This is a genomic window from Nocardioides sp. BE266, from assembly GCF_031457855.1.
Lineage (GTDB): Bacteria > Actinomycetota > Actinomycetes > Propionibacteriales > Nocardioidaceae > Nocardioides.
Genome location: NZ_JAURTI010000003.1, coordinates 504312 through 619160, shown reverse-complemented (window position 1 = coordinate 619160; position 114849 = coordinate 504312). Strand labels below are relative to the sequence as shown.

101 protein-coding genes (2 of these 101 running past the window's edge) are annotated in these 114849 nt (G+C 72.4%); 48 read left to right on the top strand and 53 right to left on the bottom strand.

Annotated elements, in window-relative coordinates:
• Positions 1-444, top strand: partial view of a hypothetical protein gene (locus J2X46_RS11575; protein WP_310250376.1) — the 3' portion only. The gene continues 189 nt to the left of window position 1, outside the view; only the last 444 of its 633 coding nucleotides appear in the window; the start codon falls outside the window, past its left edge; the stop codon is at positions 442-444.
• A 6-nt stretch (positions 445-450) separates the two neighbouring features.
• Here the strand turns inward: J2X46_RS11575 and J2X46_RS11570 are convergent, their stop codons facing one another.
• Entirely contained in the window at positions 451-1911 is a 1461-nt protein-coding gene (locus tag J2X46_RS11570) for a serine/threonine-protein kinase (RefSeq protein ID WP_310250373.1), read from the bottom strand.
• A 20-nt stretch (positions 1912-1931) separates the two neighbouring features.
• On the opposite strand from J2X46_RS11570, the gene J2X46_RS11565 reads away from it, so the two are divergent.
• Entirely contained in the window at positions 1932-2510 is a 579-nt protein-coding gene (locus J2X46_RS11565) for an RNA polymerase sigma factor (RefSeq protein WP_310250371.1), read from the top strand.
• Complete coding sequence (locus J2X46_RS11560; RefSeq protein WP_310250369.1) at positions 2507-4024, top strand: M1 family metallopeptidase; 1518 nt, start codon at positions 2507-2509, stop codon at positions 4022-4024. The genes J2X46_RS11565 and J2X46_RS11560 overlap by 4 nt, the downstream gene beginning before the upstream one ends.
• Positions 4025-4049: 25 nt before the next feature.
• On the opposite strand, the gene J2X46_RS11555 is transcribed toward J2X46_RS11560, so the two are convergent.
• Positions 4050-9518 (bottom strand): carboxypeptidase regulatory-like domain-containing protein, encoded by a 5469-nt coding sequence (locus tag J2X46_RS11555; protein ID WP_310250367.1) that lies wholly within the window; start codon positions 9516-9518, stop codon positions 4050-4052.
• 157 nt (positions 9519-9675) lie between these two features.
• Between J2X46_RS11555 and J2X46_RS11550 the strand changes: the two genes are divergently transcribed.
• Entirely contained in the window at positions 9676-11148 is a 1473-nt protein-coding gene (locus J2X46_RS11550) for a carboxyl transferase domain-containing protein (RefSeq protein WP_310250365.1), read from the top strand.
• A 193-nt stretch (positions 11149-11341) separates the two neighbouring features.
• On the opposite strand, the gene J2X46_RS11545 is transcribed toward J2X46_RS11550, so the two are convergent.
• From J2X46_RS11545 to pdhA, 5 genes are all read right to left on the bottom strand, one after another.
• Complete coding sequence (locus J2X46_RS11545) at positions 11342-12394, bottom strand: hypothetical protein (protein WP_310250363.1); 1053 nt, start codon at positions 12392-12394, stop codon at positions 11342-11344.
• On the bottom strand, positions 12387-13877 hold the full coding sequence (locus tag J2X46_RS11540; RefSeq protein ID WP_310250361.1) for a hypothetical protein: 1491 nt from the start codon (positions 13875-13877) through the stop codon (positions 12387-12389). Before J2X46_RS11540 ends, J2X46_RS11545 begins: the two co-directional genes overlap by 8 nt.
• A 136-nt stretch (positions 13878-14013) precedes the next feature.
• A complete protein-coding gene (locus J2X46_RS11535; RefSeq protein ID WP_310250359.1) occupies positions 14014-15540 on the bottom strand; it encodes a 2-oxo acid dehydrogenase subunit E2 in 1527 nt (508 codons plus the stop codon).
• Between the two features lie 67 nt (positions 15541-15607).
• Positions 15608-16585 carry an alpha-ketoacid dehydrogenase subunit beta gene (locus J2X46_RS11530; protein WP_310250357.1) on the bottom strand — a complete coding sequence of 326 codons (978 nt, stop codon included), beginning with the start codon at positions 16583-16585 and terminating at the stop codon, positions 15608-15610.
• Positions 16585-17709 carry a pyruvate dehydrogenase (acetyl-transferring) E1 component subunit alpha gene (gene pdhA / locus J2X46_RS11525; RefSeq protein ID WP_310250723.1) on the bottom strand — a complete coding sequence of 375 codons (1125 nt, stop codon included), beginning with the start codon at positions 17707-17709 and terminating at the stop codon, positions 16585-16587. Before pdhA ends, J2X46_RS11530 begins: the two co-directional genes overlap by 1 nt.
• Before the next feature lie 661 nt (positions 17710-18370).
• Between pdhA and J2X46_RS11520 the strand changes: the two genes are divergently transcribed.
• The gene (locus tag J2X46_RS11520; protein WP_310250355.1) at positions 18371-19519 is read left to right on the top strand and encodes a family 43 glycosylhydrolase; all 1149 of its coding nucleotides are present in this window, start codon (positions 18371-18373) and stop codon (positions 19517-19519) included.
• Positions 19520-19522: 3 nt separating this feature from the next.
• Here J2X46_RS11520 and J2X46_RS11515 read toward each other — a convergent pair whose 3' ends face one another.
• Complete coding sequence (locus tag J2X46_RS11515) at positions 19523-20512, bottom strand: glutathione S-transferase C-terminal domain-containing protein (RefSeq protein WP_310250353.1); 990 nt, start codon at positions 20510-20512, stop codon at positions 19523-19525.
• Between the two features lie 44 nt (positions 20513-20556).
• On the opposite strand from J2X46_RS11515, the gene J2X46_RS11510 reads away from it, so the two are divergent.
• From J2X46_RS11510 to J2X46_RS11500, 3 genes are all read left to right on the top strand, one after another.
• Positions 20557-21342 (top strand): metallophosphoesterase, encoded by a 786-nt coding sequence (locus J2X46_RS11510; protein ID WP_310250351.1) that lies wholly within the window; start codon positions 20557-20559, stop codon positions 21340-21342.
• 150 nt (positions 21343-21492) lie between these two features.
• Positions 21493-22053, top strand: coding sequence for a helix-turn-helix domain-containing protein (locus tag J2X46_RS11505; protein WP_310250349.1), 561 nt, complete (start codon positions 21493-21495; stop codon positions 22051-22053).
• On the top strand, positions 22050-23312 hold the full coding sequence (locus J2X46_RS11500; RefSeq protein WP_310250347.1) for an MFS transporter: 1263 nt from the start codon (positions 22050-22052) through the stop codon (positions 23310-23312). The genes J2X46_RS11505 and J2X46_RS11500 overlap by 4 nt, the downstream gene beginning before the upstream one ends.
• Positions 23313-23367: 55 nt before the next feature.
• On the opposite strand, the gene hisC is transcribed toward J2X46_RS11500, so the two are convergent.
• Positions 23368-24441 carry a histidinol-phosphate transaminase gene (gene hisC, locus J2X46_RS11495; RefSeq protein ID WP_310250345.1) on the bottom strand — a complete coding sequence of 358 codons (1074 nt, stop codon included), beginning with the start codon at positions 24439-24441 and terminating at the stop codon, positions 23368-23370.
• 107 nt (positions 24442-24548) lie between these two features.
• Positions 24549-25130 (bottom strand): VanZ family protein, encoded by a 582-nt coding sequence (locus J2X46_RS11490; RefSeq protein WP_310250344.1) that lies wholly within the window; start codon positions 25128-25130, stop codon positions 24549-24551.
• A gap of 174 nt (positions 25131-25304) precedes the next feature.
• Here J2X46_RS11490 and J2X46_RS11485 point away from each other — a divergent pair, with 174 nt between their 5' ends.
• The 5 genes from J2X46_RS11485 (at position 25305) to J2X46_RS11465 (ending at position 29248) form a co-directional block, all read left to right on the top strand.
• A complete protein-coding gene (locus J2X46_RS11485; RefSeq protein ID WP_310250343.1) occupies positions 25305-25694 on the top strand; it encodes a phage holin family protein in 390 nt (129 codons plus the stop codon).
• A gap of 5 nt (positions 25695-25699) precedes the next feature.
• Positions 25700-26209 (top strand): low molecular weight protein-tyrosine-phosphatase, encoded by a 510-nt coding sequence (locus J2X46_RS11480; protein ID WP_310250342.1) that lies wholly within the window; start codon positions 25700-25702, stop codon positions 26207-26209.
• Positions 26209-27072, top strand: a complete 864-nt coding sequence (locus J2X46_RS11475) for a fructosamine kinase family protein (RefSeq protein ID WP_310250341.1) — start codon at positions 26209-26211, stop codon at positions 27070-27072. Before J2X46_RS11480 ends, J2X46_RS11475 begins: the two co-directional genes overlap by 1 nt.
• Positions 27073-27158: 86 nt before the next feature.
• Complete coding sequence (locus tag J2X46_RS11470; protein WP_310250340.1) at positions 27159-27854, top strand: response regulator transcription factor; 696 nt, start codon at positions 27159-27161, stop codon at positions 27852-27854.
• Positions 27854-29248, top strand: coding sequence for an ATP-binding protein (locus tag J2X46_RS11465; RefSeq protein WP_310250339.1), 1395 nt, complete (start codon positions 27854-27856; stop codon positions 29246-29248). The genes J2X46_RS11470 and J2X46_RS11465 overlap by 1 nt, the downstream gene beginning before the upstream one ends.
• Before the next feature lie 184 nt (positions 29249-29432).
• Here J2X46_RS11465 and J2X46_RS11460 read toward each other — a convergent pair whose 3' ends face one another.
• The 4 genes from J2X46_RS11460 to J2X46_RS11445 all read right to left on the bottom strand — a co-directional run bounded on the left by J2X46_RS11460 (position 29433) and on the right by J2X46_RS11445 (position 35137).
• Positions 29433-30704, bottom strand: coding sequence for an anthranilate synthase component I family protein (locus J2X46_RS11460; protein WP_310250338.1), 1272 nt, complete (start codon positions 30702-30704; stop codon positions 29433-29435).
• Entirely contained in the window at positions 30701-31261 is a 561-nt protein-coding gene (locus J2X46_RS11455; protein ID WP_310250337.1) for an aminodeoxychorismate/anthranilate synthase component II, read from the bottom strand. Before J2X46_RS11455 ends, J2X46_RS11460 begins: the two co-directional genes overlap by 4 nt.
• Positions 31262-31286: 25 nt before the next feature.
• Complete coding sequence (locus J2X46_RS11450) at positions 31287-32978, bottom strand: sulfatase-like hydrolase/transferase (RefSeq protein ID WP_310250336.1); 1692 nt, start codon at positions 32976-32978, stop codon at positions 31287-31289.
• 224 nt (positions 32979-33202) lie between these two features.
• Positions 33203-35137 carry a chorismate-binding protein gene (locus J2X46_RS11445; RefSeq protein WP_310250335.1) on the bottom strand — a complete coding sequence of 645 codons (1935 nt, stop codon included), beginning with the start codon at positions 35135-35137 and terminating at the stop codon, positions 33203-33205.
• Between the two features lie 98 nt (positions 35138-35235).
• Here J2X46_RS11445 and J2X46_RS11440 point away from each other — a divergent pair, with 98 nt between their 5' ends.
• Entirely contained in the window at positions 35236-36174 is a 939-nt protein-coding gene (locus J2X46_RS11440; protein WP_310250334.1) for a DMT family transporter, read from the top strand.
• A 128-nt stretch (positions 36175-36302) separates the two neighbouring features.
• Here J2X46_RS11440 and J2X46_RS11435 read toward each other — a convergent pair whose 3' ends face one another.
• The 5 genes from J2X46_RS11435 to J2X46_RS11415 form a co-directional block, all read right to left on the bottom strand.
• The gene (locus J2X46_RS11435) at positions 36303-37127 is read right to left on the bottom strand and encodes a hypothetical protein (protein WP_310250333.1); all 825 of its coding nucleotides are present in this window, start codon (positions 37125-37127) and stop codon (positions 36303-36305) included.
• Between the two features lie 82 nt (positions 37128-37209).
• Positions 37210-39387 (bottom strand): UvrD-helicase domain-containing protein, encoded by a 2178-nt coding sequence (locus tag J2X46_RS11430; protein ID WP_310250332.1) that lies wholly within the window; start codon positions 39385-39387, stop codon positions 37210-37212.
• A gap of 410 nt (positions 39388-39797) precedes the next feature.
• Positions 39798-40499 (bottom strand): SDR family NAD(P)-dependent oxidoreductase, encoded by a 702-nt coding sequence (locus J2X46_RS11425; protein ID WP_310250331.1) that lies wholly within the window; start codon positions 40497-40499, stop codon positions 39798-39800.
• Positions 40496-41224, bottom strand: coding sequence for an SDR family NAD(P)-dependent oxidoreductase (locus J2X46_RS11420; protein ID WP_310250330.1), 729 nt, complete (start codon positions 41222-41224; stop codon positions 40496-40498). Before J2X46_RS11420 ends, J2X46_RS11425 begins: the two co-directional genes overlap by 4 nt.
• 67 nt (positions 41225-41291) lie before the next feature.
• Entirely contained in the window at positions 41292-42050 is a 759-nt protein-coding gene (locus J2X46_RS11415; protein WP_310250329.1) for an enoyl-CoA hydratase-related protein, read from the bottom strand.
• Positions 42051-42211: 161 nt separating this feature from the next.
• Between J2X46_RS11415 and J2X46_RS11410 the strand changes: the two genes are divergently transcribed.
• The 11 genes from J2X46_RS11410 (at position 42212) to J2X46_RS11360 (ending at position 53794) form a co-directional block, all read left to right on the top strand.
• Positions 42212-43753 (top strand): molybdopterin-dependent oxidoreductase, encoded by a 1542-nt coding sequence (locus tag J2X46_RS11410; protein WP_310250328.1) that lies wholly within the window; start codon positions 42212-42214, stop codon positions 43751-43753.
• A gap of 151 nt (positions 43754-43904) precedes the next feature.
• Complete coding sequence (locus tag J2X46_RS11405) at positions 43905-44558, top strand: fasciclin domain-containing protein (RefSeq protein ID WP_310250327.1); 654 nt, start codon at positions 43905-43907, stop codon at positions 44556-44558.
• Positions 44559-44595: 37 nt separating this feature from the next.
• Positions 44596-45201, top strand: a complete 606-nt coding sequence (sigK, locus tag J2X46_RS11400) for an ECF RNA polymerase sigma factor SigK (protein WP_310250326.1) — start codon at positions 44596-44598, stop codon at positions 45199-45201.
• Complete coding sequence (locus J2X46_RS11395; RefSeq protein ID WP_310250325.1) at positions 45198-45902, top strand: anti-sigma factor; 705 nt, start codon at positions 45198-45200, stop codon at positions 45900-45902. Before sigK ends, J2X46_RS11395 begins: the two co-directional genes overlap by 4 nt.
• Positions 45899-47929 carry a DUF1365 family protein gene (locus tag J2X46_RS11390; protein ID WP_310250324.1) on the top strand — a complete coding sequence of 677 codons (2031 nt, stop codon included), beginning with the start codon at positions 45899-45901 and terminating at the stop codon, positions 47927-47929. Before J2X46_RS11395 ends, J2X46_RS11390 begins: the two co-directional genes overlap by 4 nt.
• Entirely contained in the window at positions 47926-49293 is a 1368-nt protein-coding gene (locus tag J2X46_RS11385; RefSeq protein WP_310250323.1) for a cyclopropane-fatty-acyl-phospholipid synthase family protein, read from the top strand. The genes J2X46_RS11390 and J2X46_RS11385 overlap by 4 nt, the downstream gene beginning before the upstream one ends.
• Positions 49290-50600 carry a cyclopropane-fatty-acyl-phospholipid synthase family protein gene (locus tag J2X46_RS11380; protein ID WP_310250322.1) on the top strand — a complete coding sequence of 437 codons (1311 nt, stop codon included), beginning with the start codon at positions 49290-49292 and terminating at the stop codon, positions 50598-50600. The genes J2X46_RS11385 and J2X46_RS11380 overlap by 4 nt, the downstream gene beginning before the upstream one ends.
• 4 nt (positions 50601-50604) lie before the next feature.
• The gene (locus J2X46_RS11375; RefSeq protein WP_310250320.1) at positions 50605-51378 is read left to right on the top strand and encodes a DUF1295 domain-containing protein; all 774 of its coding nucleotides are present in this window, start codon (positions 50605-50607) and stop codon (positions 51376-51378) included.
• A 74-nt stretch (positions 51379-51452) separates the two neighbouring features.
• Complete coding sequence (locus J2X46_RS11370) at positions 51453-52004, top strand: RNA polymerase sigma factor (RefSeq protein WP_310250315.1); 552 nt, start codon at positions 51453-51455, stop codon at positions 52002-52004.
• Positions 52005-52037: 33 nt separating this feature from the next.
• Complete coding sequence (locus J2X46_RS11365; protein ID WP_310250313.1) at positions 52038-53048, top strand: hypothetical protein; 1011 nt, start codon at positions 52038-52040, stop codon at positions 53046-53048.
• A 194-nt stretch (positions 53049-53242) separates the two neighbouring features.
• Positions 53243-53794, top strand: a complete 552-nt coding sequence (locus J2X46_RS11360; protein WP_310250312.1) for a protein-L-isoaspartate O-methyltransferase — start codon at positions 53243-53245, stop codon at positions 53792-53794.
• A 1-nt stretch (position 53795) separates the two neighbouring features.
• Here J2X46_RS11360 and J2X46_RS11355 read toward each other — a convergent pair whose 3' ends face one another.
• On the bottom strand, positions 53796-54173 hold the full coding sequence (locus J2X46_RS11355; protein ID WP_310250310.1) for an MmcQ/YjbR family DNA-binding protein: 378 nt from the start codon (positions 54171-54173) through the stop codon (positions 53796-53798).
• A gap of 47 nt (positions 54174-54220) precedes the next feature.
• Between J2X46_RS11355 and J2X46_RS11350 the strand changes: the two genes are divergently transcribed.
• From J2X46_RS11350 to J2X46_RS11335, 4 genes are all read left to right on the top strand, one after another.
• Entirely contained in the window at positions 54221-54700 is a 480-nt protein-coding gene (locus J2X46_RS11350; protein WP_310250308.1) for a cupin domain-containing protein, read from the top strand.
• Positions 54697-55146 (top strand): AraC family transcriptional regulator, encoded by a 450-nt coding sequence (locus tag J2X46_RS11345; protein ID WP_310250303.1) that lies wholly within the window; start codon positions 54697-54699, stop codon positions 55144-55146. The genes J2X46_RS11350 and J2X46_RS11345 overlap by 4 nt, the downstream gene beginning before the upstream one ends.
• Positions 55147-55156: 10 nt before the next feature.
• Positions 55157-55618 (top strand): VOC family protein, encoded by a 462-nt coding sequence (locus J2X46_RS11340; protein WP_310250302.1) that lies wholly within the window; start codon positions 55157-55159, stop codon positions 55616-55618.
• Positions 55619-55702: 84 nt separating this feature from the next.
• On the top strand, positions 55703-56041 hold the full coding sequence (locus J2X46_RS11335) for a hypothetical protein (protein ID WP_310250301.1): 339 nt from the start codon (positions 55703-55705) through the stop codon (positions 56039-56041).
• 318 nt (positions 56042-56359) lie between these two features.
• Here the strand turns inward: J2X46_RS11335 and J2X46_RS11330 are convergent, their stop codons facing one another.
• The 10 genes from J2X46_RS11330 to J2X46_RS11285 all read right to left on the bottom strand — a co-directional run bounded on the left by J2X46_RS11330 (position 56360) and on the right by J2X46_RS11285 (position 69178).
• The gene (locus J2X46_RS11330; protein ID WP_310250300.1) at positions 56360-57520 is read right to left on the bottom strand and encodes an acyl-CoA dehydrogenase family protein; all 1161 of its coding nucleotides are present in this window, start codon (positions 57518-57520) and stop codon (positions 56360-56362) included.
• Positions 57521-57592: 72 nt separating this feature from the next.
• Complete coding sequence (locus J2X46_RS11325) at positions 57593-59554, bottom strand: biotin carboxylase N-terminal domain-containing protein (protein ID WP_310250297.1); 1962 nt, start codon at positions 59552-59554, stop codon at positions 57593-57595.
• On the bottom strand, positions 59551-61143 hold the full coding sequence (locus J2X46_RS11320) for an acyl-CoA carboxylase subunit beta (protein ID WP_310250295.1): 1593 nt from the start codon (positions 61141-61143) through the stop codon (positions 59551-59553). The genes J2X46_RS11325 and J2X46_RS11320 overlap by 4 nt, the downstream gene beginning before the upstream one ends.
• Positions 61140-61610 (bottom strand): SRPBCC family protein, encoded by a 471-nt coding sequence (locus J2X46_RS11315; protein ID WP_310250292.1) that lies wholly within the window; start codon positions 61608-61610, stop codon positions 61140-61142. Before J2X46_RS11315 ends, J2X46_RS11320 begins: the two co-directional genes overlap by 4 nt.
• A 55-nt stretch (positions 61611-61665) precedes the next feature.
• Positions 61666-62847, bottom strand: a complete 1182-nt coding sequence (locus J2X46_RS11310) for an acyl-CoA dehydrogenase family protein (protein WP_310250289.1) — start codon at positions 62845-62847, stop codon at positions 61666-61668.
• The gene (locus J2X46_RS11305) at positions 62844-64568 is read right to left on the bottom strand and encodes an acyclic terpene utilization AtuA family protein (protein WP_310250285.1); all 1725 of its coding nucleotides are present in this window, start codon (positions 64566-64568) and stop codon (positions 62844-62846) included. Before J2X46_RS11305 ends, J2X46_RS11310 begins: the two co-directional genes overlap by 4 nt.
• Positions 64565-65344 (bottom strand): TIGR03084 family metal-binding protein, encoded by a 780-nt coding sequence (locus J2X46_RS11300; protein WP_310250282.1) that lies wholly within the window; start codon positions 65342-65344, stop codon positions 64565-64567. The genes J2X46_RS11305 and J2X46_RS11300 overlap by 4 nt, the downstream gene beginning before the upstream one ends.
• Positions 65345-65489: 145 nt before the next feature.
• Positions 65490-66128, bottom strand: a complete 639-nt coding sequence (locus tag J2X46_RS11295) for a TetR/AcrR family transcriptional regulator (protein ID WP_310250280.1) — start codon at positions 66126-66128, stop codon at positions 65490-65492.
• A 49-nt stretch (positions 66129-66177) separates the two neighbouring features.
• Positions 66178-67653, bottom strand: coding sequence for a hypothetical protein (locus tag J2X46_RS11290; protein WP_310250277.1), 1476 nt, complete (start codon positions 67651-67653; stop codon positions 66178-66180).
• 10 nt (positions 67654-67663) lie between these two features.
• A complete protein-coding gene (locus J2X46_RS11285) occupies positions 67664-69178 on the bottom strand; it encodes a BTAD domain-containing putative transcriptional regulator (RefSeq protein ID WP_310250275.1) in 1515 nt (504 codons plus the stop codon).
• A gap of 257 nt (positions 69179-69435) precedes the next feature.
• Here J2X46_RS11285 and J2X46_RS11280 point away from each other — a divergent pair, with 257 nt between their 5' ends.
• The 4 genes from J2X46_RS11280 to J2X46_RS11265 all read left to right on the top strand — a co-directional run bounded on the left by J2X46_RS11280 (position 69436) and on the right by J2X46_RS11265 (position 73168).
• On the top strand, positions 69436-69639 hold the full coding sequence (locus J2X46_RS11280; protein ID WP_310250272.1) for a hypothetical protein: 204 nt from the start codon (positions 69436-69438) through the stop codon (positions 69637-69639).
• Positions 69640-69751: 112 nt separating this feature from the next.
• A complete protein-coding gene (locus J2X46_RS11275; protein WP_310250270.1) occupies positions 69752-69937 on the top strand; it encodes a hypothetical protein in 186 nt (61 codons plus the stop codon).
• Positions 69938-70013: 76 nt separating this feature from the next.
• Entirely contained in the window at positions 70014-72323 is a 2310-nt protein-coding gene (locus tag J2X46_RS11270) for a MinD/ParA family protein (protein ID WP_310250267.1), read from the top strand.
• Positions 72320-73168 (top strand): hypothetical protein, encoded by an 849-nt coding sequence (locus J2X46_RS11265; protein ID WP_310250264.1) that lies wholly within the window; start codon positions 72320-72322, stop codon positions 73166-73168. Before J2X46_RS11270 ends, J2X46_RS11265 begins: the two co-directional genes overlap by 4 nt.
• Positions 73169-73184: 16 nt before the next feature.
• On the opposite strand, the gene J2X46_RS11260 is transcribed toward J2X46_RS11265, so the two are convergent.
• The 7 genes from J2X46_RS11260 to J2X46_RS11230 form a co-directional block, all read right to left on the bottom strand.
• Positions 73185-75812 carry an FtsX-like permease family protein gene (locus J2X46_RS11260; RefSeq protein WP_310250262.1) on the bottom strand — a complete coding sequence of 876 codons (2628 nt, stop codon included), beginning with the start codon at positions 75810-75812 and terminating at the stop codon, positions 73185-73187.
• Positions 75809-76531, bottom strand: coding sequence for an ABC transporter ATP-binding protein (locus J2X46_RS11255; RefSeq protein ID WP_310250259.1), 723 nt, complete (start codon positions 76529-76531; stop codon positions 75809-75811). The genes J2X46_RS11260 and J2X46_RS11255 overlap by 4 nt, the downstream gene beginning before the upstream one ends.
• Positions 76528-77145, bottom strand: coding sequence for a PadR family transcriptional regulator (locus J2X46_RS11250; protein WP_310250256.1), 618 nt, complete (start codon positions 77143-77145; stop codon positions 76528-76530). The genes J2X46_RS11255 and J2X46_RS11250 overlap by 4 nt, the downstream gene beginning before the upstream one ends.
• Before the next feature lie 179 nt (positions 77146-77324).
• A complete protein-coding gene (locus tag J2X46_RS11245) occupies positions 77325-78863 on the bottom strand; it encodes a hypothetical protein (protein WP_310250253.1) in 1539 nt (512 codons plus the stop codon).
• Positions 78847-79545, bottom strand: coding sequence for an ABC transporter ATP-binding protein (locus tag J2X46_RS11240; protein ID WP_310250249.1), 699 nt, complete (start codon positions 79543-79545; stop codon positions 78847-78849). The genes J2X46_RS11245 and J2X46_RS11240 overlap by 17 nt, the downstream gene beginning before the upstream one ends.
• Positions 79546-79693: 148 nt before the next feature.
• Positions 79694-81931 carry a 3-hydroxyacyl-CoA dehydrogenase NAD-binding domain-containing protein gene (locus J2X46_RS11235; RefSeq protein WP_310250247.1) on the bottom strand — a complete coding sequence of 746 codons (2238 nt, stop codon included), beginning with the start codon at positions 81929-81931 and terminating at the stop codon, positions 79694-79696.
• A gap of 192 nt (positions 81932-82123) precedes the next feature.
• Entirely contained in the window at positions 82124-83335 is a 1212-nt protein-coding gene (locus J2X46_RS11230; protein ID WP_310250244.1) for an acetyl-CoA C-acetyltransferase, read from the bottom strand.
• A 91-nt stretch (positions 83336-83426) separates the two neighbouring features.
• On the opposite strand from J2X46_RS11230, the gene J2X46_RS11225 reads away from it, so the two are divergent.
• From J2X46_RS11225 to J2X46_RS11215, 3 genes are all read left to right on the top strand, one after another.
• Positions 83427-84002: a helix-turn-helix domain-containing protein gene (locus J2X46_RS11225; protein WP_310250241.1), complete on the top strand. Its 576-nt coding sequence runs from the start codon at positions 83427-83429 to the stop codon at positions 84000-84002.
• Positions 84003-84078: 76 nt separating this feature from the next.
• The gene (locus tag J2X46_RS11220; protein WP_310250238.1) at positions 84079-85401 is read left to right on the top strand and encodes a cation:proton antiporter; all 1323 of its coding nucleotides are present in this window, start codon (positions 84079-84081) and stop codon (positions 85399-85401) included.
• A gap of 35 nt (positions 85402-85436) precedes the next feature.
• Complete coding sequence (locus J2X46_RS11215; protein WP_310250236.1) at positions 85437-86333, top strand: NAD(P)H-binding protein; 897 nt, start codon at positions 85437-85439, stop codon at positions 86331-86333.
• 117 nt (positions 86334-86450) lie between these two features.
• Here the strand turns inward: J2X46_RS11215 and J2X46_RS11210 are convergent, their stop codons facing one another.
• The 3 genes from J2X46_RS11210 to J2X46_RS11200 are packed head-to-tail and all read right to left on the bottom strand — an operon-like array spanning position 86451 to position 88193.
• Positions 86451-86906: a hypothetical protein gene (locus J2X46_RS11210; RefSeq protein WP_310250233.1), complete on the bottom strand. Its 456-nt coding sequence runs from the start codon at positions 86904-86906 to the stop codon at positions 86451-86453.
• Between the two features lie 9 nt (positions 86907-86915).
• The gene (locus J2X46_RS11205) at positions 86916-87602 is read right to left on the bottom strand and encodes a CPBP family intramembrane glutamic endopeptidase (protein ID WP_310250231.1); all 687 of its coding nucleotides are present in this window, start codon (positions 87600-87602) and stop codon (positions 86916-86918) included.
• Positions 87603-87626: 24 nt separating this feature from the next.
• Positions 87627-88193 (bottom strand): TetR family transcriptional regulator, encoded by a 567-nt coding sequence (locus J2X46_RS11200; RefSeq protein ID WP_310250229.1) that lies wholly within the window; start codon positions 88191-88193, stop codon positions 87627-87629.
• 86 nt (positions 88194-88279) lie between these two features.
• Here J2X46_RS11200 and J2X46_RS11195 point away from each other — a divergent pair, with 86 nt between their 5' ends.
• The gene (locus J2X46_RS11195; RefSeq protein WP_310250226.1) at positions 88280-89173 is read left to right on the top strand and encodes an SDR family oxidoreductase; all 894 of its coding nucleotides are present in this window, start codon (positions 88280-88282) and stop codon (positions 89171-89173) included.
• Between the two features lie 144 nt (positions 89174-89317).
• Here J2X46_RS11195 and J2X46_RS11190 read toward each other — a convergent pair whose 3' ends face one another.
• A complete protein-coding gene (locus tag J2X46_RS11190; protein ID WP_310250223.1) occupies positions 89318-90793 on the bottom strand; it encodes a DEAD/DEAH box helicase in 1476 nt (491 codons plus the stop codon).
• A 270-nt stretch (positions 90794-91063) separates the two neighbouring features.
• On the opposite strand from J2X46_RS11190, the gene J2X46_RS11185 reads away from it, so the two are divergent.
• From J2X46_RS11185 to J2X46_RS11175, 3 genes are read left to right on the top strand one after another with little or no spacing between them, the layout of a single operon-like run.
• Positions 91064-91765, top strand: a complete 702-nt coding sequence (locus J2X46_RS11185; protein ID WP_310250220.1) for a helix-turn-helix domain-containing protein — start codon at positions 91064-91066, stop codon at positions 91763-91765.
• A 15-nt stretch (positions 91766-91780) separates the two neighbouring features.
• A complete protein-coding gene (locus J2X46_RS11180; RefSeq protein ID WP_310250720.1) occupies positions 91781-92530 on the top strand; it encodes an aquaporin in 750 nt (249 codons plus the stop codon).
• Positions 92527-92976, top strand: coding sequence for a heat-shock protein HtpX (locus J2X46_RS11175; protein WP_310250217.1), 450 nt, complete (start codon positions 92527-92529; stop codon positions 92974-92976). The genes J2X46_RS11180 and J2X46_RS11175 overlap by 4 nt, the downstream gene beginning before the upstream one ends.
• A gap of 12 nt (positions 92977-92988) precedes the next feature.
• On the opposite strand, the gene J2X46_RS11170 is transcribed toward J2X46_RS11175, so the two are convergent.
• Positions 92989-93918 carry a GNAT family N-acetyltransferase gene (locus J2X46_RS11170; RefSeq protein ID WP_310250214.1) on the bottom strand — a complete coding sequence of 310 codons (930 nt, stop codon included), beginning with the start codon at positions 93916-93918 and terminating at the stop codon, positions 92989-92991.
• 105 nt (positions 93919-94023) lie between these two features.
• Between J2X46_RS11170 and J2X46_RS11165 the strand changes: the two genes are divergently transcribed.
• The gene (locus J2X46_RS11165; RefSeq protein WP_310250211.1) at positions 94024-95472 is read left to right on the top strand and encodes an FAD-dependent oxidoreductase; all 1449 of its coding nucleotides are present in this window, start codon (positions 94024-94026) and stop codon (positions 95470-95472) included.
• Entirely contained in the window at positions 95469-96713 is a 1245-nt protein-coding gene (locus tag J2X46_RS11160; RefSeq protein WP_310250207.1) for an MFS transporter, read from the top strand. The genes J2X46_RS11165 and J2X46_RS11160 overlap by 4 nt, the downstream gene beginning before the upstream one ends.
• 6 nt (positions 96714-96719) lie before the next feature.
• Here the strand turns inward: J2X46_RS11160 and J2X46_RS11155 are convergent, their stop codons facing one another.
• The 10 genes from J2X46_RS11155 to J2X46_RS11110 form a co-directional block, all read right to left on the bottom strand.
• Positions 96720-97754 (bottom strand): LacI family DNA-binding transcriptional regulator, encoded by a 1035-nt coding sequence (locus J2X46_RS11155; protein WP_310250205.1) that lies wholly within the window; start codon positions 97752-97754, stop codon positions 96720-96722.
• Between the two features lie 10 nt (positions 97755-97764).
• Complete coding sequence (locus tag J2X46_RS11150; RefSeq protein WP_310250202.1) at positions 97765-99240, bottom strand: GH1 family beta-glucosidase; 1476 nt, start codon at positions 99238-99240, stop codon at positions 97765-97767.
• Positions 99237-100055 (bottom strand): carbohydrate ABC transporter permease, encoded by an 819-nt coding sequence (locus J2X46_RS11145; protein ID WP_310250199.1) that lies wholly within the window; start codon positions 100053-100055, stop codon positions 99237-99239. Before J2X46_RS11145 ends, J2X46_RS11150 begins: the two co-directional genes overlap by 4 nt.
• The gene (locus J2X46_RS11140) at positions 100052-101056 is read right to left on the bottom strand and encodes a sugar ABC transporter permease (RefSeq protein ID WP_310250196.1); all 1005 of its coding nucleotides are present in this window, start codon (positions 101054-101056) and stop codon (positions 100052-100054) included. The genes J2X46_RS11145 and J2X46_RS11140 overlap by 4 nt, the downstream gene beginning before the upstream one ends.
• Before the next feature lie 35 nt (positions 101057-101091).
• Positions 101092-102369, bottom strand: a complete 1278-nt coding sequence (locus tag J2X46_RS11135; RefSeq protein ID WP_310250193.1) for an extracellular solute-binding protein — start codon at positions 102367-102369, stop codon at positions 101092-101094.
• Between the two features lie 198 nt (positions 102370-102567).
• Positions 102568-103626 (bottom strand): LLM class flavin-dependent oxidoreductase, encoded by a 1059-nt coding sequence (locus tag J2X46_RS11130; RefSeq protein WP_310250189.1) that lies wholly within the window; start codon positions 103624-103626, stop codon positions 102568-102570.
• A 27-nt stretch (positions 103627-103653) separates the two neighbouring features.
• Complete coding sequence (locus J2X46_RS11125; protein WP_310250187.1) at positions 103654-105096, bottom strand: NAD(P)/FAD-dependent oxidoreductase; 1443 nt, start codon at positions 105094-105096, stop codon at positions 103654-103656.
• A 47-nt stretch (positions 105097-105143) separates the two neighbouring features.
• A complete protein-coding gene (locus J2X46_RS11120) occupies positions 105144-105581 on the bottom strand; it encodes a pyridoxamine 5'-phosphate oxidase family protein (protein WP_310250184.1) in 438 nt (145 codons plus the stop codon).
• Between the two features lie 53 nt (positions 105582-105634).
• Entirely contained in the window at positions 105635-106366 is a 732-nt protein-coding gene (locus tag J2X46_RS11115) for a glutamine amidotransferase (protein ID WP_310250182.1), read from the bottom strand.
• Positions 106367-106369: 3 nt separating this feature from the next.
• Positions 106370-107518, bottom strand: a complete 1149-nt coding sequence (locus tag J2X46_RS11110; protein WP_310250179.1) for a CaiB/BaiF CoA-transferase family protein — start codon at positions 107516-107518, stop codon at positions 106370-106372.
• A gap of 202 nt (positions 107519-107720) precedes the next feature.
• Between J2X46_RS11110 and J2X46_RS11105 the strand changes: the two genes are divergently transcribed.
• From J2X46_RS11105 to J2X46_RS11095, 3 genes are read left to right on the top strand one after another with little or no spacing between them, the layout of a single operon-like run.
• Positions 107721-108257: a PadR family transcriptional regulator gene (locus tag J2X46_RS11105; RefSeq protein ID WP_310250177.1), complete on the top strand. Its 537-nt coding sequence runs from the start codon at positions 107721-107723 to the stop codon at positions 108255-108257.
• A gap of 1 nt (position 108258) precedes the next feature.
• Positions 108259-110262, top strand: a complete 2004-nt coding sequence (locus J2X46_RS11100) for an NADPH-dependent 2,4-dienoyl-CoA reductase (RefSeq protein WP_310250175.1) — start codon at positions 108259-108261, stop codon at positions 110260-110262.
• The gene (locus tag J2X46_RS11095; RefSeq protein WP_310250172.1) at positions 110259-111008 is read left to right on the top strand and encodes an alpha/beta hydrolase; all 750 of its coding nucleotides are present in this window, start codon (positions 110259-110261) and stop codon (positions 111006-111008) included. Before J2X46_RS11100 ends, J2X46_RS11095 begins: the two co-directional genes overlap by 4 nt.
• Before the next feature lie 3 nt (positions 111009-111011).
• Here the strand turns inward: J2X46_RS11095 and J2X46_RS11090 are convergent, their stop codons facing one another.
• On the bottom strand, positions 111012-112010 hold the full coding sequence (locus J2X46_RS11090) for a beta-ketoacyl-ACP synthase III (RefSeq protein ID WP_310250169.1): 999 nt from the start codon (positions 112008-112010) through the stop codon (positions 111012-111014).
• A 369-nt stretch (positions 112011-112379) separates the two neighbouring features.
• Between J2X46_RS11090 and J2X46_RS11085 the strand changes: the two genes are divergently transcribed.
• From J2X46_RS11085 to J2X46_RS11075, 3 genes are all read left to right on the top strand, one after another.
• Positions 112380-112979: a DUF998 domain-containing protein gene (locus tag J2X46_RS11085; RefSeq protein ID WP_310250167.1), complete on the top strand. Its 600-nt coding sequence runs from the start codon at positions 112380-112382 to the stop codon at positions 112977-112979.
• 67 nt (positions 112980-113046) lie between these two features.
• Complete coding sequence (locus J2X46_RS11080; RefSeq protein WP_310250165.1) at positions 113047-113772, top strand: hypothetical protein; 726 nt, start codon at positions 113047-113049, stop codon at positions 113770-113772.
• Positions 113773-113857: 85 nt separating this feature from the next.
• A protein-coding gene (locus J2X46_RS11075) for a hypothetical protein (protein ID WP_310250162.1) crosses the window boundary here: on the top strand, positions 113858-114849 show its 5' portion. It continues 40 nt past the right edge of the window; 992 of the gene's 1032 nt are visible here — the first part of the coding sequence; the start codon lies at positions 113858-113860; its stop codon lies off the right edge, out of view.

Here is a 114849-nt window from a genome sequence, read left to right as displayed (position 1 = left end):
CTGGAGCCGTCGCTCGACCTGGTGCGGCAGAGCGTGGGCAGCGGCGACTTCCGGATGACGCTGCCGCGGCCGAAGGGCTGGGACTTCTTCGTGAACTCCCTCAACGAGTGGCAGTGGCGCCCGCCGGACCAGCCCGACTTCGGCTACGTCCTGCGCGTCGAGCAGGTGCTGAGCAACCGGCGCTCGATCAGCTGGACCCTCGACAACCGGATCGCCGAGCTGGACGAGGACGAGACCAACCTCGCGATCCTCGACCAGACCGACGACAGCCTCCACTTCACCTTCGTCACGTCCAACCACCTCCGCCACGGCTACCTCACCTGGCTCGACCTCACCGGGTCGGACAACGCGCAGGTCGAGATCGCGGTGACCGGACGCAAGGTCGACGACGCGGGCATGGCCGACCTGATCGCCCGCGTCGCCGCGGGCATGGAGCTGGGCTGAGGGCCCTCAGACCCCCGACGTCCGGACCGAGTCGAGCACGCGGTTGGCGGTGGCGCGGTCGTCGCTGCGCACCTGCACCCACAGCAGCTGGCTCTCGTTGACCTGGACCACCCGCTCGACGGTGAGGTCGGCGCCGGGGCACCCGTCGAAGAACACCGTCATGAAGCGGTCGCCGTCGCGCTCGTCGAAGATCGGCGAGCGCGACCGCTCGCAGTCGGGGTGCTGCGGAACCCGTGTGGGGAGCTTCTCCCCCTGGAGCAGTCCCACGAACACGCCGGGGGCCGGGTCGGCGCTGGTGTTCCAGCCCGAGCGCGTGCCCGCGGAGATCGCGGGCTGCTCCCGCTGGCCCTCGGTGGGGATCCACTGATCGGGGTCGACCTGTGCGGTCCATGCCTCCGGCACGGTGACCGAGATCGTCCCGGTCGCGTCGTCGAGGCTGCGGTCGGTGGTGGCCGCCCGCTCGAGCGCCCAGCCGCCGCCTCCGCCGACGACCAGCGCGAGCAGCCCGGCCACCATCCACGGCCACGTACGACGACGGCGCGCGGCGTCGGGGATCGGCGGGAGGCTGTCGATCAGGCCGGTGCGCTGGGGGCTGGCGCCGGCCTGGGTGAGCTCCGGGTCGACCGGCATCCAGGCCTGCGGCGCCTCGTCCATCTCGCCGCCCAGCGAGTCCACGAGTGCGGCGGTGAAGGACTCGATGTCGGGGTAGCGGTCGTCGCGGTCCTTCGACAGCGCCTTGCGGATCACCGTCTCCGCGCCCGTGCTCGCGAGGTCCATCGGCGGCGGGGGCTCGGGGTCCTCGGCCGCGGCGAGCGTCTTGTGGTCGTAGGGCTGGCGACCGGCCAGCAGGTAGTAGCTCAGCGCGGCCAGCGAGAACTGGTCGGCGCGCGGGTCGAGGCCCTCACCGAGGGCCTGCTCGGGCGCGACGTAGGTCGGGGTGCCGCCGACCATCGTCAGCCGCGACGACATGTCCATCGCCTTGCCCAGACCGAGGTCGCCGACCATCGCCACCACCTGCGAGCCGCGGCTGTTCTCGATCGTTCGGAACAGCACGTTGGCGGGCTTGATGTCGCGGTGCAGCACACCGCGGTCGTGGAGCGCGGTGAGGCCTCGCCCGACCTGGGAGATGACGGTCAGCGCCTGCGCGGGCTCCAGGGCGGACAGCTCGAGCCGGTCGGCCAGCGTGCCCTGGTCGGCGTACGCCATCACGAGGTAGGGGCGGTCGTCGGCGAGCTCGCCGGCGTCGTAGACGGTCACCACGTGCGGCGACTCGACCTTGCGGAGGAAGCGGCCCTCCTCCAGGAATCGCTGCCGGATGTGGAGGTCACCGGTCCAGTTGTCCGCGAGGACCTTGATCGCGACGGGCGAGTCGAGGTGCTCGTCGTAGGCCAGCCAGACGGTCGCGAAGGCTCCGGACCCGATGCGACGGCGCACCGGATACCGACCGAGACGAGAGGGAGCAGACACCCGGGCATTATCGTGCAGCCGTGAGCTATTCGGGGGACGGCGGGGCCGCACTGGCGCCGGACGACATCGACGAACTGGCCCGAGCGGCCCGTGACGGCGACCGCGACGCGCTGGAACGGCTGCTGGCCGACGTGCGTCCGCGGGTGCTGAACATCTGCCGCGGGGTCCTCCCCTACTCCGGCGACGCCGAGGACGCCTGCCAGGAGGCGATGCTCAACGTCGCGACCAGGATCGACTCCTGGGGCGGGCGCGGCCGGTTCACCACCTGGCTGCACATCGTCGCCGTCAACAGCGCGCGCACGACCTACCGCCGGCTGCGCAACCTGGCCACGCCGACCGACTTCGAGGACGGCTCGCACGACCGCCCCGACCCGCGTACGACGTCGGTGATCGCGGGCACCCGCCTCGACCTCCTCGAGGCGATGGAGACGATCGAGCGCGACCACCCGCAGTTCGTCGAGCCGCTGCTCCTCCGCGACGTCTACGGCCTGCCCTACGACGAGATCGCCGCCCTCGTCGACGCGCCGCTCGGCACCGTGAAGGCGCAGATCCACCACGGCCGCAAGCTCGCCCGCCCGCTGCTGCGGGGCGAGAGATGACGCCACGCCGGGGCCGCGCCGCCCTGGCCCTCCTCGTCGCGACCGGCGTCCTCGCCGGGTGCTCGACCGAGCAGGACGCCGCAGACGAGCTCACGCCGCCGTCGTCCTCCGCGGCCGCGAGCGACCCGACCGAGGACGCCGTCGCGCCGACGTCGCCGGCCCCGGTCACCGACGCCGTCGAGCAGGACCTCGACCTCGCACTCTCGAAGCCCGTCGAGGACAGCGTCTACCCCGACGTCGGCGACCCGCGCGTGGACGCACTGCTCTACGACCTCGACCTCACCTGGAGCCCGACCGACAAGCGGCTCGAGGGCGAGGCGGTCATCGACTTCCGCGCGACCCGCAAGGCACCGCGCTTCCAGCTCGACCTCGGCCCGGGGCTGACGGTCGGCGAGGTGTCGATCGACGGGGAGGTCGTCGGCTTCGCGCGACGCGGCAAGAACCTCGTGGTGAAGGCGCCGATCACCGCCGACCAGCGCTACCAGCTGAGCATGGACTACGTCGGCACGCCGGAGCCCGCCCCGGCGCCGACCACCCGGCAGGACTTCTCCACGACCGGCTTCACCATCACCGACACCGGTGAGGTGTGGACCATGCAGGAGCCCTACGGCGCCTACACCTGGTACCCCGTCAACGACCAGCCGTCCGACAAGGCGCTCTACGACGTCACCATCCACGCACCCGCGCCGTGGACCGGCATCTCCAACGGCCACCTCACCGAGCTCACCAGCGACGACGACGGCACCACCACGTCGTGGCAGCTCACCGAGCCGGCGTCGTCGTACCTCATCACGCTCGCGATCGGCGACTACGCCCACAGCAGCAACACGACCGCGAGCGGCATGCGCGTGGACTACTGGACCCCGCGCGGGATGGCGCAGCACCTCGACCAGGTGCAGACCGGCGCCGCGTCGATCGACTGGATCGAGTCCAAGCTCGGCCCCTACCCGTTCGACTCGCTCGGCCTCGTCGTCACCGACTCGATGAGCGCCATGGAGACCCAGACCATGGTCACGCTGGGCAACAACGACTACGTCCTCTCCCCGGCGGTCATCGCCCACGAGCTCGTGCACCAGTGGTACGGCGACCAGGTGTCGCCCGCCGACTGGCGCGACGTCTGGCTCAACGAGGGCATGACGATGCTGATGCAGTGGGTCTACCAGGACGAGCACGACATCCAGCCGATGCGGGTGAGCGTCAACAACGGCCGCGCGGCCGACCAGGCGCTGCGCGACGAGTACGGCCCTCCCGGTGACTACGACCCGCGCCAGTTCGGCGGGTCGAACATCTACACCTCGCCCGCCCTGATGTGGAACGAGCTGCGGGTCGAGCTGGGCGACGACGAGTTCTACCGGATCGCCCGGTCGTGGCTGACCCAGCACGACGGCACGTCGGTCACGCGCGAGCAGATCTTCGCCCACTGGGAGAAGGAGACCGGCCGCGACCTGTCGGGCTTCTTCGACGCCTGGATCACCGGGCGCCGGACGCCGAAGCCGGGCGTGCCGAAGGCCTGAGCCCCGGCACGCCTCGGCATCACAGCTAGCGGACCTTCCTGGCCGCGGAGGTCTTCACCACGGTCGTGAGCCCTGCCTTGGCGTAGGTCACCTTCACGCTGACCTTCTTGCCCTTGTCGGCGGCAGTGAGCTTGTAGGACGCCTTGGTGGCCTTCTTGATGGCCTTGCCGTTGCGCAGCCACTGGTAGGTCACCTTCACCCCGGTCGGCGCGACTGTCCCGACCACGGCCTTGACCGACTTGCCGACCTTGAACGTGCCGGACGTCTTCGGGGTCGGGCAGGTGATCACCGGAGCCGGCGGCGGGGGCGGCGGCGGGGGCGGGGGCGGCGGCGGCGGGGGCGGCGGCGGAGGCGGGGGCGGCGGCGGGGTCACGGCCGCCACCGCAGCCGTCGCCACCGACGTCGCGCTGTCGGAGGTGTAGCCGCTCCTGGACGCGGTGACGCGCACCGCGAGCGTCTTCCCGACGTCGCCCGCAACGGGCGTGTAGCCGTTGGTCGTGGCGCCTGCGATCGGCGTACTCCCGGCGAACCACTGGTAGGCGTAGGTGCCGTCAGACGGGTTCCACGTGCCGCTCGTCGCGGTCAGCGCCTGGCCCACTTCGGGCGTGGTGTCGCTGATCACCGGGCGCGTGACGTTGACCATCACCGGCGTGCCCGGCGTGGAGACCGCGGCCGTCTCCGCCGAGGTCGCGACACCATCGGCCCACCCGGACCTCGACGCCGTGACCCGGACGGTGAGCTTCGCGCCGACGTCGGCAGCGACCGGCGTGTAGCCGTTGGTCGTGGCGCCTGTGATCGGCGTACCCCCGGCGAACCACTGGTAGGCGTAGGTGCCGTCCGCGGGGTTCCACGTGCCGCTGGTCGCGGTCAGCGCCTGACCCACCTCGGGCGTGGTGTCGCTGATCACCGGCGGTGCCGTGTTGGCGACCGGGAGCGGCGCGACGTCCGTCGTGGCCGCCGAGGTGGCGCTCACGCTCGTGTAGCCCGTGCGCGACGCGGTCACCCGCACCGAGAGCGCCTTGCCGACGTCCCCGGCGACCACGGTGTAGCTGCTGGTGGTCCCGGCTGCGACGGGGACGCCGTCGGCCAGCCACTGGTAGGCGTAGGTGCCGTCGGAGGGCGTCCACGTTCCGCTCGTCGCGGTCAGGGCCTGGCCCACCGTCGGCGTCGTGTCACTGATGACCGGCAGGGCGTTGTTGACCATCAGCGGCGCGTCGGGCGGACCGATCACCAGGTCCTGCGGGACGGCCGTGCTCGTCCCTCGGGTCGCGGCGACCGGCACCGCGCTGCCCGACGACGGCGACACCGTGCCGGCGCCGTCGTAGTACGACGTGGTCGGACCGCAGCCGCCACCGGACACGCGGAGCAGGTAGCTGCCCGTGGTGAGCCCGGGGACGGCGAACGTGCCGTCGGCGGCGGAGGGACGCGACTCGCGCCCGACCAGCGCCCCGCTGGTGGTGTACGCCGTCACGACGCAGCCGGCGACCGGGGCCGAGGCCGTGTCGCGGACCCGGCCGGTCAGCCGGCCGCCCTCCACGAGGACCGCGTCGACGCCGGTGCGGGTCGCGGCCGCCGCGAGGGTGAAGGTCTGCGCGGACGCCACGCCCTGGTTCTCGGACGTGCCGTCGTAGAACTGCGCCTCCGCGACGTCGTACCCGAAGTCGCGGGAGAACTGCGCCCGGTAGGTGCCCGGCGGCAGGTCGGTGACGGTGTAGGAGTTGGTGTAGGCGTTCACCGCGGCGCTGGTGGCGTACGCGCCGGTGCTCGTGTCGATGATGACCACGCGGCTGTCCCAGCCGGACTTCCGCTGCGGGAAGGTGACCGTCCCGGTGACGGTGGCGCCGTCGTCGAGGATGGCGTCGATCCCGGTGACGTCGCTCGCGCCGAGCGCGACCGTGGCGGCGCCGGCCTGGGTGGTGGCGTTGTTCCACCACTCCGAGATCCGGTTGTCGTAGGCCGAGAAGTAGACCTTGTAGGTCCCGGAGGGCAGGTTCGCCCGGTAGCGGCCGTCGGCGTCGGTGCGGTCGGAGTCGACGAAGTCGTAGCTGCCTCCCGGCTGGAGCTGGTAGAAGTACGCCGACGCGGTCTCGATGCCGCCGCCGACGCCCGTCACCGTGCCGGAGATCGCCTTGCCGCGAGCGAGGGTCGCGTCCACGACCGTCGGTGCTGCCGTCGACAGCGCGACGGGGGTGGCGCTGGCCAGGTCGGGCTTGTCGAGGTGGAACTCGGGGATCAACCGGTTCGCCTCGAACCTGACCTTGTAGCTGCCGGGCGGGAGGGTGTCGACGAGGTAGGCGCCGTCGCTGCCGGCGAAGTCGCTCGCCACCGCCGTGGCGGTCGCGAGGTCGGTCGCGCTCGCCGGGTAGACGGTGACCCGGCCCGACACCGGGCCGTCCGGTCCGGACAGGTGGCCGCTGAGGACCGCCGCGGCGGCCAGCTGGGCGTTGATCGACCCGACGTCGCCGGTGGTCACCACGACGGGCTGGGCAGCCGCCGCGGTGGCGGCGTCGTTCCACCACTCGGCGAGGTTGCCGGAGCGGGAGAACTGGACCCGGTAGGTGCCGGGGCTGACGTCCGCCGACCACGCGCCGGTGGCGGTCGAGGTCGCGCCGGTGTAGTAGTCCCAGTAGGTGCCGCCCTCGCCGTCGTCGTACTGCCTCTCGACGGTCACGTCGGCGCCGGCGAGCGCCGTCCCGGTGGGTCCGGTGACGGTGCCCGACAGCTTCTTCGCGGCAGCCAGGACCGCGTTTGCCGTCGCACTGCCCCCGATGCCGAGCACGATGCGGTCGGCCGCCGCGAGGGTGGCCTTGTCGTTCCAGTACTCCGTGACGTGGCCCTGGGCACCGATCTCGACGACGTAGGTGCCGGGTGCGAGTCCGGTGAGGCTGAAGGCACCGCTCGCGTCGGTCGAGGGGTAGTCGACGTCCTCGAGGTCACCAGGGGCGACCTCGCGGTAGATCGTGAGGTAGGCGTCCTCGAGCGGGCCGGTGGGGCCGCTGATCGTCCCGCTGATGGTGGCACCGAGCGGTAGCGCCGCGTTCAGCCCGGTCCGGTTGCTGCCCGCGACGACGACCGGGGTCGCGTCGGCGGCCGCCGCCGCGCCGTCGTACCAGCGGGCGAGGTAGGCGTTGCGGGAGAAGCGCAGCCGGTAGGTCCCGTCGGGGACGGTCGTGGACCACGTGCCGTCGGCCTGCGTCGTCACGTTGGCCACCACCCGCCACCGGACGTCGTCCTGGGTCTGCACCCGCCGCTCCACCTGGACCGAGGCGCCCGGGAGCGCGGCCCCGCCAGCAGCAGCGGTGACGGTGCCGGAGAGCGTCCGCTGGCTCGACACGAGCGTCGCGTTGACCGTCGCGGTTCCGTTGAGCACCACCGCGACGTCGTCGGCCAGCTCGACGTCGGTCTTGCCCGCGTTGAACTGCGGCGTCATGCCACTGGCCGTGAGCTCGACCCGGTAGTTGCCGGGGTTCAGGCCGGGGACGGTGTAGGCACCTCCGGCGGTCGTCTGCACCGATGCGACCTGCGTGAAGACCGGGTTCTGCCAGCGGTAGACCCGCACGGTCGCTCCGGTGAGCCCGCCCGAGGGACCGCTCACCGTGCCGCTGATCCGGCCGAGCCGGTCGAGCGCGACGTCCTTGCCGGTCTGGTCGGCACCCGCTGGTACGACGATCGGCGAGGGCCGCGTCGAGGTCGCCGGCTCGCTGTAGAAGCGCTGGCGGTGCTCGTCGGCCGAGGCGGCGACCCGGTAGGTCCCGGGCGCGACGTCGACGGTGTACGCGCCGCCGGCGCCGGGGGTCACCGAGGTGACGGCCTCCCAGTAGGACCCCTCGGGGCCGCCGAGCTTGCGGTAGACCGACACCGACGCGGAGGTCAGCGCGCCGCCCGCCCGCGAGGTCACGGTGCCGGTGATCTTCCGCGCCGAGGCCAGCACGAAGTTCGCGGTCGCGGTGCTGTTCTTCGCCGCGGTGATGCTGTCCGCGGCGAACACCTCGGACTTGTCGTTCCAGCACTCCGGCGCCAGGCCGGCGGCCGTGTCGACGCACACCCGGTACGGTCCAGGCGTCAGGCCGGTGAAGGTGTAGCCACCTCCGGCCATGGTGGTCTCCGAGTCGCGCCACATCCATCCGGAGTCGGAGAAGCTGCTCGGTGAGTAGAGGACGACGCTGGCCCCGGTGACTGCTCCCGAGGGCCCGGTGACCGTTCCGGAGATCTGGCCGCCGAGGTCGAGCGTGGCGTTGGCGGTGGCCGTGGCACCCTGCGTGACCGCGACGTCGTCGGCGGTGACGATGGTGTCCTTGTCGTTGTAGTACTCGGGCAGGTAGCCGCCGGCGCCGAAGGTCGAGAACTGGACCCGGTAGCTGCCCATGCGCAGCCCCTCGACGGTGTAGGTCCCGGTGCCGTCCGTGAACCCGCTGCCCGCGCTCTGCCAGGCGTTGCCCACGAACCGGTAGGCCGTGACCGACACGCTCGGGATGGGCGCGTTGGCCGCGTTGCGGATCGTGCCCGTGATCTTCCCGCCGACCACGAGGGCCGCGTTGATGCCGGTGACCGGGGACTGTGCGACCTGGACGAGCTGGGCGTTCGCCGCGTCGAGGGCGTCGTCGTAGTACTCGGTCAGGTAGCCGGTCGCGGCGAAGCTGATCCGGGTGGGCCCGGACGGCACCCGGAGCGTGTACGTCCCGTCGGCTGCGGTCACGTCGAAGCCGACCTCGTCCCAGTAGGTGTCCCCGAACTCGTCGGTGACCTGCTGCTCGGCGGTCACGCTGGCGTTGGCGACGTTGGCCCCGCCCGTCCCGGTGACCCGTCCGGAGACCGCCGTACGGCTGGCGAGGACCGCGTCGGCCTGCTGGACCTGGTCCACCACGACGGTGACGTCGTCGGCGGTGGCCAGCGAGGTCTTGTCGTTCCAGTACTCGGTGATCTCGTCCATGGCGCTGAAGCGGATCCGGTAGGCCTTCGGCGGCAGGCCGGCGAGCTCGTAGTGACCGGATGCGTCGGTGGTCGCGTAGGCGACCTCCGTCCAGAACCCGTCGAGCTCGTAGGCAGTGACGTCCGCGCCCTGGATCGGACCGCTCGCGTTGCTCACCGTGCCCGCGATGACGGGTGGCGGGATCAGGTAGAGGTCGGCGACGTCGCCGAAGTCGGGGTCCACCGCGATCGCGTTGGCGTTGGCGAGCGTGCCCGCGTTGTCGTAGAAGACCGTGCCGACGCCGGCCTTGGTGGCGCCGACGTAGTAGGTGCCGTCGAGGCCGCCGAACTCGTAGGTCCCGTCCGGCCCCGTCACCTGCGGGCTGCCGACCGCGACCTTCGAGGCGTTGTAGAGCGTGACGGTGGCGCCCGGAGCGACGTCGAAGTTGGCGTCGTAGACCGTGCCGCCGATCGTGCCGGGATCGAACGGAGCCGCGGACGCCGGCGCCAGCGGGGCCAGCATCACGGCGAGGACGAGGAGCATCAGGCCGACGGGGCCTCCGACGCGTCGAGCACGAGTGACCACAGCGTTCTCCCAGCAGGCGTGGCCCGAGCCCGGTGGACAGCGGTCTGCACGGTAGACCCGACCGCCAGCGCGTCAGGAACGGCTTGTCAGCACATACCCACGCTGGTGTATGCCGCCCTACCCCTCCGGGTGGGCGCCGATGACCTAGCCTCGCCGCATGACGCGACTCAGCGCGCACGACCTCATCGACCTGGTCCTCGACCCCGACTCGTGGTCCTCCTGGGACACCCCGCCGTCGCGCGACGGCGTCTCGGAGGAGTACGCCGCCGAGCTCGCGGCGGCCGCCGAGAAGTCCGGCGTCGACGAGTCCGTGCTGACCGGCGAGGCCCGCATGCACGGGCGGCGGATCGGCGTCCTCGTGGGCGAGTTCGGCTTCCTGGCCGGGTCGATCGGCCGGGCCGCGGCCGACAGGATCGTGGCCGGCATCGAGCGCGCGACCCGCGAGGGCCTGCCGCTCGTGGCCGCCCCGGTCAGCGGTGGCACGCGGATGCAGGAGGGCACGCCCGCGTTCGTGCAGATGGTGCGCATCTCGGCGGCCGTCGCCGCGCACCGCACCGCAGGGCTGCCCTACCTCGTCTACCTCCGCAACCCGACCACCGGCGGGGTGATGGCGTCGTGGGGCTCGCTCGGGCACGTGACCGTCGCCGAGCCGGGAGCCCTCGTGGGCTTCCTCGGGCCGCGGGTCTACGAGGCCCTCTACGGCAAGCCCTTCCCCGTCGACGTACAGACGTCGGAGAACCTGTACGCCCACGGCATCATCGACGCGGTCCTGCCGCCCGACCAGATCGCCGACATCCTCGACCGCGCGCTGACGATCCTGATGGCCGCGCGCGAGGGCGTGGCGCCGGTCGCCGACCCTGGGCAGGAGGACGTGCCCGACGTCGACACGTGGGACTGCGTGACGCGATCGCGACGCCCGGACCGGCCGGGGGTGCGCCGGCTGCTGCGCTATGCCGCCAGCGACGTCGTACCCCTCAACGGGACGGGGCAGGGCGAGGCCGACCCCGGCCTGCTGATCGCGCTCGCCCGGTTCGGCGAGGCGCCGTGCGTCTTCCTCGGCCAGGACCGGCGCGGCCAGACGACCGACCACCCGCTCGGGCCGGAGGCGCTGCGCGAGGCACGGCGCGGGATGCGGCTGGCGTCCGAGCTCGGGTTGCCGCTGGTGACCGTGATCGACACCCAGGGAGCGGCGCTGTCGGCCGACGCCGAGAACGGCGGCCTCGCCGGCGAGATCGCGCGGTGCCTCGCCGACCTTGTCACGCTCGACGCGCCGACCCTGTGCCTGATGCTCGGCGAGGGCAACGGCGGCGGCGCGCTCGCGCTGCTGCCCGCCGACCGCGTCGTCGCCGCCCAGCACGCCTGGCTCTCGCCGCTGCCACCGGAGGGCGCGTCTGCCATCGTGCACCGCGACCTCGACCACGCCGCCGAGATGGCGCGCGCCCAGCAGGTGCGGGCGATCGACCTCTACCGCCGCGGCATCGTCGACCGGATCGTCGCCGAGAAGCCCGACGCCGCCGACGAGGCCGAGGCCTTCTGCCACCGCGTCGGCGCCGTGCTCGAGCACGAGCTCAGCGCGCTGGTCGCCGCCGGCCCCGGGTCACCCGAGAAGCGGGCCCGCCGCTACGTCTGACCGTCCGGGCTCGGGCGGTGGTCCACCTACATTTCGGCGCGCTCGAATGTGGGTGGGCCACCGCTCGCCGGCGCGGCACCGGCATGTCGTACGCCGGGCGGTGATCCACCTACATTCCGGCGCGCCCGAATGTGGATGGGCCACCGCTGGGCGGTGCGTGAGACAGGTTCTGGGGCGCCAGAACCTGTCTCACTCACCGCTCGTCGGAGGAGTCCTCGGTGCCGTCGGCGCGCTCGGCGGCGTCGGCGGCGGCCTCGTCCTGGGCCTCGACGACCTCGGCCTCGGTGACGGCCTCGGGCTCGTCGGCGGGCTCGGGGTCGGCAGCGGCCTCGACGGGCGACTCCTCGACGGGTTCGGGGAGCGCCACGCCGGGCACGGTGCCGGTGAGGGTGGCGAGCATCTGGCGCACGTTGGAGAGCTGTGCGTTGATGCTGTCGCGGCGCTGGGCGGCGGCGGTGAGCTCGCGCTCGGACTCGGCACGGACGCGGTCGGCGGTGGCACGGGCTTCGGAGACCATCGAGGTCGAGCGCTCGTCGGCGTCGGCGAGCATCCGCGAGATCCGGGCCTCGGCCTCGGCGCGGCTGCGTTCCATCGCGGCCTCGGCGTCACGGTTGCGGGCGGTCATCGCGTCGAGCTCGGCCTGCGTCGCGGCCTGCTGGGCCTGGAACTCCGAGGTGGCCTTCTGCCGGCGCTCGGCGAGGGTCGTCTCGAAGTCGGCCGCGGCCTGGGCGGCCTTGGCGCGCTGGTCCTCGTGGAGCGCCTCGGCCTCGGCGCGGCGGGCGGAGGCGTCGCGCTCGGCGGCGTCGCGCTCGGAGTCGGCGGCGGTGCGGGCGTCGGCGACGAGACGCGCGCTCTCGGCCTCGGCGTCGCGCCGGGTCTCCTCGGCGTAGCGGTCGGCGTCCTGCCGCAACGCTCCCACCTCGACGTCGGCGTCCTTGCGCAGCGCCTCGATCTCGCCGACCACGCGGTCGCGGATCTCCGCGGCCTCGGTCTCGGCGAGCGAGAGGATCTGCCCGACGCGCTCACCGAGGTGGGCGTACGTCGGCTGCTCAGCCTGCTGCGCCTCACGCGAGACCAGCGCCTCGCGGGACGCCGCGGCCTCGGACCGCGCCTGCTCAGCCGCCTCCTCGGCCTCCTCGACGCGCTGACGCAGGGCCGCGAGCTCGTCCTGCGCGGCGCTGAACGCTCGCTCCACCTCCACCGGGTCGTAGCCGCGGCGCACGCTGGTGAACAGTTCTTCAGGCATCGGGGGTCTCCTGGTCGGGCTGGAACTCGGGGGCGAAGGGGTGGGGTTCGGGTGAGGTCTGGGCGGCCCGCGGCGGGTCGGGCTCGGTCTGGGCGAGGCTCGGCTGGCCGGTCTCGGACACCGACAGCGCCTCGATGACGCCCGACCACTGGCCGAGCTCGGCGACGATGCCGTCGCGCCGGGTCTGGAGCTGGGCGATCTCGGCGCGGGCTCGCTCGAGGGCGAGGCGGGCGCTCTCACGGAGCTTGTCGGCCTCGGCGCGGCCCTCGGCGACGTGGGCGACCGCCTCCTCGCGGGCACGGCGTCGCTCCTCTGCGGCCTCCGCGCGCGAACGGGTGACCTCCTCGGCGACGAGGGCCCGCAGGCTGGCGGCGCCGGTCTCGGCCTCGGCCCGGCGGCGCTCGAGGCGCTCGACGGCGCGCTCGGACTCGTCGGTGGCGTCGGCGATGATGCGCACGGCCTCGGCCTCGGCCTGCTCGAGCACGGCTCGCGCCTCGGCCTTCCGCTCCTCGGCCGCGTGGAACGAGTCCTGCGCAACCTCCTCGGCGCGCTGCTTGGCCTCGGCCTGCTCGAGCGCCACCCGGCCGTTGACCGCGGCAATGACGCCCTGCACCCGCTGGCGTACGAGCCGGGCGTGGTCGCCGGCGTCGGCGTGGGCGGCCTTGCGGATCGAGTCGGCCTCGGTGGCGGCGCCGGCGAGGACCGACTCCACCGTGCGGGTGGCCCACTCGGTCTGCTCCGCCGCGTGGCGCAGCTTCTCGTCGCTCTCGGCGCGGGCGGCGGCGAGGGTCTCCTCGGCGGCGACGCGCATGCGGTCGACCTCGGCCCCGGTCGTACGCCGCATCTCCTCGACGTGCAGCCCGGCGTCGTCGCGCATCCGGGCGGCGTCGATGGAGGCGGTGGAGCGGAGGGACTCGGCCTCGGCGGTCGCGGAGTCGAGGTGCTGCTGGCCGGCCGCACGGGCCTCCTCGACCAGCCGGGCGGCGGTCTCCTGGGCGGCCGTGACGGTCGACTCGGCCTCGGTCCGGGCCCCCTCGAGGAGCTCGGCCTTCTCCAGCGCGGCAGTCTCGCGCAGCTCCTGGGACTCGGCGCGGAGCGCGACGGCGTCGTCCTGGGCCTGGGCGCGGAGCTTCTCGCCCTCGATGCGGGCGGCCTCGACCTGCTCGTCGCGCGCGCCCGACGCGGAGGCCATCAGCAGGGCGGCCTGCTCGTTGGCGTCGAGGACGATCGTCGAGGCCTCCTCCGAGGCGCCGGAGAGCACCTGCTCGGCCTGCTTGCGCGCCCGGCCGGCCTCGGCGCGGTCGCGCTCGGCCTCGACCTTCAGCAGGCGCGCTTCCTCGCGGAGGCCGGCGAGGTCGGCGGTGAGCCGCTCGGCCTCGAGGCGGGCCTCGCTGACGAGCTGGTCGGCGACCTGCTGGGCCCGCGCGAGCAGGGCAGAGGTCGAGGACTCCCCGGGCGGCGTGACCGGGGCATCGTCGTTCATCCCACTGCTCCTCTCCGGCCGAGTCCGACGCCGCTCATCTTCTCAGGCTCGAGCAAGGGACAACAGGGGTGGTCCGCCGCCTGACCACACCCCGTCGGGTGGACACACGCCGACCGGGCACGAAGTGCCCGGTCGCTCAGAAGAGCAGGGCCGTACCCGGGTCCTGGAGCATCCCGGCCACGTCGGCGAGGAAGCGCGAGCCCTTCTCGCCGTCGATGTGGCGGTGGTCGAACGACAGCGCCAGCGTCGTGACGTCGCGTACGACGATCTCGCCCGTCGCCTCGTCGACCCACGGCCGCTTGTTGATCGCGCCGAAGCACAGGATCGCGGACTCGCCCGGGTTGATGATCGGCGTGCCGGCGTCGACGCCGAAGACGCCGACGTTGGTGATGGTGAACGTGCCGCCCGCCATCTCCGCCGGCTGCGTCTTGCCCTCGCGCGCGGTGGCAGTGAGCCCGCCCAGCGCGGCGGCCAGCTCGGTCATCGAGAGGGCGTCGGCGTCCTTGACGTTGGGCACGACGAGGCCGCGCGGGGTGGCGGCCGCGATGCCGAGGTTGACGTAGTGCTTGTAGACGACCTCCTGTGCGGCCTCGTCCCAGAAGGAGTTGATCTCCGGCGTGCGCTTCATCGCGAGGATGACGGCGCGGGCGAGGACCAGCAGCGGGCTGACCTTGGTGTCGCGGAACTCGGGACGCTTCTTCAACCGGGCCACGAGCTGCATGGCGGCGGTGACGTCGACGGTGATCCACTCGGTCACGTGCGGGCTGGTGAAGGCCGACTGGCTCATCGCCGTCGCCATCATCTTGCGCACGCCCTTGATCGGCTCGCGGGTCTCGCGCTCACCCGGCGCAGAGGCGTACGCCACGGGCGCAGCCGGGGTCTCGACTGCGCTCGACCGACCGGACACGGCTCCCTGCACGTCGTCGCGGGTGATCGAGCCCGAGGGCCCCGAGCCGGTGAGGGTGGTCAGGTCGACGCCGAGGTCCTTGGCGAGCTTGCGCACCGGCGGCTTCGCCAGGGCGCGTACGCCACCCGGCTCCTGCGCCGCGGCCGGCACCAGTGCCTCGGCAGGAGCCGTCAGCGCCGCCCGCTGATCGGTCGCCGGGACCGGCGACTCGTCGGCCGGCATGACCTCGTCGGACTGCGCGCCGCCCGGGGCGAACGCACCCTGGACCTGCATCTGCGTCTGCGCACCGGCCTCGGTGCTCGGCGAGGCCGAGCCGCGGCGGGCCCTGCGCATCGGGCCGCGCTCGGCCTTGATCCGGCCGACGAGGGACGCGCCCTCCATCGAGCCGGAGGCAGCCGGGTTGGACAGGTCGATGTCGGCCGGGTCGACCTGTGCCTCGGCGGCACCGGCCTTCTCGGCCATGCCGAGGTAGGGGTCGGACTCGGTCTGCTCAGTGGGAGCGGACGGCGCCGGCTCCTCGCCGGGAGCGCCGATCGAGATGATCGGGGTGCCGACGGGGATGGTCTCGCCCTCGGGGACGAGCAGCGCCAGGACGGTGCCCTCGAACGGCGAGGGCAGCTCGACGAGCGACTTGGCGGTCTCGATCTCGACGATCACGTCGTTGATCTCGATGGTGTCGCCGACCTTGACCTTCCAGGCCACGATCTCGGCCTCGGTGAGGCCCTCGCCGACGTCGGGAAGAAGGAACTCAGACATCAGGATCCTTTCGGAGATCCTTGGTTTCGACACGGTCGCTGCGCGACCTGCTCAACCAGCGGATGGATCAGTAGGCGAAGGAGCGGTCGACGGCGTCGAGCACCCGGTCAAGGTCGGGGAGGTACTCCTCCTCGATCCGCGACGGCGGGTAGGGCATGTCGAACGCGCCGACGCGCAGGACCGGGGCCTCGAGGGAGTAGAAGCACTCCTCCGTGACCCGGGCCGCGACCTCGGCACCCATGCCGAGGTTGACGTGCGCCTCGTGGGTGACGACGCAGCGGCCGGTGCGGCGTACGGACTCGTAGACCGGCAACATGTCGAGCGGCGACAGCGTGCGCAGGTCGATGACCTCGAGGTTGCGACCCTCGGACTCGGCGGCCTCGGCAGCCTTCAGCGCGGTCTTGACCGTCGGACCGTAGGCCAGGACGGTCGCGTCGGTGCCGGCGCGTACGACACGCGAGGTGAACAGCGGCTCGGGGGTCGCCGACTCGTCGAGCTCGGCCTTGTCGGCGTGGTACTGCCGCTTGGGCTCGAGGAAGATGACCGGGTCGTCGTGGGCGATGGCCTGCTGGATCATCCAGTAGCCGTCGACCGGGTTGGAGCAGGCCACGACCTTGAGGCCGGGGGTGTGCGCGAACTGCGCCTCCGGGCTCTCGGAGTGGTGCTCGACCGCACCGATGCCACCGCCGAAGGGGATGCGGATGACGATCGGCATCTTCACCTTGCCCTGCGAGCGGTAGGTGTACTTGGCGACCTGGCACACGATCTGGTCGTAGGCGGGGTAGACGAAGCCGTCGAACTGGATCTCGATGACGGGGCGGTAGCCGCGCAGCGCCATGCCGACCGCGGTGCCGACGATGCCGGACTCCGCGAGGGGCGAGTCGATGACCCGGTCCTCACCGAAGTCCTTCTGCAGGCCGTCGGTGATGCGGAAGACGCCGCCGAGCTTGCCGACGTCCTCGCCCATCAGGAGGACCTTGTCGTCGTCCTCCATCGCCTTGCGCAGGCCCATGTTGAGGCCCTTGGCGAGGGTGATCTTGCTCATCAGTGGGCTCCTTCGAACGACTCGAGGTAGGCAGCGAAGCCGTCGCGCTGGGCGGCGATCTCGTCGGTCATCTCGGTGAAGACGTAGCCGAACTGGTCGAGCGGCTTGGGGTCGGGCAGCGCCTTGCAGCCCTCGCGGAGGTGGTGGCCCAGCTCCTTGGCCTCGGCGTCGAGGTCGTCGAAGAACTGCTGGTCGACCAGGCCGTTGCGGCGGAGGTAGACCTTGAGCCGCTCGATCGGGTCCTTGAGCTTCCAGTGCTCGAGCTCGTCGTTGAGGCGGTAGCGGGTCGGGTCGTCGGTCGTGGTGTGCGCGCCCATCCGGTAGGTGTAGGCCTCGACGAACGACGGACCGTTGCCCTCACGCGCACGCTGCAGCGCGGCCTTCGTGACGGCGTACGTCGCCAGCACGTCGTTGCCGTCGACGCGGATGCCCGGGAAGCCGAAGCCCAGCGCGCGCTGGTAGAGCGGGATGCGGGTCTGGCGCTCGATCGGCTCGGAGATGGCCCACTGGTTGTTCTGGCAGAAGAACACCACGGGGGCGTTGTAGGAGGCGGCGAAGATGAACGCCTCGTTGACGTCGCCCTGTGACGACGCGCCGTCGCCGAAGTGGGCGATCACGGCCGAGTCGCGCTCGGGGTCGCCGGTGCCGACGACGCCGTCGCGCTGCATGCCCATGGCGTAGCCGGTGGCGTGCAGGGTCTGGGCGCCGATGACGATGGTGTAGAGCCCGAAGTTGTTCTCGTTGGGGTCCCAGCCGCCCTGGTCGACGCCGCGGAAGAGGCCGAGCAGGCGGAGCGGGTCGACGCCCTTGCAGTAGGCGACACCGTGCTCGCGGTAGGTCGGGAAGACGTAGTCCTGCGGGCGCAGAGCGCGGCCGGCGCCGATCTGGGCGGCCTCCTGGCCGAGCAGCTGGGCCCAGATGCCCAGCTCGCCGTGGCGCTGCAGTGCGGTCGCCTCGACGTCGATGCGCCGGGTCAGCACCATGTCGCGGTAGAGGCCGCGCAGCTCCTCGGCGGAGAAGTCGTGGTCGAACTCGGGGTGGTGGACGCGCTCACCCTCGGGCGTCAGCAGCTGGACGAGGTCGGGGCCACCGTCGGACTGGGAGGGTCCGAAGACCTCCGCCAGGTCGGGGCCGAAGGTGTCACTCCCGTGGGAGGCAGGATCGGACAACGCAGTCTCCTTCAACAGCTAGCGGCAGTCCCGGGATCGCCGGACGCCGACGGCTTGCAGCGTGGCCGTCGGCGTGTGTGACCCCGACCACATGATGGCTTCAACGTAACGGCCGCAGCCTGCCAGCACCAATCTGGAGGGCCTCCTCCGGGAGGTCACGGAGGGGTCCTGCGAGCAGACAGACGAGCCGGCGCCGATGGACTCGTGGGTGATCCATCGACGCCGGCTCCCTCCATGGGGGGTGGAGGCTCGGGCGGCATGTCTGCAGCGCCCGGAGTTCAATCCGAGTTCAGTCCCCGTCGAGCCCTCGTCTCCCGGACGACCTCCCGAGTGAGAGTCCGGGAGGACCGACGAGGCTCATGTCGCCCCCCTGTCCGACGTGTCGTCGGCCCTCCCGTATCCGCGGCCCCCTGCAACACCCCCGTGCTCTCCGCGAACGCTCTCCGCACAGCATCGGGATCGCAGGGGCAGACGAAAAGACCCCTGCGCGAAGATTGGGCAAGCGTGCGGGGACGCTTGACGGTTTCTGGACGACGCGTGCCGATCAGCGGCCCACCGGACCAGACCGGACGTAGCCTGACGGCCTGCCGAGACGGCCGAACCGGGGGTGCGAGCGATGCGAGACCTGACCCGCGGGCTGCTCGCGGTCGCCGTTGCGGCGCTCGCGCTCGGCACCTCCTCGCCCGTCTCCCGGGCCGACGTGACGACCTTCCCGCCCCGCCCGCTCTTCTGGGAGCAGCCGCTCGCCGACCCGTCGGTGGTCCACGACGGCACCCGGTGGTTCGCGGCCGGCACCGGCTGGCGCGGCGGGACCAGCACGAGCGCGCAGGAGTACGGCGGCTGGGTGCCCGGCGCACCGTTGCTCGACTCGCGGCCGCTGTGGGCGCGCAACGGCGACGTGTGGGCACCGGAGATCGAGCGCGCGCCCGACGGCACCTGGCTGGCCTACTACTCCGTCCCGGTCACCGGGCTGCCGAACCTCACCGACCGCTGCATCGGGGTGGCCACCTCGCCCGACCTCGCGACCCCGTTCACGCCGCTGCACTCCCAGCCCCTCGCGTGCCCGGCGGGGGCCGCGACCGTCGCCGCCAGCGACGTCGTACCCACCGAGGCGGGGCTGCCGCGCCGAGGCGTCATCGACCCGTCGTCCTACGTCGCTCCCGACGGGCGGCGGTTCCTGCTCTACCGCACGCAGGGCACGCCGTCCTCGATCCGGATGGTGCGACTCACCCGCAGCGGGCTGCGCGCCGCCGGGCCGAGCCGCGCGATCCTGCGCGACCCCGGCGTCGTGGAGAACCCGGAGCTGGTCGACGCGGGCGGGCGGCACCACCTGCTGCTGAGCCGCGGCGACTTCGGGCGCTGCGGCTACCGCACCGTGTGGCGCGCGTCGGCCTCGGTCCGCAAGGGCTGGCAGACGGCGCCGGAGCGGGTGCTGCTCGACCAGGCGTCGACGGGGATCTGCGGGCCGGGCGGTGCCGACTACGTCGCGACCACGCCCAACCGGCTGTTCGTCCACGGCTGGGTCTGCGACGGGGTCAACGGGCCGTGCGAGTCGTCGTACTCCTCGCACGCGGACACGCTCGGCCGCGGGCACCGGGTGCTCTACCTCGCCCGCCTGCGCTGGACGAAGGACGGCCCGCGGCTGGCGCGCTTCGGCCAGGGGCCCGCGTGGACGGCGCCGCCGAGCCCGACACCGACGCCCACACCGACACCGACGCCCAGTCCTCCGCCGACGAGCCCGACTACCCCGCCGCCGACAGGCTGAGGATCAGCCCCGACCGTGGGGCGTGAGCCAGCCCGACTCGTCAGGCCCGGCGGGCACGATGCCGGTGGGGTTGATGTCCTCGTGGACGACGTAGTAGTGCTTCTTGATCTGGTCGAAGTCGACCTCGTCGGCGAAGCCGGGCGTCTGGAAGAGGTCGCGGGCGTAGCCCCAGAGGTGCGGCATCTCGGTGAGCTTGTTGCGGTTGCACTTGAAGTGGCCGTGGTAGACCGCGTCGAAGCGTACGAGCGTGGTGAAGAGCCGCACGTCGGCCTCGGTGATGCGCTCGCCCATCAGGTAGCGGCGGTCGGCGAGGCGCTCCTCGACCCAGTCCAGCGCGGCCCAGAGCCGGCCGTAGGCCTCCTCGTAGGACTCCTGCGTCCCGGCGAAGCCGCAGCGGTAGACCCCGTTGTTGATCTCGGTGAAGATCCGCTTCATCACCGGCTCCATCTCCGCGCGGAGGTCGGCGGGCCACAGGTCCGGGGCGTCGGGGTGCCGGTGGTCGCGCCACTCGAAGAAGAGGTCGTGGGTGATCTGCGGGAAGTCGTTGGTGACGACCTGGCCGGACTCGACGTCGACGATCGCCGGCACGGTGATGCCGCGAGGGTAGTCGGGCTGGCGGGCGAAGTAGGCCTCCTGCAGGCGCTCGATGCCGAGCACCGGGTCGCGGCCGCCGGGGTCGAGGTCGAAGGTCCAGCTCCGCTGGTCGTGCGTCGGACCGGGGGCTCCCCAGGAGAGGACGTCCTCGAGCCCGAGCAGGCGTCGGACGATGATCGAGCGGTGCGCCCAGGGGCACGCGCGGGCGGCGACCAGGCGGTAGCGACCCGGCTCCACCGACCACACCGGGACGTCGCGCGGGCTGTCCTTGGAGCCGCTGGGGAACTCCGCGTCGAGCGGGTCGGCCGACGCCTCCCCGGCCAGGATCCGGTCGGGGAGGTAGGTCATGTCGCGCTCGAAGGACTCGCCGTGCGTGGCGTAGCTCGCGGTGTCGTTCACCTTTCAAACACTAGCGACGGTGCCTTGCGGCGTACGGTCTGACGGTGACCGCGACCTTCGCCACCAGCGACCCCCACGGCCACCTCGCGGAGCTGACCGCCGCCCTCCACGCCGCCGGGCTCGTCGATGCGGGGAACCGCTGGTCCGGCGGTGACGCCCGGCTCTGGGTGCTCGGCGACCTGCTGGACCGCGGACCCGACGGGTTGGGCGTGATCGCGCTCGTACGACGCCTCGTGGACGAGGCCGCAGCCGCCGGTGGAGCCGTGCTCCCGCTGCTCGGCAACCACGAGGTCATCGCCCTGGGCACCCGCCTCTTCGGTGATGCCGAGGTCGTGCACCGCGGGGTCGTGCGGACCTTCTCCTCCATCTGGGAGCGCAATGGCGGCCTGGCCACGGACCAGGCCGGGATCGACGAGGAGCTGTTCGCCTGGCTGGCCGGCCTGCCCGCGATCGGGCGCGACGGCGACCACCTGCTGATGCACTCCGACACGGTCGGCTACCTCGAGTGGGGCGGCTCGGTCGACGAGATCAACGCCGCCGTCCGCGAGGCCCTGGCCGGCGACGACCCCGTCGCGTGGTTCGACGTGCTCGTCCGGCTGGGGCAGCGCCACGAGTACGCCGGACCCTCGGGCGCAGCCGTCGCCCGCGCGTTCCTCGACCGCCTCGGCGGCCACCGCATCGTCCACGGCCACAGCATCATCGGCGACCTCTTCGACGAGCCCTGCGACTCCTACGACGAGCCCCGGCTGTACGCCGACGGCCTCGCGCTCGACATCGACGGCGGGATCTACGAGGGCGGGCCCTGCCTGGTCGTCCGCCTCTCGGGGTAGTCCAGTGGCGGATGGTCGTCGATCCCAGGTAGTCCAGTGACCGATGGTCGTCGATCCGCCTCCGGGACAGCCACTTGCCACTGGACTATGTCGACCTAGTTCTGCAAAGAAGTGTTTGCAAATGACTCTTTGCAGTCGTAGCCTCGGGCCATGGCCTCCTCGATCACGCCCGACATCGCCGGCCTCCGCGCGCTGAGCCACCCCGTCCGGCTGCGGATGCTGACGCTCCTGCGCGGCGACGGGCCGGCGACGGCCACCACGCTGGCGCAGCGCCTGGACCTCAACACCGGCGCGACGTCGTACCACCTGCGCCAGCTCGCGCAGCACGGCTTCATCGTCGAGGACACCGAGCGCGGCAACGCGCGCGACCGGTGGTGGAAGGCCGCGCACGAGAGCACGCGCACCGACTTCCGCGAGGAGGGCGTCGTCGACAGCGACGTCGAGGCCTACCTCAGCACCGTCGCACTGATGTACGCCGACCGCATGCGCGCGGCGGTCTCGGAGATGGCCTTCCTGCCCGAGGAGTGGGGCACGGTCGGCACGCTCAGCGACTGGGAGGTGCGGGTCACCCCGACCCAGGCGCAGGCGCTCACCCAGGCACTCGTCGCGGTGATCGAGGACGTCGAGGACTCCGACGACGCGGACGCCGCCCCCTTCGTGGTCAACATCAACGCCTTCGTGCGTCCCGGCCAGCAGTGGGGCGAGTCGTGACCACGCGCCGCCCCCTCGTCGGCGGGCTCGTCGCCGAGGGCATCTCCTTCGTGGGCACCCGGATCTCGATGATCGCGATCCCGTGGTTCGTGCTGTCGACGACCGGCTCGGCGACGCAGACCGGTCTCGTGGCCGCCGCCGAGATCACGCCGCTGGTGCTGTTCAAGGCGCTCGGCGGGCCGTTGCTCGACCGTGTCGGGCCGCGCCGGGTGACCCTGACCTGCGACCTCCTGTCGGCCTTCGTGGTCGCCTCGATCCCGCTGCTGCACCACCACGGGCTGCTGACCTTCCCGGCGCTGCTGGTCCTGGTCGCGGTCGCCGGTGCGCTGCGCGGGCCGGGCGACGCCGGCAAGGCGGCGATGAGCCCCGAGATCGCCCGCACTGCCGGCTACTCGCTCGAACGGGTCTCCGGACTCGCCGCCGCCATCGAGCGCACCTCGTCGATGGCGGGCGCCGCGCTGGCCGGCGTGCTGGTCGCCTCGGTCGGCGCGGCCAACGCGCTCTACGTCGATGCCGCCTCGTTCCTCGTCTCGTTCGTGGTCTTCGGGATCGCGACCTCGGGCCTGGGCCGGCCGGTCCCGCCCGACGTCGCGGCCGACCCGACGTCGTACGCCCAGGAGCTGCGGCAGGGCTGGGACTTCCTGCGCACCGAGCCGGTGCTCGTCGCGATCTGCGCGATGGTGGCGGTGACCAATCTCGTCGACCAGGCCTACACCGCGGTGCTCGCGCCGGTCTGGGCGAAGGAGTCGGGCGCCGGCGTGGCCGTGCTCGGCACGCTGTTCGCGGTGATGAGCGGCGCGTCGGTGCTCGGCGCGCTGGCGGCCGCGCGGTGGGGCGAGACGCTGCCGCGCTTCCGGACCTACGTCATCGCGTTCCTCATCGCAGGCGCGCCGCGCTTCGTCGCCATGGCACTGGAGTCGCCCGTGTGGGCGGTCTTCGCGGTGACGGTGGTCGCCGGCATCGCGTCGGGCTTCCTCAACCCGATCCTCGGCGCGGTGATCCTGGAGCGGATCCCGGCCCCGCTGATGGGCCGGGTCTCCTCGCTCAACACCGCGATCTGCTGGTCCCTGATGCCCCTCGGCGGCGTGCTCGGCGGCCTCGCGGTCGCCGGGCTGGGCCTCTCGCCGGCGCTGCTCGTGGCCGGGGCGGCGTACTTCATCACGACGATGGCCCCGACCCGGCTGGCGTCCTTCCGGCAGATGGACCGCGCGCCGGCCGACCCAGCGCCTCCCGAGCGGGACTTGTCAGGCTCTCGCTGAACTTGTCGGCCCGTGCACGGCCTGACAAGTTCAGCGATCCCCGGTCAGCCGGGGATCACTGGGGCGCGAAGCGGGCGGCCACCTCGACGACGCGGTCGAAGGCCTCGGACTCGCCGATGCTGACGCGCACGCCGTCGCCGGCGAAGGGGCGCACCGAGATGCCGACCTCGCCACACGCGGCGGCGAAGTCGAGGGCCCGGTCGCCCAGCGGGAACCACACGAAGTTGCCCTGCGCCTCGGGGAGGTCCCAACCGACCTCGCGCAACCGCGCGAGCAGGTCGGTACGCCGCTCGACGAGGTCGGCGACCCGCGCGAACAGCTCGTCCTGAGCCTCGAGGGAGGCGATCGCGGCGGCCTGGGCGACGTGGCTGACGCCGAACGGCAGCGAGACCGCGCGGAGCGCGCCGGCCAGCGGCGCCGGCCCGACGGCGTACCCGACGCGGAAGCCGGCGAGGCCGTAGGCCTTGGAGAAGGTGCGCGTCAGCACGACGTTGTCATGCGCGCGGTAGGTCGCGACGCCGTCGATGGCGTCGTCCATCCGGACGAACTCGAGGTAGGCCTCGTCGACCACGACCAGCACGTGCGGCGGCACCTTCGCGATGAAGGCGTCCAGCTCGGTCTGCGTCACGGCGGGGCCGGTCGGGTTGTTGGGCGTGCAGACGATGACGACCTTGGTGCGGTCGGTGACCGCGGCGGCCATCGCGTCGAGGTCGTGGCGCCCGTCGGCGGTCACCGGCACCTGGACGCTCGTCGCGCCACCGGCGGTGACGGCGATCGGGTAGGCCTCGAAGGAGCGCCAGGCGTAGACGACCTCGTCGCCGGGCTCGCAGAAGGCGTTGACCAGCTGGTAGATCAGCCCCACCGAGCCCGTGGCCGCGGCCAGGTCCTCGACCGGCACGCCCATCGCCTCGCCGAGGGCCGCGTAGAGCGCGGTGCTACCCATGTCGGGGTAGCGGTTCATCTGCGCCGCCGCCTCGGTCGCCGCCTCCAGCACGCCGGGCAGCGGCGGGTAGGGGTTCTCGTTGGAGGAGAGCTTGTAGGACGTCAGCCCGGGCTGGGCGACGGGCGGCTTGCCGGCGACGTAGGTGGGGATGGCCAGCACGTTCGGTCGCGGCTGAGGAGAGGTCATGTCCGAACCCTAGTTGGGCGCGAGGCACGAGCGTCCGGCGTGGGTGAGGAGGTTGAGCACGCCCGCGACCGAGGGACGAGGTCGCGACGGCACGTCGAAACACACGCTCAGGTGCGCGTTGGTCTCCGGCCCCGCCACGGCCTCACGACCGGCAGCAGCACGACGCCGATCGCGAAACCGATCCCGGCGCCGAGGACGTTGTCGACCATGTCGGTGACGTCGCACGCCCGGTCGAGCCGGGCGAGCTGGAGCTGGGTGAACTCGATCGCGAGGCTGTACGCCGCCAGCACGCCGAGGCCGAGGGGCGCGAGCACGACCCCCGCCCACCAGCGACCGACCGCCAGCACGAGGAACAGCCCGGCCGGGACGAAGAGCAGCACGTTGAGCGTGCGCTGGTCGAGGCCGAGCACCTCGAACGTCGTGCCCGACGGGCCGCCGTAGTCCCACGAGCAGGTCTCGCTGCGGCCCTCGGCGGGCACCACCCCGACGTCGGGCCGGGTCGGCACGAGCGTCACCAGGGCGATGGCCACCAGCGACCACAGCAGCCCGGCGACCGCGACGGCGGAGGCGGTGCCGAGCCAGCGCCGGGTGACGAGCGCGAGCAGCGCGGCCACGACGCCGGCGAGCAGCGCGCCGAGCACCATCACGCCCGTCCCGCCGATCGTCACCACGTCGGCGAGGGTAGCCACCCACCGCTGGTTGAGCAGGGCGCCCCGGCGCCCGTGTCGAAACCGAGGTGACCGGTGGCCCTTGGTTTCGACACGCTCGCTGGCGCTCGCTGCTCAACCGGCGGGTCCTCGCTGGCGCTCGCTGCTCAACCGGCGGGGGCCTCGAGCACACGCGGCTTGGCTAGGGTCACCTCCATGCGCTTCGTGACGTGGTTGCTGACGTACGCCGCCGGGCTGGCCGTGGCGGCGCAGCTGCTGGACGGCATCTGGTTCGACGGGCCGAAGAACGGGCAGGCCGAGCTCCAGGAGAAGATCGTGCCGCTGCTGTTCGTGGCGCTGATCCTCGGCCTGGTGTCGACGTTCATCGAGCCGGTGATCAAGCTGCTCTCGCTGCCGTTCATCATCCTGACGCTGGGCTTCCTGCTGCTGGTGATCAACGCGCTGATGCTGATGCTGACCGCCCGGCTCGCCGACGCCTTCGACCTCGGCTTCCACGTCGACGGGTTCTGGAACGCGCTCGTCGGCGCCATCATCGTCACCATCGTCGGCTGGGGCGTCCGGACGGCCCTGCCGGCCCGGGACTGAGGCGCGTGCGGCTCCCCGAGCCCCGCACGCCCGGCCGCTACCGCATCGCGCTGGTGTGCCTGGGCAACATCTGCCGCTCGCCGATGGCGCACGTCGTGCTGGAGAGCCGGCTCGCCGACGCCGGGCTCGACGACCGGGTCGAGGTCGAGTCCTCGGGCACCGGCGGCTGGCACGTCGGCAACCCGATGGACCGCCGCGCCGCCGCCACGCTCAGCACCGCGGGCTACGACCCGAGCCGCCACCGCGCGCAGCAGTACGACGCCTCCTGGCCCGCGGCGTACGACCTGGTCCTCGTGATGGACGAGGCCAACCTGGCCGACGTCGGTGGTCGCGCAGAGCGGGTCGGGCTGTTCCGGGACCTCGATCCGGTCGATCCGGGTGGTGAGGTACCGGACCCGTACTACGGTGGGGCCGACGGGTTCGAGGAGGTGCTGGCGATGGTCGAGCGCACGAGCGACGCGATCGTGTCCGCGGTGGGTGGTGCGCTGGAGGCAGCGCCCGAGGAGCCCGCCTGATGGCTCGCCAGCCGCTGGTCGCCAAGCGCGCCGAGGAGCTCCTCGGCGCGTCCGTGGTGGCCACCTCGCCGGTCGCCGGCGGCGACATCGCGACGGCGACCCGGCTGCGCCTGTCCACCGGGCAGACCGCGCTGATGAAGACGCTGCCGCACGCCCCGGAGGGGTTCTTCGAGGCCGAGGCGGCCGGGCTGCGCTGGCTCGCCGAGGTCGACGGCGGCGTGCCGCTGCCCGAGGTGCTCGGCGCGGCCAGCGACTGCGTGATCCTCGAGTGGGTCGAGCAGAGCCCCAAGACGCCGGTCGAGGCGGCCACCACCTTCGGCCAGCAGCTCGCCACGACCCACGCGGCAGGCGCCGACGGCTGGGGCCTGGACCACGACGGCTTCATCGGCAAGCTCCCGCTGCCCAACAAGACGGCCGGCTCGTGGCCGGAGTTCTACGCCGTGCGCCGGGTCCTCCCCTACCTCAAGCTCGCCCGCGACCGCGGCGCGATCACCGACGAGGACGCCGCCTCCGTCGAGGCGGTCGTCAGCCGCTTGACCGACCTGCTGCCCGACGAGCAGCCCGCCCGGCTGCACGGCGACCTCTGGAACGGCAACTGCCTCTGGGGCCAGGACCTCGCCATCCACGTCATCGACCCGGCCGCCCACGGCGGCCACCGCGAGGTCGACCTGGCGATGCTCCACCTCTTCGGCCTCACCCACCTGCAGCGGGTGGTCGCGGCCTACGACGAGGCCACCCCGCTCACCGAGGGCTGGGAGGAGCGGCTCGGCATCCACCAGCTGTTCCCGCTGCTCGTGCACGCCTGCATGTTCGGCGGCGGGTACGGCGCCCGGGCCGGGGCGGTCGCAGCGCGCTACGCGTGAGTCGAGTGCTCAACCCGTCGTAGTCGCCGCGGGGCTGCGCACTCGACGTTCAGGATCTGCTCAGGCGTGGCTGGCATCCTTGCGCTGTGAACGACACCCGACCCCGCGTGCTCGTCGTCGACGACGACCGCGCCGTGCGTGACTCGCTGCGCCGGTCGCTGGAGTTCAACGGCTACGAGGTCGCGCTGGCCGCCGACGGCGCCGAGGCGCTGGTGACCCTGGGCGCGAACCACCCCGACGTCGTGGTGATCGACGTGATGATGCCGCGCCTCGACGGGATCGAGACCACGCGTGCGCTGCGGGCTGCGGGCAACGACGTACCCGTGCTGGTGCTGACCGCGCGCGACGCGGTCGGCGACCGGGTAGAGGGCCTCGACGCCGGCGCCGACGACTACCTCACCAAGCCCTTCGCCCTCGAGGAGCTGCTCGCGCGGCTGCGGGCGCTGCTGCGCCGCGTCGTGCCCGACCCCGACGCCGAGGGCGAGGTGCTGACCTTCAGCGACCTCACCATGGACGTCTCGAGCCGCGACGTCTCGCGCGGCGGCCGGCCGATCGAGCTGACCCGCACCGAGTTCACGCTGCTCGAGATGTTCCTGCGGCGCCCGCGCCGGGTGCTCGAGCGCTCCTTCATCCTCGAGGAGGTCTGGGGCTACGACTTCCCGACCAGCGCGAACTCGCTGGAGGTCTACGTCGGCTACCTCCGCCGCAAGACCGAGGCCGAGGGCGAGCCGCGCCTGATCCAGACGGTGCGAGGCGTCGGTTACGTGCTCAAGGAGTCGTGATGCCAGCCTCCACGTGGCCCGACGGCCGCTGGCACTACCGGAGGTCGCTCGCCTCGCGGGTCGCGGTGCTGACCACGCTCGCGCTCGGCATCTCGATCGCCATCATGGCGTTCACCGCGTTCATTGTGATGCGCCAGCAGCTGATGAGCTCGCTCGACGAGTCGCTGCTCAACCGCGCGCACAAGGCGACCGCCTTCACGACCCTGTCGGAGATCACCGCCAAGGGCGCGCCGGCGTGGATGCTCGGCGCCGCCGACGTGCGGATCATCTTCATCACCGCCGAGGGTCGCGGCATGACCGGCGACGACGTCCCGCACTTCGCCATCGGCCGGCCCGAGCTCGACGTCGCGTCGGGGCAGTCAGACTCGTCGGTACGCACCCTGGTCACCGACGAGGGCGAGCGGTTCCGCGTCGCGACGGTCCAGGCCGGGAGCGGGACAGCGCTGATCCTGGCGCAGCCGCTCACCGCCAACGACCGCACGCTCGAGAAGCTCAGCGGCGTCCTCTTCGTCTTCGGCGCGCTCGGCGTGCTGGCCGCACTGATGGCCGGCTGGATCGTGGCACGCAGCGGCCTGAGGCCCGTACGACGGCTCACCTCCGCGGTCGAGCGGATCGCCGTCACCGAGGACCTCACGCCGCTGCGGGTCGAGGGCGACGACGAGGTCGCCCGACTCGCGACCGCCTTCAACCAGATGCTGCTGGCCCTCGGCGCCTCCCGCGACCGGCAGCGTCGGCTGGTGGCCGACGCCAGCCACGAGCTGCGTACGCCGCTGACCTCGCTGCGCACGAACCTCGACCTGCTCCGCCAGGCCGAGGGCAACACGGCGCTGCCGCCCGAAGCACGGCTCGAGCTGCTCGACGACGTGCGCGGCCAGATCGAGGAGCTCAGTGCGCTCGTCGGCGACCTCGTCGAGCTGGCCCGCGACGAGCCGATGACGCGCGTCGTCGCGCAGGTCGACCTCGCCGAGGTCGTCGAGCGGGCCGTGACCCGAGTGCGCCGCCGCGCGCAGGGCATCTCCTTCGACCTCGAGCTCGACCACTGGCCGGTCGTCGGCGACTCCAGCAGCCTCGAGCGGGCGGTGACCAACCTCCTCGACAACGCCGGCAAGTGGAGCCCGCCCGAAGGCACCGTGACGGTCCGGCTGGCCGAGGGCGTGCTCACCGTCGACGACGAGGGCACCGGCATCGCGGAGTCCGACCGGCCGCACGTCTTCGAGCGGTTCTTCCGCTCCGAGGAGTCACGCGCGATGCCCGGCTCGGGACTCGGGCTGGCGATCGTGCGCCAGGTCGTCGACCGTCACGGTGGCCGGATCGAGGTCTCGGAGTCCCCCTCCGGCGGCGCTCGCTTCTCGCTCTGGCTGCCCCGGGTGGCCGTCGACGCCCCCGCTGGTTGAGCAGCACCCCGCCGGTTGAGCAGCCCCCTCCCCCGCTGGTTGAGCAGCACCCCCGCTGGTTGAGCAGGGCGAGGAACGAGCCCGTGTCGAAACCGAGGGCCTTGGTTTCGACACGCTCGCTTCGCTCGCTGCTCAACCAGCGGGTGTGGTTCGCTCGCTGCTCAATCGGCGGCGTGGTCGAGGCTCAACCAGCGGCGGGAGGATTGTCGAAGACCCGCAGCAGCCGCTCGGCCTTCCACTCCGACTCCGCCCACTCCTCCGCGACGTCGGACTTCACCGTGATGCCCCCGCCGGTGCCGAGGGTCCAGGTGCCGCTGCCGTCGGTCATCAGCGACCGGATCACGACGCCCAGGTCCGCCGGGCCGTCGCCGCCGATCCACCCGAACGCACCGGCGTACACGCCTCGCGGGGTCGACTCGACCTCCTCGATGATCTCCATCGTGCGCAGCTTGGGCGCGCCCGTCATCGAGCCCGCGGGGAAGAGCGCGTGCAGCGCCGCGACCGTGCTGACGTCGTCGCGCAGCCGACCGCGGACGGTGGAGACGAGCTGGTGCACCGACTCGTAGGACTCGACCTCCATCAGCGCCGGCACCTCGACCGACCCGACCTCGCAGACCAGGGAGAGGTCGTTGCGGAGCAGGTCGACGATCATCAGGTTCTCGGCACGCGTCTTCGGGTCGCTCGCCAGCCGGACCCGGTGGGCCTCGTCCTCCTCCGCCGTCTCGCCGCGCGGCGTCGTGCCCTTGATCGGCTTGGTCTCCAGGTGCCGGTCGGGGGTGATGAGGGCGTACCTCTCCGGCGAGCTCGACAGCAGCCACGCGCGGGCGCCGTCGACGTCGTGCTGGAGGAACCCGCTGTACGGCGCCGGGTTGAGCTCGCGCAGCCGGAGGTAGGCCGACACCGGGTCGAGGTCGGCCTCGCGGGCCAGCCGGTGGGTGAGGTTGACCTCGTAGGAGTTGCCCGCGTGGAGGTGCTCCTGGACGGCCGCGAAGGCGGCGGCGTACTGGGTTGTCAGGCTCTCGCTGAACTTGTCAGGCCGTGCACGGGCCGACAAGTTCAGCGATCCCCGGTCAGCCGGGGATTCCGAAGCGGCGTGCTCGAACACCCGCACCGCCGACGGCCGCATCCAGACCGCGTCGGGGAGCAATGGATCGGGCGCGGCCGGGAGGTCGGTGCGGCTGGCGTAGCCGAGGTAGCCGAACCACTGCTCCCCCGCGCCGATGCGGTCCTCGAGCACGGCGAAGACGTCGTCGCCGACGACCGTCGACGAGCCGCCGGACCACTCGCGCACCTCGCGCCGGGCGGCCGAGAAGGTGAGCGAGACGTCGTCCTCGTCGAGCCAGCCGATGATCGAGCGGCGCCCCGACCACTCGCGCGCGCCGCCGCCGTCGAGCCAGAAGCACCGCGGGTGCTCGGCCGCGACCGAGGTGAAGAAGGAGACCGGGTCGTCAGTCATGAGAGGAAGTTCCTGACCATCGCCTCGCCGTGGGCGGAGAGGATGGACTCGGGGTGGAACTGCACGCCCTCGAGCGGGAGGTCGCAGTGGCGCACGCCCATCACGACGCCGTCCTCGGTCCACGACGTCTCCACCAGGCTCTCCGGCACCTCGACCGCCGCGAGCGAGTGGTAGCGGACGGCGGCGAAGCCCTGCTCCAGCCCGGCAAAGACACCGGCCCCGTCGTGCCGGATGGCGGCCACCTCCCCGTGCGCCGGGTCGACACGCGCCACCGTGCCGCCGTACGACGTCACGAGGCCCTGCATGCCCAGGCACACCCCGAGCACGGGGCGGGACCCGGCGCGCAGCACCTCGGTGCCGACCGCGAAGTCGACGGGCGAGGCCGGGTGGCCCGGGCCGGGCGAGAGCACCACGTGCGAGTGCCGCAGCACCTCGTCGGGCTCGACCTCGTCGTGCTGGACGACGCGGGGCAGCGTGCCGGTGACGGCGGCGACGAGGTGCACCAGGTTCCACGTGTAGGAGTCGTGGTGGTCGACCACGATCACGTCCGGCGTCACGCGCCGAGGCTACTCACTGACGGGCCTACTGCGTCAGGAGTCGACACGCCTCCGAGACCGCCTGATCGGCCTTCTCGCGGCACCCGTCGAAGGCGTTCAGCTTCGCCTTCAGCAGCGCCACCTCCTGGCGCCGCTTCGGCTGGGTGAAGGTGTTGCGCTTCTCGAAGCGGCTCTGCCGGTAGCTGTAGAACTCGTAGCCCCACTTCGTCTTGCCCGGGCGCGGGTCGAGGTCGAAGCGCGCAAGCAGCGCGGTCCGGCTCCGCACCGCGGTGAACGACGGGATCCGGTCGAGCTCCGAGCCGGTGAAGGGCGCGTCGGGGTCGCCGCCGGTGAGCGTCTGCTGGGTGTGCTCGAGGAAGGCGTAGGAGCGTCGCACCAGCTTCGGCTGGGCGAAGGTCGGCGCGAGCGAGGCGCCGCTGCGGTAGGCCGGGGCCGGGAGACCGGCGAGCTCCTCGAAGGTCGGTCCGAGGTCGATGTTGCTGGCGACCTCGCGACGCTTGCCGGGCACCACGCCCGGGCCGGTGACCAGCAGCGGCACGCGCACGTCGGTGTCGTACGGCGTCCCCTTGCCGCGGGCCATGCCGTTCTGGCCGAGGTGGAAGCCGTTGTCGGAGGTGAGCACGACGTAGGTGTCGGGGCCGACGGACTTGAGGATCTTCGACACGAGCCGGTCGGCGGACTGCGCCATCCGCGCGCGGTCGCGCAGGTCGCGCACCGCGACCGCCGAGGGCAGGGTGGCGGAGGTGTTCCAGGCGCGCAGCTTCTTGCCCTTCGCGCTCCGCGGCACGTTGTCGGCGCGCCCGTCGCCGTAGCCGGGGAGGTCGGCGACGGTGAGCTTGCTGCACGCCACCCGGCCGCAGCTGCGCTCGCCCGTGCGGTCGCGGAACATCGGCGGGAAGAGCGGGTCGCCGGGGTAGTGGCCCTGCGGCTGCGTGCGGTTGTGCGGGGCGTAGACCGCGACCTCGAGGAAGTACGGCGCGTCGGCCGCCTCGCCCTTGGCCAGGAAGTCCATCGCCAGGTCGCCGATCACCGTGCCGGCGTACGCCTTGTCCTTGGCCGCGTTGCTCGCCGACGCCGGCGGCGCGGGGTGGTCCTGGATCTGGAGGCGGCCGTCGGTGACCGTGGTGCTGGTGAAGTCCCAGCCGTCGTAGGCGGAGCCGAAGACAGTGTTGAAGGTCGACCAGCCCGGCACGACGGGCGGCAGCGCGCGGCCCGGCACCCACTCGTACTCGTTGAGGAACTTGCCCACGAAGCCGGTCGTGTAGCCCGCCTCCTGGAGCCGCACGTTGAACGACCGCTCGGGGTTGCCATGGGTGTCGAAGGCCGGCCAGCCGCCGAGCATCGAGGTGCCGTTGTTGGACGTATTGGTGCGTACGCCGGTCTGGTGGGGGTACTGGCCGGTGAAGAAGCTCGACCGCGAGACGCAGCACAGCGAGTCGGTCACGAACGAGTACGGGTAGCTCGCACCGGTCTTGCGCATCTTCTGCACCGACCGCATCGTCTGGACGAGGTCCATCGAGAAGTCGTCGAGCATGACCACGACGATGTTGGGCTGCCCGGCCTTCCGGGCCGCCGGCTGCAGGTCCGCGACAGGCGCGGCGCGGCCGGTCTCGCGCGGCGGGCGCACGTCGTCGCCCGTCGTTGTAGGGCCGGTGCCGCCGCAGGCCACCAGCCCGAGCAGGCACACGCCTGCCAGCGCTCGCTTCAGATGTCGCACGTCTCCCCCGTCATGTCCCGAGCCGGCCTACACAGGGTGACGTCACGGACACCGGATCGGTTGCATCCCGCGCCGCATCAATGTCGACCGTTTGACTCGACTTTAGCCCATCGCCACCGCTGGTTGAGCAGCGAGCGAGGCGAGCGTGTCGAAACCACGACCGAGCAAAGGGGGGTTTCGAGGCTCGTCGCTGGCGCTCCTCACACCTCAACCACCAGGAGGGGTCAGGTCAGCAGGTCGCGCACGGCGCGGTGGAGGAGGTCGTACCCGTTCTCGGTGAGGATCGACTCGGCGTGGAACTGGATGCCGCGGTAGTGCGGGCCGGTGATCGCGTGGATGTCGCCGGTGGCCTCGTCGGCCTCCACGACGACCCCCTCGGGCAGGGAGCCGTCGGACGGCACCCGGCCGACGAAGGTGTTGTAGAAGCCCACGCGCTCGGTGCGGCCGTCGAGCCGGACCGGCGACTGCGTGCCCTGGAAGACGACGTCCTTGTAGCCGAGGTCGAGCCCGAGCCGCTGGCACAGCGTCTGGTGGCCCAGGCACACTGCGAGGAACCGCTGGCCCGAGGCGAGCAGGTCGTCGACGGCGCGGCGGAACGACGCGATCTTGGGGTGGTCGCCCTCGCGCGGGTCGCCCGGGCCGGGGCCGACGATCACCAGGTCGGCGCCGTCGAAGGCGCCGGTCGCGTAGTCCTCGTGGCGCACCACCCGCGACGTCATGCCGAAGACGCCGAGCACGTGGACGAGCATGTTGACGAAGTCGTCCTCGCCGTGCAGGATCACGACGCTCTTGCCGGCCAGCCCGGGGTCGGCGGGCTCGCCGGCCTGGTCGGTCAGCCAGAAGCGCGAGAGCCGCTGGTTGCGACCGCCCAGCGCCAGTACGACGTCCTCGTCGCGCGCGAGGTCGGCGATGTCGGTGCCGTCGGAGCCGGCGGCCGGCGCGAGCCCGAAGGCGCTGAGGATGCCGCCCGCCTTGGCGCGCGTCTCGGCCACCTCGTAGGCCGCGTCGGAGTCGCGCACCAGCGTGGCGCCGGCGGTCACCTTGAGCTCACCGGACGGCGAGACGTCGGCCGTGCGGATCAGGATCGGGCTGTCCATCGTGGGCGTGCCGTCGGGCGCGCGGCCGAAGAGCGCGAGCGCGGCGCCGTAGTAGCCGCGCCCCTCGGGCTCGTAGTCGGCGATCAGCCGGCAGGCGTTCTCGACCGGCGCGCCGGTGACGGTCGCGGCGAACATCGTGTCGCGCAGGATCTCGCGGTGGTCGCGGTGGGAGCGGCCAGCGAGGAGGTACTCCGTGTGGATGAGGTGCGTCATCGGCTTGAGGAACGGCCCGAGCACCTGGCCACCCTCGTGGCAGATGTCGCACATCATCTTCAGCTCCTCGTCGACGACCATGAAGAGCTCGAAGATCTCCTTCTCGTCGGCCAGGAAGTCCAGAAGCCGGTTTTTCAAGCTGGTCGAGTAGGCGTCGCGAGGAACGAGTGACGGCGTATCGAGACCCGCCCGCTCGGCGACGCGGAAGGTGCCCGAGATCGGGTTCATCCGGACGTCGCCCTGCCGCACCGACACGTGCCGCTCGGGGCTGGCGCCGATGAGGAACCGCTCGCCGGTGAAGAAGCAGAAGGTCCAGTACGCCCCGCGCTCGCGCTCCATGAGCCGGCGCAGGACGGTGAGCGCCTTCGTGGCGTCCCAGTCGGCGACGACCGCGCGGTAGTGGCGACCGATGACGAGGTTGGCGCCCTCGCCCTGCCCGATCTCGTCGCGGATGATCGCCTCGACGACCTCGCCGTAGTCGTCGTCGTCGGTCGCGAAGCCGCCGCGGTCGGCGAACTCGACCGGCACGTCGGGCAGCGCGGCGAGCAGGTCGTCGACGCCCACCTCGTGCTCGGCCTCGATGTCGACGACGGTCAGCGGGGTGCCGTCGTCGATCGCGGCGAACCCGCGCTCGCTCACCTGGCGGAACGGCACGGCGACCAGACGGTCGGCGCTGCGCCCGGGCTCCGGCGTACCGGTCTCGAGGGGGATGTCGAGCAGGCTGGCCACTTCGTGCGGGGTGCCGCCGATGAGGCCTGCGGTGGGTGCGGCCTTGCGCCGGATGACCGCCCACGCACCGAACCCCTGGATCTGCTCCAGGAGGTCTCGGACAGGCGTGGTCTCGGTCATGGCCGAAACCCTACGGCGGGCGGCCGGCCGCCCGGCCGGGTGTCTCAGCCCACCACGGCGATCCACATCTGCGGTCGGGCGCTGACAGACTCCGGCTCATGAGCGAGGGGTCGCGGTCCCACCTGCGCGGCCTCGTCGAGGTCGCGGCCGCCAGCGTGCTCTGGGGCACCGGTGGGCTCGCCGTGCAGCTGATCCGTGAGCACGACGACCTCTCCCCCGTGACGATCAGCGCGTGGCGGATGGCCCTCGCCGCCGCCGTCCTGCTGGTCGCCCTCCTCGTCGCGCGTCGAGGGCGCGAGCTGGTCGACCTCGCCCTGTCACAGCCGCGCCAGCTGCTCGCCGTCGGCGCCGGCACCGCGGCCTACCAGGGTCTCTACTTCGTCTCGGTCACGCAGGTCGGGGTGGCCGTCTCGACCGTGGTCAGCCTCGGCCTCGCGCCGGTGCTCCTGACGGTCGCGGAATCCGTACGCCACCGCCGCGCCCCCGCATCCAGCCGCCTGGCCGTGCTCGTCGCGGCACTCACCGGGCTGGTGCTCGTCAGCGTCGCGGGCCACGAGTCCTCGACCGGCCCCGCCCCGGTCATGGGCGTCGTGCTCGCCATCGCGTCCGGGACGACGTACGCCCTGACGACCGTGGCCGGCGGCTCCATCAGCCGTACGTCGTCGCCGCTGGTGCTGACGAGCGGCATGACCCTGGTCGGGGCTGCCGTGCTGCTGCCGTGCCTCGCGTTCGTCGACGGCGCCCGCGGGACCACCGACGTCGCAGCCCTGGCGTGGCTGCTCTACCTCGGCGTGCTGACGATGGCGCTCGCCTACGTCCTCCTCTACTCCGGCCTCCGCGTCGTCGCACCGAGCACCGCGGTGACTGCTTCGCTGATCGAGCCGGTGACCGCCGCGGTGGTCGCTGCCGTCGTGCTCCACGAGGCGCTGGGCCCGGCGGCCGTGGTCGGGATCCTGCTCGTGCTCGGCGCTGTCGCCGGCCTCGGCCGCCCGAGCGCCGCGGCCGGTCCGGTCCTGCCCGACCCGGAGGTGGACTGAGGGCGCCTCGCAGGGGAGCCTCCAGCGACAGTGCGGTGCTGGTGACGTGGATGGCGCGTCACCAGGACCACACAGTGGAGGGAATCACCGGATATCCGGTGAATCCCCAGGCGGGCCGGGAGGGAGACCTACGGGTACTTGACCTCGACGGTGACCCAGTCGACGAGCATGCTCTGGCGGGTGCCGCCGGGGACGGCGTACTGGGGGAGGACGTCCTTGTTGGAGAGCCGGAGCTGGAAGGGGGCGGCGTTGCCGGGGACGCGGCGGGCGTCGGGGGTGGAGCTGATGTCGTACGGGCGGTTGCCGGCGGTGTCGCTGGCGGAGAACTGCACCGTGTCGCCGCCGATGGTGAAGTCGGCGGAGTAGCGCCAGAAGGTGGACCAGGGCTCGGAGCCGGCCGGGAAGGTCTGGGTGACCGGGATGGTCTCCGGCGGCCGGCCGGTCGAGGCGCACGCGTTGATCGCGGTCTCGGGCTGGTCGTCGTAGCAGATGTGCGTGGCGAGCTGGGCGCCCGCGGGCTTGAGCGGGCCGTAGCTCTCGATCACGTCGACCTCGCGCGGGTCGATGCCGTTGGGGTGCTGCACCCAGAAGGCGGCGTAGTTGCTGCCGGTGTCGGGCATCAGGAGGGCGGCGGTGACCCGCACCTCCGTGCCGGCGGGCAGGGTCCAGCCGGTGTTGGTGCGGATCTGCGAGAGGTGGCCGACCTCGAGCTGGCCGAGACCGTTCTGCGCCGCGCCGTTGGTGAAGAGCATGTTGTGCCACTGCTCGGGCCACACACCGGCCGGCCCGTCGAAGCCGTCGTAGAAGACCGTCTCCCAGCCCCAGGTGGGGTCCGGGTCGGAGTCGGCGGAGTCACCCGACGCGAGGCCCGCCTGGGCAGGGCTGCCGTGCGCGAGGACCAGCGTCAGGAGCGCCACGAGGAGGCCGAGGGGGCGCGTGAGCGGGGACATCACCCTCCCGAAGTGTGCGAGCTGACCTGACCGTGAGTCCGAGATGCTACGTGCCGCGACCAACAACGGCGTGAATCCACGCGGGTCAGCCGACCGTGGTCAGCAGCTGCGTCGCACGCGTGAGCACGACGTAGAGCGTGGCCCGGCCGGTGGCCGACTCGTCCTCGATCTCCTGCGGGGAGACCACGACGATGCCGTCGAACTCGAGACCCTTGGTGTCGAGCCCGGTGAGTACGACGATGCGGTCCTCGCCGCTCGGCGTGACGCTCGAGTCGACGGCCGCGCGGGCACCTGCCGCGTCGTCGGCGTGCTCGGGCCACGACGCCAGCCAGGCGTTGACCTCCGAGCGCCGGGCGACCGGCACCACGATGCCGACCGTGCCCTCGACGCGGTCGGAGATCGCCGTGACCGCGGAGCGCACCGCGCCCTCGAGGTCGTCGACCGGGCCGACGACGAGGGGTTCCTCGCCCGTGCGTCGTACGGCGTCGGGAAGGTCGGCGTCGAGGCCGACCCGGCGGGCGTAGTCGGCGGCGAAGGCGTAGATCTCGGCCGAGTTGCGGTAGTTGGTGGAGAGGTGGAACTCGTGGAGCTCCTTGCCCTCCAGCGCCTCCGCGCGGGCCGCGGCGGCCTCGGGGGCGTCGGGCCACGAGGACTGCGCGGGGTCGCCGACGATCGTCCAGCTCGCGGTGCGGCCACGGCGCCCGACCATCCGCCACTGCATCGGCGTGAGGTCCTGCGCCTCGTCGATCAGGACGTGGGCGTAGCCGTCGTCCTCGATGCGGTGCGTGGGTGGGGCCCACTGGCGCCCGCCCGGGGCGTACTCCCGCTCGGAGATGGTGGTCAGCTCCTGGAGGTCGACGCCGCCCTCGAGGAGGCCGGTCTCGTCGAGGTCGCGCTCGTCGTCGGTGCGCTGCGGCACGTCGCCGAGGGCGTAGCGCAGCTCGTCGAGCAGCGGCACGTCCTCGATGGAGAGGTCGCCGGACGACCACGACTTCAGGAGCAGCAGCTGCTCCTCGCGGGTCACCACACCCTCGCCGACGCGGGCGAGGAAGTCGGGCTCGCGCAGCCAGCCGAAGACGGTCTGCGCGTCGAGCGGCGGCCACCACGCGGAGGCGAACTCGACGAAGCCCTCGTGGCCGAGCATGTCGTCGTCGAAGGCCTCGCGGCCGCGCTCCTTGCCGCGCTCGCCGGTGACCTGGCGCCACATCGCGTCGAGCAGGGTCTTGGCCACGCGGGGGAGCTGGCGGTTGCGGCGGCCCTGCGACATCAGCTGGCGGCGCAGCCGGCCGAGCAGGCCGGGGTCGAGCACGATCGTCTCGTCGCGCCAGTAGATGCGGAAGCTGGTGGGCGCGCCGGGCGCGTGCTGGCGCGCGGTGCGGCGCAGCAGCTCGGCCATCTTCGTGGCGCCCTTGACGTCGGCGACCGCCGGCTCGTCGTGGCGCGTCGCGCGGACGCCGCCGACGACCTCACCGAGCGAGCGCAGCGCGACGGCGGTCTCGCCGAGGCTCGGGAGCACGCGCTCGATGTAGCGCATGAAGACACCGCTCGGGCCGACGACGAGCACGCCGCCGCCCTCGTAGCGACGACGGTCGGAGTAGAGCAGGAAGGCCGCGCGGTGCAGCGCGACGACGGTCTTGCCGGTGCCGGGGCCGCCGGAGATCGACACGACGCCCTTGCCGGGCGCGCGGATCGCCTTGTCCTGCTCGGCCTGGATGGTGGCGACGATGGAGTGCATCGAGCGGTCGCGGGCGCGGGAGAGCTGCGCCATCAGCGCGCCCTCGCCGACGATCGGGAGGTCGGTCTCGGCCTCCTGGTCGAGCAGCTCGTCCTCGACACCGATGACGGTGCGGTGCAGCGAGCGCAGGACCCGACGTCGTACGACGCCCTGCGGGGTCGCGGCGGTGGCCTGGTAGAACACGCCGGCGGCCGGCGCGCGCCAGTCGATCAGCAGCACGTCGCGGTCCTCGTTGCGCACGCCGATGCGGCCGATGTAGCGCGGCAGCGCGTCGATGGACGGGTCGAGGTCGAGCCGGCCGAAGACCAGCCCCTCGTGCGCGGCGTCGAGCTGCGCGATCCGCTTGGCGGCCTGGAAGACCATCGCGTCGCGCTCGACGAGACCGCCCTCGTGCTCCAGCTTGCCGCGGCTGTGTCCCTCTGCCGCGAGCGCCTTCGCACTCCGGGTGGACGCCTCGAGCTGGACGTAGACCTCGTCGACGTACTGCTGCTCCGCCGCGATCTCCCGCGCCTCGAGCTCCTCGCTCACACCTGCTCCTCATCCCCCGAACCACTGCTGCCCGTTCCCGGCGGGCAGGACCGTCAAGCGTACCGGCGGACCTACCGGACCGCCGACTTACCGGAAATCCGTGGAACCCGACCTGTCACGGACCCGTCCGCTTGGATGGGAGCAGGAGGTCGGGTGGACGAGCAGACGCGGGCGGTACGACGCTGGGCCGCCGGGGCCGTGGCCGTGCTGGTCGTGCTCGGCGCGGTCTTCCTCGTGCCCCGCCTCACAGCCGGCGACGAGCCGCCTGCACCCTGGCCCTCGACCCGACGCAGTGCGCCACGCTCAGCGCGGCGGTGGGCACGCCGCCGGTCGACACCTACCTCGGCCTCGCCACCACCGAGCTCGTGCGGAGCGTCGCGCGCAGCCGGCCGTGAGGTCGGCGCCCGGGGTCACGCGAAGTCCCCGGCGCCGACGTCCAGCTGCCCGACGGCCAGGGCGTCCACGATCCGGGCCGCCACGAGATGCGGGGCGAGGCCCTGCGGGAGCCGGGGCGCGACGCCGGACAGCGGTCGTCCCGCCAGGCCGGTCTCGGTGTGCGGCGGCCGGACGTCGTACACCTGCACGCCGTGTCGCCGCAGCTCGAGGCGCAGGGCCGTCGCCGACGCACTGAGGGCGGCCTTGCTCGCGGAGTAGGCAGCCATCCCCGCCATCGGCCGCTCGGCGACCACGGCGCTCACCTGCAGCACGAAGCCGCCGGACTCCTCGAGGAGCGGCAGGAGGCGCCGGAGGAGGAAGAGCGGACCAATCACGTTGGTGAGGAACAGCTCCTCCACCACGATGTCCGGGGTGTCGGCCAGCGGCCCGAAGGCGACGACCCCGGCCGCGTTGACCACTCCGTCGAGCCCGCCCAGGTGCTCGCGGGCCGCGGCTGCCACCGCGGTGCCTGCGGCTGCGTCACCGACGTCCGCCTCCACCGGTACGCCGACGTCGAGGGTCGCGAGCCGGTCGGGGTCCCGGCCCACGACCAGCAGGCGCGAGCCGCGGCGGGCGAGCTCCTCGGCGACCAGGGAGCCGAGCACCCCGGTGGCGCCGACGACGGCGATGCGGGCACCGTCGAGGTCGCGCCCGGCGCCGGTCTGCGCGGCACTCACCACGGGAGGGGCTCGCCGTCGCGGGTGAAGGTGCCGGTCGGGCCGTCGTCGGGGAGCAGCGCAGCGGCGACCACGCTGCGGGCGCCGTCGGGCACCGGTCGAGCGCCCATCGCCTCCATCCCGGGAGCCGTGGCGGTGAGCCCGGGGTCGACGGCGTTGACCAGCACGCCCGACGGCCGCAGCTCGGTCGCCAGCTTCACGGTGAGCGCGTGCAGCGCCGCCTTCGAGACGGCATAGCTGGCCGAGGCGGGGTTGGTCGGCAGCCCGAACTGCGGGTCGCCGTGGGAGCCCGACCCGCTGCCCACGTTGACGATCCGGGACGAGCCGGCCCGCGCGAGGGCCGGCAGGAGCGCCTGGACGACCCGCCACGCGCCGAAGAGGTTGGTGTCCATCACCGCGCGCGCCTGCTCGAGGTCGGCGGTCGTCGCGGTCTCGGTCCAGTCGGCGAAGGCCGCGGCGTTGTTGACGAGGACGGTGAGCGCGCGGAAGCCGAGCGCGTCGACGAGGGCGGCGACGCTGTCGGGGTCGCCGATGTCGAGCGCGATCGCGGTGGCGTCGTGGCCCTCCGCGACGAGCGCGTCGGCGTGGGCCTGCGCCGCGGCCCCGTCACGGGCGGTCACCACGACGGCGTACCCCGCCTCGGCGAGCTGGCGGGCGACCTCGGCGCCGATGCCGCGGGCGGCACCGGTGACCAGGGCGAGCGGGCGGGCGGCGTCGATCGCCATGACGGTCTCCTCGGGTAGGGTTCAGTCCCTTCTCGCCCCCGAGCCGCCCCGTGGATGCAGCCCCGCGCTACTTCTTCCGCGAGAGGAAGGCCGTCATCGCCTCGCGCGCCTCGTCGCTGGCGAAGAGCCGGGCGCTGGTGGTGGCCATCTCGTCGCCCAGCACGTCGATGCGCGCGACCAGGTCGCCGTTGAGGATCCGCTTGGACTCGCGCAGCCCCTGCGGCGCGCCGGTGGCGAGGCTGGCGCAGATCGCGGCGACCTCCTCGTCGAGGCGCTCGGCCGGCACGGACTTCGTGACCAGTCCGTACGCCGCTGCCTCGGCGCCGGTGAACACCTCGCCGCCGAGCGTGGTGAGCGACGCGGCGCGCGGGTTCATCCGGTGGTGGACGGTGAGGCTGATGATCGCGGCGGCCAGGCCGAGCTTGACCTCGGTGAGGGCGAAGGTCGCGTCGTCGGCGCTGACCGCGATGTCGGCGGCGGCGACGATGCCGATGCCGCCGGCCCGCACCGCACCGAGGTTCTTGGTCACGACGGGCTTCTCGAGCGTGACGATCAGCCGCTGCAGGTCGACGATGCGACGGGCGCCGACCTCCATGCCCTCGGTGGTCGCCTCGGAGAGGTCCGCACCGGAGCAGAAGACCTTGCCGGAGCTCTCGATGAGCACCGCACGCACCTCGTCGTCGGCTCCCGCGCGCTCGAGGTGGCCGAACAGCTCGGTCACCAGCTGGCGGCTCAGCGCGTTGCGGTTGGCCGGGCTGTCGAGGGTGATCGTCGCGACGGCGTCGGACACGGCGTAGTGGACCAGCTCTGCGGGGGCGTCGGTCATGGGGGCATCCTGCCGCACCCCCGTGCGTAGTCCAGTGGCCAGTGGTCGTCCCGGCGGGGTAGTCCAGTGGCGAGTGGTCGTCCGGACGGCCTCCCGACAACCATTGGCCACTGGACTACCCCGAGACCGATCCGAAGACCCCGCGGCTCCGAACACCACCCATGGAGACCTCCGCCCCGACGTCCAGGTGGCACCTGGCCCGCCACGGCGCCTATGGCGTGCTCGCCACGCTCGTCGGGCTGGCGGCCGCGCACCTCGTCGCGGCCCTGACCGTGCCCGCCGCCTCACCCGTTCTGGCGGTCGGCTCGACGGTCATCGACCTGACGCCGACGCCGCTCAAGGAGTTCGCGATCCGGCAGTTCGGCACGAACGACAAGCTGGTGCTGGTCGGCTCGGTCACCGTCGTGGTGCTGCTGCTCGCGGCCGCCGCCGGGATCGTCGCCGCGCGGCGCCCGACGGCCGGGCTGCTCGTCGTCGTCGGCCTGGCCGCCGTCGCCGGCGTGCTCGCGATCACCCGTCCGAGCGCTGGTCCGCTCGACCTCCTACCTGCCCTGGTCGCAGCGGTCGCCGCGTCCGCCTCCTTGGCGTGGCTGCACCGCCTCGACGACCGGGGTTCCGATGGACCTCCCTCGGGAGAGGCAGGTCCGACCCGGCGCGGGGTCGTGCTGGCGACCGGTGGCCTGGCCGCGGCCGCGCTGACCATGGGGGCAGCCGGCCGCTGGGTGACGTCGTACCGCCTGCGCGGGACCGACGTCACCCTGCCGACCGCCGCCGACCCCGCGCCGTCGTTCCCGCAGGGCCTGGAGGAGATGTACGACGGCATCACCCCGCTGCGCACCCCCGCGGGCGAGTTCTACCGCGTCGACACCCGGCTCACCCTCCCGACCGTGGACGCCGAGTCCTGGACGCTGACCATCGACGGCGACGTGGAGCGGGAGGTCACGCTGACCTTCGACGACCTCGCCGGGATGCAGACCATCGAGCGCGACATCACCCTCACGTGCGTCTCCAACGAGGTCGGCGGCCCCTACGTCGGCGGCGCCCGCTGGCTCGGCGTACCTCTGGTCGACGTGCTGGCGAAGGCCGGCATCGACGCGACGAAGGCCGACCAGATCCTCTCGACCGACGTCGACGGGATGACCATCTCGACGCCGCTGAAGGTCGCCACCGACGGCCGCGACGCGATGCTCGCCATCGGCATGAACGGCGGCCCGTTGCCGCGCGAGCACGGCTTCCCGGTGCGGATGGTCGTGCCGGGCCTCTACGGCTTCGTCAGCGCGTGCAAGTGGATCACCCGCATGACCCTGACGACGTACGACGCCCAGCAGGCGTACTGGACCGACCGGGACTGGGCGATCGACGCCCCCATCAAGATCTCCAGCCGCATCGACACCCCGAAGCCCCTGTCCGAGACCTCGTCCGGGAAGGTCGTCATCGGCGGCATCGCCTGGGCGCAGCACGTCGGCATCGACAAGGTCGAGGTCCGCATCGACGGCGAGGCGTGGAAGCCCGCCCAGCTGGGGCCGCAGGTCAACGACGACTACTGGAGGCAGTGGTTCTTCGAGTGGGACGCCGAGCCCGGCCAGCACTTCATCTCCTGCCGCGCGACCAACAAGGACGGCGACGTGCAGACGCCTGCGCGGATGACCCCCTTCCCGGAGGGCTCCAGCGGCCTCCAGGAGATCTCCGTGTCGATCACCTGACACCTACCCCCTCCTGCCCGAGCGGTGAGTGACCTATGTCACTCATCGCTCGAGCAGATTTCGGGGAAATCGACCCATCCGCTCGGAGAGCCGCACCGAACACCCCATGACAGACGGGCACCTGAGCCCAACCCCACGAAAGGGCACAGTCATGAAGCGCACCATCCTGAACCGCTCGATCGGGCTCGCCGCGATCGCTCTCACCGCCTCGATGGGCCTCACCGCCTGCGGTGGCGACGACACCAGCTCGACCGCCTCCGACGACACCACGTCGTCCTCGACCCCGTCGGAGTCCCCGATGGAGTCGGAGTCGCCCTCCGAGGAGCCGATGGCCGACGGCCCGTTCGGCCCCGCCTGCGCCGACGTCCCCACCTCCGGTGAGGGCTCCGTCGAGGGCATGGCCGACGACCCGGTCGCGACCGCCGCCTCCAACAACCCGCTCCTCAAGACGCTGGTCGCCGCCGTCACCCAGGCCGGCCTGGTCGACACGCTCAACTCGGCGCAGGACATCACCGTCTTCGCCCCGACCGACGAGGCGTTCGCCAAGATCCCGAAGAAGGACCTCAACGCCCTCCTCAAGGACAAGAAGGCGCTCACCACCGTGCTCACGCACCACGTGGTGTCGGGTCGCCTCACCCCGGAGGACGTGGCCGGCGAGCACGAGACGCTCGCGAAGGACATGATCACCGTGGAGGGCTCGGGTGAGGACTTCACCGCCGAGGGCGCCAACGTCGTGTGCGGCAACGTGCAGGTCGCCAACGCCAACGTGTACCTCATCGACTCGGTGATGATGCCGAAGATGTGACTCGTCCCCTCGACGATCACTACGCAAGGATGCTGACGTGGACCACGTGAGGCCCGTTCCGGACGGGGCGCCCCAGGGCGTCCCGTCCGCGGGCGAGGGCGCCCGGCTCGCCGACCTGCTCGGACGCTGCGCGCGAGGCGACGATAAGGCCTTTGCCGAGTTCTACGACGCCACCTCGGCGCGGGCCTACGGCCTGGCCCTGCGCGTCGTACGGAATCCGGCGCACGCCGAGGAGGTCACCCAGGAGGCCTACCTCGACGCGTGGCGCTCCAGCGCCAGGTACGACGCCGGGCGCGGGAGCGCGGCCGGCTGGCTCCTGACGATCGTGCACCGCAAGGCGGTCGACCGGGTCCGCTCGGTCGAGTCCGCCACCACGCGCGACGAGACCTGGAACCGCGAGACCGCACCGGTCGACCACGACCAGACCGCCGAGTCGGCCCACGCCTCGCTCGAGGCGACCAGGGTCCGCAACGCGGTCGCCACCCTCACCGACGTCCAGCGCCAGGCCGTCGAGCTCACCTACTTCGGCGGCTACACCCACACGGAGGTCGCCACCCTGCTCGACGTGCCGCTGGGCACCGCCAAGACCCGAATACGCGACGGACTGATCCGACTGCGAGACCTGATGGGAGTTGCCTCATGAGCGATCTGCACAAGCTCACGGGCGCCTATGCCGTCGACGCCCTCGACGACCTGGAGCGAGCTCGGTTCGAGCAGCACCTCGCCGACTGCGAGGACTGCCGAGCCGAGGTCGCCGAGCTGCGCGAGACCGCGGCCATGCTGGCCGAGACGGCCGTCACCGCACCCCCTCCGGGGCTGCGCGACTCCGTCCTCGCGGGCATCTCGCAGGTCCGACCCCTGCCTCCCGTCGTCACGGCCGCTCCCTTCGCGGTGCGCCGTCGCGTCCCTCTTCTCGTGGCTGCCGCCCTGGTCCTGATCGCCGGCTTCGGCGCCGTCGTGTGGCAGCCGTGGTCCGACCAGGCGCCCTCGCTGACTGCGGCCGAGAAGGTCCTCCAGGCCGACGACGCGCAGGCGGTCTTCCACGACCTCGGTGACTCAGGGCGGGCGACCGTCACCCGTTCGAAGTCCCAGGACCGTGCCGTCATCGTCACCGAGGACATGGCACCTGCTCCGTCGGAGAAGGTCTACGAGCTCTGGCTGATGGCACCGGACGGGACGTTCTCGCCTGCCGGCCTGATGCCCGACCGTGGCGACCAGACCGTGCTGCTCGAAGGCTCGGCTGCTGATGCCGCAGCCGTAGGGATCACCGTCGAGCCCGACGGCGGTTCCGAGCAGCCGACGTCCGACCCGATCGCCCTGTTCGACCTGACGGAGGCAACATGATCGAGTCGGGGCAGCGCCGGATCGCCGTCGTCGGCTCCGGCGTCGCCGGGCTCACCGCTGCCTGGATCGCCTCGCGCACCGCGCACGTGACCCTCTACGAGGCCGACGACCGGCTCGGCGGCCACGCCGACACCCACCGCGTCGCGACGCCCGACGGCGAGCTGGCCATCGACACCGGCTTCATCGTGCACAACCGCCGCACCTACCCCACGCTGCTGCGCCTCTTCGCCGAGCTCGGCGTCGCGACCCAGCCCTCGGAGATGTCGCTCTCGGTGAGCGACGCCGGCACCGGTGTGGAGTACGCCGGTGCGCTCGGCGCCCGCGGCCTGTTCGCCCAGCGGGCGTCGCTGGCGTCGCGCGACCACTGGCGGATGCTGCTGGAGATCCCGCGGTTCCACCGCCGGGCCCGGGCGCTGCTCGCTGCCGATCCGTCATCCCGATCCGACTCCATTGGATCGGCTTCGCATGACGGACCGGCGGACGACCAGACCCTGCGCGACTTCCTGGCCGAGGGCGGCTTCTCCGCCGGCTTCGTCCGGCACTTCATGGAGCCGCTCGTCGCGGCCGTGTGGTCGTGCGACCCGGCGACCTCCCTCGACTACCCCGCGCGCTACCTCTTCACCTTCCTCGAGCACCACGGCATGCTCGGCGTCTTCGGCTCCCCGCAGTGGCGCACGGTGACCGGCGGCTCGGGGACCTACGTCGCCGCCGTCGCGGCCGGGCTCGACGTCGTACGGCTCGAGACGAAGGTGACGTCGATCCGCGAGCTCGGCGACGGCGTCGAGATCACCGACGGCAGCGGCACGACCACCGCCTTCGACGCGGTCGTGGTTGCCGCCCACCCGGCCCAGGCGCTGGCGATGCTCGAGTCGCCCACCGACCTCCAGCGCGACGTGCTCTCGGCGCTGCCCTACAGCAGCAACCCGGCGCTCCTCCACACCGACACCTCGCTGCTGCCGGAGGCCGTCGGCGCCCGCGCCTCGTGGAACTTCCACCGCCCCGCGGAGGAGACGGGAGCGGTGACGGTCACCTACGACCTCACCCGGCTCCAGCGCCTCCCCACCGACACCCACTACCTCGTGACCCTCGGCGGCGAGGACCTCGTCGACCCGGCCACCGTGATCGACCGGATGGAGTACGAGCACCCGCTCTACACGCCCGAGTCCGTCGCGGCCTCGCGCCGGCTGCCGGAGATCAACAGCGACCGGATCGCCTTCGCCGGGGCCTACCACGGCTGGGGCTTCCACGAGGACGGCGCGCGCTCCGGCCTCGCCGCCGCGACCCACCTCGGCCTGCCCTGGCCGCGCGCGACCCACGTCGTGCCGCAGCCCGGGCGCTTCGAGACGACGATCCGGCACACCCGGCGTACGCCGTTCAAGCGTTCCTTCGAGCACGCCTCGACGTTCTGGCTCGTCGACCTCGACGACCTGCCCGACCACGGCGCTCTGGCCCGCTTCGAGGCGCGCGACCACCTCGGCGCTCCCGACCGGACGCTGCGCCACAACGTCGAGGCCTTCCTCGCCGACAACGGCGTCACGCTGGGCGAGGGGGGCGGCCGGATCCTGATGGCCGCCCAGCCCCGCTCGCTGGGCTACGCGTTCAACCCGATCAGCGTCTTCTGGTGCTTCGACGACTCCGGCGCGCAGGCGGGCGTCATCGTCGAGGTGCACAACACCTACGGCGACCGCCACGCCTACCTCGTGCACCCCGACGAGCAGGGGCACGCGCAGACCGAGAAGGCGATGTACGTCTCCCCCTTCCACGGCGTCGACGGCACGTACGACGTCGCGGTGCCGCTGCCGACCGACCGCCTCCACGTCGCGGTGACCCTTCGCGGCCACGACGACGGCGACTCCGCACCCTTCAGCGCCAGCCTCACCGGCACCCGCAGCGACGTCCCCGTCCGCAGGACGCTCGGCGCCGCCCTGCGCGGCAGCGCGCTGATCCGCGCACACGGCATCTGGCTGTGGGCGCGGCGCCTGCCGATCCGTCCACGACCCAGCCACTCCCAGGAGGGCGTGAAGTGACTCTCGACCGGACGCGGCCCGACCGCGCTCACAACCCCGACCCCAACCCCAGCCAGGGCGTCCCCGCGCTCGAGCAGCTCCGTCGCGGCCCCCGCACCGCGATCTCCGCGGCCGTGGCCAAGCGGCTCTTCCTCGCTGCCGTCGCCCGCATCGACGTGACCGTCGTGGACGAGCCCAGCGGGAGGACCTACGGCCGGGGCGGACCGACGATGCGCCTGCACCGACCCGACGAGTTCTACGCCCGCCTGGGCCGCGACGGCCTGATCGGCTTCGGCGAGGCCTACCTGACCGGCGCCTGGGACGCCGAGGACCTGGCGGGCTTCCTGACCGTGCCGGCCGCCCGGATCGCGACCCTGATCCCCGAGCCGCTGCAGAAGCTGCGCGCCTTCGTGACACCCCGACTGCCCGACCACCACCGGAGCACCGAGGCCAACAGCCAGGCCAACATCTCCCACCACTACGACCTGTCCAACGAGCTCTACGCGCTCTTCCTCGACGAGACGCTGAGCTACTCCTCCGCGCTCTTCGACACCTCGGTGGTCCCGACGGGGCCCGGCCCCGGCTCCGTCGGTGACCACCTCGTCGCCACGCCGCCCGAGCCCAGCGACGGTCCGGACCCGACGCAGCACGGCGCCGACTTCGCCGAGGCGCAGGGCCGTAAGATCGAGCGCCTCCTCGACGAGGCCGGCGTGATCGCGGGCTCCCGCGTGCTCGAGATCGGCACCGGCTGGGGCGAGCTCGCCATCCGCGCCGCCCGGCGCGGCGCCACCGTCCACTCGATCACGTTGTCGGTCGAGCAGCTCGAGCTCGCCCAGGAGCGCATCGCCGCCGCGGGGTTCTCCGAGCACTGCCGCCTCGAGCTGATGGACTACAGGGCGCTCGGCGCCGACGGAGCGACCTACGACGCGGTGCTGTCGGTCGAGATGATCGAGGCCGTCGGCCACGAGTTCTGGGGCACCTACTTCGAGACCATCGACCGGGTGCTCGCACCGGGCGGCAAGGTCGCCATCCAGGCCATCACCATGCCCCACGACCGGATGCTCGCCACCCGCGACGGGGAGACGTGGATCAACAAGTACATCTTCCCGGGCGGCTTCCTGCCGAGCGTCGAGGTCATCGACCAGATCACCCGCGACGACACGTCGCTGCGGCTCACCGGACAGCTCGAGATGGGCAGCCACTACGCCGAGACCCTGCGCCGCTGGGACCGCCGCTTCCTCGCCCAGGGCGAGGCCGTCCAGCGACTCGGCTTCGACGACCTGTTCCTCCGCGTGTGGCACTTCTACCTGGCCTACTCGCAGGCCGGGTTCGCCAGCGGCTACATCAACGTCTCCCAGCTCACCTTCACCCGGGAGGACCAGTGACGAGCACCGCCCAGCGCACCGCGACCGGAACGGGGGTCGCCGGTCGGCTCGCCGAGGCCGTGCGCCCCTTCATCGGCGGCGACCTCCCCGTGCGGCTCCAGGCCTGGGACGGCTCGGTCGCCGGACCCGAGGACGGACCGCTTGTCGTGCTCCGCTCCCCCGACGCGCTGCGCCGCCTGCTCTGGCACCCGGGCGAGCTCGGCGCTGCCCAGGCCTACGTGACCGGCGAGCTCGACGTGCCGGAGCAGGACGGCTGGGACCTGGAGTCCGCACTCACGCACGCCTTCGCGGTGGGCGCCGAGCGCGGCCTGTCCGGCGTACGCCTCTCGCCCCGCGCGCTGGTCGACGCGGTCCGCACCGCCGCCGGCCTCGGCGCCCTGGGCCGGCCGCCGGCACCGCCCGCGTCGCAGGCGCGGATCAAGGGCCGGTTGCACAGCCTGGCTCGCGACCGCTCCTCGATCAGCCACCACTACGACCTCTCCAACGAGTTCTACTCGCTGATCCTTGAGCCGCAGATGGCCTACAGCTGCGGCTACCACGCCACCCCCGACACCCCGCTCGAGGAGGCGCAGCGCGCCAAGCTCGACCTGGTCTGCACCAAGCTCGGCCTCGAGCCCGGGATGCGGATGCTCGACGTGGGCTGCGGCTGGGGCTCGCTCTCGCTCCACGCCGCGCAGCACTTCGGGGCCCAGGTCACCGGCGTCACCATCTCGGCCGAGCAGAAGGCGTTCATCGACGCCCGCATCGCCGAGCGCGGCCTGGAGGACCGGGTCGAGATCCGGCTCCAGGACTACCGCGAGGTGCCCGAGCGCGACCACTTCGACGCCGTCGGCTCGCTCGAGATGGGCGAGCACGTCGGCGCCACCAACTACCCGACCTACGTCGAGGTGCTGCGCCGCGCGGTGAAGCCGGGCGGGCGGGTGCTCGTGCAGCAGATGTCGCGGCAGGGCGCCGGCGGTGGCAAGCACCCCGGTGGTGGGCCGTTCATCGAGTCCTTCATCGCCCCCGACATGACCATGCGGCCCGTCGGCGAGACCGTCGGCCTGATCGAGGCCGGCGGGCTCGAGGTCCGCGACGTGCACGCCCTGCGCGAGCACTACGTCCTCACCGTCGCCGGCTGGATGGAGAACTTCGAGGCCCACCTGCCTCGCCTGCGCGAGCTGGTCGGCGAGGAGGTCGTCCGCGTCTGGCGGCTCTACCTCGTCGGTGGCGCGCTCGCCTTCCGCGACGGCCGGATGGGGGTCGACCAGGTCCTCGCCGTCCGCCCGGGTGCTCCGCACACCCTGCCTCCCGTCAGGGCATTCTGAGGACATGACCCAGGTCCTCGTCGCGCTCCTCACCGCCGCCGTCGTCATGGGGTCGACGGCGGCCGTGAGCCGCAGGCTCGACAAGGTCGCCGTCGTCGACGTCGCGTGGGGCCTGTCGTTCGTCGCGATGACCGTGGTCCTCGCACTGGTCTGGCCCGACACCCATTCGTGGCTGCTGGCCGCCCTCGTCGTCGTGTGGGGCGGGCGCCTCGCCTGGCACATCGGCCGGCGCTCGCGCGGGCACGGTGAGGACCCCCGCTACGAGAAGATGCTGGGCGGTCCGGGCTGGTCGTCCGGCGCCGGGCGCGTGCTCGGCAAGGTGTTCCTGACGCAGGCGGTCGTGTCATGGGTGATCGCCGCCCCGATCCAGGCGGCTGCGATCGCCGACGTGCGCTGGTGGCCCGTGGTCTGGGTCGGCGTGGTGGTCTGGGCGGTCGGCGTCTTCTTCGAGGTCGTCGGCGACGCCCAGCTCGAGGCCTACAAAGCGCAGCCCCGCGAGTCCCGGCCCCGGATCCTCGACACCGGCCTGTGGGGCTGGACCCGCCACCCCAACTACTTCGGCGACGCCTGCGTGTGGTGGGGCCTGTGGGTCGCCGGCGCCCTGGCGCTCGGCTGGCTGCCCGGCCTCCTCACCGTGTGGGCCCCGGCCGCGATGACGTACTTCGTGCGCAACGTCACCGGCGCCAAGCTCCTCGAGAAGAGCATGTCGCAGCGACCCGGCTGGGACGAGTACGCCGCCCGGGTGCCGCTCTTCGTCCCGCGCCCGCCGCGCGGTTGACCCCGTTGGGGGATCTGCGCGCGGGGCGACATTCGCCCCTGTGCGGCGTCGCCGCGCTTCGGCACACTCGTTCTGTGGCGAGGGAGGACGGGCTCGACACTGCCGTCGCGTCCATGCGGGAGGGTGACGAGGCGGCGTTCCGTCGCGTCTACGGCGCGGTGCAGCCTCCCCTCCTGCGCTACCTCACGGTCCTGGTCGGCCCGGCCGATGCCGAGGACGTGGCCAGCGAGGCCTGGGCGCAGGCGTTCCGCGACCTCGACCGCTTCGACGGCGACGCCGACGGCTTCCGCGGCTGGATCACCACGATCGCGCGCAACCGGGCCCTCGACCACCTGCGCCACGCCCGGCGGCGCCCGACGTCCGCCGAGCCCGTGGAGGGCATGGTCGAGCTGCGGGACGCCGCCGACGTGGAGGGCGACACCCTGGGCCGGGTGCAGTCCGAGGCGGCGCTCGCGCTGATCGCGTCGCTCCCCCGCGACCAGGCGGAGGCCGTCATGCTCCGCACCGTCCTGGGCTTCGACGCACCCACTGCCGGCCGGATCCTGGGCAAGCGACCGGGTGCGGTGCGCGGCGCCGCGCACCGGGGCCTGCGGCAGCTCGCGAAGAAACTTGCCGAGGAGCCATAACACTTCGGGCGTCCGCGGCGCTGAAGGTGTGAGATGACTGCCCGGGACGACCACCTGTCCCGCCGCGACGCCGAGCGCCTGCTCGAGGATCCGGCGGCGTCCGGCAGCGCCCTCGGCACGGCCCTCGCCTCCGCGTCCGCCCCTGCCCGTCCGGCCGAGCTGCGCGGCGAGCACGCCGCGGTCGCCGCCTTCCACGCGGCGCGCCTCACGCCGCCGCCCGCCACCCGCAGCAGCTACGTGTCGCCCTCGAGGCTCGGGGGTCGGTCCGCCACCCGCTTCGTCGTCGCGTCCGGTGCGGCGCTCGCGCTCGTGGTCGGTGGCATCGCGCTCGCCAACGGCTTCCACCTGCCCGACCTGCCGGGGCTCGCCACCGACGGCACGCAGAAGGTGGCCAGCTCGTCGGACCAGGAGTCCACGAAGGCCGACCCGCGCCGGACGAAGCCGCCAACCGCGAAGAAGCACGCGCCCCGCTCGGGCCAGAACGCCACACGGGGCACGTCGAAGGGCAGCGCGTCCCCCGGATCGACGTCGCAGGACACCTCACCCGGGACCTCGACCTCCCCCGAGGGACTGACCTCGGTGCACCCCACCCCGCAGACCACGCAGCTCCTCGCGGAGGTCTGCCGCGGCGTCCTCGACAAGGACCCCAAGGACCGCGGAGACCAGCGCCGCAGCCACCCCGACGGTGACCATCACGGCGACAGGCACGGCGACGGGCACGGCGACGCGGACGGCCACCACGACGAGGTCCTCGCGGCCCTCACCGACCTGGCCGATGGTCGCGGCGGGGTCATGGACTTCTGCGTGGTCTTCCTCGGCACCCTGCCGCCTGCGGCCGCCGAGGACGAGGACGGCGACCACGGCGTCGGCCGGGACGGTGAGCACAGCGGCTGGGACGGTGACCAGGACGGCGACTCGGACGGTGACCAGGACAGTGACCACGACGGCGACTGGGACGGGGACCATGACGTCGGCCGGGACGGTGACCACAGCCCCTGGGACCACGACGGCGATCACGACCACTCCGAGGAGGGGGACCGATGACTCCCGGGTGACACCTGGAGGCGGCTGCGTTCCGCGGAGACCCCTCCCGCTCCCGTACTTCCCGACTGCCCCCGTCCCGAGGTACGGACAACCCCCCGCATTCGGCGGGCGGACTCCAACAACGCACATCGGCAGCGGCACGGCCCACCCCACCCACCCAGGGCCGTGCCGCTGTTGCGCGTAGCCTCGACCGCGTGGACGCCGTCGACCACGCCTTCGCGGCCCACCCTCGGGCTGGGTTCCTGCCGCGAGCGGTCCGACGCCGCGCGTCGTACGACGGCCCGCTGCAGATCGCGGCCGGGCAGACCAACTCCCAGCCCCGGACCGTCGCCGACATGCTCCGGCTCCTCGACGTCCACCCCGGCCAGCGGGTGCTCGACGTCGGGTCGGGCTCCGGGTGGACGACCGCGTTGCTGGCCCACCTCGTCGGGCCGACGGGCGAGGTGCACGGGGTCGAGCTCGAGCCCGAGCTGGTGGCCTTCGGCAGCACCAACCTCGCCGCGACCGGCCAGCCGTGGGCGTCGATCTCCGTCGCGACCCCGGGCGTGCTCGGCGACCCGAGCGGGGCGCCGTACGACCGGATCCTGGTCTCAGCAGAGCCGGCCGAGCTGCCGCAGGACCTGGTCGACCAGCTCGGCGAGGAGGGCCGGATGGTGATCCCGGTGGCCGGCACGATGCTGCTGGTGACCAATCCGGGAGCCCGGGTGAGCGAGCACGGGTGGTACAGGTTCGTGCCGCTGCGGTGACTCAGCGGGCGGGGCGCGCCACCTGCTCGGCGAGGGTCGCGGGCGCCTGGATGCAGTAGGAGTCGGTGAGCAGCTCGGCGAGCTCGTCCCAGTCGGTGTCGTCGTCGAGCAGCATCCCGATCGCGTTGCCGCCCCAGCCGGAGCGGAAGTAGGGGTCACCCATGTGCTCGAACGCGGCGACCTCGTCGGGCTCGCCGCGGAAGGTGATCCGGAAGAGCTGGTCCTCGCCGCCGAAGACGTGGGCCACGGTGGCGCCGCCGACCCGCCAGCGGGTGCCGGTCCACGCGCCCTCCTGCCGGCACCGCGGCAGCCGGCCGAGCACGCCGTCGATGCGCAGCACCCACTCCTCGGGGACGAGCGGTCGGTCGGCGAGGGCCACGGCGTACAGCCTGCCACTGGACACCGACAGCGGTTAGGTTCGTGCTCATGAGCTATCCACCCGCGATCTACCACGGTGAGGGAGGCGAGGTCTCGGCCCGCCTGGTGCGGGGCGACGGCGAGCCCGCGCTGGTCTACCCCAACGGCAACAAGGTCTTTCACCTCGCACTGGGGTCGGGCACGGGCGGGACCTACGGCCTGTACCGCTGGGAGTTCGGCGGACCGCCGAGCGGACCGGGCGCGCACTTCCACCGCACGATCACCGAGTCGTTCTACGTCCTCGAGGGCACGGTCACGATCTACGACGGCAACGGCTGGGTGAAGTGTCATTCGGGCGACTTCGTGCACGTGCCGGCCGGCGGGCTGCACGGCTTCCGCAACGAGGACGGCGCGGCCAAGATGCTGCTCCACTTCGCGCCCGGCGCGCCGCGCGAGCGCTACTTCGAGCAGCTCGCGGAGGGGACGGCGGACATGACGCCGGAGGAGTACGACGCCTTCATGCGCGAGCACGACAACATCTGGGTGTGAGCGTGGACCTCACCTCGCAGGAGGACACCAACCGCCGGATGCTGCGGGCGCGCGACGAGATGGACCGCCGCTACGCCGAGCCCCTCGACGTACCCCACCTGGCGGCGATCGCGCACCTGTCGGCCTCGCAGTTCGGCCGGGTCTTCAAGTCGGTGTACGGCGAGACCCCGCACCGTTACCTCCAGCGCCGCCGGGTCGAGCGCGCGATGACGCTGCTGCGCCAGACCGACCGGCCGGTGACCGACGTCGCGTGGGACGTGGGGTTCGCGAGCCTCGGCACGTTCAGCCGCACCTTCAGCAATGTCGTCGGCTGCTCGCCGACCGAGTTCCGTGCGCAGCACGCGCCCGTCGCGGTGCCGTCGTGCTTCATCGCGGCGTGGACCCGGCCGCGGACGGCGGCCACGACAGTCGTTTCGGAGAAGCAGGCGGGGGTCGACCCCGCCTAGCGTTCTCGTCATGACCACCAACCACATCACCTCGCTCCACATCCGCTCCGTGCCGGTCCTCGACCAGGACGAGGCGCTCGACTTCTACACGACCCACCTCGGCTTCGAGGTCCGCGACGACATCGACCTCGGCTTCATGCGCTGGCTGACGATCGCCGTCCCCGGGCAGGACACCTCCCTGCTCCTCGAGCTCGTCGGCGGCCCGCAGCACGACGAGGCCACCGCCGCCCAGGTGCGCGAGCTCGTCACAAAGGGCGCCCTCGGCGGGCTCTTCCTGGTGAGCAGCGACGTGCACGCGACGTACGCCGCCCTCCGCGACGCCGGTGTCGAGATCACCCAGGAGCCGGTCACCCAGCCCTACGGCACCGACTTCGGCATCCGCGACCCCTTCGGCAACCAGATCCGCATCAACCAGTTCAACGGCGCCTCCTCCGAGGAGGTCCAGGAGCAGTACGACTCCGCCGACGCCTGACCCCTCCATCCCTCGTTCCGTCATACGTTCCCGCGCTCATGCGTTCGGGAACGTATGACGCATTTCCCGGGCTAGGGTCCGGGCATGAAGTGGTTGGTCGGGGGGCTCGTCATCGGCGCCGTGATCGCGGGCGTCCTGCTCGTCGTGCAGGGCAGCCCGGCGCGGGCCTGTCCGGGCTCGAGCGTCACCCTGCACGACGCACCGAACGGCGGCCCGCCTGAGGGCGAGCGCGACCCCGCGGCCGCTGCCGGCTGGTCGCTCGACTCCACCGACCAGGTCGAGAGCGAGCCCGAGACGCCTGGTGAGGCCGACGACCGGATCACCTACTACAGCTACGACGGCCGCGACCTCGCCCAGATCGTGGTCGTCGAGCGCGGAGGTCGCGACCGCTGGTTCGCGACGGCGGACACCACCTGCGAGTGAGACATCTGAGGACGTGGTGGACGAGATCTCTGGTCGGATCCGACCACCACGTCCTCAGACATCCGTCATACCGAATCGACCCGATGCGTTCGGGAACGTATGACGGATGTCTCCGGGCCCGGCGAGGGCGTCAGCGAAGCGGGCGCAGCGTGTAGCGGACGAGGGCGGTGCCGCTCCAGCCGGGCGCGGCACCGACGAAGGTGAGCTCGACCTTCACGCGGAGACCACGGCCGTGCGCGCGGATCACGAACTCCTCGCGCGAGGACGCGGCTGGCGCGGATCGGCATGGGTGCAGTGAAGCGCACGACGGCGCGCGTGTCAGTAGGACTTCGGCAGCCCCAGGCTGTGCATCGCGACGAAGTTGAGGATCATCTCCCGACTGACCGGGGCGATCCGCCCGGCGCGGGCGGCGACGAGCATGCCGGCCATCCCGTACTCCTGCGTGATGCCGTTGCCGCCGTGGGTCTGCACCGCCGCGTCGACGGCGTGCACGGCCGCCTCGGCAGCGGCGTACTTCGCCATGTTGGCCGCCTCGCCCGCCGCCATGTCCTCACCCTCGTCGACGAGCGCGGCCGCCTTCTGGGTCATCAGGCGGGCGAGCTCGGTCTCGATGTGCGCCATCGCGAGGGGGTGGGCGATCGCCTGGTGGGCACCGATCGGGTCCTTGAACACCGTCCGCTCCTTGGCGTACGACGACGCCTTGGCGAGGGCGTGTCGCGCCAGTCCGGTCGAGAAGGAGGCCGCCATGATCCGCTCGGGGTTGAGCCCGGCGAACAGCTGCACCAGGCCGCCGTCCTCGTCGCCGACCAGCGCGTCGAGCGGGAGCCGGACGTCGTCGATGAAGACCTGGAACTGCTTCTCCGGGCTGACGATCTCCATCGGGATCACGGTGGCCTCGAGGCCGGCCGCGTCCGTGGGCACGACGAACAGGCAGGGCTTGAGCTTGCCCGTCTTCGCGTCCTCGGCGCGCGCGACCACGAGCACGTTGGCGGCCTCGTCGACCCCGGAGATGTAGATCTTCTGGCCCTTGAGCACCCACTCGTCGCCGTCGCGACGGGCGGTCGTGGTGATGTTGTGCGAGTTGGTGCCGGCGTCGGGCTCGGTGATCGCGAACGCCATCGTGGCGGTGCCGTCGCAGATGCCGGGCAGCCACGTCTGCTTCTGCTCCTCGGTGCCGTAGCGCGCGATCACCGTGCCGCAGATCGCCGGGCTGACGACCATCATCAGCAGCGGGCAGCCCTGTGCGGCGAGCTCCTCGCAGACCGCGGCGACGTCGCCGATCCCGCCGCCACCGCCGCCGTACTCCTCGGGGATGTTGACGCCGAGGTAGCCCGCCTTGGCGATCTCGAGCCACAGCTCGGTGGTCTTCTCGCCGGCGCGGGCGCGTTCGACGAACCAGTCCCGGCCATAGCCGCTCGCCAGCTTCGCCACCTGACGGCGCAGCTCCTGACGCTCCTCGGACTCGGTGAAGTTCGACATCTCTCATCTCCTCGGTTTCGACACGCTCGCTGCGCTCGCTGCTCAACCAGCGGGGTGGCTGGCGCTCGCTGCTCAACCAGCGGTGGTGGCTGCTTCTTCGACAACTGCCAGGACTTCCCCGGACGCGACCTGCGCACCGGGCTCGACGTTGATCTCGGTGACCGTGCCGTCGTGCGGCGCGGTCACGGTGTGCTGCATCTTCATCGCCTCGAGGACGAGGACGACGTCGCCCGCGGCCACCTCGCGGTCGGCCTCGACCAAGACCTTGACGACCGTGCCGGGCATCGGGGCGAGCAGCGAGCCACTCGCCACGGCGTCGGCGGGGTCGGTGAACCGCGGGACCTCGCGCAGACGCGCAGACATTGCCGGCCCGTCGACCCACACCTCACGCGGGCCGCCGGGGTGGTCGGCATACCTTTGCCCGCGCGTCTCCGTGGTGACGCCGTCGACCTCGAGCCGTGCGTGGGTCGGCGAAACCTCCAGCACGGTGATGCCGTCGACGACGAACCCGTCGCGCGTGCCCCACCACTCGACCGGCTCGTGGCCCTCGAACGTGGTGCGCTGGGGCTGGCTGACGACGTTGCGCCAGGCCGGTGGCACGCCCTGCTGGACGGTACGACGACCCGCGTCGGCGGCAGCAAGCATGAGGGCTGCCGCCACGACACTGGTCCTTGAGTCGCTGGGAGACTCAGCGGAAATCGGACGCGACTCGAGCCACGTCGTCGTCATCTCGCCGGCCACGAAGACCGGGTCGGTGAGGATCTCGACGAGCTGGTCGCGGTTGGTCGTCACGCCGTGGATCCGGGCCCGGCGCAGCGCGGCGACCAGCTGGCGGATCGCCTGCTCGCGGTTCGGCGCCCACGCGACGACCTTGGCCAGCATCGCGTCGTAGAAGGTCGATACGTCGTCGCCGCTCGCAAAGCCGCTGTCGACTCGGATGCCGCGCTCGCCACCGAGCGCGAACTCGAGGTCGTGGTCGATCTCGAAGGTGACCAGACGTCCGCTCTGCGGGAGGTACGACGCGTCCTCGGCGTAGAGGCGGACCTCGATCGCGTGCCGCTGGGGCGCACCGCCGTTGGACGAGAAGCCGAGGACTGCGCCGCTGTCGGCTGCCTCGGCCACGGCGAGCTGGAGCTCGACGAGGTCGGTGTCCCACACCAGCTCGGTGACCGGGTGCTCGACCTGGAGGCGGGTGTTCATCTCGAGGAAGAAGAAGCGCTCGGTGTCCGGGTCGTAGAGGAACTCGACCGTCCCCGCGCCGCGATAGGAGATCGCCTCCGCCGCGCGCCGGGCCGCGTCATGCAGGGCGTCGACGACGTCTCCGTCGATGGCCGGGGCCGGGGCTTCCTCCACCACCTTCTGGTGGCGTCGCTGGACTGAGCAGTCGCGCTCGCCGAGCACCAGCACCTGGCCGTGCCCGTTGCCGACGACCTGCACCTCGACATGGCGCCCCCGCTCGACGTACGGCTCGACGAAGACGGTGCCGTCGCCGAAGGCCGACTCGGCCTCGGCCTGCGCGGCGGCGACCTCGGACGCCAGGTCCTCGAGGCGGCGTACGACGCGCATGCCGCGGCCACCGCCACCGGCCGACGCCTTCACCAGCAGCGGCAGGTCCGCCTCGCTCGGCTCGTCGGATGCCTCGAGCGTGGGCACGCCTGCCTCACGCATCAGCCGCTTGGCCTCGACCTTCGAGCCCATCGCCTCGATGGACTCCGGGCTCGGACCGACCCAGGTCAGACCGGCCGCCTCGACGGCGCGCGCGAAGTCGGCGTTCTCCGAGAGGAAGCCGTAGCCCGGGTGGACCGCGTCGGCGCCCGACTTCCGGGCTGCCTCGACGACGAGGTCGATGCGGAGGTAGGTGTCGGCAGGCGCGTTGCCCGGAAGCCGTACGGCGTGGTCGGCCTCGGCCACGAACGGCAGCCCGGCATCCGCGTCGGAGTGGACGGCGACGGTCTCGATGCCGAGGCGGCGGCAGGTCGCGAAGACCCGCCGCGCGATCTCGCCACGGTTGGCGACCAGGAGTCGCTGGATCATCGGAACACCCCGAATCCCTTGCCACCGGTCCACGAGGTGTTGGCGATGACGCTGAGGCAGATGGCCAGCACGGTGCGGGTGTCGCGGGGGTCGATGACCCCGTCGTCGTAGAGCATCCCGGACAGCGCGTAGGGCAGGGACTGCTCCTCCACCATCGCCTCGACCATGGTGCGCATGCCGGCGTCGCCCTCCTCGTCGTACGCCTGCCCCTTCGCCTCTGCGGCGGCGCGGGCGACGATCGAGAGCACGCCGGCGAGCTGGGCCGGGCCCATGACGGCCGACTTCGCGCTGGGCCAGGTGAAGAGGAACCGCGGGTCGTAGGCGCGGCCGTTCATGCCGTAGTTGCCGGCGCCGTAGGACGCGCCCATGATCACCGACAGGTGCGGGACCGAGCTGTTCGAGACGGCGTTGATCATCTGGGCGCCGTGCTTGATGATCCCGCCCTGCTCGTACTCCTTGCCGACCATGTAGCCGGTGGTGTTGTGCAGGAAGAGCAGCGGGGTGTCCGACTGGTTGGCGAGCTGGATGAACTGCGTCGCCTTCTGCGCCTCCTCCGAGAACAGCACGCCCTGCGCGTTGGCGAGGATGCCGATCGGGTGGCCGTGCAGCTGCGCCCAGCCGGTGACGAGGGAGGTGCCGTAGAGCGGCTTGAACTCGTCGAACGGCCGGCCGTTGCCGCCACCGTTGGTTGAGTCTGTCGAAACCCCGTCGACGATGCGAACGATGACCTCCCGCGGGTCGAAGGGTTCCTTGAGGTCGGTCGGGATCAGGTCCAGCAAACCCTCGGGGTCGGCGTCGGGCTCGGCGAAGGGTCTCGACTGCGCTCGACCGCCACCCGTGGAGCGGTTCAGCCGGGCGACGATGCGGCGGCCGATGCGGATCGCGTCGTGCTCGTCCTCGGCGAGGTAGTCGGCGAGGCCGGAGACGCGGGCGTGCATCTCGGCACCGCCGAGGGACTCGTCGTCGGACTCCTCGCCGGTCGCCATCTTCACCAGCGGCGGGCCGCCGAGGAACACCTTGGCGCCACCGCGGACGAAGACGGTGTAGTCGCTCATGCCCGGGACGTAGGCGCCACCGGCGGTGGAGTTGCCGAAGACCAGGGCGATCGTCGGCTGCTTGCGGGCCGACGAGCGGGTCAGGTCGCGGAAGAGCCGGCCGCCGGGGATGAAGATCTCCTTCTGCGTCGGCAGGTCCGCGCCGCCCGACTCGACGAGCGAGATCGTCGGGAGGTCGTTCTCCTCGGCGATCTGCGAGGCCCGGAAGATCTTCTTCACCGTCCACGGGTTCGACGCACCGCCCTTGACCGTCGGGTCATTGGCGCTGATCAGGCACTCGACGCCCTCGACGACGCCGATGCCGGTGACGACGGACGCGCCGACAGTGAAGTCGGACCCCCAACCGGCCAGCGGCGACAGCTCGAGGAAGGCCGAGCCCGGGTCGACGAGCAGCTCGATCCGCTCGCGAGCGGTGAGCTTGCCGCGCGCGTGGTGGCGGTCGACGTACTTCTCCCCACCGCCCGCCACCGCGACCGCGTGCTGCGCGTCGAGGTCGGCGAGCTTCTCCAGCATCGCCTCGCGATTGCCGCTCATGCCTCGAGCACCGCCTTCATCCGCTCGAGCGTGGTGCGCATCCCCCGCTGGTTCGTACGACGACGCAGCGGGCCGAGCACGAGCCAGTAGATGCGCGTGGGGAGGTTCGTCCCGAGCCGGAAGTACTCCGTGACCAGGGTGCCGCCGTCGCGCGGCTCGAGGCGGTAGCCCCAGTTGTTGACGTTCATGTCGTCGGTGCCGACGGCGAACTCGAAGACCTCCTCGGGCACGCACTTCGTGACCCGGCACAGGCTCCAGTAGGTCGGGCCGACGCCGTTGCGCTTCACGTGGCCCTTGAAGTACGCGCCGACCTCCGGCCCGGTCGAGCCGCGGGTCCAGCGGGCCTCGAAGGTCTCCGGGCTGAACTCGCCGATGCGGGTCACGTCGCTGACGAGGTCCCACGTCGCGGTGGGTGTGGCGTCCATCCACACCGACACCTCGTCGCCGAGAGAGGGCAGCTTGATCATCGAATCATCCCATCGTTGGTTGAGGTGCGAGCGCAGCGAGCCTCGAAACCCATCATCAGCAGTAGCCCATCAACTTGGCCGTCAGGTCGCGCAGCACCTCGTCGGCGCCACCGCCGATCGGCAGGAGCCGGGCGTCGCGGTAGTGCCGCTCCACCTCGGTGCCGTGCATGTAGCCGGTGCCGCCGAAGAGCTGCACGGCCCGGTCGCAGACGTACGTCGCGCAGTCCACCGCGGTCTGCTTGGCGAGGCACGCCTCGGCGATCACGCTCTCGCCGGCGACGTGGCGGGCTGCCACGCTGCGGGTGTAGGTGCGCGCGACCTCGACCTGGCGGCGCATCTCGACGAGCGTGTGCTGGACCGACTGGTTGGTCAGCAGCGGCTTGCCGAACGTCGTACGGTCCCGGCAGTACGCCGCTGCCAGCGCGAGCGAGCGGGCCGCGATGCCGTAGCCGTGCACGGCCAGCGCGATCCGTTCGACGACGAACTGGTCGGCGATCTGGCCGAAGCCGGAGTTCTCCGCACCGACGAGGTTGGCCACCGGCACCCGCGCGTCGACGAACGACAGCTCGGCGGTGTCGGAGCAGTGCCAGCCCATCTTCCTCAGCGAGCGGGTGACGGTGAAGCCGGGCGTGCCCTTCTCGATGACGAGCAGCGAGATGCCGCTGTGGCCAGGGCCGCCGGTGCGGACCGCGGTCGTGACGAAGTCGGCCCGGACGCCGGAGGTGATGAAGGTCTTGGCGCCGTTGACGACGAAGTGGTCGCCCTCGCGCTCGGCGCGGGTGGTGATGCGGGCGACGTCGGACCCGCCGCCGGGCTCGGTGATCGCGAGCGACCCGATCGTGTCGCCGGCCAGAGTGGGCCGGACGAAGCGGTCGATCAGGTCGGGGTTGCCGCTCGCCGCGATGTGCGGCAGCGCGATGCCGCTGGTGAACAGGCCCGCCATCAGGCCGCTCGACGCGCCCGCCTCGAACATCGCCTCCTGCACCTCGACCGAGTCGAGCAGGTCGCCGCCGGAGCCACCGACCGACTCGGGGAACGACACCCCGATCAGGCCGAGGTCGCCCGCGACCTCGTGCAGCGCGCGCGGGATCTCGCCCGCGTCCTCCCACTCCTGGAGGTGCGGCGCGACCTCACGGCGCACGAACTCCGCGGCCGTCGCCCGCAGCGCTGCGCGCTCGTCCCTGCCCGCTGGTTGAGCAGCGAGCGAAGCGAGCGTGTCGAAACCCGGGCCACTCACAGCAGGCTCTCCTCGATCGAGACCATCCGCGAGCGCAGCCACTCGCCGAGGCCCTTGGCCTGCGGGTCGAATCGGGTCGAGGCAGCGACGCCCCGGCCGAGGAGCCCGTGCACGACGAGGTTGACCGCACCGAGGTGCGGCAGCAGCCACACCTCGACGTCGAGGTCGGCCGCCTCGGGCATCAGCGCGCCGATCCCCTTGGGCGACATCATCTTGAACAGCCACTGCACGCGGGCGTCGTACGTCTCCTGGTCGACGCCGTCGTGCGCGACCCAGAGCCCGACGTTGGCGTCGCCGCCCTTGTCGCCGGAGCGTGCGTGGACGAAGGTGCCGAGCGGCATCCGGCGGGTGAGCACGTCGGAGCGTCCCGGGTACGGCGACGGGCGGGCGCCCGGTGCCTCCGGGGCCGCGGTGTACGACGTCGGGTCGGCGACGACCTCGCGGCGGCCGTCCGCGTGGACGACGGTGTGCGTGACGTCGGCGCGGTCGACGTACTCGGCTCGGTAGACGCCGTAGGGCGTGGCGGCCGCGGGCGGCGCGGTCATCGTGAAGCCGGGGTAGGACGCGAGGGCGAGCTCGACGGCGGCAGAGGTGAAGGCGCGACCGACGGGGTCGGGCGAGGGGTCCTTCACGGTGACCCGCAGCAGGGTCGACGCGGCCTCCTCGGTGGCCGCGTCGGCGGGCGGGGCGGTGACCTCGGACCACGAGACCTCTTCGGCGGTGAGCCGCGAGCCGAGCTGCTCGCGCACCCACGCGGCCTTCGCGTCCACGTCGAGCCCGGTCAGCACCAGCTCGGCGCTGTTGCGCCAGCCGCCGAGCTCGTTGACGCAGACCTTGAGCCGCTCGGGCGGCGCCTCGCCGACGACACCGCTGATCGCGACCCGGTCGTCGCCGGCCTGCTCGAGCCGGACCGAGTCGAGGTGCACGGTGACGTCGGGACCGAGGTAGCGGGTGGACTGGATCTCGTAGACCAGCTGCGCGGTGACGGTGTCGACGGTGACTGCGCCGCCGGTGCCGTCGTGCTTGGTGATGACGCTCGATCCGTCGGCCGCGACCTCGGCGACCGGGAAGCCGAGCGGGCGGTCGCGGTGCGGGAGGCTCAGGAAGCCGCTGAAGTTGCCGCCGGTGGCCTGCGCCCCGCACTCGATCACGTGTCCCGCGACGACCGCGCCCGCCAGCTCGTCGTACGACGTCGGGGTCCAGCCATGGTGGGCGATCGCCGGGCCGACGACGAGCGAGGCGTCGGTGACGCGACCGGTGACGACGATGTCCGCGCCAGCCGTCAGCGCGGCCGCGATGCCGAAGCCGCCGAGGTAGGCGTTGGCAGTGAGGGCGTTGTCGAAGGAGAGGTGGCGTACGTCGTCGCCCTCGACGTGCGCGACCTTCGGGTCGAGGCCGAGACCGGTCGCCACCTCGCGCAGCTTGTCGGCCAGGCCCGCCGGGTTGAGGCCGCCGGCGTTGGCGACGATCTTCACGCCGCGCTCGAGTGCCAGGCCGAGGCAGTCCTCGACCTGGCGGACGAAGGTGCGGGCGTAGCCGAGGGAGGCGTCCTTGAGCTGGTCCTTGCCGAGGATGAGCATGGTGAGCTCGGCGAGGTAGTCACCGGTGAGGACGTCGAGGCGCTGCCCACTTTTCGAGGCGCCCTCGAGCATCTCGCGCATCGCGCTGAGGCGGTCGCCGTAGAAGCCGGAGCAGTTGCCGATCCGCAGCGGTTCGGTCATCGCGGCGGCCTCCCCTCACCCGGCTGACCGGCGAAGGCCTGGGCGATGTCGAGCCAGCGGTCGACGTCGGGACCGGTGGCGACGAGGTCGGTGTCGGCGCGGTTGACCCGCTGGGTGACGAGGCGGCAGAAGTCGCCGGCGCTGCCGGTCAGGGTCTGCGCGGCGTCGTCGGGACCCCAGCCCCACACGTCGCCCGACGGGGAGACGAGGTCGATCCGGAACTCCTCGGCCGGGGCGTCGAGCCCGTGGACGGAGAAGGCGAAGTTGCGGGTGCGGGCGCCGAGGTGGGCGATGTGCCGGATCCGGTCGGTGTCCTCGACCGGCGCCCCGAGCCCGGCGTGCACGTCGAGGCTGTGGGCCCACGTCTCCATCAGCCGCGCGGTCGCCATCGAGGTCGCCGACATCGGCGGGCCGAACCACGGCATCTTCTCGCCGCTCGGGTGCGCGGCGAGGGCGGCGTGGAGGTTGCTGCGCGCCGAGCGCCAGTGCGCCAGCAGGTCGGGGTCGGTGGCGAGCGCGAGGGCCTGCGCGTCGACGAAGCCCTCGGGGTCGGCGATCGCGTCGAGCACGACGGCGTCCCACGCCTCCTTGTCGGTCGCGGCCTTGAGCGCCACGCCGTCGGTCCAGAGGAGGTGGGCGACCTGGGTCGCCACGTCCCAGCCCGGCGCCGGGGTCGGCGTGCGCCACCCGTCGGCGTCGAGCCCGGACACGAGCGCGTCGAGGCGGTCGCCCTCGGCGGCGAGGTCGGCGAGCACCTGCGTCAGTACGTCGGTCATGCGAGCGCTCCCGAGATGGGTCGGTGGTGGCGGTCCCGATGGATTTCCACCCGAGTGGGTGGAAGTTCATCGGCGGCTGAGCGTGAACGGCTGCCGGGCGCCCTGAACTTCCACGCGTACGGGTGGAAATCCATCGGGCGGGAGGTCATGCGAGCTCCTTGTCGAGCACGTCGGCCCACTCCTGGAGGATCCGGCGCCGGCGGGCCGAGTCGTCTGAGATCGTCGAGGCCAGGCCCAGCCCGCGGACCAGGTCCAGGGTCGCCTGCACGAGCTCGCGCACGCCCGGCTGCGACTCGTCGGCGCCGAGGGCAGCGACGGTCATCCGGTGCGCCTCGCGCCCGACCCGCTGCTCGAGCGGGGCGACCGCGGCGAGCAGTGCCTCGTCGGTGCGGGCCGCGACCCACAGCTCGAGGGCCGCCGCGAAGACCGGCGAGGCGAAGTGGTCGCCGAGCATCTCGAGCATCCGGCGGAGTCGAGTGCGCCGCCCCGCGGCCGATGCGACGGGTTCAGCACTCAGCTCGGCGAAGGCGGCGGACAGCTCGGCGCCCCGGCGCTCGGTCAGGTGCTCGACGGCCGCCACGACGAGGTCGTTCTTCGTCGGGAAGTGGTGCAGCTGTGCGCCCCTGCTGACGCCTGCCCGCTCGGAGACGAGCGTGGTCGAGGTCCCGGCGAAGCCGCGCTCGACCAGCAGGTCGACCGTCGCCTCCAGCAACCGCGCCCGCATCGCGCGGGTCCGGTCGGCCTGCGGGACGCGCGCCGCGGGGGACTCGACGGGGGACGGCATGCGCCCAGCCTGCCGTCGTACAAACAAACAGTCAAGCCTGACTTTTAGTTCAGGAGACGCTCATCCCGCGGCAGGGTGACGACGTGCCTGCCCACAGGTCGCCGAAGAGGGTCTCGGCCTTCCAGGAGTAGGCGCCCGCGCCGAAGACGAGGAAGGACGCGGACACCGAGCCGTTGCCGAACCTCGCGAGGTCCTTGGAGTCGATGGCACTGCCGCACGAGGCGTCCTGGTAGAGCGTGATCCGGAGCGTGACCTGGGCCGGGAACGGGAGCCCAGCGACCGACGCGGTGGCCGTCACGTTGCTGTTCGCGGACGGGGTGACCGGGGCCCAGTCGACACTCGTGACCGGCCGTGCACGCACCTGCGTGGTCGCCCCGCACGCGCTGATCGGGAGGTTGGTGTCGGTGCCGTCGACGGCGACCCGCCATGCGTAGTAGCCACCAGACGGTGTGACCGAGGGCAGGGCGTACGCCCCGTCCGCGGCCACCGGCGTGCTCACCGTGGCCACCGGGCTGCCGGTGCAGCCCGCCGCTGCCGCGGTGGGGAACGGACCGTAGAGCCCACCGGTCGCGGTACGCGCGGCCCCGTCCCCGCTCACGGTCGCGACGACCCGCGCCGGGGCGCCGGCGACGAGCTGGCTCGGGCTGGCAGCCAGGGAGAGGGTCTGCGCACCGCGCACCGCGGCCGCCGTCGAGACGACCAGCGTGCGGGTCACGCCGCCCTCGGCGGACGAGGCCTGGCCCTTCCGGTCAGGGGACCGGAGCCGCAGCCGGTGCTCGGGGACGTGGGCGACCGTGGCGGTCACGCCCTGCCAGCCGCGGGCGTCCGCGCTGAACCGTGCGACGGCCTGGCCGTCGTCCCCCGTGACCGCCTCGCGCGGGTCCGCACCGGCCATCCTGAGCGTGACCGGGAGCCCCGGCGCGGGCCTTCCGTGACCGTCCAGCACGCTCAGCGTGACCGCGACGGTGCCGCCGACGTCCGTGCCCGCGACGTCGAGCCGGGCGGTGTAGGCGCCGGCACTCTGCCGTGACTGGCGCAGCATGATGCGCGCGAACCGGGCGACGGCGTCACCGTTCCCGGACTGGCGGATGCGCCGGGCACCGAGGCGCTTGTCGATGTGCCAGGCCCCGCCGACGAGCAGGTGGTAGACGCTGGCGTCGACCGCGGCCGACTGCGTGGCCTCGCGGTAGGCGCCGTACTTGGAGAGGATCCAGGCCGCCCGCGCGGTCTCGCGCCGACTGGCCACCTTTCCCTTCAGGTCGCCGACCAGGTGCGGCCGGCGGAAGCCGGCGCGGTTGGGGGTGCGGGTCGGGGTGGTCAGGTAGAGCTCGTGGTGGCCGACGCGGTAGCCGCCGATCCAGCCGCCGGCGGCATGGCCGGTGCCGGCGATGGCGTAGCCCGACCAGCGGTGCGGACGGTCGTCGCCCGCCGCGCCGGCGGCGCTGGTCACGCCGACCAGGCCTGCCAGGACGAGCGCCAGCACGGCCAGGCGGACGATCTGACGGGGACGTGTGTGGTCGGACATGGCGATCTCCTCAGCCCACCGGGGTCGGCGCCACGGTCCCGGGGTCCGTGGGCGTCCCGGTCGGACCGGAGGACGGGGACGGGGACGGGCTCGGCGTGTGGCTGGTGGGGGTCTGCACGGGAGTCGGGGTCGGCGTCGGGGTCGCCGCCTGCGACGGGGTCTGGGCCGCCGTGACCACGGCGGTCGTGGTGGTCACGGGAGGCGGGGGCGGCGTGGTCACGGAGACCTCGCCCCGCACCCCGCTCGCGGACTCCGACGTCGCGGACCACTGGTAGGTGCCGGCGTCGAGACCGTCCACCACCACCTCGCGTCCGTCGGCGGCGCGCACCACCACGTGGCGTACGACGCGCAGGCCGGCGCGGCCGCGCACCACCAGCCGCACCTCCGCGGGCAGCCTCGTCGCGCGTACGTCGAAGGCGGCCGACCCGGCGGCGGAGCGGACCGGGCGGACCTTGACCGTGCGAACCGGTGCGTAGGTGGTGTCCGCGCTCGGCGACGGCGACGTGATCACGGTGGAGGGACCCGGGTCACGGGTGGCTTCCGGCGACCGGTCCGGTCCGGTCAGCGCGACGGCGAGGGAGACGGCGAGGGCCACCCCGGCGGCACCGACGAGCGCGGTGGCGACGCGTCGTACGCCTGCGTGCCTGCGGTCGTCGCCGAGGAACTGCGCGAGGTCCTGCACGGGCGGCGGGGGCGGCGGCTCGGGCCGCGCCGGAGGGCGGATCGCAGCGGGCGCGACCGCGGGTGCGGCCGGTGCGGCGGGTGGAGCGACGCGCTGCCGTGACACGGGCGCAGGGGCCGGAGCCGGCGGCTCGACGGGCGTCTCGACGAGGGCCTGGATGCGGTCGGAGGGCGCGACACCGAGCTCCTCCTCGAGCATGTCGCGGTAGCGCCGGAGCTCGCTGTGGGCGCTGCCGACGTCGCCGCGGCCGATGTGGCCGCGCACCGAGAGCTCACGCGCGGACTCGCGCAGCGGCTCGATCTGGCTGGCGACCGCGGCCGACTCGACGGCCAGCGCGAAGTCACCGCGGTCGAGGGCGTCCTGCGAGATGCGCTCGAGCGACTCGACCCGGACCTGGTCGAGGCGGGTCCGCTCGTCGACCACCCAGTCGTCGAACCAGCCCGGCAGGAGCTCGGGGCCGCGCAGCACGTCGAGCAGCCCGCGGGCACCGTCGTCCATCGGCAGCTCCGTCAGCCCGGCCGCGCGGCGCAGGTCGTCGACGTCGACGCTGATCTCCGGGGCCAGCGCGAGGGTCGACCGGCTGGCGCTCAGCACGCCGGGGCACCGGCGCTGGCACTGCCACACGGCGCGGCGCAGGCTGCCGAGCGCGTGCTCGTCGGTGCTGTCGGGCCACAGGATGCTCGCGACCCGCGACCGGGTGCCCGGCGCGGCGAGCCCGAGCAGCGCGACGAGCCGCTGCTCGCGGTGGCCGAGGGCGACCTCGGCCCCGTCGACGACGAGCTGCCAGCCGCCGATGAGCCGCAGGCGCGCGGACGCGACAGCGACGGCGCTGTGCTCTGGCATGGAACGACACCTCCCCCGAGGCAGGTCAACGAAGACGTGCGAGGTCAGTCGGTCGGGGGTCTGATCTCTTTACCTTCTGCAGCGTCCTCCTCACCCGGATGGGTGAGAAGGGCGAATCGGAACATCCCCAATTTTCGTGTCCGGGTCTAGACCGCGAGGCCCGAGAAGGGCCTGCGTCACGGGGCTGTCACGCAGGAGTCACGGCGGTGCGCGTCCACTCTCCGGCACACAGCGCAAGAGGGGGGAGGTGAATCACCATGCGCAACGTACTCACCATCGCCGAGCTCGAGTCCGAGCACACCGAGCTTCTTCCCGTGCGGGAGACGCTCACCTTCGGCTTCGGCAACAACAACTGGGCCGCCGTCTACGCGAGCAACTCGTCGCTGGCACTCAACGCCGCGTCGATCCTCGCCAGTGCCAACAGCGCCGCTGTCCAGACGATCGTCGTCGGACAGGGCTGATCAACCTGCCGTGGCCCCACCGCGGGGGGCCACGCGCACCGACCGGCCCATCCGGGCCGGCGACATCCAGGGAAGGGGGTGAACCGGAATGTCCCGACGACCTCTTGTCACCGTGGCCGATCTCGACGCCGAAGTGGCAGTGCCGCTCCCCCGTCGCCAGACGATGTGCTACCTCGGCTGCGTGAACGTCCAGAACGTCATTGGCGTCAACCTCGCCATCGCCGTCAACGCCGCCACGATCAACTCGCAGGCCAACGCCCTGGCGATGCAGTACCTCGCCTCGGTGAACATGCCGTGATCCAGATCAGGCGGCGGGTGTGTTGCTCTGGCGCACCCGCCGCCCTCAGCTTCGACCTCCAGAGCACACCAGAGCGATGAACAACACCCAGACTGCTACTCAGCACGCCACCGACACGGACGTCCCATCGGGAGCCACAGGGCCGCGATGGCGACGGGCACTGGGCCTGCAGTTCCTGGGGCCGGTCCAGGGGTCGGGTCTGCGCGACCCGGCCTACCTGGTCCGGCGGATCGACGACCAGGTGGTCCAGCTCTCCGAGCTCCTCCACCTGGTCGTCGTCCATGCCGAACCGCCGCGGTCCTCCGCCGAGGTCGCCGACGCGGTGAGCGCGGCGTACGGCCGGACGCTGACCGTCGAGGGCGTCGAGCACCTGATCACCACCCGTCTCGAGCCGCTCGGCCTGGTCGTGGAGGACGAGGCCGGCGAGCCGCTGCGGCCCGTGAAGGCCCGCCCGCTGCTCGCGCTGACCCTCAAGGCCACCCTGCTGCCGGCACGTCGTACGCGCGTCCTGGCAGCACTGCTCGCACCGCTGTTCTGGCCGCCGGTCGTGCTGGCGGCCCTCGCCGCGCTGGTCGCCTCCGACGTCCTCCTCGTGACGGGTGGCGGGTTCTGGCAGGCGATCAGCGAGGTGTTCGCAACCCCGACGGCAGCCCTGCTGATCTACGGGATGCTGGTGGCGGCGGCCGTGGTCCACGAGCTCGGCCACGCGGCTGCGTGCCGCTACGGCGGAGCCGACCCCGGCGAGATCGGCGTCGGCGTCTACCTCGTCTTCCCGGCCTTCTACACCGACGTCACCGACTCCTACCGGCTCGGCCGCGCCGGCCGGGTCCGCACGGACCTCGGCGGCCTGTACTTCAACGTGCTGACCGTGCTGGGGCTGGTGGCGGGCTACCTCGCGACCGACAGCGGACTGCTGCTGCTGACCGCGCTGGGCCTGCAGCTCCAGATGCTGCAGCAGCTGATCCCGGTCGTGCGGTTCGACGGCTACTTCATCCTCTCCGACCTCGCGGGAGTCCCGGACCTCTTCTCTCGGGTGGGTCCGGTCCTGCGGAGCCTCCGCCCCGGCCACCCGGTCGACCCGCGCGTCAGCGAGCTGCGGCCCCGGGCACGGCGCTTCGTGACCACCTGGGTGGTGCTCGTCGTACCACTGCTGGCCGGGGCGATCGTGTGGTTCGTCTGGGTGCTCCCCCAGTTCGTCGACCACGGCCGCGAGGGGATCCGCCTCCAGCAGCTCGTCTTCGACCTCGCCTGGCAGCAGCGGGACTGGCCGGCGATGGCGCTGGCCGTCTTCTCGATCACGCTGCTGCTCGTGCCACTGGTCGGCGCCAGTGTGGTCCTGTGGCGCCTGGCCACGACCCTGTCCACCCTCGTACGGCGCCACGTCGCCGCGCGGATGCGCACCGAGGAGCGACGCATGGACACCTTCGACGAACCACCCGAGACCGAGCGCGCCGTGCTCTCCGCGGCCGACTTCACCGACGCGATCATGTACGCCCCGCGCGTCCCGCCGCCGCGCCAGGGCTGGCGCCGCGCCGTCTACGAGGGCAGCGGCCACGTCGTGAACCCCGGACCCAGCCCCACCGAGCAACGCCGCCAGGAGCTCGAGCGCCGGCTGCGCACCCCGATCGAGGGGTCGCGCCGAGTGGTCGTGCTCAGCCGCAAGGGCGGCGTCGGCAAGACCACGATCTCGCTGGCTCTGGGCAGCACCTTCGCGATGCTGCGCGGCGACCGGGTGATCGCCGTGGACGCCAACCCCGACGCGGGCAACCTCGCCCACCGGGTCGCGCCGCCGCACGACATGAACATCACGCACGTGCTGCGCGACCTCGACGACATCACCAGCTATGCCGCGCTGCGCGGCTACACCTCGCAGGCCATCGAGTCGCGGCTGGAGGTGCTGGCCTCCGACGACGACCCGCGCATCCAGATGGCGCTGGACCGCGACGACTACCACCGCCTGGTCGGCCTGCTCGACCACTTCTACAACCTGATCCTGCTCGACACGGGCACCGGGATCCTCGACAGCGCCAACCAGGGCCTGCTCAGCGAGGCCGACCAGATCGTGCTCGTCGTGCGCTCCGGCCTCGACGGCGGCCGGGCGGGCGCGCTGACCCTGGACTGGATGGACGAGCACGGTTTCGGCGACCTCGTCTCGAGGGCGGTCGTCGTCGTCAACGCGCAACGCCACGGCTACGCACCACCTGACCTGATGCGGCGTCACTTCGAAAAACGTTGCCAACGCGTGGTCACCGTCCCGTGGGACGGAGCCCTCGAGCAAGGAGCCCTGACCGACATGTCTTCCCTGCACCGCAAGACCCGGGACAGCCTGGTCGACATCGCCGCAGCGGTCGCCGACAACTTCGTCCGGATGGAGGCACGGCCGTGATCCCGCGCGCCGTCGTCCTGCCCGCCGTGGCCACCGCCCTCGTCCTCGTCGCCACCGTCGGCGGCTCCTCGCCGGCGGCCCACGTCGGTGGCGCCAAGCCCAGCGCCGTCGACCTCCTCTCCAGCGCGCACCCGACCGGGCCGCTGCCCACCGTGGTCGACAGGGCGTACGACGTCGACGCATGGGTCCGCTCCTTCGACCTCTCCGCCGACGCCGCGGCGATCACCTCGGCGACGTGCGACGGGTGCGTGGGCGAGAGCACGACGCTCCAGGTGGTGTACGCCAGCCGTGCCCGTCGCGCCCGGCTCGACAACGTCGCCAACGCGTGGGCCCAGGAGTGCGAGGGCTGCACCGGCACCGCCCTCTCGGTGCAGGTCGTGGTGCTGCGCGGCCGGCCGACGACGATGCCCAACAACCGCGCGCTGTCGGTGTCAGCAGCGTGCACGGGATGTCGTACGTCCGCAGCGGCCTTCCAGGTCGTGCTGGTCTCGGACGACGCCGTACCGATGAGCCAGGGCGAGCTGGCCGACCTGCGGGCGTGGTTCGAGGCGCAGGCCGCTGCGATGCGGGGGTCGGTCACCGGGACGCTGCCCGAGCCGCCGGCCCCGACCGAGGAGCCGACACCGACCACGGAGCCGACGCCCACCAGCGACCCGACGCCGACCGAGCCGACGCCGACGTCCAAGCCGGCTCCGACGATCGCGCCGCCGACACCCACGCTGTCGGGCACCAGCACCCGTCGCGCCCGTCGCGACGCCGCCTCTGCCCTCAACGCCCTCGAGCGACTCCTGGAGAACGCGCTCGACGCCGAGGCGGTGTCAGCCGACGTGGACCTGAGCCGCTGACTGCCCCGGGGAGTCGTCAGTCGAGGCGGGCCACCAGCGGCAGCCGCGACCGGGCGGACAGGCCGACGACTGCCGCGGTCAGCAGCGGCAGCGCCAGGACGATGGTCGCGACCAGCAACCACGGGATGGCCAGGAAGGGCCCGTCGTCCCCGAAGTTCGTGAGCGGCCGCGAGATCGCGACGCCGGGGATGAACCCGACGGCTGCGCCGAGGATCGCCCCGACGAAGCCGATCACCAGCGCGTACGCCGCTGCCACCCGTCGGCGGGTGCGCGGCGCGGCGCCGACGGCGGACAGCGTGGCCAGGTCGGGACGTGCGTCCGACAGCGCCAGGAACGTCGCGGTCAGGGTGCCGCCCAGCATCAGGACGCCGCCGAGGGCGGCCAGCACCAGCAGGATGATGACGGCCTCGGGCGGGCGCTGGTAGCCGCGCTCGACGTACAGGGAGGAGCCATCGGCGACTCCGGCGACCGCCTCCTTGATCCGGGTCTCGGTCTTCTGGTCGACATCGCCGGTGAGGCTGGCGCTCACGGTCACGACCTCGAGGCCGAGCCCCTCGGCAAGGGCGGCCGACACGATGGTGCTGGAGGGCGCGGGACCGCGCGTGTCCTCGTCCCACGACAGGGCCTGGACCTCCACCGGTTGCTTCGAGCTGTCGAGGGCCTCGGCGTCGCCCTCGCGCCAGGTGTCCTGCCGCAGCGTGGCCTCGAATCGCGCATCCGACGACGGGGTCAGCATCACGACGATCCCTTCGGACAGGGCAGCATCGACCTCGGCGGCGACCTCGCCCTCGATCCCGAGCTCGGCGGCGTCGTCGGCGACGGCGATGGAGGGGCCGTAGGTGACGAGGCCGTAGACCTGCGCCCCGAGGTCGTCCGGGGGCTCGAGGTAGGTCGACGTCGAGCCGTTGGGGTCGTAGGCGTCGTCGACCCCGCGTACCAGGGCGACGTCGAGGTCGGGCGCAGCGCCGTGGACGGCGTCGACGATGCGGTCCCACACCGCGGCGCGGTCGGGTGCCTGTTCGCCGACCAGGACGTCCGGCGCCCACCTCAGCGTTGCGGAGCCCATCGGCGCCTGCGGGCTGTAGGTCTCCTCGTTCTGCTTCTGGTCGCTCGCGTTGGCGATGCCGAGGGCGACCACGCCGGCGACCGTGGCGGCGACGGCGGCCACCGCCGGCACGGTGCGGGTGCGGTGCCGCGCGGCGTCGCGGGCGGCGTACCGCGCAGCGAGGGGCCAGCGGCCCGTTGACCTGGCGACCGTGGCGACCACGACGGGCACCACCAGGATCATGCCGAGCACCGACACGATGGCCGCGCCGGCGATCCAGAAGGCGCCGTTGCCGTTGTCGGAGGTGAAGGCGCCGTAGGTGGAGGCGGCGATCCCGGCGCCGAGCAGCACGAGCCCGAGCACCGGGGTCGAGGGGCGGGGTCGCCGGTCGCCGCGTCGGCCGGCCAGGACGGCCACCACGTCCTGGCGGCTGGCGAGCCACGCGGGCACGACCGAAGCCAGCAGCGCCGACACGAGGCCGAACGCGGTGATGGCCGCGAGGTAGAGCCACGGCAGCTCGAACGGACCGAACCACTCGCCGTTGAACCGCTGCACCAGCGGCAGCAGCGCCCATCCGGTGACGATGCCGAGGACGAGCCCGACCGTCGAGGCGACCGCGCCGAGGACCAGTCCGCTGGACAGGATGATGCGTCGCGACTGGCGCGGCGTGCCTCCCGACGCGGCGATCAGCGCGAGGGTGCGGGCGTGCTTGCGCGCGCCCACCGCGAACGCCGGGCCGGCGAGGAGCACGACCTCGATGAGGGCCATCACCACGATGAGCACGACGACGGCGAGCATCTCGTTGCTCCCGGTGTCGTAGCCCATCTGCTCGGCCATCGCCACGACGTCGGGCGGGTCGGCCAGCACGGCGCGCGAGGTGACCACGCCACCGAGCGCGTTGAACTTCTGCACCGTCGCCCACGACACGGGGCCGGAGTCGACGAGCCACTCGCGGACGTTGGTGCCCTCGCCGGCCAGGTCGTCGGGCGACCCGATCACGACCGCGGAGTCGCGGTAGGTCGCGTCGCGCCCCACGCCGACGATGGTGAGCCTGGTGCCGTTGGCGTCGAGGTCGTCGCCCACGGCGAAGCCCTTGTCGATCATCGGCTGGTTGACGACGACCTCGCCGGGCTGCTCGGGCAGGTGCCCGGTCTGGAGGTCGAAGAGCCCGGTCGTGAGCGGGTCGGACAGGTCGACCCCCGTGGTGGAGAAGTCGATGACCCGGTCGCCGAGGCGGGCGCGCGACCAGCCCGAGTGGATCGGCAGGAGGCGCGCGTCGGCGCCGAGGACGGTCCGGAGGTCCTGCTCGGTGACCGGGTGGTCGTAGTCGAAGTCGCCCAGCTGGCTCCACAACCCCCCGGCCGGGTCGGGTGCCTGCGCGACGTGCCCGCTGCCCTCGGTGCGGATGCGCGCATCGGCGGCGCCCATCACCCGCTCGACACCTTCGGTGCCGTTCACCTGGGAGGTCTTGATGATCACCGCGGCAGCACTGACCGCCAGCACCGGCAGGCTGATCATCACCAGCACGAGGGCGCTGCGGCCCTTGTGGCGCAGTGCGTCACGCCAGGCGATCAGCAGCGCCGGGCGCCAACCGCTCATCGACCGGCCTCCTCGACGAGCAGCTCCTCAGGCTCGTCGGCACCGGTCTCGTCGACGATGACGCCGTCGCGCAGGAACACGACGCGGTCGGCCCAGGCGGCGTGGCGGGCCTCGTGGGTGACCATCACGCCGGCCGCGCCCGCGTCGCAGCGGGCCCGCAGCAGCCTGAGGATCTCCTCGCCGGTGTCGGTGTCGAGGGCGCCGGTCGGCTCGTCGGCCAGGATCAGCCGCCGCTCGCCGACGATGGCGCGGGCGATCGCGACGCGCTGCTGCTGGCCGCCCGACATCTCGTCGGGGAACCGGTCGGCGAGGTCGGCGATGCCGACCTCCTCCAGCGCGGTCAACGCCAGCCGCCGGGCGATCCTGCCCTTCTCCCCGTCGAGCTCGCGCGGCAGCGCGACGTTCTCGGCTGCGGTCAGGGCGGGGATCAGGTTGAAGTCCTGGAAGACGTAGCCCACCGACGTACGGCGCATCCGCGCCCGGCCGGCGTTGTCGAGGCTTGCCAGGTCGGTGCCCTCGATCCAGACCGAGCCGGCCGTCGGGGCGTCGAGGCCGCCGGCGAGGGTGAGCAGGGTCGACTTGCCGGAGCCCGAGGGTCCCATCACCGCGACGAGCTCGCCGGGGCGGGCGCGGAAGGTGACGGCGCGCAGGGCGTGCACCTCGGTGGCTCCTTCGCCGTGGACCCGGGAGACGGCGGCGAGGTGGAGGACGGCGTTCATCGGGCGACCTCCTCGGTCGTCGTGGCGGCAGGGGCGTCTCGTCGTACGGCATCGAGGTCGCGCGCCGCACGGCGCAGGCGGGCCTCGCAGTGGTCGAGCCACCGCACCTCGGCCTCGGCGTCGAAGACGAGCGAGTCGAGGACCAGGCTCCAGGCGAGGTCCTCGGGTGCCTCGGGCGCGGCGGCGCGGCCGGTGCGCTTGAGGCGGGTGTAGTCCTGGAGCGCGGCGATGGTCGCGCTGCGCTGGCGCTGGATGATCATGCCCACGTCGACGCCCGGGAGGGTCACCGCGATGGCGAGCTTGATGGCCAGCTCGTCGCGCGGGGGTTGGGTGCGAGGCACCGGAGTGGCGAACCACTCCGACACCTCGCCCCGTCCGGCCTCGGTGGCGCGATAGCTGACGTGCCGCTCACTTCCCGACTGGTGGTCGTCGGCTCCCCCGAGCTCGACGACCTCGACCAGTCCGTCACGCTCGAGTCGCGTGAGGGTGGTGTAGACCTGCCCGATGTTGAGCGGCCACGTCTCGCCGGTGCGCTGCTCGAACTCCGCCCGCAGCTGGTAGCCGTACATCGGCCCCTGCTCCAGGATCGCCAGCATCGCCTGTCGGATCGACATCCGCGCCTCCGTGGTCCGTCCGTCGCCCCCCGTGAGCGATGGATACCGGGTATGTATACCACGTATGCATGCCCTGGGCTGCCTTCGTGACCCCCGGTCAGCCGGGGATTCCTGAACTTGTCGGCCCGTGCAACGCCTGACAAGTTCAGCGATCCCCGGTCAGCCGGGGATCGCTGACGTCAGACGGCGGCGACGGTGAGCACGACCCGGGCGCGCTCGGTGGGCTCGAGCCAGCGGCGGCGGGCGCGGAGGAGGCGGCGGGTCGACCAGGCGAGGAAGGGTACGGCGAGCGCGAGGGGCAGCCAGGCCCACGGGAGCGCGGCCACGGCGGTGAACAGCATCGCGGTCAGGGTGGTCACCAGCGAGAGGCGGCCGGCGTACCCGGCCATCGCGCCGTGCGGCGCCGGCGTCGCGCGGGGGGAGGACAGGTCGACGGAGTAGGGCGAGCGGACCGACCACGTCATCACGATGGCGAGCACCTGCACCAGCACGACGAGCCAGCACGCGGCGACCGACAGCCCCGTGATCAGCGGAGGCAAGCCGTTGCGCAACAGCGCCAACAGGACGGTGACCCCGGAGACCATCGCCATGCACTCGGCGACCACCAGCGCCCGTACGTCGAACACGTCCCGCGCGGAGACCGGAAGGGTCTCGCGCCAGACCATCCCCTTGCCGTCGAGGCACCAGGCGTTGACGCCGAAGAGGAGAGCCGCGCCGCTGGCGGTGAGACCGGGGAGGAGCATCACCGAGCTCCACTGGAGGCCGGCGACCAGGGCGACGAGGCCCGGGCCGAAGCCGAGGACGAGCAGGCCGCGCCGCATGCCGACCGAGCGCCACACCGATCCGCGGTCGAGGCGGCGGAGCAGCGCCCGCTCGGGCGAGGCCCACCGCGGCTCGGGTGCCGGGCGAGCCTCGTGCACGCCGGACTGCACGCGCAGCTCCTCGCGCGGCGGCAGGCCGAGGGCCCAGGCGGCGGGGCGGGCGCCGACGACCACCGCGAGCACGGTGAGGGCCAGCAGCACGAGCACCGCCAGCGGCCAGCGTGACGTGGGAGCGGTCTCGGCGAGCCAGGTCGTGGGGAGCGCGCGGACGGCCGGGGCGAGCCCGCCGGCCAGGTGCAGGCCGGCCAGCCCAAGCACGACGAGCCCGCTGACGACCCGGACCGCTACGACCCCGTGGGCGGTCCGGCGGACACCCTCGACGGTCCAGCCGATCGCCTGACCGGCGGCGGTCGCGGCGGCCACCCAGGCCAGCACGACCAGCTGCGAGCCGAGCAGGTGCGCGGGCTCGGCGACCAGCGCGCTGACGGCGAGGAGGCCCCACAGCTGCACCAGCCACGCGAGGTTGACCGGTGCCAGCAGGAGCGACCCGAGGTGCTCGGTGGTGGGACTGATCGGGTGGATCGCCGCCTCGCTCCGCGACAGCAGCTCGCGTCCGCCGCCGTTGCTCATGGCCGAGCTGACGGAGAGGAGGAGGAAGCCGACGAAGGTGGCGCCCAGGTTCGCCTGCAGGGCGACGACCGCCTTCTGCACGGTCACGCTGCGGACCGATTCGAGGTCGAGGAACGCCGGCGTGATCGCGAAGCCGGCCGTGAAGAGCAGGACGACGGCCACGCCGACGAGGGCGGCAGCGGGGCGTCGTACGGTCCGGGCGCGGAAGCCGACGAGGTGCTTGGTGTCGCGGGCGGCGTCGAGCCAGGTGTCAGTCGAGGAGGTCACGATAGGTCTCGCCGGTGAGCTCGGCGGCCTGCATCGCGGCCACGCGGTTGCCGCCGCGCAGCACCACCGCCGTGCCGCAGGCCTCGAACGCGAGGTCGCGCAGGTGGGTCGAGAGCAGCACGCACGCGCCACGCGCGCGGGCGTCGGCGACGACCTCGAGCGTGGCCTCGACACCGAGCGGGTCGACGCCGTCGAAGGGCTCGTCGAGCAGCAGCACGGCCGGCTCGTGCAGCGCAGCCAGTACGACGCTGAGGCGGCGGCTCATGCCGTGGCTGAACCCACCGACCACGCGGTGCGCGACGTCACCGAGCTCGAAGCGCTCGAGCAGGTCACGACCGCGCTCCTCCCAGTCGCCCATCCGACGCAGCCGGGCGGTGAGCTGGAGGTGCTCCCACGGCGTCGCGCGCGGGACCAGGCCGCCGACGTCGGGGCAGTAGCCCACGACCCGCTTCACGCCGAGGGCGTCGGTCGCGGCGTCGTGACCGACGACGGTCACGTCGCCCGCGGTCGGCGGGACGACGCCCGCGAGCACCTTCATGGTCGTCGACTTGCCCGCGCCGTTGCGCCCGAGCAGCGCGGTCGCCTGGCCGCTCGCCGCCGTCAGGTCGACGCCCGAGACGGCCTCGACGTCGCCGAAGCGCACGTGGAGGTCGCGGACGACGACGGCGGGGGTCTGGTTCACCCGACGAGTGTGCCTTCGATCGGGCCTCTGCGGAGGCGCTTTGCCCGGACCGTGACCGCTGTAACGCCGGGTTGATGCTTGTAGGCACCCCCTCCGGAGATGGGTAGAACAAGCACTAACCCGGCGTTACAGCGGCATCTGCCCAACCTCAGGCGGGGAAGGACTCGCCCTTCGCCGCGAGGTCGCGGAGGTAGGGCGTCGGGCGGAAGCGCTCGCCGTAGGCGTCGGCGAGCTCGTCGGCGCGCGCCAGGAAGGCGTCGAGGCCGATCGGGCCGGTGCCGTGGCCGGTCTCGTCGAGGGCCTGCCAGCCGGTCATGAACTGGGCCGCGCCACCGGTCAGCGGCGGGAAGCCGATGCCCATGATCGAGCCGATGTTCGCTGCGGCGGCCGACGTCAGCACGCCCTCCTCGAAGCACTTCGCGGTCTCGAGCGCCTCGATGAACAGCATCCGGTCACGGACGTCACGGATCGGCAGCTGCTGCTCCGCGACGGGGAACGTCTCGCCGAGCCCGGACCACAGCGTCGTACGGCGTCCGGACTCGTCGTAGTCGTAGAAGCCGGCACCCTTGAGCCGCGACGGGCGGCCGAGGCCGATCATCGTGGAGATGACGTCGCCCGCCCGGTAGTCGCCGAGGTCGACGCCGTCGCGCGCGGCAGCGTCCTCGGTCGCCTTGCGGATCTTGGCCATCAGCTCCATGTTGAGCTCGTCGCTGATCTGCAGCGGCCCGACCGGGAAGCCGGCCGACGTCGCGGCCCGCTCCAGGGAGACCGGGTGCACGCCCTCGGCGAGCATCGTCAGGCCCTCGTTGATCTGGGTGCCGATGACGCGCGAGGTGTAGAAGCCGCGCGAGTCGTTGACCACGATCGGCGTCTTGCGGATCTGCTGCACGACGTCGTACGCCTTGGCGAGCGCGAGGTCCGACGTCTCGGCGCCGCGGATGATCTCGACCAGCGGCATCTTGTCGACGGGGCTGAAGAAGTGCAGGCCGATGAAGTCCTTCGGACGGTCGACGCCCTCGGCGAGCTCGGTGATCGGCAGGGTCGAGGTGTTGGAGCACAGCAGCGCGTCGTCGTTGATGAAGGGCGCGATCTCGGCGAAGACCTTCGCCTTGAGCGACGGGTCCTCGAAGACGGCCTCGATCACGAGGTCGCAGCCCGCGAGGTCGGCGGCGTCGCCGGTCGGGGTGATCCGGCCGAGCAGCTCGGCGGCCTTCTCCTCCGTCAGCTTGCCGCGCTCGACGCCCTTGGCGTTGAGCTTCTCGGTGTACGCCTTGCCGCGCTCGGCCGCCTCGAGCGAGACGTCCTTGAGCACGACCTGCATGCCGGCGCGGGCGCACGAGTAGGCGATGCCGGCGCCCATCATCCCGGCGCCGAGGACGGCGACCTTGGTGGCCTGCCAGCGCTCGATGCCCTGCGGGCGCAGCGAGCCGGAGTTGATCGCCTGGAGGTCGAAGAAGAAGGCCTGGATCATGTTCTTGGCCTGCTGGTTGACGACCAGGTTGGTGAAGTAGCGGCTCTCGATGCGCGACGCGGTGTCGAAGTCGACCTGCGCGCCCTCGACCGCGGCGCTCATGATCGCGCGCGGCGCGGGGTAGACCGCGCCCTTGGTCTGCTTGCGCAGCAGCGCCGGGAACGCCGGCAGGAACTGCGCGAGGGCCGGGGTCTTCGGGGTGCCACCGGGCATCTTGTAGCCCGCACGGTCCCACGGGTTCTTCGCCGCGTCCTCGTCGTCCTGGTGCGCCAGGATCCACGCCTTCGCCGCCGGCACGAGCTCGTCGCGGGTCGGCACGACCTCGTCGATGAGCCCCTTGGCCAACGCGCCCTGCGGGTCGAACTGGGTGCCTGGCATCAGCACGTCCATCAGCGCGGACTGGAGCCCCAGCATCCGGACGACGCGCGTCACCCCGCCGCCGCCGGGCAGCAGGCCGAGCGTGGACTCGGGCAGCCCGATCTTGACCGAGCGGTCATCGACGGCGATGCGGTGGTTCGTGGCCAGCGCGATCTCCAGGCCACCACCGAGGGCGGCGCCGTTGATCGCCGCGACGACCGGGCGCGGGAAGGTCTCGAGCTTGCGCAGGCTGGCCTTGATCGCCTCGCCCATCCGGAAGATCTCGCTCGCGTCGTCGGGCGTGGCGGTGACCATGCTCTTGAGGTTGCCGCCGGCGAAGAAGGTCTTCTTGGCGCTGGCGACCACGACGCCGGTGACGCCGTCCTGCTCGTCGTACAGCCGATGCACGGCGGTCTCCATCGACGAGAGGTAGAGCTCGTTCATCGTGTTGGCGCTCGCCGTCGGGTCGTCGAGCGTGAGGGTGACGATGCCGTCGGCGTCCCGGTCGTAGCGGACGGCGCTGTGCTGGTCGGCGTGGGGGGTTGCGGTGTCAGTCATGTGGAGTTCCTTCACTCGGTGGTCGAGTAGGGCCGAGGAACGAGGTCCGTATCGAGACCTGCTCGGTTGGGGCTGCTTGTCATCGGATCGGGTCTCGATACAGCGCCGTCGCGGCTTCGTTCCTCAGCCGCGGGCGCCACTCGACCACCGATGGATTGCGACGGGAGTCAATGCTCGTGGAGCGCTCCGCGCTCACACGAGCTCGACGACCGTTGCAATCCCCATCCCACCGCCGACGCAGAGCGTGGCGAGGCCGCGCTTCTGGTCGCGGCGGGCGAGCTCGTCGACGAGGGTGCCGAGGATCATCGCGCCCGTGGCGCCGAGGGGGTGGCCCATGGCGATGGCGCCGCCGTTGACGTTGGTGACGTCGTGGCTGATGCCCATGTCGCGCATGAAGCGCATCGCGACAGCGGCGAAGGCCTCGTTGATCTCCCACAGGTCGATGTCGTCGACCTCGAGGCCGGCACGGGCGAGCGCCTTGCGGGCCGCCGGGGCCGGGCCGGTGAGCATGATCGTGGGGTCGGCGCCCGAGACGGCGGTCGAGATGATCCGGGCACGCGGCGTCAGGCCGAGCGACGCGCCGACCTCCTCGGTGCCGATCGCCATCACGGCCGCGCCGTCGACGATGCCCGACGAGTTGCCGGCGTGGTGGACGTGGTCGATCGCGGGGATCCAGTGGTACTTCTCGAGCGCCACGTCGTCGAAGCCGGCGTCGCGGCCGATCTGGGCGAACGACGGCTTGAGCCCGGCGAGGCCCTCGACGGAGGTGTCGGGGCGGACGGTCTCGTCGCGGTCGAGCACCGTCACACCGCTGATGTCGCGCACCGGGATCACGGCGTCGTCGAAGTAGCCGTTGGCCCACGCCTTCGCGGCGCGGTGGTGGGACTCGGCGGCATAGGCGTCGACGTCCTCGCGGTTCCAGCCCTCGATCGTGGCGATCAGGTCGGCACCGATGCCCTGCGGCACGAAGCCGGTCTCCAGCGCGGTCGCCGGGTCCATCGCCCAGGCGCCGCCGTCGCTGCCCATCGGCACGCGGCTCATCGACTCGACGCCGCCGGCGACGATGAGGTCCTCGAAGCCCGAGCGCACGCGCTGCGCGGCCTGGTTGACGGCCTCGAGCCCGGAGGCGCAGAAGCGGTTGAGCTGCACGCCGGCGACGGTCTCGGGGTAGCCGGCCTTGAGGGCGGCGGTCTTGGCGATGTCGCCGCCCTGGTCGCCGATGGGGGTCACGACACCGAGCACGACGTCGTCGACGCGGGCCGGGTCGAGCGTGGGGTTGCGGGTCTTGAGCTCGTCGAGGAGTCCGACGACCAGGTCGACCGGCTTCACCTCGTGCAGCGAACCGACGGCCTTGCCGCGGCCGCGAGGTGTGCGGATGTGGTCGTAGACGAATGCTTCTGCCATGCAGGCGATTGTGACACCATTACTGTCACAGTCCAACAGGTGTGTGGCGCGTCACGTCGGGCCCGCGGACCGACGACGAGAGGATGGGTCGGTGGAGACCGAGCTGCTGACGCTGGACGAGCTGACCGAGCGCACGGGGGTGAGCGCGCGCAACGTGCGCTTCTACGCCTCGCGCGGCCTGGTCCCCTCGCCGATCCGTCGCGGCCGCTCGGGCTACTACGGCCCCGACCACATCGCCCGCCTCGAGCTGGTGCGCGAGCTGCAGGGCCACGGCTTCACGCTCGCCGCGATCGAGAAGTACGTCGACCAGATCCCCGAGAGCGCCACGCCGAGCGACATCGCCCGCCACCTCTCGCTGCTCGCGCCAGTCACCGGAGACCGCGACGTCGACGTGCCCGGCGGCCTGTCCGGCATGGGCATCTCGCCGGAGGCGGCCGCGGCCGTCGCCGAGGTGTACGCCGACCACGGCCGCCAGGTCGCCGAGGAGCTCTCGGAGATCGTCCGCACCATGGTGTGGCCGCAGTTCCGCGAGCACGGCTACACCGCCGAGCAGCTGCGCGAGTTCATCCACCGGCTCAAGCCGCTCACCATCGCCGGGCTCGTCACGGCCTACGAGCAGGCCATCGACCAGAGCCAGGCGTCGTACGACGGCAGGCGGGCGCGCTGACCGCCCATCGGGGTGTTCGCCCGCGCTGCGGGAGTTGCAAGGCTGGGACGGTGACCGACACCGACCCGCGGACGTGATGACCGGAGCAGCGGTCTACCTCCTGCTGGGCCTGTCGTTGCTGCTCGCGACGGTCCTGCCCCAGGTCACGCGTCGCATCGCCCTCTCCCCGCCGATGGTGCTGGTCGGGCTGGGGATGCTGTTCGGGCTGCTGCCGCTCGCCGACTCGGCCAGCCTCGAGCCGCAGGACCACCGCGAGCTCATCACGCACGTCACCGAGTTCACGGTGCTGGTCTCGCTGATGGGTGTCGGCCTCGCCATCGACCGCGAGCTCGACCTCCGGTCGTGGCGTTCGTGGTGCACGTGGTCGCCGGTGTGGCGGCTGCTGCTGGTGACGATGCCGCTGACGATCCTCGGCACAGCACTCCTCGGATGGTGGGTGGCCGGGCTGGCGCCGGCAGTCGCACTCCTCCTCGGCGCGGTCCTCGCGCCGACCGACCCAGTCCTCGCCTCCGATGTCCAGGTGGGCGAGCCGCTGACCGAGGACATCGACGACCCCGAGGACGAGGAGCGCCCGGAGGAGGACGACGACATCCGGTTCTCCCTCACCGCCGAGGCAGGCCTCAACGATGGGCTCGCCTTCCCGTTCGTGCACCTCGCCCTGCTCCTGCTCGCCGGCGGCTTCGCGTTCGCGGACGGCATCGCGTGGGTGGGCTGGTACGTCCTCGGCAAGATCGCGCTCGGCGTCGTGGTCGGCCTGGTCGTCGGCTGGTTGCTGGGACGGCAGGCGTTCCGCGCCCGCAGCGACACCTTGCGGCTGGCCGATCGCGGCGAGCCCCTCCTGGCACTCGCCGCGCTGTTGGCGTCGTACGGCGCCGCGGAGCTGGTCGGCGGCTACGGCTTCCTCGCGGTCTTCGTGTGCGCGATGCGGCTGCGCGCGTCCGAGCGCGGGCACGCCTACCAGCGCGCGATGCACGGCGTGGTCGAGCGGCTCGAGCGGCTGATGACCCTGCTGGTGCTGCTCGTCCTCGGCATGGCGATGACGCAGGGCCTGCTGGAGCACCTCGACCGGCGCGGCGTCGCGGTCGCCCTCGCACTGGTGCTGGTCGTCCGCCCGGTGACCGCGTGGCTCGCCCTGTCATTGTGGGCGCGCGACGAGCACAAGGACGGCGGGCTCGACCGCGGCGAGGCCGTGGCGGTCGCCTTCTTCGGCGTGCGCGGCGTCGGCTCGCTGTTCTACCTGGCGTACGCCGCCTCCCACGAGCACCTGCCCGACGAGCCGTGGCTGTGGTCGACGGTTGCCTTCACCGTGATCGTCTCCGTGCTGCTGCACGGGGTGACGGCGACGCCGGCGATGGCCCGCATCGACGAGCGGCGCGGCCGGGCAGGCACGAAGGGATGAGGCACCCGCGGGGCGCGGGCTGACAGCATGGGGCCATGTCGACAGTTCTCGTGACCGGTGCGACCGGCTTCATCGGCCGTCGCCTCGTCCCCGCCCTGCTCGACGCCGGGCACGACGTGCGCGCGATGACCCGCCACCCCGAGACGTACGCCGGCCCGGGTGAGGCGGTCGGCGCCGACGTGATGGACGCCGACTCCCTCGGCTCGGCGCTCGAGGGCGCCGACGTGGCGATCTACCTCGTGCACTCCCTCGACGACCCCGACTTCGAGCGCAAGGACGCCGAGGCAGCACGCAACTTCAGCGCCGCGGCCGCCGGTGCCGGCCTCAAGCAGATCGTCTACATGGGCGGCCTCGGCGACGACGAGCAGGACCTCTCGGCCCACCTCCGCTCGCGCCGCGAGGTCGAGCAGCTGCTCGGCGAGGACGGCGTACCGGTCACCGTGCTGCGCGCGGCGATCGTCGTCGGGCACGGCGGCATCTCCTGGGAGATCACCCGCCAGCTCGTGAAGAACCTGCCGGCGATGGTCGTCCCGCGCTGGGTCGCGACCCGCACCCAGCCGATCGCGATCGACGACGTCGTGCGCTACCTCGCCGGTGTCGTCGACCACCCCGACGCGATCGGGAAGGTGTTCGAGATCGGCGGACCCGACCAGCTGACCTACAAGCAGATGCTGCTGGTGGCCAACGAGGAGAGCGACGGCCGCCAGATCCCGATCGTCGTCCTGCCGCTCCTCACCCCCCGGCTGTCGTCGTACTGGCTGGCGCTCGTCACGGACGTCGACGTGACGACGGGTCGCAACCTCATCGACTCGATGTCCACCGAGGTCGTCGTGCGCGACACCTCGATCCGCGACGTGGTGCCGGGCGAGCCGCTGAGCTACCGCGAGTCCGTACGGCGGGCGCTCGCCGAGAGGGCAGCCGGCGGGCGGTGACCGACCGCGCCGCCGCATCGGGACTCGAGTGCGATCGGCAAGCCGCACGCGACGTCACATAACGCGGTGATCCTGACGCGGTAGCTACGTCACGAGCACCACGCAAGGCGGATGCGACTACGTCCCGTACGCCTGTCGTGCCGCGCGGCGCTTCGGTGGCTCTTGGTTCACGACTGACAGATCTGCATCTGCCGCGATGGTCTCGTGCTCGCCCACGTCAGCACCTCGACGACACCGCGCTCCTTCTTCCCGCTCACTGGACGGTGACCAACGGTCGACGACAGCGAGAGTCAGGTCGGCGCCGCCCTCGAAGCTGCCCAGCAGCGCAGGTCCGTCGGGCGCGCGGCCGAGGCGGCGCAGCACCGTGAGCGTCAGGTCGCCGGCGGCCACGGTGGTCCGGTCGTCGCCGTCGGTGACCGTCACCGGGGTGGCGGGGTCGTGAGCCGGTACGTCGGGCGCGCCCGCGCCACGGGCCGTGACGACGGCGTCGCGGACCACCTCGGTGCCGTCGGCCCTACGCACGTGGAGCTCGTCCTTGCGCGGGGTGATCGTGGCCTCGTGGAGGATCGCCATGGGGTGACGCTAGAACAGCAGGGGTAGCAGGAAGAGCATCGAGAGCGACCACGTGATGTGGGTCAGGATCGGCGCCAGGATGCCGCCGCTGGCGCGCCGCTCGAGGCCGCAGACCGCGCCGAGCAGGACGGCCGCGAAGCCGAGCATCACGTTGCCGGTGGCCAGCGTGGCGACGACGTAGGCGATCGTCGTCCAGAGCACGGGGTGGCGCGGGATCGCGGCGTACATCGCACCCCGGAAGAAGAGCTCCTCGGCGATGCCGTTGAAGAAGGTGATGACGGCCAGCGCCGTCAGCGAGCCCTCGTCGGCGTACTCCAGCACGGAGGAGACGTACGACGCCAGCGGCTCGATCTCGCGCACCACGAGCGCGCCGAGCACGAACACCCCGACCATCAGCAGGCCGAGCAGGATCGGCGCGAGGATCGGGCGCACGAACACCTCCGTGCCTCCGGAGATCCGGCCGAGGTGCAGCCGGCCGGACAGGAAGGCGCCCGTCGCCCAGACGCCGGCCAGCACGACGGCCGCGACGTAGAAGAGGTCGCCGCCGGGCTCGAGCCGCAGCGACCAGCCGAGCACCCCTGCGCCGACGAGCACCACGACCGCGGCCACGACCTGGCGGCGGCGGAAGGCGGCGTCGGAGTCGCGCTGGTCGCGCGGGACGACGTCCCACAGCGATCGGCGGATCCAGGTGCGCATGGCACCCAGCCTAGGTAACGGCGCTCAGCCGAGGGCGAGCGCCCGGAGGTGGGCGAGGGTGTCCTCGACCAGCTCGGGGAAGGTGCGCGTCTCGGCCGTCACGATCCACTGCTGGAAGGCGACGTGGAAGACCGACAGCGTGGAGTCGGCGACGAGGCCGGCGCGCGGGTCGGGGATGCCGCGCTCGCGCAGTGCCGTGGTCAGCAGCCCGGAGAGGTGCGCCAGCTTGAGCAGCTCGCGCTCGCGGAGCCCGGCGTCGGTCGCGATGACCTCCTGGCGTGCCCGCGCCCATGCTCGTCGCTCCTCACCGAAGAAGCCGGACGCGCTGTGCAGCGCGGCCGCGCTGAGCTCGGTCGGTGTCGCGTCGTCGGGTGCGCCGCCGACGCCGTCGAGGAAGGCCTGCTCGAAGTGGTGCTGGCCGTCGAAGAGCACCTCGCGCTTGTCGGCGAAGTAGCGGTAGAAGGTGCGCTCGGTGACCTCGGCGCGCGCGGCGATCTGCGCCACCGTCGTCTCGTCGAAGCCGTGCTCGCCGAAGAGCTCGAGTGCGGTCGCCTGGAGCCGCTCCTTCGTCCCCGGTTCCCATCTGGCCATGCGTCGATCCTATGTGATGTCACGTCCTGTCATCACCGTGCTACCGTGATGTCACGGACTGACATCACATCTCAGGAGGCATCCCCATGAAGGTCTTCGTCACCGGAGCATCCGGCTGGATCGGGTCGGCCGTCGTGCCGGAGCTCCTCGCCGCCGGGCACCAGGTCACCGGCCTCGCGCGCTCGGACGCGTCCGCAGCCCGGCTCGAGGCGTCGGGCGTCGAGGTGCTGCGCGGCGACCTCGACACGCTCGAGGTGATCCGCGACGGCTCGCTCGCGGCCGACGCGGTCATCCACCTCGCCAACAAGCACGACTTCGCCAACCCGGCGGTCTCGAACGCCGCCGAGCGCGCGGCCGTCGACACCATCGGCAGCGCACTGCTGGGCACCGACAAGCCGTTCCTCTTCGCAGCAGGTACGGCGATCGCGCCGGGCACGGTCGTCACCGAGGAGACCGTCAACCCGGGCGTCGGGCCCGACGCACCGCGCGGTGGCTCCGAGGCGCTCGCGATGGACTACGCCGAGCGCGGCGTGCACGCCGTCTCGCTGCGGTTCGCCCCGACCGTGCACGGACAGGGCGACCACGGCTTCATCCGGATCATCGCCGACGCCTCCCGTCGCGCCGGCTTCGCGCCGTACGTCGCCGAGGGTGCCAACGCCTGGTCGGCCGTCGGCCGGGCGGACGCCGCCCGACTGGTGGCACGCGCCCTCGAGTCGGCCCCTGCCGGCACTGCAGTCCACGCCGTCGGCGAGGAGCGGGTCGCCACCCGCGACATCGCCGAAGCGGTCGCCGAGCGGCTCGGCATCGAGGCGCGCTCGGTCAGCGCGGAGGAGGCCGTCGAGGCCATCGGCGGCTTCATCGGGACGCTCTTCGGCTGGGACCTGCCCGCCTCGAACGCGATCACGCGGGCCCGCTACGACTGGGAACCCGCCGCCCCGACCCTGCTCGACGACATCCGCTCGGGGTTCTACACCGACTGATCACCGCACCGAGCGGTGAGTGAGACAGGTTCCGGACGTCCGAAACGTGTCCCACTCACCGCTCGACGACGGCGTACGACAGGGGCGGTGCGTGAGGCAGGTTCCGGGCATCGGAAAGGTGTCTCACGCACCGCTCGGGGACGGTCAGCGGCGGCCGGAGAAGCCGGCGGCGCTGTGGCCGCCGCCCTGGCCACCGCCGCTGCGGCGACGGCGCTGACCGCCGCCGCCCTGCGAGGCCTGGCCACCCTGGCCGCCCTGGGCGCGACCCTTCGACGAGGCCTGGCCGGAGCGCTGGCCCTGGCCGGAGCCGCCCTGGCGACGACCGCCGCCCTGGCCGGAGGACTGGGCGCCGCCACCGTTGCCGCGACGACGCGACCGGTTGCGACCACCGCCGCCGGCGCGCGAGCCCTGGGCCCCGGCGCCGGTGGGGGTCTCGACGACGAGGCCGCCGGGGACGAGCGACCGCTCGCCCGGGGCGAGCTGCACGAGGACCGGGTGGTCGGGGCCGTTGACCTTGGTGGTGACCGGCTTGATGCCGGCCTGGCGGGTCAGGTCGCGGACGTCCTTGACCTGCTCGTCTGTCATCAGCGTGATGACGGTGCCCTCGTTGCCGGCGCGGGCCGTACGACCCGAGCGGTGCAGGTACGCCTTGTGCTCGACCGGCGGGTCGGCGTGCACGACGAGCGACACGTCGTCGACGTGGATGCCGCGCGCGGCGATGTCGGTCGCGACCAGCGTGGTGGCCGTGCCGGAGTGGAAGGCCTCCATGTTGCGGGTGCGGGCGTTCTGCGACAGGTTGCCGTGCAGCTCGACGCTCGGCACGCCGGACTTGTTGAGCTGGCGGGCCAGCGCCTTGGCGCCGTACTTGGTGCGGGTGAAGACGACAGTGCGACCGGGGGCGCTGGTCAGGTCGACCAGCACGGGCACGCGCTGCTCGCGCGAGAGGTGCAGCACGTGGTGGTGCATCGTCGCGACGGGCGACTGCGCGGAGTCGGCCTGGTGGGTGACCGGGTTGGTGAGGAACCGCTTCACCAGGACGTCGATCGCCTTGTCGAGCGTGGCCGAGAACAGCAGGCGCTGGCCCGACTGCGGCGTCTTGTCCATGATGCGGCGGACGCCGGGCAGGAAGCCGAGGTCGGCCATGTGGTCGGCCTCGTCGAGCACGGTGATCTCGACGGCGGAGAGGTCGGCGTAGCCCTGGCCCATGAGGTCCTCGAGGCGGCCGGGGCAGGCGATGACGATGTCGACGCCCTTCTTCAGCGCGGTCACCTGCGGGTTCTGGCCGACGCCGCCGAAGATCGTGCGGGTGGTGAGGCCGGTGGCCTTGGCGAGCGGGGCGAGCGAGGCCTCGATCTGGCCGACGAGCTCGCGCGTGGGCGCGAGGATCAGGGCGCGCGGCTTGCGCGGCATCGCGGGCAGCTTGCTCGCGTCGAGCCGGGCGACCAGCGGGAGCAGGAAGCCGTACGTCTTGCCCGAGCCGGTGCGACCGCGGCCCAGGACGTCACGACCGGCGAGGCTGTCGGGCAGCGTCGCGGCCTGGATGGGAGTAGGAGTGGTGATGCCCTGCTGCTCCAGGATCTGGACGAGCGAGGACGGGACGCCGAGGTCGGCGAAGGTCATGTGAGTTGCTTTCGGTTGGCGTCTCGCCACCGTGAGCCGCAGGTCGGAACCGCGGCGTACGTGCCTCAGAAGTGAGGGAGGGTCCCCATCGGGGAGCCTGCGCCCGGGGCAAGACCGGCCGGGCGACTGTGGGCACAACGCTAGTGGGACGGGTGGTGTTCCCGTGAATCCGGACGACTGTGAGCCTGCCCTCAGGAGTCGCCACGTCTTGCGATCACCGACGTCAGTCAGTCATGATTGAGTCAATCATCACTGACCGATCGGACACCCGTGGACTTCGCCGAACGTGTTGCGGCCCTCTCGGCCCTCGCCGACCCCGCGCGCCTTCGCATCGTCGACGTGCTCGACGCCGGCGACGCGTCGCCCGGCGAGCTGCGCACGCACCTCGACCTCCCGTCCAACCTGGTCGCCCACCACCTGAAGGTGCTGGAGGAGGCAGGGGTCGTGTCCCGCCATCGATCGCACGCGGACCGGCGCCGCACCTACCTCCGCCTGCACCGCGAGCGCCTCGCCGGCCTGCTGCCGAGCGTCGCGCTGCACGTGCGACCCGTCGCGCGGGTGGTGTTCGTGTGCACCGCCAACTCGGCGCGGTCTCAGCTCGCGGCCGCGGCGTGGCGTCAGGCCAGCCCCATCCCGGTCACCTCGGGCGGCACCCACCCCAGCAGCAGGATCGCGCCGGGGGCGGCGGCCGCGGCCCGCCGGCACCACCTGTCCCTGGTCCAGCAGCGACCCCAGCCGCTGGCAGGTCTGCTGCGGGACGGCGACTACGTCGTCACCGTGTGCGACGCCGCGCACGAGGAGCTCGGACCGGCCGCGATGGCCGCACGGGAACAGGTCGACCTGGCAGGGGTCACCCACTGGTCGGTGCCCGACCCGGTCGCCGCCGGATCCCGTGCCGCCTTCGACGCGGCGTACGCCGAGGTGGCCGAGCGCGTCGCCGACCTCTCCCCCCGACTCGTCGCCGCAACCTAGGAATCCACCATCGTGATGACAGCACCCCTGCACCGACGGCTCGTCGCCGAGCTCCTCGGCACCGCACTCCTCGTCGCGGTCGTCGTCGGCTCCGGCATCGCCGCCCAGCAGCTCTCCCCCGACGACGTGGGGCTCCAGCTGCTGGAGAACTCGACCGCCACCGTGCTCGGCCTGACCGTCCTCATCCTGCTGTTCGGGCCGGTCTCCGGTGCCCACTTCAACCCCGTCGTGTCCGCGGCCGACTGGCTGCTCGGCCGTCGGTCGGGCACGGGCCTCTCCGGACCCGAGGTCGGTGCGTACGCCGTCGCCCAGACCGCCGGTGCCGTCCTCGGCGCGGCGCTGGCCAACGTCATGTTCGCCGTCGACCTCACCGCGCTCTCGACCAAGGAGCGCACCGGGTCACACCTGCTCGTCGCCGAGGTGGTCGCGACCGCCGGCCTGGTCGCTCTCGTCTTCGCCCTGGCCCGCACCGGTCGGGGCGCCCTGTCGGCGCCGGCGGTCGGCGCCTACATCGGCGCGGCCTACTGGTTCACCGCCTCGACGTCGTTCGCCAACCCGGCCGTCACCGTGGGCCGGATGTTCTCCGACACGTTCGCCGGCATCGACCCGGCGTCGGTGCCCGGCTTCGTGGGCGCGCAGGTCGTCGGCGGGCTCGTCGGCCTCGGCCTGGTCCGCTACCTGTTCCCCGACGTTGCCGCCGCTGCCGACGACGTCATCGTCCCCCACCCCACCGACACCTCGTCCGACACCAGGAGCCCCCGATGACCACCGCACCCGCCACGACCGAGGTCCCCCAGGTCGTCTTCGCCTGCATCCGCAACGGGGGCCGCTCGGTCATCTCACGGGTCCTGGCCGAGCACTACGCCGGCGGCCGCGTCGTCGCGCTGTCGGCGGGCACCCAGCCCGGTGAGCACATCCACCCCGAGGTCGCCGTCGCCCTCGAGAATCTCGGTCTCGACACCTCGGCGGAGACGCCGACGAAGCTGACCCGCGAGACCATCGCAGCCTCCACCATGGCGATCACCCTCGGCTGTGGCGAGGAGTGCCCGTACGTGCCCGGCGTGAAGTACGTCGACTGGCCTGTCGCCGACCCGGGCGGCCAGGACGAGGAGACGGTGCGCGGCATCATCGCCGACATCGACGGCCGCGTGCGCACGCTGCTGGTCGAGCTGGTGCCCGACCTCGAGCTGCCGCCCTCCGTGCTCGCCTGAGCAGGCAGGCCGTCAGTCGGCCCGGCGCCTCTCGAGCAGCACGGTGTCGCGCCACACGCCGTCGAGCCGGGCGATCCGGGAACGCACCGCGAGGGTGGCGTACCCGGCAGAGTGGTGCAGCGCGATGGAGGCGCGGTTCTCGGGGAACACCGAGGTCTGCAGCGTCCAGAGCCCGCCGGCGTCGGCCTCGTTGACCTGGCGCCACACCAGGGCCTTGCCCACGCCGCGGCCTCGCGCGGCCTCGGTGACGTAGACCGACGACTCGCCCACTCCGGCGTAGCACTCGCGCGCCGACACCGGCGAGATGGCTGTCCACCCGACCACCTGGGTCGACCCGTCGACCTCGGCCTCCGCGACCCAGCGATGCTCGGGCAGCCACTTGGTGGCCAGTGACGCGAGGTCGGGGACCTCGGTCTCGAAGGTGGCGTTGCGGGTCGCGATGCCCTCGGCGTAGATGTCGCGCACGATCGGCAGGTCCGCGTCGGTCATCGCGCGGGTCGTGACGTCGGGGGGCAGGTCCTCAGGGCAGCACGGTCGGGCAGCGAGGGTGCCCATGACCACGTCGGCCGCATGCGGCAGGCCGGTGCAGCAGGCCGGGTTGACCGAGACGTGCTTGCTGGTGCCCACGCGGTCGACCGAGACGAAGCCGACCTCGGCGAGCTTCTGGACGTGGTGGGTCACGGTCGGCTGGCCGATGCCGAGCTCGACCGCGAGGTCACCGATGCGGATGTGGCCGGCCGGCGCGGTCGACACGGCGTGCAGGAGCCGGACCCGGGTGGGGTCCGACAGCGTGGCGAACCAGCCGGCGAACGTCTCGGCCTCGGCGCGGTCGAGCACCATCGGTGCGTCGGTGGCGGCGGGCCCGCACGCGGCGTCGCACCCGGGTGCGTCGCCGGTCCCGGAGGGGTCCTCGGCCAGCAGGGTCTGCGTCGTCGTGGTCACGAAGACACCTTACATCGAAGTTCGTCAATGAAACCTCTTGCCTCCATCGATCCAGGTCGATACTGTCTCCTACATCGATAACCGTCAATGCTTCAGGAGTACGCCGTGACCAGCCCAGCCGCCACCCTCACCTCCTTCCCGCTCGTCGTCATCGGCGCTGGTCCCGTCGGCCTGGCCGCCGCGGCCCACGCAGCCGAGCGCGGCATGGACTTCGTCGTCCTCGAGGCCGGACCCGACGCCGGCGCCGCCGTCGGCGAGTGGTCGCACGTGCGGCTGTTCTCCTCGTGGTCCGAGCTCGTCGACCCGGCGGCCCGCCGCCTGCTCGAGGCCGCCGGCACGTGGACGGCACCGGACGACAGCGCCTACCCGACCGGCGGCGAGTGGCGTACGGCGTACCTCCAGCCGCTCGCCGAGGTGCTGGACGGCGTGGCCGGCAGCGCGGTGCGGTTCGGCACCCGGGTGGTGGGCGTGGGCCGTGCCGGTCGCGACCTGATGGTCGACTCCGGCCGTGAGAGCGACCCGTTCGCGGTCCACGTCGAGGGACCGGGCGGCCGGGAGCGCCTCCTCGCGGGCGCCGTCGTGGACGCCTCAGGCACGTGGACGAGTCCCAACCCCCTCGGCGCCGACGGCTACCCGGCGCTCGGCGAGACCGAGAACGCCGCCCGCATCACCTACGGCATCCCCGACTTCCGCGACCCTGACGTCGCAGCCCGCTACGTCGGCAGGCACGTCGCCGTGGCAGGCAAGGGCGCCTCGGCCCAGGGTGTCCTCGTCGGCCTCGGGCGGCTGGCCCGCACCGACGAGACGACCCGGGTGTCGTGGCTGCTGCGCCGACCGTCGGTGGGCGACGCCTTCGGCGGTGGTGACAACGACCAGCTCGAGCAGCGCGGCAAGCTCGGGCAGGACGCGAAGGCCGCCGCCGCCAGCGGGTTCGTCACGACCGTCGCGCAGTTCCGGACCGGGTCCGTCACCGCCCAGGCCGACGGGCGGCTGACGATCTCCTCCGTCGACGGCCAGCAGGTCACCGACGTCGACGAGGTCATCGTCGTCACCGGCTTCCGTCCCGACCACTCCTTCCTGTCCGAGGTCCGCCTCGACCTCGACCCCGCCCTCGGGTCCGCGCGAGTCCTCGCCGACCAGATCCACCCCGACCACCACAGCTGCGGCGACGTCGCGCCGCACGGCCACCGCGAGCTCACCCAGCCCGAGGCGGGACTGTTCCTGGTCGGCATGAAGTCCTACGGCCGCGCGCCGTCGTTCCTCGCGATGACCGGCTTCGAGCAGGTGCGCTCCGTGGTGGCCGCGCTCGACGGCGACCTCGAGGCGGCCGACCGGGTCGACCTCGTGCTGCCGGAGACGGGCGTGTGCAACGGAGCCGGGGCGTTCGACGACCCGGACGCCGTGGCGCTGTCTGGAGCCGGTGGCGGATGTTGCGGCCCCGCTCCGGCTGCCGCGGCACCCCGGCTCGAGCCGCAGCTCGTCACGATCGGCGCACCGTCCGGCTCGACCCTTCCCCTGGCGCAGGAGGAGAGCAGCTCGGGCTGCTGCGGATGACGGCGGCCCGCCCGACCAGCACCAGGTCCGGGGCCGACGACACGCGGGCGCCGGCCCCGGGCCTGGGTCGTGTCGTCGCGGTGCTGTGCCTCACCGAGATCGTGTCCTGGGGCGTGCTCTTCTACGCGTTCCCGGTGCTCGCCAGCAGCATCAGCGCCCACGAGGCGTGGCCGATGGTGTGGCTCGTCGCGGCCTTCACCCTCGCGCTCGTGACGTCGGGAGTCACCGGCGTCTGGGTCGGCCGTCGCATCGACCACGTCGGCCCCCGGACGGTGATGACAGCGGGCTCGGCGCTGGCAGTCGCAGCGGTGGTGGCCCTCGCCTTCGCCCCCTCGCTGCCGTGGTTCTTCGTCGCCTGGCTGCTCGCGGGAGTCGCGATGTCGGCGACGCTCTACGCACCGGCGTTCGCGGCTGTGACGGGCTGGAGCGGCGACGACGCCGTCCGTCGGGTGCGGTCGCTGACCGCGATCACCCTGGTCGCCGGGCTCGCGTCGACCGTGTTCGCACCGCTGACGGCGTACCTGCTCGCGGGCCTGGGGTGGCGCGGCACCTACCTCGCGCTGTCGGCCGTGCTGCTGGTGACCGTGCCGCTCCACGCGGTCGCCCTCCGCCTGCCGTGGACGTCGACGCGCAGGCCGCCGGCCCCGCCACCCGCGAGCGAGCCGCCGCAGCTGGCTGCCGACTTCGACGCTCGCGCCTTCGCGCTCCTGGTCGTCGCGATGGCGCTGGCCGGGTTCGCCGTCTACGCCGTCGTCATCAACCTGGTCCCGTTGCTGACCGGGCATGGCCTGACGACCGGGCAGGCGGCGACGGCGCTCGGCGTCGGCGGGGTCGGGCAGGTCGTCGGCCGGCTGTTCTACGGCCCCGTGCTCAGTCGGCTGGACCCCACGGCCCGCGCGACGGCGACGGTCGTCGGGGTCGTGGCGACCACCGGCGCACTCGCCGCCTGGCAGACCCCGCTCGCGCTCGTGTGCGTGCTGTCGTTCCTGTCGGGCACGGTCCGCGGCACCTTCACCCTCGTCCAGGCCACCGCGGTCGTCGACCGCTGGGGCATCGGCGACATCGGGCACCGCAACGGCATCCTGACCGGCGCGATCACCGTGGTCTCGGCGTTCGCCCCGTGGGTGGGGGCGCTGCTGGCAGCGCTCCTCGGGTCGTACGACGCCACGTTCGCCCTGCTCGCCGGCCTCGCGGCGGTGTCCGTGCTCGTCCTGACCGTCGCCGAACGGTCCCGGTCGTGACCGTCCTCAGGCGCTCGCGCGACGCACGATCGTCGGCGGGATGATCAGCCGCACGGGGTGGCTGCCGTCGACGCCGTCGACCCGCTCGAGGAGCAGGCGGGTGGCGCGCTCGGCCATCTCGTCGACCGGCTGGCGGACCGTGGTGAGCGGCGGGGTGGTGCGCTCGGCGACGCCGAGGTCGTCGTAGCCCACGACCGCGATGTCGTCGGGGATCCGCCGGCCCATCTCGGCCAGCACCCGCAGCGCGCCGAGCGCCATCAGGTCGGAGGCGACGACCAGTCCGTCGAGGTCGGGGTGGCGCTCCATCAGCGCGCGGGCCGCAACCTCGCCGCTCAGCTCGGTGAAGTCGCCGTGCTCGACCGCGTCGGCAGGCAGCCCGGCGGCCGCCATCGCCTGGCGCCACCCGGCGAGTCGGTCCTCGGCGGCGGTCATGTCGGCAGGACCGGCGATGGTGCCGATGCGTGCACAACCGCGGGCGATCAGCAGCTCGGTGGCCTCGCGCTCGCCCGCGGTGTTGTCGACGTCGACGTAGGCGACCCGGTCGCCGCCGGTCCACGGCCGGCCACCGAAGACACAGGGCAGCCCGAGGTCGGCGATGTGCTCGGCGAGCCGGTCGTCACGGTGGTGGGAGACGACGTAGGCCCCGTCGACGTGGCGGTTGGTGAGGTAGCGCAGCGTGCGCGCGGTCGACGCGCCCGGCCGCGCCAGCAGCAGCACGAGCTGGATGTCGCGCTCCCCCAGCACCCGCGTCACGCCGCGCAGGGTGCCGGCGAAGAACGGGTCGGAGAAGACCCGGTCGTCGGGCTCGGGCACGACCACGGCGATCGAGTCCGTACGACGAGTGACCAGGCTGCGGGCCGCCGGGTTGGGCACGTAGCCGAGCTGGGCGACCGCGAGGTCGACCGCGGACTGCGCGCGGGCGCTGACCCGCTGGCCGCCGTTGATCGCACGTGATGCCGTGGCGCGCGAGACCCCCGCGACGCGGGCCACCTCGTCCAGGGTGGGGGACCCGGAGCTCAGGGGGGACCGCGGGGAGTTCACGCGCGCCACGCTAGTCGCCCGTGGGGTCGGGCGACGGCAACTGACCAGTGCGGGACACCGCGGCGTACCACCGCGCGCTGGACTTGGGGATGCGCTGCTGCGTCTCGTAGTCGACGTAGACGAGGCCGAAGCGCTTGGCGTAGCCGAAGGCCCACTCGAAGTTGTCGCAGAACGACCACTGGAAGAAGCCGCGCACGTCGACGCCCTGCTCGACCGCGCGGTGCACCGCGCGGAGGTAGGAGTCGAGGAACTCGATGCGGTCGGGGTCGTGCACCTCGCCGTCGGCGTCGGGGCTGTCGGCGAAGGCCCCACCGGTCTCGGTGAGGTAGATCGGCAGGTGCGGGTAGTCGTCGTGGAGGCGCACCAACAACCGGCGCAGGCCGTCGGGCTGGATCTCCCAGCCCATGTCGGTGACCGGCAGCCCGCGGCTCGGGAAGGTGACGTGCTCGGAGCCGACGAACGGCGACAACGCGACCCGGTCGGGGTGGTCGGCACCGATGCCGACGACGTCGGTGCGCGGGTGACCCGAGACCTCGTTGCCGTGGTAGTAGTTCACGCCCAGCACGTCGATCGGCGTGGAGGTCGTGGCCAGGTCGCCGTCGCGGACGACGTCGTACCAGGGGCGGCCCTGCCACTCCAGGTGCGCCGTGTCCTCGAGCAGGTCGGCGGGGTAGGAGCCCCGGAAGACCGGGTCGAGGAAGAGCCGGTTGTGCAGGGCGTCGATGCGCCGTGCGGCGTCGACGTCGACCGGGTCGGACGGGTCGCTCGGGTCGGGCACGGTGAGGTTGAGGCTCAGCCCGAAACGTACGTCGTCGCCGCGGCTGCGCAGCGCCTCGACCGCCATGCCGTGGGCGAGCAGCAGGTGGTGCGCGGCGACCAGGCCGGCCGCCCCCTCCCGGCGCCCCGGCGCGTGGTGGCCGGCTGCGTAGCCCAGCAGCGACGAGCAGAACGGCTCGTTGAGCGTCGTCCACGTGGGCACCCGGTCGCCGAGGACGTCGTACACCGAGGAGGCGTAGTCGACGAAGCGGTGGGCGGTGTCGCGGTTGGTCCAGCCCCCGGCGTCCTCGAGCACCTGGGGGAGGTCCCAGTGGTAGAGCGTCAGCCACGGGGCGATGCCGCGCTCGAGCAGCTTGTCGACGAGGCGGTCGTAGAACGCGAGGCCGGCCGGGTTGACCGGCCCCGCGTCGGGCCGCACCCGCGGCCACGCCACCGAGAAGCGGTAGGACGTGGCGCCGAGGTCGGCGAGGAGGTCCACGTCTGCCGGCATCCGGTGGTAGTGGTCGCAGGCGACCTCGCCGGTGTCCCCGCCCAGGATCGCTCCGGGGACCCGGGAGAAGGTGTCCCAGATCGAGTCGGTGCGTCCGTCCTCGGCGACGGCACCCTCGATCTGGTACGACGCGGTGGCCATGCCCCACACGAAGTCGCGGGGGAACCGCACCTCGCCGTCGGTGGCGACAGCCGTCACCGTCCTGCTCTGCACGCTCATCCCTTGACTGCTCCTTGCATGATGCCGGACACGAGCTGGCGTCCGGCGACGACGAACAAGACGAGGAGCGGGATGGTCGCCAGGATCGTCCCGGCGAGGACCATGCTGAAGTCCTTGAAGTACCCGCTCTGGAGTTGGTTCAGTGCCACCTGGATGGTGGGGTTGTCGGGCGGCAGCGCGATGAGCGGCCAGAAGAAGTCGGTCCACACCTGCATGAAGGTGAAGAGCCACAGGATCGCCGCGGCCGGTCGTGCCGCCGGCACCGCGACCGTCCAGAAGGTCCGGATCTGCGAGCACCCGTCGACGCGGGCCGCCTCGATCAGCTCGTCGGGGACGGCGTCCACGAGGTACTGCCGCATGAAGAACACCCCGAACGCGGTGACCAGCCACGGCAGGATGACCGAGAAGGTGCTGCCTGCCCATCCGAGCTTGGCCATCAGGATGAAGAGCGGGACGACCCCGAGCTGGGTCGGCACCGCCATCGTCGCGATGACGAACACCAGGAGCGGTCCGTTGCCGCGGAAGCGGAGCTTCGCGAAGGCATAGCCGGCGAGGGTGCAGAAGAAGACGACCGAGCACGCCGCCACCGACGAGACCAGGAGGCTGTTGCCCAGCGCCTTCCAGAACGGGATGGAGTCCATGGCGCGCTGCGCGTTGGCGAGGAAGTGCCCGCCCGGCAGCAGTGGCGGGACGCCCTGCGCCGCGACCTCCTTGGTCTGCGAGCCGAGGAGGAACGACCAGTACAGAGGCGCGGCCGAGCCGAGGGCGAAGGCGATCAGCAGCCCGTAGACGAGGAAGCCGGGCCGGCGGGTCATCGCCCACCTCCCAGCGCGCCGAGGCGGCGGATGAGGAGCAGGTTGACGACCGCGAACAGGCCGATCACCACGAAGAGCAACCACGCCGTCGCCGACGCGCGCCCGAGGTCACGCAGCTGCCACCCGAAGTCGTAGATCAGCATGGTGATCGTGCCGAACTGGCGGTCACTGCCGCCGTTGCGTGCGTTGGTCTCGTCGAAGAGGCGGGGCTCCGCGAAGATCTGGAGGCCGCCGATGGTCGAGGTGATGATGATGAAGATCATCGTCGGGCGGATCATCGGGACGGTGATCGAGAGGAACTGGCGGACCCGGCCGGCTCCGTCGAGCTCCGCCGACTCGTAGACGTCGCGGGGCACCGCCTGCATCGCGGCGAGGAAGATCAGGGCGTTGTAGCCGGTCCAGCGCCAGTTGACCATCGTGGCGATCGCGACGTGGCTCGCCAGCCGGTTGGTGTGCCACCCGATGGGGTCGATGCCCACCAGGTCGAGGACGTGGTTGATCAGGCCGTAGCGGTCGCCGTACAGGCTGCCGAAGATGATGGCCACCGCGACCGGGGACACCACGAACGGCAGCAGGACGCTCATCCGCCAGACGGTGCGGCCCCGCAGCTGGTTGTCGAGCAGCGCGGCGACCACCAGGGCGATCAGGACCTGCGGCACCGAGGAGATCAGGAAGATGCTGATCGTGTTGACCAGCTGCTTGGCGAAGTAGGGGTTGTCGAGCACCTCGCGGTAGTTGCCGAGGCCGACGTAGTCACCCTTGCCCCCCAGCAGGCTCCAGTCGTGGACCGAGACCCACGCCGTGTAGCCCAGGGGGAACATCCCGATGACGAGGAAGAGCACGAAGAACGGCGCGATGTAGAGGTAGGGCGAGAACCGGTAGTCGATCCAGTGCAGCCTCTGCCGCCACAGCGGGGTGGTCGGTCCGCCGGATCGGCGGTCCGGCCGGGGTGGCGACACCTCGTCGGTGTCGCCACCCCTGAGTGGGAGTTGGGTGCTCACGTCGCGCCGTTCGCTCGTGGAGTGGACAGAACCGGTCAGCCGAGCGCCTCGACGTCAGACAGGAACTGGTCCCACGACTTGTCAGGGTCCTGGGATCCGTCGTCGACCCGCAGGATCGCGGCCTGGAACGCCGACAGGATGTCGGAGTACTTCGGACCCTTGTAGGGCTGGACCGTGACTGCCTGGGCGCGCTCGGCGAGGATCTCACCGGTCGGCGCGTCGTTGAAGAACTCGTTGGTGGCCCCGGTGATCTCGGGGGACTCCAGCGCGTCCACCTGGCTGGGGAAGGTGCCCTTGGCGGTGAAGGCCTTGACCTGCTGCTCCGGCGCGGTGAGCCACGCGGCGACCTCCTGGGCCTCCTCGGTGTGCTTGCCCTGCGCAGGAACGGTCAGGAAGGAGCCGCCCCAGTTGCCGCCGCCGCCGGGGAAGACGTTGGCGAAGTCCCAGCCCTTGACGCCCTCGGCGTTGCCCGCGACCACGCCGAGCATCCAGCCCGGGCAGGCCATCGTGGCGAAGCCGTCGTTCTGGAAGGACGCGGTCCAGTCGTCGCCCCACTGGGGGAGCTTGGTGGAGAGGCCCTTGGCGATGTTGCCGGTGACGGTGCCGTAGACGGCCTCGAGCTCGGGGTTCTCCACGTCGACGGTGTCGTCGTCGGTCTCGAACGGGTTCGCGACCTGGTTGAGCATCGCCTGGGCGAGGCCGCCCGAGGAGTCGTACCACGCGGTGTCGGGCACCTTCTTGATGAAGTCCTCGCCGGTGGCGAAGTAGTCGTCCCAGGTGCCCATCAGCCCGGCGACCTCCTCGCGGTCGGTCGGCAGGCCCGCCTTCTTGAACAGGTCGGCGCGGTAGCAGATGCCCTCGGGCCCGATGTCCGTGGCGTAGCCGATCATCTGGTCGTCGGAGTTGGTGGCCTTCGCGGCGACCCAGTCCAACCACCGGCCCTCGAGCTCGGAGTCGCTGAGGTCGACGAAGGCGTCGCTCTCGGCGAGGATCGCCGGCATCGCGTCACCCTCGATGGCCTCGATGTCGGACAGGCCGGAGCCCGCCGCCAGCTTGGTGAAGAGGTTGGCCTTGGCGTCGTCCCAGGTGCCGACCTTCACCTGCTTGATCTTGATGTCGTCGTGCGAGCTGTTCCACTCGTCGATGAGTCCTTCGTAGCCGAACTCGTTGAAGGTGGCCACGCTGATGGTGGTCGTGCCGTCCGAGCTGGCGTCGTCGTCGCTGCCGCCGCACGCGGCCGCCGTCGAGGCGAGGGTGAGCGCCACGATCGCGCTCGTGGCGAGTCGTACCCGCCGGGTCTTCCGTGTCTGCACCACTGCACTCCTGCCGTCCTGGAGCGCCGGACGGGGTGTCCGGCCTGGGGAGGTGGACGGGTGACGTGGTGTGAGAGCGCTTCCACTTCCGTCCGCCGCCAACTATGACTGGCGTCACACAGAGTGTCAATGGTGCGCTCAATTTGCACGTTCAAGTGCTTGAAAGCGCTTCCACCGCGCCTTCCATTCCGGGCGATCTCAGTCCTCCGCGAGCAGCGCGCGGACGCGCGGGACGACTTCCTCGCCGTAGAGCCGGATCGACTCCATCCGCTGCCCGTGCGGGAGCTCGCCGACGGAGTACTTCAGCTGGAAGCGCGAGAGCCCGAGCGTACGCACCGCCCAGGCGATCTTGGTGGCGACGGTGTCCGGCGAGCCGACGAACAGCGCGCCCTTGGGCGAGGCGCCCTGCTCGAACGCAGTGCGGGAGTACGGCCCCCAACCGCGCTCGCGACCGATCCGGGTGACGAGCTCGGCCTGGTGCGGGTAGAGCTGCTCCTTGGCCTCGGCGTCGGTGGCCGCGACGTGGCCGGGCGAGTGCATGCCGATCGGCAACTCGGGGTGGCCGTACTCGATGAGCGCGCGGCGGTAGAGGTCGGCGAACTGGACGAACGCCTCGGGCGAGCCGCCGATCACCGCGAGCACCAGCGGCAGGGCGTACCTCGCGGCGCGCACGACCGACTCGGGCGTGCCGCCGACGGCGATCCAGGCCGGCAGGCGCCCGGCGGCGGTCGTCGGGTAGACCTGCTTGCCTTCCAGCGGCGGGCGGATCGAGCCCTCCCACCTCACCGGCTGCTCGGACTGCAGCGCGGCGAAGAGGTCGAGCTTCTCGGCGAAGAGCCGGTCGTAGTCCTGCAGGTCCAGCCCGAACAGGGAGAACGACTCGATGAAGGAGCCGCGGCCGAGCTGCACCTCGGCACGACCGCTGGAGACGGCGTCGAGGGTGGCGAAGCGCTCGTAGACCCGGATCGGGTCGTCGCTCGACAGCACGGTCACGCCGGTGCCGAGCCGGATCCGCTCGGTCTGCCCGGCGATCGCGGCCAGCACCACGTCGGGAGCCGAGATGGCGTAGTCGGGACGGTGGTGCTCGCCCAGGCCGATGTAGTCGACACCGACCCGGTCGGCCAGCGCCGCCTCGGCGACGACCTCGCGGATCGTCTCCGCGTGGTTGGCCGGAGCCGCGCGGAGGGGCGCGTCACCGAAGGTGTCGAGGCCGAGCGAGGGGTGCTCGCGGGTGCCGAGGACGTCGTGGTCGGACATGTCGCGATCCTCTCCCGAGCCGTCCGGTCAGCGGAAGGACAGCACCCCGTCGTCGATGTCCGCGCGGCGCAGCGTGCGCGCGTCGTGGCGGTAGTTCTGCCGCAGCTGCCACGGGGCGACGCTGCCCTGGCGCGGCAGCGTGTGGATCACCCGCTGGACGTAGCCGGCGTCGAAGTCCATCAGCGGCACCTCCCCCACCGACGGGTCGCGCACGGGCACCACGCTCCGGGCGCCGGTCTCACGGAGGTGGGACAGGAGCCGGACGACGTACTCCGCGACGAGGTCGGCCTTCAGCGTCCAGGAGGCGTTGGTGTAGCCGATGGTGAAGGCGAAGTTGGGCACGCCGCTGAGCATCATCGCGCGGTAGGCCATCGTCTCGTGCGGCTTGACCGCGGCGCCGTCGACGACGAGCTCGGCGCCGCCGAAGATCCGGACGTTGAGCCCGGTGGCGGTGACGATGACGTCGGCGTCGAGGTGCTCCCCCGACTCGAGGTCGATGCCGGTCGGGGTGAAGGTCCGGATCCGGTCGGTGACCACGTCGGCCTTGCCGCTGCCGATCGTGCGGAACAGGTCGCCGTCGGGCACCAGGCAGAGCCGCTGGTCCCACGGGTCGTAGGTCGGCTTGAAGTGCGTGTCGACGGCGTAGCCCTCGGGCAGCAGCTTGACGTTGGCGGCGCGGATCAGACGTCGCACCAGCCGCGGCCGGCTCCGGCTCAGCCGGTAGAGCGCGCTGGCGATGCCGATGTTCTTGGCGCGCACGAGGGGGTAGGACAGCCGGTCGCCGAGCACCCGTCGGGCGCGGCGGGCGAAGCCGTCCTTGGCCGGCAGCGGCAGGACGTAGGTCGGCGAGCGCTGGAGCATCGTGACGTGGCCGGCACCGGCCGCGACCATCGCCGGGACGAGCGTCACCGCGGTCGCGCCCGAGCCGATCACGACGACGCGCTTGCCGGCGTAGTCGAGGTCCTCAGGCCAGTGCTGCGGGTGCACGACCAGACCGGCGAACTGCTCCTGGCCCTCGAAGCGCGGGGCGTAGCCCTGGTCGTAGTCGTAGTAGCCGCTGCACGCCCAGAGGAAGCCGGCGGTGATCGCGCGGCGCTCGCCGTCGACCTCGACGGTCACCGTCCAGAGGGCGGTGCCGCTGTCCCAGGCCGCGGAGGTGACGTGGTGGCCGTAGCGGATGTGGCGGTCCACTCCGTAGGCCCGCGCAGTGTCGCGGACGTAGTCGAGGATCGAGGCCCCGTCGGCCAGCGCCGTGTCGCCGCGCCACGGGCGGAAGCGGTAGCCGAGGGTGAACATGTCGGAGTCGGAGCGCACGCCGGGGTAGCGGAACAGGTCCCAGGTGCCTCCGCTGGTGTCGCGCCTCTCGAGGACGGCGTACGACGTCGCGGGGAGGTCCTTGGCCAGGTGCGCGGCAGCGCCGATCCCGGAGAGCCCCGCTCCGATGATGAGCACGTCGACGTGGTCGGTCACGACACCGAGCGTAGGCGATCGGGCACCACATGTAACTACGAGTTACATCACTCGGGGATCATGTGCCGCCACGGCCGCGACAGCTCGAAGCGCCGGCCGCTGATCTCGGTCACGTCGATCTCCACGACGTTGTACTTCAGGGTCGACACCCACGGGCGGAGCCGGACGTCCTCGGCCCGGTGCTCCTCGTGCTCGTCGAGCACCCGCGCCCGCCCGCGCACGATGACGCTCGCGGCCCGGTCCTCCTCGAGCTCGTCGGCCTCGAAGGCGACGTCGCCGTTCATGATGACGCCGATCATCTTGGAGCCCTCGGCGGTGCGGAAGAGCAGCGAGTGCCGGTCGGTGGCCGGGTCGTGGTCGACGGCGTAGTTGACCGGCACGATGTGGACCTCCTGGAGGAGGTGGTACGCCAGTCGCCCGAGCTCCTGGGCGGCCAGGAACTCCCAGCACTCCTCGGTGCTCATCGGGGTGATCGGTCCGTCCATGCCTCGACGCTAGGTCCGTGCCCGCCTGCACGGACAGGGCCGAACGTCCCGACCTAGCGGGCGTACAGCTCGACGAACCTCCCGAGCAGCCGCACCGGCTCGGTCACCAGCGCCTCGCGGGCGGCCGCCTTGAGCGACTCGCGCTCGTGCGGCTCGTAGTAGCCGTGCGCGCTGTAGGCGTCGATGCGGTCGCAGATCGCGACCGGGTCGAGCTCGGGGTGGAACTGGGTGGCGTAGACGTTGCGGCCGATCCGGAAGGCGTGGACCGGGCAGGTGTCGGTGGAGGCGAGCAGGACCGCGCCCCTGGGCAGCCGGGAGACGGCCTCCTTGTGGCCGAGATAGGCCGCGAACTCGGCCGGCATCACGCCGAAGAGCGGGTCGTCCCGGCCGTCCGTGGTCAGCCGCACCGGCAGCGCGCCGATCGGCTCGCCGTAGGTGCGGTCGACGATCCCGCCGCCGAGACCGCCGAGCACGCCGATGCCGTAGCAGGCGCCGAGGAAGGGGAAGTCGGCCGCGAGGACCTGCTCGGCGAGGCCGCGCAGGTCGGCCTCCGCGCTGCGTTGCGCCTCGGACTTCGCCTCCTCTGGGTCGGAGGAATTGAACGGCCCGCCGCCGAGGATGATCCCGGACCAGTCGGCGAGGTCGACGTCGCCGAGCGGCCCCTGCTCGAGGCGGACGCGCACCAGCTCGTCGGCGCGCAGGCCGCAGCCGGCCAGCACGGCGTCGTACTCCTGCTGGGCGACGTCGTCCTCGGCCCGGGTGCCGAGGAAGAGGAAGGGACGCATCCCCTAACTCTGCACTGCTGCGCCGGAGTCGATGAGCGCGTCCACGTCGGCGATGCCCCAGGCGGTCAGCGCCTCGCGGGTGTGCTCGCCGGGCAGCGCTGGCGGCGTAGTGAGCGACGACGCGGTGCGCGAGAAGCGCGGCGCCGGTGCCGGCTGGGTGACGCCGTCGGGGGCGACGAAGGTGCCGCGGGCCGCGAGGTGCGGGTGGGCCGGTGCGTCGGCGAGCGGCAGGACCGGGGCGACGCACGCGTCGGTGCCGTCGAAGACCGCGGCCCACTCGGCCTGCGTCCGCTCCTTGAACCGGGTGGTCAACGCCTCGCGGATGGCGCGGGTGTTGGCGGGATCGTTGCGGTCGGGCAGGTCGACCCCGATCCGCTCGACCAGCGCGTCCCAGAACTGCGGCTCGAGCGCACCGACGCTGACGTGCTGGCCGTCGGCGGTCTCGTAGAGGTCGTACCAGGGGGTGCCGCCGTCGAGCAGCCCCGCCCGGCGCCGGCCGTAGTCGAGCCCGAGCGCCGCGAAGGTCGACGCCATCGCGTTGAGGTGGGCGGTGCCGTCGACGATGGCGGCATCGACGACCTGTCCCTTCCCGCTGGTGCGCGCCTCGAGGAGCGCAGCCAGGATGCCGATGACGAGGTACGTCGACCCGCCCCCGAAGTCGCCGAGAAGGTTGCTCGGGAAGTGCGGGCGGGCGGGGTCCTGGCCGAGGCCGTGGAGGGCGCCGGTGATGCCGATGTAGTTCATGTCGTGGCCGGCGGCCTGGCTCCAGGGGCCGTCCTGGCCCCAGCCGGTCATCCGCCCGAAGACCAGCGCCGGGTTGCGCGTCCAGCAGTCCTCCGGACCGAGCCCGAGCCGCTCGACGGCACCGGGCCGCATCCCCTCGACCAGCACGTCGGCGGCCTCGACCAGGTCGAGCACGGTCGCGATCGCCTCGGGCCGCTTGAGGTCGAGCGCGACGCTCGGCCGCCCGCGATTGAGCAGGTCGGCCCGCCCGCTGGCGAACATCCCACCGCCCGGCCGGTCGACCCGGATCACGTCGGCGCCCAGGTCGGCCAGCAGCATGCACGCGTGCGGCCCCGGCCCGATGCCGGCGACCTCGACCACCCTGACACCCCGCAGCGGCCCGGTCCCCTGCCCCAGCTCGTACGTCATGCGCCTGATGATGACAGCACCACTGTCACGATCGCGAGGGGTAGTCCAGTGTCCGATGGCTCCCTCGCCGGGGTAGTCCAGTGACGAATGGCGGTGGAATCGCCCGCCACACGACCACTTGCCACTGGACTACCCCGGCAGGGAGGGAGTGTGACGGACCCCATCTTGCAACTCGTTGCATAGGTGAGTCAGACTGCCAGGCATGGCCCTCGAGCACGCCCTCCTCGTCGCGCTCAGCGAGCGACCCGCGAGCGGGCTCGAGCTGACCAAGCGCTTCGAGCGCTCGCTCGGCTTCTTCTGGCAGGCCACCCACCAGCAGATCTACCGCGTGCTCGCGCGGATGGAGGCCGACGGCTGGGTCACCGTCGAGGTGGTCGAGCAGGAGGGCCGTCCGGACAAGCGGGTCCACACGCCGTCCGCCGTCGGGCGCGAGGTGCTGGCCGAGTGGCTGGCCACGCCGATGCCCGTCGAGGCGTTCCGCAGCGAGGTGGCCGTCAAGCTCCGCGGGGCGTCGTACGGCGACCGGGCGACGCTGCTGCGCCACCTCGCCGACGCCCGCGCCGACCACGCGCTCCGGCTGGCGGCGTACGAGCAGATGGAGACCGAGCAGTTCCCCGACCCCGCGGGCCTCGACCCCGGGGTCCGCGACCGCTGGCTGGTGCTGCGTGGCGGCATCCGGCTGGAGCAGTTCTGGATCGACTGGATCACCGAGTACCTCACCGCCCACGGAAGAGACTGAGATGACGCACCCCGCCTACCCCCACCTCCTCGAGCCGCTCACGCTCGGCCCGCTGACGCTGCGCAACCGCGTGGTGATGGGCTCGATGCACACCGGGCTCGAGGACCACCCGTGGGACATCGACAAGCTGGGCGAGTTCTTCGCCGAGCGGGCGCGCGGCGGCGTCGGCCTGATCATCACCGGCGGCTACGCGCCGACCAAGCGCGGCTGGCTCAAGCCCTTCGCCTCCGAGATGACCAACCGCCTGCACGCGATGCGCCACGAGCGGATCACCGGCGCGGTGCACGACGCAGGCGGCGCGATCGCCCTGCAGGTGCTGCACGCCGGGCGCTACGGCTACCACCCGCTCTCGCAGAGCGCGTCGGACAAGAAGTCGCCGATCACGCCGTTCAAGCCGAGCGCGATGTCGAGCAAGGAGGTCGACCACACCGCGACCGCCTTCGCCAAGAGCGTCGCCCTGGCCCGCAAGGCCGGCTACGACGCGGTCGAGATCATGGGCTCCGAGGGCTACCTCATCAACCAGTTCCTCGCCGCGCGCACCAACGACCGCGACGATGCGTGGGGCGGGTCGGCCGCGCGCCGCATGCACTTCGCCGTCGAGGTCGTACGACGCTCGCGCGAGCTCGCCGGCGAGGACTTCCCGATCGTCTACCGGATCTCCCTGCTCGACCTGGTCGAGGGCGGGCAGACCTGGGAGGAGACCGCCGAGCTCGCGCTGCACCTCCAGGAGGCTGGCGTCACCGTCTTCAACACCGGCATCGGCTGGCACGAGGCGCGGGTGCCGACGATCATCACGCAGGTCCCGCGCGGGGCCTGGCGGTCCTACACGGCGCGGCTCAAGCAGGTCGTCGACGTGCCGGTCTGCGCGTCGAACCGGATCAACACCCCCGAGCTCGCCGAGGACATCCTCGCGAGCGGCGAGGCCGACCTCGTGTCGATGGCACGGCCGCTGCTGGCCGACCCGGCCTTCGTCGCCAAGGCGATGGACCAGCGCGCCGACGAGATCAACACCTGCATCGCCTGCAACCAGGCGTGCCTCGACCACGTGTTCTCCAACGAGCGCGCCTCCTGCCTGGTCAACCCGCGCGCCTGCCACGAGACCGAGCTGGTGCTGATGCCAACGCTGCGCAGGCAGACCGTCGCCGTCGTCGGCGCCGGGCCTGCCGGGCTCGCGGCCGCGACCGCCGCGGCCGAGCGCGGCTTCGCCGTGACGCTCTTCGAGAAGTCGCCCGCGATCGGCGGCCAGTTCCGCCTCGCGATGCAGGTCCCCGGCAAGGAGGACTTCGCCGAGACGCTGCGCTACTTCACCCGGCGGCTCGACGTCCTCGGCGTCGACGTACGCCTCTCGACGGAGGCGTCCGCGACCGATCTGGCGACCTTCGACCAGGTCGTCGTCGCCACCGGGGTCGAGCCCCGGATCCCGACGATCCCGGGCATCGACCACCCGAGCGTGGCGTCGTACGCCGACGTGCTGAGCGGTGCCGTCGTCCCGGGCCAGCGCGTCGCCGTGATCGGTGCCGGCGGCATCGGCGTCGACGTCAGCGTCTTCCTCACCCACACCGACGAGGACCTCGACGAGTGGATGGCGCACTGGGGTGTCGGCGACCCGGCCCTGTCCCCGGGCGGCCTGACCGAGGCGAAGCCGCGCACCCCCGCGCGCGAGGTGACCCTGGTCCAGCGCAAGACCACGCCGATCGGCATCGGGCTCGGCAAGACCTCGGGCTGGGCGCACCGCGCGGTGCTCAAGCAGTCGAAGGTGACGCAGGTCAGTGGCGCGACCTACGACCGCATCTCCGACGAGGGTCTCCACGTCACGGTCGACGGCGTCGCCCGTGTCATCGAGGCCGACACGATCGTGGTCTGCGCCGGCCAGGACTCCGTGCGCGGGCTCTACGACGCGCTCGACCACTCCTCCGCCCACCTCATCGGCGGCGCCGACGTCGCGGCCGAGCTCGACGCCAAGCGCGCGATCAAGCAGGGCACCGAGGTCGTGGCGGCGCTGTGAGCCCGCACCTCCTGGCGGCGAGCGGCCTGCGCACGCGGGTCCGTCGCAGCGACGTGTCGGGCGTCGGGCGCCCCGGCGGCCCGCCCTCGGCCCGGACGGCAGTCGGCGAGCTCGGCGCCGGCCTCGACGCCGTACGACTGGTGGGTGCGCTGCCCCGCCTGGCCGCGGCGCCGAAGGGCGACGGCCACCTCGTCGTCGACATCCCCGGCTGGCGCGCACCCGAGCTGTCCGGGGCACCGCTGCGGGCGTACCTCCGGCGCCTGGGGTACGACGCCCGCGGCTGGGGCCTCGGCACCAACACCGGCGACCCGCGGCGCGACGTCGAGCGCCTGTCGACCCGGGTCAACGAGCTCGTCGACGCCACCGGCTCCCCCGCGTCTCTCGTGGGGTGGAGCCTCGGCGGCGTCATCGCCCGCGAGGTGGCGCGCCGGCACCCCGACGCCGTACGCCGCGTCGTCACCTATGGCACGCCGGTCTCGGGCCCGGCCCACACCACCGTCGCCCGGTTCTTCGGCAGCGGCTCGGACGACGTGGAGGAGGTGACCCGTCGGCTGGACGCCCAGTCGCCGATCCGGGTGCCGCTCACCGTCATGTACTCCCGGCGCGACGGGATCGTGTCGTGGCAGGGCTGCCTGGACCACGCCTCGCCGGACGTCGAGCACGTCGAGGTCGCGTCGCGCCACCTCGGCATGGGTGTCGACCCCGACGTGTGGGAGGTCGTGGCCGCGCGGCTCGCGCAGTCCTGACCGTCAGCCCAGCGGCGGCAGCGTCACGACCTGGCCGGCGTAGCTCAGCCCGGCGCCGAAGGCGATGAGCAGGGCGGTGTCACCGACGGCGGCCTCGTCCTTGCGGAGCATGGCCTCCATGGCGAGCGGCACCGAGGCGGCCGAGGTGTTGCCCGAGTCGACGACGTCGGTGGCGACGGCGACCGAGTCGGGGAGCTGGATGTTCTTGGCGAGGGTCTGCGTGATGCGCAGGTTGGCCTGGTGGGGGATGAAGGCGTCGAGCTCGTCGACGCTGACGCCGGCCAGGTCGAGCGCCTCGTGGGCAACCTTCGCCATCGCGAACGGCGCCCACCGGAAGACCGCAGTCCCCTCCATCTGTACGACGGGGTGCTCCCGCTCGCTGTGACCGCCGAGGCAGCTCGGGGTCTGCGTGATGACGTGGGCCTGCGAGCCGTCCGAGCCCCAGGCCGTCGGGCCGATGCCGGGCGCGTCGGACGGCCCGACCACGACCGCGCCGGCGCCGTCGGCGAAGATGAACGCGGTGCCTCGGTCGGTCGGGTCCATGAAGCGGCTCAGCTGCTCGACGCCGATGACGAGGACGTGCGACTCAGCACCCGAGCGCACCATCGACGCGGCCAGGTTGAGCGCGTGGCAGAAGCCCGCGCAGCCGGCGGAGATGTCGAACGCCGCGGCCGTGATGCCGAGCGCCGTCGCGACCTGCGGCGCTGATGCCGGCGTGTGCTCGGGATGGGTCGACGTCGCGACGATCACGCACCCGACCTGCGCAGCGGCGACGTCCGCCGCGGCGAGGGCACGCTCGGCCGCCGCGATCGACATGCCGATCAGCGTCTCGTCCTCGCCCGCGAAGCGCCGGGTCCGGATGCCCGAACGCGTCTGGATCCACTCGTCGGAGGAGTCCAGGACCTCGCAGATCTCGTCGTTGGTCACCACCCGCTCAGGGCGGTGGACTCCGAGCCCCAGCATCGCGGCGTGGGTGAGCTCGGTGGGCTGCTGGATCGTCATGTGCCGAGCATAGGACTGCGCCCCGGAGTCGACCTCCGGCCGCAGTCCGTGGCGGCCAGACCGTGGGCCACGTCCGCCACACGTGTCCGCGAAGTCGCCCTCGGCCCGAGCCCGGACGGACCTCGGCGGACCCGACCACGAGGTCGGGTCCGCCGGGCAACCCCTGCCGATGTGGTCGGACCACTGTTCACGGATCACGGTCGCCGCGCAGGTCGAGCCTGCGGAGCCCGTCCGCCCCAGGGGTGAGGCGAGGCCTCGAGGCTAGCCCCGCGCCCGTGATGCGGTCACGCGATTTGTGCGCGACGAAGACGCCGTACACCGGGAGGTGGCCCACGTCGCGGCCCCCGGGCTCGCCACTACGGTGGGCTCGTGCCCGACGCCCCCGCCCGCGCTGCCCGGCTCGGCGCCCTGCTCTTCCTGCTGCGACCGACCTACATCGTGACCGAGGTCGTGACCGCGGCTGCGACGACCGGCGGCTACAGCTTCGTGTCCGACTCGGTCAGCAGGCTGGGCGAGGTCGGGTGCACGGCGGCGTACTGCTCGCCGCGGCACGCGGTCATGAACGGGTCCTTCGTCGGCTACGGCGTGATGCTCGCCGGCGGCGCGCTCCTGCTCGCCAGGCCGCTGGGGCCGTGGGTGACCGGCCTGCTGGTCGTCTCCGGCGTCAGCTCGGTGGCGACGGGACTGGCGCCCCTGGACCAGGACACGACGTTGCACGCGTTGGCCGCGACGCCGTTGTTCGTCGCCCAACCGGTCGCCCTCCTGCTGCTCGGCGCGCGCCTGCGCGAGGACCGGCCGTGGCTCGCGAAGACGCTCCTGGCGACGGGCGCGGTCACCGCAGCGGCCGCCGTCGGATTCGTGGTCTCGGGGGAGGGACGGGGCGCAGGCGCGCTCGAGCGAGCTGCCCTGTGGCCGGTGCTGTTCGGGCTCGCCGCGTTCGCGTGGGAGTGCCGACTCACCAATCCGTGACCCGGGTCACACCGAACACAGACGGAGCCGCCGCTCGGCGGCCTCCACCTGATGAAGGGTCCGAACGATGCGTCTCCCCTCCCTCCGCCGCCCCTCACCGTCCATGGCCGTCTCGGTCATGGCCCTGGTCGTCGCCTCGACCGGAACGTCGTACGCCACCGGGCTGATCGGCTCGAAGGACGTCCAGAACAACTCGATCCAGTCCCAGGACATCAAGAACAAGACGATCCAGGGCAAGGACGTCAAGACCGGCACGCTCGGCGCCAAGCAGGTGAAGGACGGCTCCCTGCGCGCCCGCGACTTCAAGGCGGGCCAGCTCCCGGCCGGGCCCCAGGGCCCTGCTGGCGTGGGTCGCTGGGCGCTCGTCGACGCGACGGGCGCGATCATCGCCCAGTCCGGCGGCTTCACCGTGACGGCCGCCTACCCGACGTTGGCACCGAGCGGCACTGACGTCACCGGCCTGCGCGCCAACGGCAACGTCTACATCAACGCCGGCGAGAACCTCACCAACAACGGCGTGCTCGCGGTCGTGGCCCTCCAGAACACCGTCGACCAGAACAGCGACACCATCACCAACGGCCGGGCCGCCGGTGCCGACAGCAACCCGGAGTTCTCCGGGGAGATCACGGCAGCGATGTGCCAGCCGGGCGTCGTCAACTGCGCTCCTCCCGGCACCGGCAACACCAACCACCTGGTCGTGAGCCCGCGCAACAGCGACGGCAGCTTCACGACCGACGGCACCCGCAAGCGCTTCTACGTCGTCGTCACCGGCGACTCGAGCGACCGCGGCTGAGGCCCTGCGCCGACGGTGGTCGTGGGGAGCGGTCCCTCGCAGCACCCTCCCCGCGACCACCGCGTCTCGCTGTACGTTTGGCGCCATGGGACGAGCCGTGGTTCGCCGTCACGCCCTCGTCCTGAGCCTGCTGCTGGCCGCGGCCCTCGCGGCCTGCAGCAGCGAGCCGGGGCTCGTCTCCGACGCCGGCGATCTGGACGTCGCGGTGTCGGTGTGGTCCGACGCCTGGGTGGCCGCGAGCCATGCGACGGTCGCCGGACCCTCGCTCGGCAGCAACGGCCAGGTCGACCGGGTCGTCGCGCGGCGCGAGACGTCGTACGACGCCGGGGTCGAGGCGGCCGCGCGGGCCGAGCTGCGGGTGGCGGCTGCGTCCGGCTGGGAGACGACGTCCAGCACGTGCGGCGACACCGTCGAGGTGGCCCTCGTCAGCGCGAACGAGGACGCACTCGCCCAGCTCGTGGTGACGCCCGACGGCGAGGGCGCGAGCGTGGCGCTCCAGGTCGCGGCCCGGCACCACCTCGACACCGTCTGGAAGACGCCCGAGCCCGTCGACGGCACCTGCCTCGACGGCGAGTCGCCTGCCTTCGAGGCGCCTCCGCTGGCCTCCGACCCGCTGCGTGAGGGCGAGCCCGAGGAGCGCGAGGCGGAGTGGGAGGAGACCGACGCCGCCCAGGACTTCGTCGACGCGGTGAACGCGGACCCGGCGATGGCTGCGCTCGGCGTCGAGGTCACGGTGCCGAAGCTGGACGACGGCGTGAACCGGCGTCAGGCACCGGGTGCCGAGGTCGACACCACTGTCGAGTCCCTGCAGGAGCTGGCGGAGCGGCTGACCGGGTGGCGGCTGACCTACGCCGCCTGCGGCGGTGGAGGGCCGGTGCGGGCGACCTTCGTCCAGGACATCGCCGACGGCCATGCCGTGGTCTCGGCCGAGGTACGGCCGGACGGCACGACGCTGCGGGTCACGCTGCCCGTGACCGAGGGCCCGACCGGCGAGTGGCTCGACGGCATCCAGGTGCTCGACCCGACGGCGTGCATGCAGTCCGAGGCACCGCGCAGGCTGGAGGCCTACGGCACCCC

Excerpts from the sequence above, each read along its gene's own strand:
- J2X46_RS11505 (WP_310250349.1), top strand. The coding sequence starts at position 21,493 with ATGGCCTCCTCGATCACGCCCGACATCGCCGGCCTCCGCGCGCTGAGC.
- J2X46_RS11200 (WP_310250229.1), bottom strand. The coding sequence starts at position 88,193 with ATGGCCAGATGGGAACCGGGGACGAAGGAGCGGCTCCAGGCGACCGCA.
- J2X46_RS11250 (WP_310250256.1), bottom strand. The coding sequence starts at position 77,145 with ATGTCGATCCGACAGGCGATGCTGGCGATCCTGGAGCAGGGGCCGATG.
- J2X46_RS11100 (WP_310250175.1), top strand. The coding sequence starts at position 108,259 with ATGACGCACCCCGCCTACCCCCACCTCCTCGAGCCGCTCACGCTCGGC.
- J2X46_RS11235 (WP_310250247.1), bottom strand. The coding sequence starts at position 81,931 with ATGACTGACACCGCAACCCCCCACGCCGACCAGCACAGCGCCGTCCGC.
- J2X46_RS11405 (WP_310250327.1), top strand. The coding sequence starts at position 43,905 with ATGAAGCGCACCATCCTGAACCGCTCGATCGGGCTCGCCGCGATCGCT.
- J2X46_RS11320 (WP_310250295.1), bottom strand. The coding sequence starts at position 61,143 with ATGAGCGGCAATCGCGAGGCGATGCTGGAGAAGCTCGCCGACCTCGAC.
- J2X46_RS11475 (WP_310250341.1), top strand. The coding sequence starts at position 26,209 with ATGGCTCGCCAGCCGCTGGTCGCCAAGCGCGCCGAGGAGCTCCTCGGC.
- J2X46_RS11520 (WP_310250355.1), top strand. The coding sequence starts at position 18,371 with ATGCGAGACCTGACCCGCGGGCTGCTCGCGGTCGCCGTTGCGGCGCTC.
- J2X46_RS11420 (WP_310250330.1), bottom strand. The coding sequence starts at position 41,224 with ATGGCGATCGACGCCGCCCGCCCGCTCGCCCTGGTCACCGGTGCCGCC.
- J2X46_RS11160 (WP_310250207.1), top strand. The coding sequence starts at position 95,469 with ATGACGGCGGCCCGCCCGACCAGCACCAGGTCCGGGGCCGACGACACG.
- J2X46_RS11540 (WP_310250361.1), bottom strand. The coding sequence starts at position 13,877 with ATGAACGACGATGCCCCGGTCACGCCGCCCGGGGAGTCCTCGACCTCT.
- J2X46_RS11210 (WP_310250233.1), bottom strand. The coding sequence starts at position 86,906 with ATGGCGATCCTCCACGAGGCCACGATCACCCCGCGCAAGGACGAGCTC.
- J2X46_RS11330 (WP_310250300.1), bottom strand. The coding sequence starts at position 57,520 with ATGTCGAACTTCACCGAGTCCGAGGAGCGTCAGGAGCTGCGCCGTCAG.
- J2X46_RS11205 (WP_310250231.1), bottom strand. The coding sequence starts at position 87,602 with ATGCGCACCTGGATCCGCCGATCGCTGTGGGACGTCGTCCCGCGCGAC.
- J2X46_RS11230 (WP_310250244.1), bottom strand. The coding sequence starts at position 83,335 with ATGGCAGAAGCATTCGTCTACGACCACATCCGCACACCTCGCGGCCGC.
- J2X46_RS11440 (WP_310250334.1), top strand. The coding sequence starts at position 35,236 with ATGAGCGAGGGGTCGCGGTCCCACCTGCGCGGCCTCGTCGAGGTCGCG.
- J2X46_RS11285 (WP_310250275.1), bottom strand. The coding sequence starts at position 69,178 with ATGCCAGAGCACAGCGCCGTCGCTGTCGCGTCCGCGCGCCTGCGGCTC.
- J2X46_RS11130 (WP_310250189.1), bottom strand. The coding sequence starts at position 103,626 with ATGTCCGACCACGACGTCCTCGGCACCCGCGAGCACCCCTCGCTCGGC.
- hisC (WP_310250345.1), bottom strand. The coding sequence starts at position 24,441 with ATGACCTCTCCTCAGCCGCGACCGAACGTGCTGGCCATCCCCACCTAC.
- J2X46_RS11215 (WP_310250236.1), top strand. The coding sequence starts at position 85,437 with ATGTCGACAGTTCTCGTGACCGGTGCGACCGGCTTCATCGGCCGTCGC.
- J2X46_RS11560 (WP_310250369.1), top strand. The coding sequence starts at position 2,507 with ATGACGCCACGCCGGGGCCGCGCCGCCCTGGCCCTCCTCGTCGCGACC.
- J2X46_RS11340 (WP_310250302.1), top strand. The coding sequence starts at position 55,157 with ATGACCACCAACCACATCACCTCGCTCCACATCCGCTCCGTGCCGGTC.
- J2X46_RS11530 (WP_310250357.1), bottom strand. The coding sequence starts at position 16,585 with ATGAGCAAGATCACCCTCGCCAAGGGCCTCAACATGGGCCTGCGCAAG.
- J2X46_RS11325 (WP_310250297.1), bottom strand. The coding sequence starts at position 59,554 with ATGATCCAGCGACTCCTGGTCGCCAACCGTGGCGAGATCGCGCGGCGG.
- J2X46_RS11550 (WP_310250365.1), top strand. The coding sequence starts at position 9,676 with ATGACGCGACTCAGCGCGCACGACCTCATCGACCTGGTCCTCGACCCC.
- J2X46_RS11410 (WP_310250328.1), top strand. The coding sequence starts at position 42,212 with ATGGAGACCTCCGCCCCGACGTCCAGGTGGCACCTGGCCCGCCACGGC.
- J2X46_RS11220 (WP_310250238.1), top strand. The coding sequence starts at position 84,079 with ATGACCGGAGCAGCGGTCTACCTCCTGCTGGGCCTGTCGTTGCTGCTC.
- J2X46_RS11180 (WP_310250720.1), top strand. The coding sequence starts at position 91,781 with ATGACAGCACCCCTGCACCGACGGCTCGTCGCCGAGCTCCTCGGCACC.
- J2X46_RS11150 (WP_310250202.1), bottom strand. The coding sequence starts at position 99,240 with ATGAGCGTGCAGAGCAGGACGGTGACGGCTGTCGCCACCGACGGCGAG.
- J2X46_RS11465 (WP_310250339.1), top strand. The coding sequence starts at position 27,854 with ATGCCAGCCTCCACGTGGCCCGACGGCCGCTGGCACTACCGGAGGTCG.
- J2X46_RS11110 (WP_310250179.1), bottom strand. The coding sequence starts at position 107,518 with ATGACGTACGAGCTGGGGCAGGGGACCGGGCCGCTGCGGGGTGTCAGG.
- J2X46_RS11270 (WP_310250267.1), top strand. The coding sequence starts at position 70,014 with ATGAACAACACCCAGACTGCTACTCAGCACGCCACCGACACGGACGTC.
- J2X46_RS11415 (WP_310250329.1), bottom strand. The coding sequence starts at position 42,050 with ATGACCGACGCCCCCGCAGAGCTGGTCCACTACGCCGTGTCCGACGCC.
- J2X46_RS11390 (WP_310250324.1), top strand. The coding sequence starts at position 45,899 with ATGATCGAGTCGGGGCAGCGCCGGATCGCCGTCGTCGGCTCCGGCGTC.
- J2X46_RS11485 (WP_310250343.1), top strand. The coding sequence starts at position 25,305 with ATGCGCTTCGTGACGTGGTTGCTGACGTACGCCGCCGGGCTGGCCGTG.
- J2X46_RS11535 (WP_310250359.1), bottom strand. The coding sequence starts at position 15,540 with ATGTCTGAGTTCCTTCTTCCCGACGTCGGCGAGGGCCTCACCGAGGCC.
- J2X46_RS11190 (WP_310250223.1), bottom strand. The coding sequence starts at position 90,793 with ATGACCTTCGCCGACCTCGGCGTCCCGTCCTCGCTCGTCCAGATCCTG.
- J2X46_RS11260 (WP_310250262.1), bottom strand. The coding sequence starts at position 75,812 with ATGAGCGGTTGGCGCCCGGCGCTGCTGATCGCCTGGCGTGACGCACTG.
- J2X46_RS11395 (WP_310250325.1), top strand. The coding sequence starts at position 45,198 with ATGAGCGATCTGCACAAGCTCACGGGCGCCTATGCCGTCGACGCCCTC.
- J2X46_RS11315 (WP_310250292.1), bottom strand. The coding sequence starts at position 61,610 with ATGATCAAGCTGCCCTCTCTCGGCGACGAGGTGTCGGTGTGGATGGAC.
- J2X46_RS11255 (WP_310250259.1), bottom strand. The coding sequence starts at position 76,531 with ATGAACGCCGTCCTCCACCTCGCCGCCGTCTCCCGGGTCCACGGCGAA.
- J2X46_RS11335 (WP_310250301.1), top strand. The coding sequence starts at position 55,703 with ATGAAGTGGTTGGTCGGGGGGCTCGTCATCGGCGCCGTGATCGCGGGC.
- J2X46_RS11115 (WP_310250182.1), bottom strand. The coding sequence starts at position 106,366 with ATGCGTCCCTTCCTCTTCCTCGGCACCCGGGCCGAGGACGACGTCGCC.
- J2X46_RS11105 (WP_310250177.1), top strand. The coding sequence starts at position 107,721 with ATGGCCCTCGAGCACGCCCTCCTCGTCGCGCTCAGCGAGCGACCCGCG.
- J2X46_RS11145 (WP_310250199.1), bottom strand. The coding sequence starts at position 100,055 with ATGACCCGCCGGCCCGGCTTCCTCGTCTACGGGCTGCTGATCGCCTTC.
- J2X46_RS11305 (WP_310250285.1), bottom strand. The coding sequence starts at position 64,568 with ATGACCGAACCGCTGCGGATCGGCAACTGCTCCGGCTTCTACGGCGAC.
- J2X46_RS11375 (WP_310250320.1), top strand. The coding sequence starts at position 50,605 with ATGACCCAGGTCCTCGTCGCGCTCCTCACCGCCGCCGTCGTCATGGGG.
- J2X46_RS11445 (WP_310250335.1), bottom strand. The coding sequence starts at position 35,137 with ATGACCGAGACCACGCCTGTCCGAGACCTCCTGGAGCAGATCCAGGGG.
- J2X46_RS11195 (WP_310250226.1), top strand. The coding sequence starts at position 88,280 with ATGAAGGTCTTCGTCACCGGAGCATCCGGCTGGATCGGGTCGGCCGTC.
- J2X46_RS11365 (WP_310250313.1), top strand. The coding sequence starts at position 52,038 with ATGACTGCCCGGGACGACCACCTGTCCCGCCGCGACGCCGAGCGCCTG.
- J2X46_RS11280 (WP_310250272.1), top strand. The coding sequence starts at position 69,436 with ATGCGCAACGTACTCACCATCGCCGAGCTCGAGTCCGAGCACACCGAG.
- J2X46_RS11290 (WP_310250277.1), bottom strand. The coding sequence starts at position 67,653 with ATGTCCGACCACACACGTCCCCGTCAGATCGTCCGCCTGGCCGTGCTG.
- J2X46_RS11460 (WP_310250338.1), bottom strand. The coding sequence starts at position 30,704 with ATGACTGACGACCCGGTCTCCTTCTTCACCTCGGTCGCGGCCGAGCAC.
- J2X46_RS11090 (WP_310250169.1), bottom strand. The coding sequence starts at position 112,010 with ATGACGATCCAGCAGCCCACCGAGCTCACCCACGCCGCGATGCTGGGG.
- J2X46_RS11350 (WP_310250308.1), top strand. The coding sequence starts at position 54,221 with ATGAGCTATCCACCCGCGATCTACCACGGTGAGGGAGGCGAGGTCTCG.
- J2X46_RS11545 (WP_310250363.1), bottom strand. The coding sequence starts at position 12,394 with ATGCCTGAAGAACTGTTCACCAGCGTGCGCCGCGGCTACGACCCGGTG.
- J2X46_RS11175 (WP_310250217.1), top strand. The coding sequence starts at position 92,527 with ATGACCACCGCACCCGCCACGACCGAGGTCCCCCAGGTCGTCTTCGCC.
- J2X46_RS11300 (WP_310250282.1), bottom strand. The coding sequence starts at position 65,344 with ATGACCGACGTACTGACGCAGGTGCTCGCCGACCTCGCCGCCGAGGGC.
- J2X46_RS11080 (WP_310250165.1), top strand. The coding sequence starts at position 113,047 with ATGCGTCTCCCCTCCCTCCGCCGCCCCTCACCGTCCATGGCCGTCTCG.
- J2X46_RS11295 (WP_310250280.1), bottom strand. The coding sequence starts at position 66,128 with ATGCCGTCCCCCGTCGAGTCCCCCGCGGCGCGCGTCCCGCAGGCCGAC.
- J2X46_RS11120 (WP_310250184.1), bottom strand. The coding sequence starts at position 105,581 with ATGGACGGACCGATCACCCCGATGAGCACCGAGGAGTGCTGGGAGTTC.